The 111,018-nt window shown below is 71.0% G+C and carries 101 protein-coding genes and 4 pseudogenes; 53 read left to right on the top strand and 52 right to left on the bottom strand.

Annotation, left to right across the window (positions count from 1 at the left end):
• The 20 genes and pseudogenes from ACFVXA_RS32000 to ACFVXA_RS31905 all read right to left on the bottom strand — a co-directional run.
• Positions 1–811, bottom strand: an 811-nt coding sequence (locus ACFVXA_RS32000; RefSeq protein ID WP_390027994.1) for a polysaccharide pyruvyl transferase family protein, incomplete at its 3' end; no start/stop codon positions are given.
• On the bottom strand, positions 808–1,755 hold the full coding sequence (locus ACFVXA_RS31995) for a glycosyltransferase family 2 protein (RefSeq protein WP_384020810.1): 948 nt from the start codon (positions 1,753–1,755) through the stop codon (positions 808–810). The genes ACFVXA_RS31995 and ACFVXA_RS32000, both read right to left, overlap by 4 nt.
• Entirely contained in the window at positions 1,752–3,041 is a 1,290-nt protein-coding gene (locus tag ACFVXA_RS31990) for a hypothetical protein (protein WP_384020813.1), read from the bottom strand. Before ACFVXA_RS31990 ends, ACFVXA_RS31995 begins: the two co-directional genes overlap by 4 nt.
• 5 nt (positions 3,042–3,046) lie before the next feature.
• Positions 3,047–4,369 carry a DUF4910 domain-containing protein gene (locus tag ACFVXA_RS31985; protein ID WP_383907662.1) on the bottom strand — a complete coding sequence of 441 codons (1,323 nt, stop codon included), beginning with the start codon at positions 4,367–4,369 and terminating at the stop codon, positions 3,047–3,049.
• A complete protein-coding gene (locus ACFVXA_RS31980) occupies positions 4,357–5,382 on the bottom strand; it encodes an NAD-dependent epimerase/dehydratase family protein (protein ID WP_389747247.1) in 1,026 nt (341 codons plus the stop codon). Before ACFVXA_RS31980 ends, ACFVXA_RS31985 begins: the two co-directional genes overlap by 13 nt.
• 3 nt (positions 5,383–5,385) lie before the next feature.
• Positions 5,386–6,033, bottom strand: a complete 648-nt coding sequence (locus ACFVXA_RS31975) for a PIG-L deacetylase family protein (protein WP_384020822.1) — start codon at positions 6,031–6,033, stop codon at positions 5,386–5,388.
• Complete coding sequence (locus tag ACFVXA_RS31970) at positions 6,030–6,851, bottom strand: glucose-1-phosphate cytidylyltransferase (RefSeq protein ID WP_362015119.1); 822 nt, start codon at positions 6,849–6,851, stop codon at positions 6,030–6,032. The genes ACFVXA_RS31975 and ACFVXA_RS31970 overlap by 4 nt, the downstream gene beginning before the upstream one ends.
• Positions 6,852–6,864: 13 nt before the next feature.
• A complete protein-coding gene (locus ACFVXA_RS31965) occupies positions 6,865–8,100 on the bottom strand; it encodes a class I SAM-dependent methyltransferase (RefSeq protein WP_390027991.1) in 1,236 nt (411 codons plus the stop codon).
• On the bottom strand, positions 8,097–9,335 hold the full coding sequence (locus ACFVXA_RS31960; protein WP_390027988.1) for a glycosyltransferase: 1,239 nt from the start codon (positions 9,333–9,335) through the stop codon (positions 8,097–8,099). Before ACFVXA_RS31960 ends, ACFVXA_RS31965 begins: the two co-directional genes overlap by 4 nt.
• A 2-nt stretch (positions 9,336–9,337) precedes the next feature.
• Complete coding sequence (locus ACFVXA_RS31955) at positions 9,338–10,654, bottom strand: O-antigen ligase domain-containing protein (protein WP_390028000.1); 1,317 nt, start codon at positions 10,652–10,654, stop codon at positions 9,338–9,340.
• 1 nt (position 10,655) lies between these two features.
• Positions 10,656–12,182: a right-handed parallel beta-helix repeat-containing protein gene (locus tag ACFVXA_RS31950; protein WP_383907653.1), complete on the bottom strand. Its 1,527-nt coding sequence runs from the start codon at positions 12,180–12,182 to the stop codon at positions 10,656–10,658.
• Positions 12,183–12,190: 8 nt separating this feature from the next.
• Positions 12,191–14,149: an alginate lyase family protein gene (locus ACFVXA_RS31945; RefSeq protein WP_390027986.1), complete on the bottom strand. Its 1,959-nt coding sequence runs from the start codon at positions 14,147–14,149 to the stop codon at positions 12,191–12,193.
• Positions 14,146–16,353 carry a bi-domain-containing oxidoreductase gene (locus ACFVXA_RS31940; RefSeq protein WP_390027984.1) on the bottom strand — a complete coding sequence of 736 codons (2,208 nt, stop codon included), beginning with the start codon at positions 16,351–16,353 and terminating at the stop codon, positions 14,146–14,148. The genes ACFVXA_RS31945 and ACFVXA_RS31940 overlap by 4 nt, the downstream gene beginning before the upstream one ends.
• Positions 16,354–16,378: 25 nt before the next feature.
• Complete coding sequence (gene asnB / locus ACFVXA_RS31935; protein WP_362015102.1) at positions 16,379–18,307, bottom strand: asparagine synthase (glutamine-hydrolyzing); 1,929 nt, start codon at positions 18,305–18,307, stop codon at positions 16,379–16,381.
• A gap of 3 nt (positions 18,308–18,310) precedes the next feature.
• The gene (locus tag ACFVXA_RS31930; RefSeq protein WP_390027981.1) at positions 18,311–19,825 is read right to left on the bottom strand and encodes a Wzz/FepE/Etk N-terminal domain-containing protein; all 1,515 of its coding nucleotides are present in this window, start codon (positions 19,823–19,825) and stop codon (positions 18,311–18,313) included.
• Positions 19,822–21,189 (bottom strand): Wzz/FepE/Etk N-terminal domain-containing protein, encoded by a 1,368-nt coding sequence (locus tag ACFVXA_RS31925; RefSeq protein WP_362015096.1) that lies wholly within the window; start codon positions 21,187–21,189, stop codon positions 19,822–19,824. The genes ACFVXA_RS31930 and ACFVXA_RS31925 overlap by 4 nt, the downstream gene beginning before the upstream one ends.
• Complete coding sequence (locus ACFVXA_RS31920; RefSeq protein ID WP_362015093.1) at positions 21,186–22,466, bottom strand: glycosyltransferase family 4 protein; 1,281 nt, start codon at positions 22,464–22,466, stop codon at positions 21,186–21,188. Before ACFVXA_RS31920 ends, ACFVXA_RS31925 begins: the two co-directional genes overlap by 4 nt.
• A complete protein-coding gene (locus ACFVXA_RS31915) occupies positions 22,456–23,772 on the bottom strand; it encodes a nucleotide sugar dehydrogenase (protein ID WP_362015091.1) in 1,317 nt (438 codons plus the stop codon). Before ACFVXA_RS31915 ends, ACFVXA_RS31920 begins: the two co-directional genes overlap by 11 nt.
• A 73-nt stretch (positions 23,773–23,845) precedes the next feature.
• On the bottom strand, positions 23,846–25,324 hold the full coding sequence (locus ACFVXA_RS31910; RefSeq protein ID WP_383907633.1) for a sugar transferase: 1,479 nt from the start codon (positions 25,322–25,324) through the stop codon (positions 23,846–23,848).
• 1,071 nt (positions 25,325–26,395) lie between these two features.
• Positions 26,396–26,614: pseudogene (locus ACFVXA_RS31905) on the bottom strand (hypothetical protein); the annotation flags it as partial.
• 545 nt (positions 26,615–27,159) lie between these two features.
• Between ACFVXA_RS31905 and ACFVXA_RS31900 the strand changes: the two are divergent.
• Positions 27,160–28,569, top strand: a complete 1,410-nt coding sequence (locus ACFVXA_RS31900; RefSeq protein WP_383907630.1) for a cytochrome P450 — start codon at positions 27,160–27,162, stop codon at positions 28,567–28,569.
• Positions 28,570–28,993: 424 nt separating this feature from the next.
• Here ACFVXA_RS31900 and ACFVXA_RS31895 read toward each other — a convergent pair whose 3' ends face one another.
• On the bottom strand, positions 28,994–29,656 hold the full coding sequence (locus tag ACFVXA_RS31895; protein ID WP_389747232.1) for a type III effector protein: 663 nt from the start codon (positions 29,654–29,656) through the stop codon (positions 28,994–28,996).
• A 126-nt stretch (positions 29,657–29,782) separates the two neighbouring features.
• Here ACFVXA_RS31895 and ACFVXA_RS31890 point away from each other — a divergent pair, with 126 nt between their 5' ends.
• From ACFVXA_RS31890 to ACFVXA_RS31880, 3 genes are all read left to right on the top strand, one after another.
• Positions 29,783–30,217 (top strand): Hsp20/alpha crystallin family protein, encoded by a 435-nt coding sequence (locus ACFVXA_RS31890; protein WP_384400244.1) that lies wholly within the window; start codon positions 29,783–29,785, stop codon positions 30,215–30,217.
• Positions 30,218–30,329: 112 nt separating this feature from the next.
• A complete protein-coding gene (locus ACFVXA_RS31885) occupies positions 30,330–30,719 on the top strand; it encodes a DUF2267 domain-containing protein (protein WP_362015079.1) in 390 nt (129 codons plus the stop codon).
• Between the two features lie 112 nt (positions 30,720–30,831).
• Entirely contained in the window at positions 30,832–31,266 is a 435-nt protein-coding gene (locus ACFVXA_RS31880) for a DUF2267 domain-containing protein (protein ID WP_383907625.1), read from the top strand.
• Between the two features lie 195 nt (positions 31,267–31,461).
• Here ACFVXA_RS31880 and ACFVXA_RS31875 read toward each other — a convergent pair.
• Positions 31,462–31,677: pseudogene (locus tag ACFVXA_RS31875) on the bottom strand (MerR family transcriptional regulator); the annotation flags it as partial.
• Between the two features lie 207 nt (positions 31,678–31,884).
• Between ACFVXA_RS31875 and ACFVXA_RS31870 the strand changes: the two are divergent.
• Positions 31,885–32,676: a class I SAM-dependent methyltransferase gene (locus ACFVXA_RS31870; protein WP_384400247.1), complete on the top strand. Its 792-nt coding sequence runs from the start codon at positions 31,885–31,887 to the stop codon at positions 32,674–32,676.
• A gap of 210 nt (positions 32,677–32,886) precedes the next feature.
• On the opposite strand, the gene ACFVXA_RS31865 is transcribed toward ACFVXA_RS31870, so the two are convergent.
• Positions 32,887–33,237 carry a hypothetical protein gene (locus ACFVXA_RS31865; protein WP_389936831.1) on the bottom strand — a complete coding sequence of 117 codons (351 nt, stop codon included), beginning with the start codon at positions 33,235–33,237 and terminating at the stop codon, positions 32,887–32,889.
• A 257-nt stretch (positions 33,238–33,494) separates the two neighbouring features.
• Positions 33,495–34,364 carry a UbiA family prenyltransferase gene (locus ACFVXA_RS31860; protein WP_389468842.1) on the bottom strand — a complete coding sequence of 290 codons (870 nt, stop codon included), beginning with the start codon at positions 34,362–34,364 and terminating at the stop codon, positions 33,495–33,497.
• A 149-nt stretch (positions 34,365–34,513) separates the two neighbouring features.
• Here ACFVXA_RS31860 and ACFVXA_RS31855 point away from each other — a divergent pair, with 149 nt between their 5' ends.
• From ACFVXA_RS31855 to ACFVXA_RS31845, 3 genes are all read left to right on the top strand, one after another.
• Positions 34,514–35,599, top strand: coding sequence for a 3-oxoacyl-[acyl-carrier-protein] synthase III C-terminal domain-containing protein (locus ACFVXA_RS31855; RefSeq protein ID WP_362015067.1), 1,086 nt, complete (start codon positions 34,514–34,516; stop codon positions 35,597–35,599).
• A 61-nt stretch (positions 35,600–35,660) separates the two neighbouring features.
• Complete coding sequence (locus ACFVXA_RS31850; RefSeq protein WP_362015064.1) at positions 35,661–36,200, top strand: isoprenylcysteine carboxylmethyltransferase family protein; 540 nt, start codon at positions 35,661–35,663, stop codon at positions 36,198–36,200.
• Positions 36,197–37,210 (top strand): NAD(P)/FAD-dependent oxidoreductase, encoded by a 1,014-nt coding sequence (locus ACFVXA_RS31845; protein ID WP_389936838.1) that lies wholly within the window; start codon positions 36,197–36,199, stop codon positions 37,208–37,210. Before ACFVXA_RS31850 ends, ACFVXA_RS31845 begins: the two co-directional genes overlap by 4 nt.
• A gap of 144 nt (positions 37,211–37,354) precedes the next feature.
• On the opposite strand, the gene ACFVXA_RS31840 is transcribed toward ACFVXA_RS31845, so the two are convergent.
• Positions 37,355–38,374 (bottom strand): aldo/keto reductase, encoded by a 1,020-nt coding sequence (locus ACFVXA_RS31840; RefSeq protein WP_383744288.1) that lies wholly within the window; start codon positions 38,372–38,374, stop codon positions 37,355–37,357.
• Positions 38,375–38,528: 154 nt separating this feature from the next.
• On the opposite strand from ACFVXA_RS31840, the gene ACFVXA_RS31835 reads away from it, so the two are divergent.
• The 5 genes from ACFVXA_RS31835 (at position 38,529) to ACFVXA_RS31815 (ending at position 42,852) form a co-directional block, all read left to right on the top strand.
• A complete protein-coding gene (locus ACFVXA_RS31835) occupies positions 38,529–39,119 on the top strand; it encodes a TetR/AcrR family transcriptional regulator (RefSeq protein WP_390027978.1) in 591 nt (196 codons plus the stop codon).
• Positions 39,120–39,331: 212 nt separating this feature from the next.
• Positions 39,332–39,973 carry an ATP-binding cassette domain-containing protein gene (locus tag ACFVXA_RS31830; protein ID WP_384400355.1) on the top strand — a complete coding sequence of 214 codons (642 nt, stop codon included), beginning with the start codon at positions 39,332–39,334 and terminating at the stop codon, positions 39,971–39,973.
• The gene (locus ACFVXA_RS31825) at positions 39,970–40,788 is read left to right on the top strand and encodes an ABC transporter permease (RefSeq protein ID WP_384400281.1); all 819 of its coding nucleotides are present in this window, start codon (positions 39,970–39,972) and stop codon (positions 40,786–40,788) included. The genes ACFVXA_RS31830 and ACFVXA_RS31825 overlap by 4 nt, the downstream gene beginning before the upstream one ends.
• A 226-nt stretch (positions 40,789–41,014) precedes the next feature.
• Positions 41,015–41,575, top strand: coding sequence for a hypothetical protein (locus ACFVXA_RS31820; RefSeq protein WP_383907571.1), 561 nt, complete (start codon positions 41,015–41,017; stop codon positions 41,573–41,575).
• Between the two features lie 5 nt (positions 41,576–41,580).
• Positions 41,581–42,852: a wax ester/triacylglycerol synthase domain-containing protein gene (locus tag ACFVXA_RS31815; protein WP_390027974.1), complete on the top strand. Its 1,272-nt coding sequence runs from the start codon at positions 41,581–41,583 to the stop codon at positions 42,850–42,852.
• A 55-nt stretch (positions 42,853–42,907) separates the two neighbouring features.
• On the opposite strand, the gene ACFVXA_RS31810 is transcribed toward ACFVXA_RS31815, so the two are convergent.
• On the bottom strand, positions 42,908–43,996 hold the full coding sequence (locus ACFVXA_RS31810) for a polyprenyl synthetase family protein (protein WP_362015043.1): 1,089 nt from the start codon (positions 43,994–43,996) through the stop codon (positions 42,908–42,910).
• Positions 43,997–44,099: 103 nt separating this feature from the next.
• Positions 44,100–45,176 (bottom strand): polyprenyl synthetase family protein, encoded by a 1,077-nt coding sequence (locus ACFVXA_RS31805; protein ID WP_389753084.1) that lies wholly within the window; start codon positions 45,174–45,176, stop codon positions 44,100–44,102.
• A gap of 407 nt (positions 45,177–45,583) precedes the next feature.
• Between ACFVXA_RS31805 and ACFVXA_RS31800 the strand changes: the two genes are divergently transcribed.
• From ACFVXA_RS31800 to ACFVXA_RS31765, 8 genes and pseudogenes are all read left to right on the top strand, one after another.
• The gene (locus tag ACFVXA_RS31800) at positions 45,584–46,666 is read left to right on the top strand and encodes a hydrogenase expression protein HypE (RefSeq protein ID WP_362015037.1); all 1,083 of its coding nucleotides are present in this window, start codon (positions 45,584–45,586) and stop codon (positions 46,664–46,666) included.
• Between the two features lie 48 nt (positions 46,667–46,714).
• Positions 46,715–48,496 carry a nickel-dependent hydrogenase large subunit gene (locus tag ACFVXA_RS31795; RefSeq protein ID WP_362015034.1) on the top strand — a complete coding sequence of 594 codons (1,782 nt, stop codon included), beginning with the start codon at positions 46,715–46,717 and terminating at the stop codon, positions 48,494–48,496.
• Positions 48,497–48,519: 23 nt separating this feature from the next.
• Positions 48,520–49,458 carry a NifU family protein gene (locus ACFVXA_RS31790; protein WP_384020871.1) on the top strand — a complete coding sequence of 313 codons (939 nt, stop codon included), beginning with the start codon at positions 48,520–48,522 and terminating at the stop codon, positions 49,456–49,458.
• Positions 49,455–50,060: pseudogene (locus ACFVXA_RS31785) on the top strand (DUF5947 family protein); the annotation flags it as partial. The gene ACFVXA_RS31790 and the pseudogene ACFVXA_RS31785, both read left to right, overlap by 4 nt.
• Before the next feature lie 197 nt (positions 50,061–50,257).
• A complete protein-coding gene (locus tag ACFVXA_RS31780) occupies positions 50,258–50,899 on the top strand; it encodes a DUF6084 family protein (protein WP_362015028.1) in 642 nt (213 codons plus the stop codon).
• 1 nt (position 50,900) lies between these two features.
• Positions 50,901–52,358, top strand: coding sequence for a hypothetical protein (locus ACFVXA_RS31775; RefSeq protein WP_389747203.1), 1,458 nt, complete (start codon positions 50,901–50,903; stop codon positions 52,356–52,358).
• Positions 52,355–52,897, top strand: coding sequence for a hydrogenase maturation protease (locus ACFVXA_RS31770; protein WP_390027972.1), 543 nt, complete (start codon positions 52,355–52,357; stop codon positions 52,895–52,897). The genes ACFVXA_RS31775 and ACFVXA_RS31770 overlap by 4 nt, the downstream gene beginning before the upstream one ends.
• Positions 52,898–52,951: 54 nt before the next feature.
• Positions 52,952–53,056, top strand: a complete 105-nt coding sequence (locus ACFVXA_RS31765) for a DUF6893 family small protein (protein WP_383744312.1) — start codon at positions 52,952–52,954, stop codon at positions 53,054–53,056.
• A gap of 192 nt (positions 53,057–53,248) precedes the next feature.
• On the opposite strand, the gene ACFVXA_RS31760 is transcribed toward ACFVXA_RS31765, so the two are convergent.
• Positions 53,249–53,671 (bottom strand): helix-turn-helix transcriptional regulator, encoded by a 423-nt coding sequence (locus tag ACFVXA_RS31760; RefSeq protein WP_362015021.1) that lies wholly within the window; start codon positions 53,669–53,671, stop codon positions 53,249–53,251.
• Positions 53,672–53,753: 82 nt separating this feature from the next.
• Here ACFVXA_RS31760 and ACFVXA_RS31755 point away from each other — a divergent pair, with 82 nt between their 5' ends.
• From ACFVXA_RS31755 to ACFVXA_RS31720, 8 genes and pseudogenes are all read left to right on the top strand, one after another.
• The gene (locus tag ACFVXA_RS31755; RefSeq protein WP_383907550.1) at positions 53,754–54,185 is read left to right on the top strand and encodes a hydrogenase maturation nickel metallochaperone HypA; all 432 of its coding nucleotides are present in this window, start codon (positions 53,754–53,756) and stop codon (positions 54,183–54,185) included.
• Complete coding sequence (gene hypB, locus ACFVXA_RS31750) at positions 54,169–54,936, top strand: hydrogenase nickel incorporation protein HypB (protein ID WP_362015018.1); 768 nt, start codon at positions 54,169–54,171, stop codon at positions 54,934–54,936. The genes ACFVXA_RS31755 and hypB overlap by 17 nt, the downstream gene beginning before the upstream one ends.
• Positions 54,933–57,341: a carbamoyltransferase HypF gene (hypF, locus tag ACFVXA_RS31745; protein ID WP_390027970.1), complete on the top strand. Its 2,409-nt coding sequence runs from the start codon at positions 54,933–54,935 to the stop codon at positions 57,339–57,341. Before hypB ends, hypF begins: the two co-directional genes overlap by 4 nt.
• 14 nt (positions 57,342–57,355) lie before the next feature.
• Positions 57,356–57,634 (top strand): annotated as a pseudogene (locus ACFVXA_RS31740) (HypC/HybG/HupF family hydrogenase formation chaperone); the annotation flags it as partial.
• 212 nt (positions 57,635–57,846) lie between these two features.
• On the top strand, positions 57,847–58,965 hold the full coding sequence (gene hypD / locus ACFVXA_RS31735; RefSeq protein ID WP_362015013.1) for a hydrogenase formation protein HypD: 1,119 nt from the start codon (positions 57,847–57,849) through the stop codon (positions 58,963–58,965).
• Positions 58,966–59,038: 73 nt separating this feature from the next.
• The gene (gene hypE / locus ACFVXA_RS31730) at positions 59,039–60,028 is read left to right on the top strand and encodes a hydrogenase expression/formation protein HypE (protein ID WP_383744405.1); all 990 of its coding nucleotides are present in this window, start codon (positions 59,039–59,041) and stop codon (positions 60,026–60,028) included.
• A 231-nt stretch (positions 60,029–60,259) separates the two neighbouring features.
• Complete coding sequence (locus ACFVXA_RS31725) at positions 60,260–60,616, top strand: DUF779 domain-containing protein (RefSeq protein WP_390027968.1); 357 nt, start codon at positions 60,260–60,262, stop codon at positions 60,614–60,616.
• 75 nt (positions 60,617–60,691) lie between these two features.
• A complete protein-coding gene (locus ACFVXA_RS31720; RefSeq protein WP_390027965.1) occupies positions 60,692–61,927 on the top strand; it encodes a phosphodiester glycosidase family protein in 1,236 nt (411 codons plus the stop codon).
• Between the two features lie 73 nt (positions 61,928–62,000).
• Here the strand turns inward: ACFVXA_RS31720 and ACFVXA_RS31715 are convergent, their stop codons facing one another.
• From ACFVXA_RS31715 to ACFVXA_RS31690, 6 genes are all read right to left on the bottom strand, one after another.
• A complete protein-coding gene (locus ACFVXA_RS31715; RefSeq protein ID WP_362015002.1) occupies positions 62,001–62,195 on the bottom strand; it encodes a hypothetical protein in 195 nt (64 codons plus the stop codon).
• A 112-nt stretch (positions 62,196–62,307) separates the two neighbouring features.
• A complete protein-coding gene (locus ACFVXA_RS31710) occupies positions 62,308–63,174 on the bottom strand; it encodes a phosphatidylinositol-specific phospholipase C/glycerophosphodiester phosphodiesterase family protein (protein ID WP_390027963.1) in 867 nt (288 codons plus the stop codon).
• 174 nt (positions 63,175–63,348) lie between these two features.
• Positions 63,349–64,437 carry an acyl-CoA dehydrogenase family protein gene (locus ACFVXA_RS31705; RefSeq protein WP_389747195.1) on the bottom strand — a complete coding sequence of 363 codons (1,089 nt, stop codon included), beginning with the start codon at positions 64,435–64,437 and terminating at the stop codon, positions 63,349–63,351.
• Positions 64,434–65,651: an acyl-CoA dehydrogenase family protein gene (locus ACFVXA_RS31700; RefSeq protein WP_362014993.1), complete on the bottom strand. Its 1,218-nt coding sequence runs from the start codon at positions 65,649–65,651 to the stop codon at positions 64,434–64,436. Before ACFVXA_RS31700 ends, ACFVXA_RS31705 begins: the two co-directional genes overlap by 4 nt.
• Positions 65,648–66,625, bottom strand: coding sequence for an NADPH:quinone oxidoreductase family protein (locus tag ACFVXA_RS31695; protein ID WP_390027961.1), 978 nt, complete (start codon positions 66,623–66,625; stop codon positions 65,648–65,650). Before ACFVXA_RS31695 ends, ACFVXA_RS31700 begins: the two co-directional genes overlap by 4 nt.
• A 258-nt stretch (positions 66,626–66,883) precedes the next feature.
• Entirely contained in the window at positions 66,884–67,474 is a 591-nt protein-coding gene (locus ACFVXA_RS31690; RefSeq protein ID WP_362014987.1) for an XRE family transcriptional regulator, read from the bottom strand.
• 35 nt (positions 67,475–67,509) lie between these two features.
• On the opposite strand from ACFVXA_RS31690, the gene ACFVXA_RS31685 reads away from it, so the two are divergent.
• The 5 genes from ACFVXA_RS31685 (at position 67,510) to ACFVXA_RS31665 (ending at position 72,351) form a co-directional block, all read left to right on the top strand.
• Positions 67,510–68,502, top strand: coding sequence for an NAD(P)/FAD-dependent oxidoreductase (locus ACFVXA_RS31685; RefSeq protein ID WP_383744335.1), 993 nt, complete (start codon positions 67,510–67,512; stop codon positions 68,500–68,502).
• A 78-nt stretch (positions 68,503–68,580) separates the two neighbouring features.
• On the top strand, positions 68,581–70,119 hold the full coding sequence (locus ACFVXA_RS31680; RefSeq protein ID WP_362014983.1) for an ATP-dependent DNA ligase: 1,539 nt from the start codon (positions 68,581–68,583) through the stop codon (positions 70,117–70,119).
• Positions 70,116–70,580 carry an NUDIX domain-containing protein gene (locus tag ACFVXA_RS31675; protein ID WP_383744338.1) on the top strand — a complete coding sequence of 155 codons (465 nt, stop codon included), beginning with the start codon at positions 70,116–70,118 and terminating at the stop codon, positions 70,578–70,580. Before ACFVXA_RS31680 ends, ACFVXA_RS31675 begins: the two co-directional genes overlap by 4 nt.
• Positions 70,581–70,691: 111 nt before the next feature.
• Entirely contained in the window at positions 70,692–72,086 is a 1,395-nt protein-coding gene (locus ACFVXA_RS31670; RefSeq protein ID WP_362014977.1) for an NADP-dependent succinic semialdehyde dehydrogenase, read from the top strand.
• Positions 72,087–72,111: 25 nt separating this feature from the next.
• Complete coding sequence (locus ACFVXA_RS31665; protein ID WP_362014975.1) at positions 72,112–72,351, top strand: DUF6213 family protein; 240 nt, start codon at positions 72,112–72,114, stop codon at positions 72,349–72,351.
• A 142-nt stretch (positions 72,352–72,493) separates the two neighbouring features.
• Here ACFVXA_RS31665 and ACFVXA_RS31660 read toward each other — a convergent pair whose 3' ends face one another.
• Complete coding sequence (locus ACFVXA_RS31660) at positions 72,494–73,189, bottom strand: transcriptional regulator (RefSeq protein ID WP_383742550.1); 696 nt, start codon at positions 73,187–73,189, stop codon at positions 72,494–72,496.
• A 143-nt stretch (positions 73,190–73,332) separates the two neighbouring features.
• Here ACFVXA_RS31660 and ACFVXA_RS31655 point away from each other — a divergent pair, with 143 nt between their 5' ends.
• The 3 genes from ACFVXA_RS31655 to ACFVXA_RS31645 are packed head-to-tail and all read left to right on the top strand — an operon-like array spanning position 73,333 to position 76,221.
• Positions 73,333–74,466 carry a type III polyketide synthase gene (locus tag ACFVXA_RS31655; protein ID WP_362014969.1) on the top strand — a complete coding sequence of 378 codons (1,134 nt, stop codon included), beginning with the start codon at positions 73,333–73,335 and terminating at the stop codon, positions 74,464–74,466.
• 11 nt (positions 74,467–74,477) lie between these two features.
• Positions 74,478–75,692, top strand: coding sequence for a cytochrome P450 (locus tag ACFVXA_RS31650; RefSeq protein WP_390027999.1), 1,215 nt, complete (start codon positions 74,478–74,480; stop codon positions 75,690–75,692).
• 7 nt (positions 75,693–75,699) lie between these two features.
• Complete coding sequence (locus tag ACFVXA_RS31645) at positions 75,700–76,221, top strand: cupin domain-containing protein (RefSeq protein WP_362014966.1); 522 nt, start codon at positions 75,700–75,702, stop codon at positions 76,219–76,221.
• A 90-nt stretch (positions 76,222–76,311) separates the two neighbouring features.
• On the opposite strand, the gene ACFVXA_RS31640 is transcribed toward ACFVXA_RS31645, so the two are convergent.
• On the bottom strand, positions 76,312–77,541 hold the full coding sequence (locus ACFVXA_RS31640; protein ID WP_383907529.1) for an acyl-CoA dehydrogenase family protein: 1,230 nt from the start codon (positions 77,539–77,541) through the stop codon (positions 76,312–76,314).
• 168 nt (positions 77,542–77,709) lie between these two features.
• Between ACFVXA_RS31640 and ACFVXA_RS31635 the strand changes: the two genes are divergently transcribed.
• Entirely contained in the window at positions 77,710–78,354 is a 645-nt protein-coding gene (locus ACFVXA_RS31635) for a TetR family transcriptional regulator (protein ID WP_362014960.1), read from the top strand.
• A gap of 212 nt (positions 78,355–78,566) precedes the next feature.
• Here ACFVXA_RS31635 and def read toward each other — a convergent pair whose 3' ends face one another.
• On the bottom strand, positions 78,567–79,112 hold the full coding sequence (gene def, locus ACFVXA_RS31630; RefSeq protein ID WP_389468902.1) for a peptide deformylase: 546 nt from the start codon (positions 79,110–79,112) through the stop codon (positions 78,567–78,569).
• A gap of 165 nt (positions 79,113–79,277) precedes the next feature.
• On the opposite strand from def, the gene ACFVXA_RS31625 reads away from it, so the two are divergent.
• From ACFVXA_RS31625 to ACFVXA_RS31595, 7 genes are all read left to right on the top strand, one after another.
• Positions 79,278–80,516 (top strand): MurT ligase domain-containing protein, encoded by a 1,239-nt coding sequence (locus ACFVXA_RS31625; protein ID WP_362014955.1) that lies wholly within the window; start codon positions 79,278–79,280, stop codon positions 80,514–80,516.
• A gap of 22 nt (positions 80,517–80,538) precedes the next feature.
• Positions 80,539–81,267: a glutamine amidotransferase gene (locus tag ACFVXA_RS31620; RefSeq protein ID WP_362014952.1), complete on the top strand. Its 729-nt coding sequence runs from the start codon at positions 80,539–80,541 to the stop codon at positions 81,265–81,267.
• A gap of 241 nt (positions 81,268–81,508) precedes the next feature.
• Positions 81,509–82,534, top strand: a complete 1,026-nt coding sequence (locus tag ACFVXA_RS31615; RefSeq protein ID WP_362014949.1) for a 6-phosphofructokinase — start codon at positions 81,509–81,511, stop codon at positions 82,532–82,534.
• 182 nt (positions 82,535–82,716) lie between these two features.
• Positions 82,717–83,670: a cytochrome c oxidase assembly protein gene (locus ACFVXA_RS31610; protein WP_362014947.1), complete on the top strand. Its 954-nt coding sequence runs from the start codon at positions 82,717–82,719 to the stop codon at positions 83,668–83,670.
• Positions 83,671–83,792: 122 nt separating this feature from the next.
• The gene (locus ACFVXA_RS31605; protein WP_390027958.1) at positions 83,793–85,406 is read left to right on the top strand and encodes a DUF6777 domain-containing protein; all 1,614 of its coding nucleotides are present in this window, start codon (positions 83,793–83,795) and stop codon (positions 85,404–85,406) included.
• Between the two features lie 52 nt (positions 85,407–85,458).
• Entirely contained in the window at positions 85,459–87,471 is a 2,013-nt protein-coding gene (locus tag ACFVXA_RS31600; protein WP_390027956.1) for a serine/threonine-protein kinase, read from the top strand.
• Positions 87,472–87,564: 93 nt separating this feature from the next.
• Positions 87,565–87,723, top strand: a complete 159-nt coding sequence (locus tag ACFVXA_RS31595) for a hypothetical protein (RefSeq protein ID WP_383742566.1) — start codon at positions 87,565–87,567, stop codon at positions 87,721–87,723.
• 61 nt (positions 87,724–87,784) lie between these two features.
• On the opposite strand, the gene ACFVXA_RS31590 is transcribed toward ACFVXA_RS31595, so the two are convergent.
• Genes ACFVXA_RS31590 through ACFVXA_RS31575 form a run of 4 tightly spaced genes read right to left on the bottom strand, consistent with a single transcriptional unit; the run spans position 87,785 to position 91,926 of the window.
• Positions 87,785–88,993, bottom strand: a complete 1,209-nt coding sequence (locus ACFVXA_RS31590; RefSeq protein ID WP_362014935.1) for a histidine kinase — start codon at positions 88,991–88,993, stop codon at positions 87,785–87,787.
• Positions 88,994–89,033: 40 nt separating this feature from the next.
• Positions 89,034–90,773 carry a cation acetate symporter gene (locus ACFVXA_RS31585; protein WP_362014932.1) on the bottom strand — a complete coding sequence of 580 codons (1,740 nt, stop codon included), beginning with the start codon at positions 90,771–90,773 and terminating at the stop codon, positions 89,034–89,036.
• A gap of 27 nt (positions 90,774–90,800) precedes the next feature.
• Positions 90,801–91,160 (bottom strand): hypothetical protein, encoded by a 360-nt coding sequence (locus tag ACFVXA_RS31580; protein WP_383742572.1) that lies wholly within the window; start codon positions 91,158–91,160, stop codon positions 90,801–90,803.
• A 10-nt stretch (positions 91,161–91,170) separates the two neighbouring features.
• A complete protein-coding gene (locus ACFVXA_RS31575) occupies positions 91,171–91,926 on the bottom strand; it encodes a LytTR family transcriptional regulator DNA-binding domain-containing protein (protein WP_362014926.1) in 756 nt (251 codons plus the stop codon).
• 268 nt (positions 91,927–92,194) lie between these two features.
• Here ACFVXA_RS31575 and ACFVXA_RS31570 point away from each other — a divergent pair, with 268 nt between their 5' ends.
• The 4 genes from ACFVXA_RS31570 to ACFVXA_RS31555 all read left to right on the top strand — a co-directional run bounded on the left by ACFVXA_RS31570 (position 92,195) and on the right by ACFVXA_RS31555 (position 95,648).
• On the top strand, positions 92,195–92,698 hold the full coding sequence (locus tag ACFVXA_RS31570; protein WP_362014923.1) for an Lrp/AsnC family transcriptional regulator: 504 nt from the start codon (positions 92,195–92,197) through the stop codon (positions 92,696–92,698).
• A gap of 124 nt (positions 92,699–92,822) precedes the next feature.
• On the top strand, positions 92,823–93,635 hold the full coding sequence (gene ddaH, locus ACFVXA_RS31565; protein ID WP_390027953.1) for a dimethylargininase: 813 nt from the start codon (positions 92,823–92,825) through the stop codon (positions 93,633–93,635).
• Positions 93,632–94,858: an ornithine--oxo-acid transaminase gene (gene rocD, locus ACFVXA_RS31560; protein ID WP_383742575.1), complete on the top strand. Its 1,227-nt coding sequence runs from the start codon at positions 93,632–93,634 to the stop codon at positions 94,856–94,858. The genes ddaH and rocD overlap by 4 nt, the downstream gene beginning before the upstream one ends.
• Before the next feature lie 346 nt (positions 94,859–95,204).
• A complete protein-coding gene (locus ACFVXA_RS31555) occupies positions 95,205–95,648 on the top strand; it encodes a PPOX class F420-dependent oxidoreductase (protein WP_383907508.1) in 444 nt (147 codons plus the stop codon).
• A 10-nt stretch (positions 95,649–95,658) separates the two neighbouring features.
• Here the strand turns inward: ACFVXA_RS31555 and ACFVXA_RS31550 are convergent, their stop codons facing one another.
• Positions 95,659–96,396 carry an SDR family NAD(P)-dependent oxidoreductase gene (locus tag ACFVXA_RS31550; protein ID WP_390027950.1) on the bottom strand — a complete coding sequence of 246 codons (738 nt, stop codon included), beginning with the start codon at positions 96,394–96,396 and terminating at the stop codon, positions 95,659–95,661.
• A gap of 289 nt (positions 96,397–96,685) precedes the next feature.
• The gene (locus tag ACFVXA_RS31545) at positions 96,686–97,333 is read right to left on the bottom strand and encodes a TetR/AcrR family transcriptional regulator (RefSeq protein WP_390027948.1); all 648 of its coding nucleotides are present in this window, start codon (positions 97,331–97,333) and stop codon (positions 96,686–96,688) included.
• A 335-nt stretch (positions 97,334–97,668) separates the two neighbouring features.
• Between ACFVXA_RS31545 and ACFVXA_RS31540 the strand changes: the two genes are divergently transcribed.
• Positions 97,669–98,061, top strand: coding sequence for a DUF427 domain-containing protein (locus ACFVXA_RS31540; protein ID WP_362014904.1), 393 nt, complete (start codon positions 97,669–97,671; stop codon positions 98,059–98,061).
• A gap of 217 nt (positions 98,062–98,278) precedes the next feature.
• On the opposite strand, the gene ACFVXA_RS31535 is transcribed toward ACFVXA_RS31540, so the two are convergent.
• The 4 genes from ACFVXA_RS31535 to ACFVXA_RS31520 all read right to left on the bottom strand — a co-directional run bounded on the left by ACFVXA_RS31535 (position 98,279) and on the right by ACFVXA_RS31520 (position 101,322).
• A complete protein-coding gene (locus ACFVXA_RS31535; RefSeq protein WP_362014901.1) occupies positions 98,279–98,734 on the bottom strand; it encodes an RpiB/LacA/LacB family sugar-phosphate isomerase in 456 nt (151 codons plus the stop codon).
• Positions 98,735–99,148: 414 nt separating this feature from the next.
• Positions 99,149–100,381 carry an FAD-dependent oxidoreductase gene (locus tag ACFVXA_RS31530; protein ID WP_383907502.1) on the bottom strand — a complete coding sequence of 411 codons (1,233 nt, stop codon included), beginning with the start codon at positions 100,379–100,381 and terminating at the stop codon, positions 99,149–99,151.
• Between the two features lie 193 nt (positions 100,382–100,574).
• Positions 100,575–100,748 (bottom strand): hypothetical protein, encoded by a 174-nt coding sequence (locus tag ACFVXA_RS31525; protein ID WP_362014895.1) that lies wholly within the window; start codon positions 100,746–100,748, stop codon positions 100,575–100,577.
• A 214-nt stretch (positions 100,749–100,962) separates the two neighbouring features.
• On the bottom strand, positions 100,963–101,322 hold the full coding sequence (locus ACFVXA_RS31520) for a hypothetical protein (RefSeq protein WP_362014892.1): 360 nt from the start codon (positions 101,320–101,322) through the stop codon (positions 100,963–100,965).
• A gap of 291 nt (positions 101,323–101,613) precedes the next feature.
• On the opposite strand from ACFVXA_RS31520, the gene ACFVXA_RS31515 reads away from it, so the two are divergent.
• Entirely contained in the window at positions 101,614–103,065 is a 1,452-nt protein-coding gene (locus ACFVXA_RS31515) for a tannase/feruloyl esterase family alpha/beta hydrolase (protein WP_390027944.1), read from the top strand.
• Positions 103,066–103,151: 86 nt separating this feature from the next.
• Here the strand turns inward: ACFVXA_RS31515 and ACFVXA_RS31510 are convergent, their stop codons facing one another.
• Complete coding sequence (locus ACFVXA_RS31510; RefSeq protein WP_390027996.1) at positions 103,152–104,567, bottom strand: PHB depolymerase family esterase; 1,416 nt, start codon at positions 104,565–104,567, stop codon at positions 103,152–103,154.
• Between the two features lie 506 nt (positions 104,568–105,073).
• Here ACFVXA_RS31510 and ACFVXA_RS31505 point away from each other — a divergent pair.
• The gene (locus ACFVXA_RS31505; protein WP_362014884.1) at positions 105,074–105,799 is read left to right on the top strand and encodes a lysophospholipid acyltransferase family protein; all 726 of its coding nucleotides are present in this window, start codon (positions 105,074–105,076) and stop codon (positions 105,797–105,799) included.
• 61 nt (positions 105,800–105,860) lie between these two features.
• Positions 105,861–106,886 carry an NAD-dependent epimerase/dehydratase family protein gene (locus tag ACFVXA_RS31500; RefSeq protein ID WP_384020939.1) on the top strand — a complete coding sequence of 342 codons (1,026 nt, stop codon included), beginning with the start codon at positions 105,861–105,863 and terminating at the stop codon, positions 106,884–106,886.
• Positions 106,887–106,934: 48 nt separating this feature from the next.
• On the opposite strand, the gene ACFVXA_RS31495 is transcribed toward ACFVXA_RS31500, so the two are convergent.
• The 4 genes from ACFVXA_RS31495 to ACFVXA_RS31480 all read right to left on the bottom strand — a co-directional run bounded on the left by ACFVXA_RS31495 (position 106,935) and on the right by ACFVXA_RS31480 (position 111,003).
• On the bottom strand, positions 106,935–108,524 hold the full coding sequence (locus tag ACFVXA_RS31495) for an alpha/beta hydrolase (protein WP_383742600.1): 1,590 nt from the start codon (positions 108,522–108,524) through the stop codon (positions 106,935–106,937).
• Between the two features lie 169 nt (positions 108,525–108,693).
• On the bottom strand, positions 108,694–109,455 hold the full coding sequence (locus ACFVXA_RS31490; RefSeq protein ID WP_390027941.1) for an urease accessory protein UreD: 762 nt from the start codon (positions 109,453–109,455) through the stop codon (positions 108,694–108,696).
• The gene (gene ureG / locus ACFVXA_RS31485; protein WP_362014872.1) at positions 109,452–110,129 is read right to left on the bottom strand and encodes an urease accessory protein UreG; all 678 of its coding nucleotides are present in this window, start codon (positions 110,127–110,129) and stop codon (positions 109,452–109,454) included. The genes ACFVXA_RS31490 and ureG overlap by 4 nt, the downstream gene beginning before the upstream one ends.
• A 199-nt stretch (positions 110,130–110,328) precedes the next feature.
• On the bottom strand, positions 110,329–111,003 hold the full coding sequence (locus ACFVXA_RS31480; RefSeq protein ID WP_390027938.1) for an urease accessory protein UreF: 675 nt from the start codon (positions 111,001–111,003) through the stop codon (positions 110,329–110,331).
• Positions 111,004–111,018: the final 15 nt, after the last annotated feature.

Here is a 111,018-nt window from a genome sequence, read left to right as displayed (position 1 = left end):
CCGAGGCATCGCACTCGTCACCGGTGAGCAGCCGGACAGCCCTGCCTTCCTCGACCAGCGCGCGGACGAACCGGATCGTCCCGTCGAGGTAGCGCCGGTGTATCTCGTCGGCCCGGGCGCGGTCGTCGTTTCCGCCGTGGAAGTCCATGACGCCGACGCAGACCGGGCCCGGCGGGCCCGGTATCGCGCTGTGCGGAGGCGTCGGCAGGGCGAACGCGAGGTCCGGGTGGACCTCGTCGCGCGCGGTGTCCACGCCCATCGCCCGCATCGCGTCGCGGGACTGCGTGTCCCGGTACGACCGGTAGGCGGCCAGCCGCGCCGACCAGCGCACCAGGACCCGGGTCGGCCGGTTGCCGATCGCCGCGGCGCCGACGCCGACCAGCGCCACCCGGGTGCCCAGCAGCCGGCCACTCGCGCAGAGCAGGAACAGCGAGTACGGGAAGCCCCACGGCCGCAGCGGCAGCGTGGCCTCCAGGACGCCCATGCCCGGCACGATCACCACGTCGTGCCGGCGCACCCAGGCGGCGGTGCGGAAGACGTCGACGAGTTTGCCCAGGCCCTTCCCCGCGATCGCGCCCGCACGCGACGCGGTCCGGTACTCCCCGCGGTACCAGTGCAGCCGCGTCGCGGGGATGCCGTACCGGGCCGCGACGACCTCGGGGCCGCCGCACAGCGCGTCCACGACCGTCTCCGGGTGCTCGGCGCGCAGGTAACCGAGCACGGCCTCGAGCGATCCGTCGTTGCCGAGGTTGCCGGAGCCGAGCAGGCCGAACACCCCGACCCGCACCGCAGTTTCGTTCGCAGACGTCACGCCCGCCTCCCCTCACGGCCGGCGACGAGGGCGTCGACGGAGACAGTGAGCCCGCCCGGGTCGACCGGGGCGCGGTCCTCGACCCGCTCGCCGGCGCCCGGCCGGACCCGGCTGGTCATCCATGCGGCCAGGTGGCGGTAGCACGCGCGCCGGTCGGCCGGGGACAACGGCGCCCGCCGGATCGCCGAGGTGAAGCCCCACACGTACTCGGCGAGCAGCCGGGGCGTCGGGTGCAGCAAGCCGGCCCGGCGCGGGTCCAGGTTGACGCACCGGGAGCGCTTGGACGGGTTCGCCCGCTCGGCGCGGGTGGGGTGGTCGCGGCGGAAGTACAGCAGCTCCGGCACCTGGTGGAAGGGTCCGTGCAGGGTGATCTCGGCGACGTACGTGCGGTCCGCGTGGTGGTAGCTGTCCATCGCTTTCACCCGGCGCAGCACGTCGGTCCGCATCACTCCGTAGAAGTCGTCGCCACCCGGCTCGAACAACAGACTGCGGAAGCGCTCCGGTGCGTGCCGGGAGTCGGTGGCGAGCCCGTACTCGTAGGGGACCTTCACCTGGCCGGCGCCGTCGATGACCGCCTGGCCGGTGTGCGCGAGGATCACGTCCGGCCGCTCGTCGAGCGCCTCCACGCAAGCCCGCAGCAGGTCACGGCCGTACAGGTCGTCGTGCGAGGCCCACTTGAACAGCTCGCCGCGGGCCTCGGCGAGCACATGGTTGTGGTTCGGCGTGGCGCCGATGTTGCGGGGCAGCCGGAGGTAGCGGATGCGGGAGTCCTGGGCCGCGTACTTGCGGCAGATGTCCTGCGTCCCGTCGGTCGAGGCGTTGTCGGAGATGACCAGCTCGAACTCCTCGTAGGTCTGCCCGAGCAGGGCGTCGAGCGACTCGGCAAGGTACTCCTCGCCGTTGTACACGGGCAGGCCGATGCTCAACCTGGGTTGGGCGGTCATGAGGTCCTCACTTCGGGGATGGGATTGCGGTGCCGCTCGCGGAGGGCGGACCGCAGTTGCAACCACCACACGGCCGAGCCGCTGACGGTCGCGGCGGCGACGCCCCAGGCCGAGCCGACCGTGCCGGCGGCGGCCGCCCCGCCGAGCCCGCCGCTGACATAGCAGGCGGAGGCGAACAGTTGGGAGCGCAGGCTGCGCCGGGCCGCGCCGAGCGCGCGCAGCCCGGCCGCCGCGCCGGTGCCGAGGCCCGCGCCGGCGACGCCGAGAGTGATCGGCACGATGAGCTCAGAGGCGGAGTGCCAGACGTCACCGAGCACCAGCTCACCGAGTCGCCCGGGCATCAGCAGCAGCGCCGTGCCCCAGAGCAGCGCGCCGGCGGCCTGCCCCCCGCCAAGGAGGAGGCAGAACCTGCCGATCCGGTGCGGTGCCTGCCGCAGCACCCGTGCCGCCTCTGGAACGGTGACCAGCGAGAGCCCCATCAGCACGGCGAGGAACGGGCCGAGCAGGAGCTCGGCGCCCCGCACCGCACCCACCGCACTGACCCCGACGATCACGCCGAGCCCGTACGCCCGCAACTGGCTCGCGCCACTGAGGCTGACGTTCTCGACCAGGTACCGATAGCCGAGATCGCGCTGCTCGCGAAGCCACCCGCGCGCCTCGGTCATCCGGGGCCGGATGCCGGACTGGATGTAGCCGTACCCCGCCGCCACCGTGGCGGACGCGCCCCAGGCGAGCACGAAGGCGGCCACGCTGCCCACACGGGCCGCCACCACCATGGCCGGGACGAGCGCGACACCCCACACGACGTCGTTGACGAACGCCTTTTGCCCGCTGCCGGCTGCGAAGAACGAGAAGCGCCAGGCGTCCTGGAGCAGCAGCCCCGGCAACATGATGCCGAGGGCGGCGAACGCGGGCCCCAAGCGGCCGCCGAGGCCGAGCCCGGCGACCAGACACACCGCGCCGAGGGCGGCACCGACACCGAGTGCGGTACCCGTCGACCGGACCACCGCCCCGCGCCAGGACGCGTCCGGAACGCCGCTGAAGCGCACCACGAGCGGGTCGGTGGCCAGCCCGCGGGAGACGTTGAGCACCACGCCGTACGTCACCCAGGCGAGGCTGAACACGCCGAACGCGGTCACCCCCAGCGAGCGGGCCACGTAGATGCCCACCGCGAAGTTGCTCACGCTGGAAGCCGCCTGGTCGGCCAGTCCCCAGGACAGCCGACCGACAAGGGCCCGCTTGGCGGATCCGGTCGGTGTCGTCGTCTTCTCCCCCTCGGTGGTCATCGGTGTCATGCCTTGATCAGCCCGGCGTCGTGCAGGGCGTCGGCCGCGGCGGCGACGGTGTCGAACGGCAGCCCGGACCGTTCGGCGACGTCCAGCAGACTGTGCTCTCCGTCGGAGATGCTGAGCACCCAGAGCATGGCCATCTGAGCCTGCTTCGCGTCGCTACGGCCGCCGAGCGAGTCGTACAACCCACGTCGGCCCAGCTGTGGTTCGCCGTAAGGGCTGAGGTTGACGTACCGCCGGTTGCGGTCAAGGACGGTGAACGCCTCGCGGCAGACGGCGAGCGTGTCCGCCATCGCCTCCGGGGAGACGAAGTCCGGGTTGTCCGCCGAGGTGTGGTACTCGGGGTACCCGGCGTACGGGGTCCGGCTGAGCGAGCCCACGCCGAGATCGAACCCGGGCGAGCAGTACTGCCGTTCGTCGTAGCCGTACGGAGTGAACTCGACCACGCTGTGCGGGCGTTCGGAGGCGGCCAGCAGATGCCGCATCACCCGGTCGATCTCCGCGTCGCCGCGCCTGCTCTGCTTGTACGTCAGTTGGCCCGAGTCGCCCGCGCAGGCCAGCACCAGACCGTGCTTGACCCTTCCCCCAGCTCTCGGCTCCGCTCGAGCAGGGGATACCCCATTGATCCGCTCCGCGTTGCGGGCCAGCCAGGTGATCGCCCCGATGGTGCCGGGCGCGTAGATGAATCGGTAGGTGTAGTACGGCGTTTCCTGTGCCAGTGCCCGGGCCAGGAACGTCGCCACCGCGATGCCCGCCAGGTTGTCGTTGGCCAGCGACGGGTGGCAGACGTGGCAGGAGACGATCACCTCGTCGGAGACCTGCCCGGGGACCACGTGCTCGGCGTAGGTGAGGTGGCCGTCGCTGAGTGTGGAGTCGATGCGTACCTCGTACTCGCCGTCCGGCAGCGCGTCCAAGGTCTCCTGGGCCAGGCAGAACCCCCACTCCGGCGTGTAGTAGCTGGTGCGGTACGGCACCCAGGTCGGGTGGTCCGGCAGGGTGTGCAGGTGTCCGCGCAGCTCGGCCAGCGGCATGGTCTGCGACACCGGGACGCTGTAGCCGAGCACGTGCAGGCTGGACGCGGCGAAGTCGACGACGCGGTTGCCGGCGGTGTCGGCGATGTACGCGTCGCGAATGTTCCACTCCTGCGGCACCGTCCAGTCGAGCACCTGAGTCCCGGTCGGCACCTCGTGCACCTGCAGCGGGACGTACTCGCCGACGATCTCCAGGGTGGCCCGCACACCGTCGCCGGTGATGCTCCGGCACAGCGGGTACAGCCGCTCCACCAGCGCGTGCATCTCCTCGCCGACTGTGGTCATCGGCGCCACCGCAGGGTGTCGTCGACGGCGCCGGCGTCGGACGCCGCGCGCAGCACGGCAAGCCGGGTGAAGCGCTGCTCGAAGGCCTCCCGAGTCAGGTCGAACTTCCGGTAGGCGTCGGCGAGTTCGAGCGCGCCCTGCTTCACCGTCCACTCGCAGTCGAAGCCGGGGATCGCGGTGCGGAACCGGGAGAAGTTAACCCGGTACGACCGCGGATCGGCACCGGTCTCCCCCGTGATCACCACCTTCGCGCCGGACACCGCCTCGGCGACCTGTTCGGCGATCTCGGCGACCGTGACGTTGTTGACCTCGCTGCCGATGTTGAACGCCCGGTCGTGCACCGCTTCCCGCGGCGCGGTCAGTGCGGCCGCGAAGGCGCGTGCGATGTCGGCGGCGTGCACCAGCGGGCGCCAGGGGGTGCCGTCGGACAGCACCAACACCTCGCCGGACAGGAGTGCGTGGCCCACCAGGTTGTTCAGCACGATGTCGGCGCGCAGCCGGGGCGAGTAGCCGAAGGCGGTGGCGTTGCGCATGAACACCGGGGTGAAGTCGCCGTCGGCCAGCGCGTGCAGGTCGTCCTCCACTCGCACCTTGGACTCCGCGTACGGCGTGACCGGGCGCAGCGGGGCGTCCTCGGTCACCAGGTCGGCGCCGCCGGCGGCGCCGTAGACGGAGCAGGTCGACGCGTACAGGAAGCGCCGCACTCCGGCGTCGCGGGCCAGCCGGGCAAGCCGTACGGACGCGTGGTGGTTGATGTCGTAGGTGAGCTCCGGCGCCAGCGATCCCAGCGGGTCGTTGGACAGCGCGGCCAGGTGGATCACGGCGTCCACCCCGGCCACGTGCTCGGGCGTGACGTCGCGCAGGTCGACGCGATGCCCCGACGGGTCCGCGGGCGGCGGGCCGAGGACGCAGTCGGCGAACAGGCCGGCGTCGAGACCGACGACCTCGTGCCCGGCGGCCGCGAGGACCGGGGCCATCACGGTGCCCAGATAGCCCTGGTGTCCGGTCAGCAGTACGCGCAAGGTTCATTCCCCCAGGTTGAGAGTGAGTTTGGTGACGGCGAACGCCTCGGCGTAGCGCGCGTGGCATTCGATGCCGCGGATGCGCGCAAGGCCGAGGAAGGCTTCCCGGTCGTACCAGGGCCGGTGCCGCTGCGAGGGGTAGTGCTCCTGCAGCAGCCGGACCTTCTGTTCGGCGATCTCCGGCGACAGCGGCTGGTACACCGCCGGACGGCCGAGATCGCCGTCCCACTTGACGATCTCGTAGCCGAGCACGAGGTGGTCGCGGAATGCGGTGGGCAGCAGCTGCGCCAGGCCGCGGTGATCCTGGTGCGCGTCATCGGTACGCGGGGCGAGGACCAGATCCGGCTCGGTCTGCAGCCGCAGCTCCTCGACCGCGGCCTTGGCCTCGTCCCAGTGCGCGGGCATCCTGCCGTCCGGCAGCTTGAGCACGGTCAGCCGCAGATCGGCGCCCGGGCAGAAGGCGGCGAGCGCGGCCTGCTCCTCCTGCTCGCGCGCGCTGCCCCCGCCGGAGAGCACCAGCGCGTCGACGCGGATACCCGGCCGCGCGAGGCACAGCGTCAGCAGCGTGCCGCCGGCGCCGATGGCGATGTCGTCGCAGTGCGCGCCCACCGCGACGATCCGGTCCAGGCGCCCGGCGCCGAGCCGGATCACGCCCTCGCTCCGGCGTCGTCCCTGCTGCCGGTCGCGCTCGCCCCGTCCCGTTCCCACACGGCCCACGGGCGGTCGCCCCGGGCGTAGGCGTCGTCGAGCGCTGCCCGCTCCTTCACGGTGTCGGTCGGCTTCCAGAAGCCGCGGTGCTGGTGCGCCACCAGCCGACCGCGCTTGGCCAGTTGGGCACATCCGTCGGCGACCAGGTCCCCGTTCTCCGGTATGTGGTCGAAGACCTCCTGGCGGAGCACGAAGTAGCCGCCGTTCTCCCACAGCGGCATGTCGCTCACCGCGGTGATGCCCCCCACGAGGCCGTCCTCGCCCAGGTCCACGCAGTGGAACGAGGACTGCGGCGGCACCACCATCATCGACGCTCCGGCGTCGCGCCGGGCGAAGCGGTCGATCATCTCCGGCAGCGGGGCGTCGGTGAGCACGTCGGCGTAGTTGGCGAGGAACATCTCGTCGCCGTCCAGATGGTGCCGCACCCGGCGCAGCCGCTCCCCGATCGGTGACTCGATGCCGGTCTGCGCGAACGTGATCGTCCAGTCGGCGATGTCGGTGGACAGCAGCTCGGTCCGCCCGCCCCGCAGCACGAAGTCGTTGGACGTCGTCTCCTCGTAGTTGAGGAAGAAGTCCTTGATGTGGTGGGCCCCGTACCCGAGGCACAGGATGAACTCCGTGTGCCCGAAGTGCGCGTAGTAGCGCATGACGTGCCAGATCAGCGGTCGCGGCCCGACCATCGCCATCGGCTTGGGCACGTCGTCGGAGGTTCCGTTGCGCATGCGCATCCCGTAACCGCCGCAGAACAGGACGACCTTCATGCTGTGACCTCTTTCAAGACGCGACCTCGACAATGCTCAGTTCCGGGACGGGAAAGACCAGCCGGCCGCCCCACTCGTGCACGAAGGACAGCTGCTCGACCAGCTCGTCCCGCAGGTTCCACGGGAGGACGAGGACGTAGTCCGGTCTGTCGGCGGCTATCCGCTCGGGCGGCAGGATCGGGATGCGGGTGCCCGGGGTGAACCTGCCGTGCTTGTAGGGGTTGCGGTCGACCGTGTACGGGAGCAGGTCGGGCCGGATGCCACAGTGGTTGAGCAGGGTGTTGCCCTTGCCCGGGGCGCCGTAGCCGACGACCGTCTCGCCGCGCTCGGCCGCCTCGATGAGGAACCGCAGGAGGTCCCGGCGCACCTTGGCCACCCGGGCGGAGAACTCGGTGTACCCGGACAGCTCCTGCAGCCCGGCGGCCTTCTCCCGGGCCAGCACGTCGGCCACCCGCTGCGAGGGCTCCCCTGCCACCTCGGCCGGCCGGGCCCACAGCCGGATGGAGCCGCCGTGCGTGGGCAGCAGCTCGACGTCCACGAGCGTGAGTCCGCCGCTCGCAAGGGCTCGGGCCGCGGACGCGACCGTGTAGTACTGGAAGTGCTCGTGGTAGATCGTGTCGTACTGGTTCTCCTCGATCAGCGTCAGCAGGTGCTGCACCTCGATGGAGACCCAGCCGTCGTCGGCGACCAGGGCGCGCAGCCCCTGGGTGAACCCGCCCACGTCGGGGATGTGCGCGTACACGTTGTTGGCCACGACCAGGTCCGCCGGGCCGTGCTCTTCGCGGACGGCGGCGCCGGTGGCCGGGTCCAGGAACTCCGTGAGCGTGGGCACACCCGCGTCCCGCGCCGCGGCGCCGACGTTCACCGACGGCTCGATGCCGAGACAGCGGATCCCCCGGTCCACCACATGCCGCAGCAGGTACCCGTCATTGCTCGCGACCTCGACCACGAAGGCGTCGGGCCCGAGACCCACCCGCTGTACGGCATCCGCGACGAACGTGCGCGCGTGCTCCACCCAGGAGGTCGAGTACGAGGAGAAGTACGCGTACTCCTTGAACGTCTCCTCCGGCGTGATCAGCGGAGGGATCTGCGCGAGCCAGCAGTCGGTGCAGACCCGCAGGTGCAGCGGGTACGCCGGCTCCGGCATGTCCAGTTGGTCCGCGGCGAGAAAGCTCTCGCACGGTGGGGTCGCCCCCAGGTCGACGACGCTCGCCAGCGTCGCCGAGCCGCAGAGTCGGCATCGTGTCATCTACTTCCCCCATCCCTGCCCGCGCGGGTGTCCCCACCGCGAGCCAGTGCTGACCGACCCGCGATCGCGGTGCGGTACCCCTCCACCAGGCGCTCGAGGCCGACGGCCGGGCTGAACCCCTGCTCGTAACGGCGTCGGGCCGCCTGGCCCATCTGCTGGTTGCGGGCCGGGTCGGCCGCGATCCGGCGTATGCAGGACGCGAGCGAGGCCGGCTCGCCCGGCCGGTGCAGCAGCCCGGTCACCCCGTCCTCGACGAGTTCGACGAAGGCGCCATGACCGGCGGCGACCGCCGGGACCGCCGCCGCCATCGCCTCCACGACCACCAGGCCGAACGCCTCCAGCCACGTCGAGGGAGCCACCACGGCGACCGACCGCGCGAGGGCCTCCCGGCACTGGGCCGAGTCGTACAGGCCGACGTACCGCACGTCGTCCCGGCCCGCCGCCCAGGCGGTCACCTCCGGCTCCAGCGGCCCCGTACCGGCGATCACGAGCGGGACGCCCACCCCGCCGTCGGCGGCGAGTTCGTCCCACGCGGCCATGAGCAGCCGCAGGCCCTTGGCCTCCGCGAGCCGGCCGAGATAGAGCAGATGCTCGCCCGCGCCTTCTCGGCGGGCGCCCGGGTCGGGCACGAAGTTGTGCTTCACCGCCAGCCGTTCGGCTGGCATGCCGGCCCGCACCAGGACGTCGCGCTGCGCCGCGGAGATACAGAAGAACCGCTCCACGCCGGACCACCAGCGCCGCCGGTTGACCGACAGGCTGACCGCGAGCGGCACCGTCGCCAGGCGGGAGTTGCGGTAGCAGCCGTGGCGGACGGCGGGCAGCGGCGCCGTCCCGACGCACTCGGTGCACGGTCGGCCGTTCCGCTGCAGGGTGCCGGGAGGGCAGACCTGGGTGTAGTTGTGCAGTGTGGCGACGGCGGGCACGCCGGCGTCGGCGCAGGCGGCGAGGACCGCGGGCGACAGGAGCGGGAAGACGTTGTGGACGTGGACCACGTCCGGCCGCTCGGTGCGCAGCCGGGCGGCGAGTTCCACGCGGACCGCCGGGTTCCACGGCACAAGGAGCGGCACCGCGGCTTTGGCGAGGAGGGACCGGGCGGCGATGGTGTCGCTGCGCCGCTCGAACACCTCGACCCGGTGGCCGGCCGCGCGCAGCAGCTCCACCTCCTGGTCGACGACCTTGTTCTCCCCGCTCGGCTGCGCCGAGGCGTAGTGGTTGTGCACCACGAGGACGTGCATGGTCAGGTCACCTCCGATCTCCGGGCCCAGCGTGGGATGTGTCGTCGAGGGACTGCGGGCGTCGGGAGCGGAGTGGCCGCGGCTGGTGCCGGTGCCGGTGCCGCCAACAGTGAGGCGGCCACGGCCAGATGCAGCAGATACGGCGAGGCGTCGCCCAGGCCGGCCTCGGTGTACGACGCGATCGCGCAGTAGCTGATCAGGAAGATCGCGCAGGCCCTCTGCAGTGACGGTGGCCGCAGCAACGCGACGCCGGCAAGGACGATGATGATCGCCGCCACCAGGGCGACGCCGGTGAGCCCCTGCTCCTGGTAGACGGCCAGCCAGCTGTTGTCGATCGGCAGCCCGCCGAACGACTTGTCGCCCAAGCCCATGCCGAACAGCTGCTCCGAGGTCGACCGGGGCGCTGCCAGCAGGGCGTCCCAGACCTTGGCCCGACCGGTGAGGTTGGAGAAGTTCTCCTGGCTCTGTCCGCGCAGGAACCACGCCTGCAGCGCGGAGCTGAACCCCACCGCGGCCACCGTGGCGCACAGCACCGTCCAGGTGAAGAACCGGCGGGCGGCGGCGCTGGTCAGGATGAGTGAGCCGATCGCCAGCACCAGCCCGATGAGCAGGCCGAGCGTGGCCGTCCGGGTATGGGTCAGCGCGAGCAGGACGAGTGACGGGACGATGACCACCGCCGCGCTGACCCTGTCGGTCCGGCGCCCCAGGACGAGCAGCACGGTGAGCCCTATGATCACCGCGGCGTACTGTCCGATCTGCGGCGGGGTGAGCGGCCACAACGCGCCGACGAGCCGCCCGCCGTAGAGATCGGGCAGGGCCGCGCCCGGTGAGACGACCAGGCCGACGGCCACCGAGCCGAGCACCGCGAAGTACATCCGGATGTGATGCCGGACGAACGTCGGGCTGCCGTCCCACCAGCGGCTGAGCAGCCACAACGTGCCGATGAAGAGGGTGAGCCGGGCGCAGCGGAACAGCGCGCCGAACCCGGCCTCCAGGTTCACGCTGGAGATCATGCTCGGCACCAGCAGCAGGGTGAGCAGGAACACGAAGGCGCTGGCTCGGATGCGCAGCCGGAGATTGATTGCGAGCGCCAGGGCGAACGCGGCGACCAGCGCGCCCATGGTGACCATCTGGATGAGGGAGCGGGGCAGCGGGATGATGGTCTTCGCCCCGGCTGAGCCGAGCGTGTTGAGGACCAGCAACCCCCAGACGATCCCGACGATCTTCGGTGTGCCGACAGGGCGCGGTTCGGCGCCGGGCTGCGTGCCCGCCGTGTCCGGTCCGCCCGGCAGCCCACCGCGCCGCAGGCCCTCGCCCATCTCAACCACCGGCCTGTGGGTCGAGGGTGCTGCCCGCGTCCTGCTGGTAGGGCGTGACCTGCCACTGTTCGAAGTCGAGCACCCGGCTCGGGTCGTGGGCGACGAATTTCCACGGTCCGAGGTAGACGTTGTCGTGCCAGCGGTTGTGCTGCTTGCGGGTGATCGCGTCAGCCACCCGTTCGCCCTGGTACGGCGACCAGTCCGGATAGGTGCCGTAGTTGGCAAGGACCGCCATGCGGTCGCACTTCACTGTGCACTTGACGACGGACTTGTCCAGCACGAAGCGGTTGTCGTGGATGTCCACCCGCTGGGTCTTCCACCGGCAGTCGGCGTAGAGCGGTGCGGCGGCGATCGCCGGCTTCGCGCAACGGTCGGTGTCCCGCACCAGCAAGGTGCAGTCACCGGACGAGGTGTTGGCCGGGCTGTTGCAGAACCGGTCGGCGTTTTCCCACAGGGTGATCCCGGACCAGTTGTTCTCCAGCACGTTCCGGTAGATCTCGATCTTGTTGGTGCGGGCTCGGACCCGTGGTTCGCCGCCGGACTCGGACAGGTAGACGGTCGCGTACGGGAAGTCGTCGCCGCGGTCGGCTTCCCTGCGGCCCTCGACCCAGTTGTTCCGCCGGATCGTGTTGTTCCGGATGACCGCGTTGTAGCTGGTCTCGTAGATCAGTGCGGCACCGTCGTTGGCCTCGAGCACATTGTTCTCGATGCGGAAGTCGTTGTTGTTGGTGTCCGCCCACAACCCGGTTCCGCGGTTGTCGTGCACCCAGTTGCCGCGCACGTCGGCGCCGTTGACGGCCCAGAACTTGATGCCTCCGGTGCAGCCGCAGCCCTTCCGCCGCCGCTCCCAGTCGCCGGTGTTGTTGCCCACGATCTCGTTGTCCTCGACCACCAGGCCGGCGATGCGGCCGTTCGCCTTGTAGGCGTTCATGCCGTACTGGCCGTTGTCGCGCAGACAGCTGGCGCGGACCTGCTGGCGGGCACCGGCCATCAGCCCGGCGCCGGAGTTGTCCTGAATCGTCGCGTGCTCGATCACCCACCCGTCGGCCGAGTCATGGTTGACCACGCCCTCGTCCGGCGGCGCCACGAAACGCTGCACGGTCAGGTAGCGGATGGTGACGTCGCGGGCGGTGCCGCCGAACGCGTACTGGTTCTTCTTCCGGCCGTCGAGAACCGCGCCCGGCGCACCGAGGTAGCGGTCCCCCTCCTTGGGGATGACCTGGGCGTAGCGGTCCGGTTCGAGCCTGTGCGTGCCCGGTCGAAGCCAGAAGGTGGTGTTCGGGGGGCTGCTCTTGGTCTTCGCCGCCAGGTCACCGACCACTGCGGGGTCGACGGTCACCGCGCCCGACGGCGCCTTCGCCGGACCGGCCGCGGGCTTGGCGCACACCCGGGCCACGGATCGGGTCGCCGACGTGGTCGGCGCGGCCTTCGCCTCCGCCCCGGCGTCCGGCGTGCTCTCACAGCCGGTCGCCGCCAGCAGGGCCAGCGCCAGCGGTGCCGCCGCCAACTTCCGCCTCTTGATCCCCACGCGCCCCCCTAGCCGCGGAACCTGAGCACGGTGGTGAACCCCTGCGCGCCGTCGGCGAAGCCGGTGCCGACCAGCGTGGTGGCAGGTTCCTTGCGCCCGAATCCGGCGGAGTACCAGCCCAACGGCGGGTCGCTCTCGCCGCGATGCGCCTGCCAGCGCAGCTGCCCGGGCAGGTCGAGCACCGCGGAGCGGTCCTCGCCGTCACGGGTCCAGGTGAGCAGGGCGCGGTTGCCCGCCAGGTCCGCGGCGATCGCCGGGCCGAGGTGGAACGCCAGGTGCACGGCCCGACGGGGGCCGCGCACCTCGTCGACCACCCTCAGCTCCTGGCTCGCGGCCGTCAGCTCCACCCTGCGGCGGTGCACGGAGCGCTGGTAGCCGTCGTGCTCGGCACACCAGCGGGCCACACCCTCGTCGGATGTGTCCGCGGCCAGGACGCGGCTGCGGGCCTGCCGGGTCCACAGGAACGGGCCGCCGGAGACGGACTGGTCGCTGCCGTCCAGTTGCAGGGTGTTGTGGCCGAGGGTCGACCGGAAGTACTGCCGCCACTCGGGTTGCCCGTGGTAGCAGTACGTCCCCGGGTCGGCGAGCACGTCGACCCCCTCGTGCCGGACCTCCACGGACAGCGCGTCCGCGTGGGCATGCGCGGCGATGGACAGGAAGCCGTGCGGACCACCGTCGCAGCGACACCAGATCCCCGCCGGACCGCGCAGGATGGTCATGCCCGCGTCGGCGAAATGGGCCGGCCGACTTGCCGGGCGGGTCACGGCCGGTGCGGTTCCGTTCTTCGAGTACGGCCGGATGAGCGCGGCCAGCAGCGGGGTGCGCACATCGGTTCCGGTCACCGCCGGCCACCAGGCGAGCCTGCCGAACACGGCGTCCCCGGTGGCCAGCAGCGAGGCCCAGCGGTCGGTGCCCGCGCCGTCCACGATCAGACCGTGCCCGTCGTCCGCGTCCCCCTGGCGCGGCGGCCGCAACCGGCTGTCCACGATGGCCGCGAGCGCGTCGGTCATCCGCAGCAGTACCAGCCGGATCGACGCGGGGACCGGCACGCCTGCGGCGTCCGCCTCGGCCACCGCGGCCAGGCCGAGCTCCAGCACAAGTCCGTGATATTCGGTGGCCAGCTCGCGGTTGAGGCCGGAGTCGAAGGTGTTGCCGCGCAGCTGCCGCTCCAGCGACCGCAGCGCGCCGGCTCGCCAGCGCGCCGAAGAAGGAAACCACCCGAACGCACAGGCCGCGGCGAACTGCCCGGCGGCCTCGGCGATGACGTGGTTGTTCGCCGAGGAACCCCGGCTGGGGAAGGCGGCCAGCCAGCGCTGGTGGTGCCAGATCTGGTTCAGCGCCACCGGGTTGTCCTCGAACAGGCCGGCCGCGCCCGGCCAGCCGTCGAGCAGCCGGCGGATCCACACCCAGGACAGCAGCCGGATGCCCAGTTCGATGCCGCTGATCCAGTGCACGCCGCGCAGCGGTGGGTTGGCCGCCCACCACGACCGCAGGTGCTCGGCCACTCGCTCGGCGTACCGCTCCTCCCCGGTGATCGCGTAGGCGGCGGCGAGCACGGTGAGGTACTGATGCCGGGACAGCTCCCAGATCTGCTTGATGTCCCCGACCGCGTCCTCGTTCCGGTACGGCACGTCGAAGGCGTAGCCCCACGGGGCCCGGCGCCCGGTCTTCGGGTCGCACCACCAGTCCGGGTCGTCCAGATCGTCGCGGACCACCCCGAAGAACTCGGCGTGCCCGTACATCAGCCGGTCCGCCTCGGCGATGAGACGTTTCGCGGCGTCCGGAGGTATTGCGGCGATCGTCCCGACGGGCAGTACCGCGGTGAACCGGGCGCCGGTCACGCTCGGGCAGTGCGGCCGCGCCGACCGCCACCGCCGTCTGCGCACGGCGTCGCCCACCCGCCCGCCTACCTCCCGCGGTCCCATCCGGGACAGCCGTCGCAGGTACCAGCCCGCGCTCATGGTCATCGTGCCCTCGCCAGTGTCACCGGCGCGCCGCCGGCCAGGCCGGCCTGCACGGCGAGGGTGGCCGACGTCGTGGCGACCAGCGACTCCAGCGGCACCGGCATCGGCGTTCCGGTCCGCACGGCCTTGATGAACGCGGCCAGCTCTGCGGACTGGCCCTTGTCCCGGGCCTTGGGCAGCCGCGAACTGACCCACTTCTTGCGGCCGACCCCCCCTTCTGCAAACACCGAGGCACGAACGAAGTCGTCGAGCCGCAGCACCTTGCCGTCCGCGATGAGGTCCAGCGTCTCCTTGGGGAAGCCTGCCGCGCCGGTGGTGACGTAGCTGATGGTGGCGGTGGACCCGTCCGGGTAGCGCAGCACGACCTGCAGGTCCTCGTTGCCGGACGCGGCGACGGCGTACACCGATACCGGGTCGGCCTCGAGCAGCCAGCTCGCCGTGTCGATGAAGTGTCCGCCCTCGCCGGCGAACCGCGAGCCCTCGGTGCCCTGTTGGAGGTACCAGCTGCCGTGCTGCAGCCGGCCCGCGTTGACCAGGTAGCGCAGGCTCGCCGGACCGGTCCGGGCGCCGAACCGCATCCTGGCTTCCTGGAGCAGCGGCGCGAACCGGCGGTTGAAGCCCACCTGCAGCCGGTCGTTGCCGGACTCCTGCACCGCCGCGAGTACGCCGGCAAGCTCGTCCTCGGTGAGGGCCAGGGGCTTCTCCACGAACACCGTCTTGCCGGCCAGGAGCGCCTTCCGGGTCAGTTCGGCGTGCGAGCTGTGCCGGGTGACGACGAACACCGCGTCGATGGACGTGTCGCCGAGCACGGCGTCGAGATCGGTGGTCGCCTCGGCGAAGCCGAACTTCCGCTGCGCGTTGGCCGCGGACAGCGCGGTCGTGGTGACGACCGTGGACAACTCGACGCCGTCGCGCTGTGCCAGGTGCGGCAGCAGCATCGACGTCGCGTAGTTGCCCGCGCCGACGAACGCGAGGCGCACCGGCGTCTTGGCGGACCGGGCCGGGGTGGACGCTCCGCCGCTGCGTCTGTTCACCGCGGGCACGGTCACCGCCGGGGCCTCCGCTTCCCCCGCTTCCTCTTTCTGCTCGGGGTACCGGAACAGCACGGCCACGGCCTTCAGGTCGCCGTCTTTCAGGCGCTGATACGTCGCGACGGCGTCAGCGAAGTCGGCGACGTGGGAGACCAGGGGCTCCACGTCGACGCTGCCGCGGGCGAGGAGATCGAGGAAGCATGCCAGGTTGCGGCGCTCGGTCCAGCGCACATAGCCGATCGGGTAGTCCCGCCCCTCCAGCTCGTACTCCGGGTCGTAGCGCCCGGGGCCGTACGAGCGCGAGAACCGGACGTCGAGCTCCTTCTCGTAGTACGCGTTCCACGGCAGGTCCAGGCGGCACTTGCCGATGTCGACGACCCGGCCGCGGTCCCGGCAGAGCCGGGCGGCCAGCTCGACGGGCTGGTTGCTGCCGCCGCCGGCGGCCAGGTACACCTGGTCCACGCCGTGACCGTCGGTGAGTTCGGCGACGGCGACTTCCACGGCCGCGGACGCGGGATCGCCGCAGGCCGCGGCGCCCAGGCGCTCGGCGAGCTCGCAGCGCACCGGGTCGGGGTCGACCCCGACCACGCGGACCCCCGAGGCGGTGAGGAGCTGCGCCACCAGCTGCCCGATCAGCCCGAGGCCGATGACAAGGGCCACCTCGCCGAGTTGCGGCTCGCCTTGGCGCACGCCCTGCATCGCGATCGACCCGACGGTGCCGAAGGCCGCGTGGCGCGGCGCGAGGCCGTCCGGCACCGGGGTGTAAAGGTTCTTCGGCACCCAGTTCAGCTCGGCGTGCAGCGCGTGCTCGTTGCCGGCGCAGGCCACGAGGTCGCCGACCTTCACGTCGTCGATCCCGGTGCCGACCTGCTCGACCACCCCGCTCAGCGAGTAGCCCAGCGGCGTGTAGGAGTCCAGCTTGCCCATCACCTTGCGGTAGGTGGCGGGCACCCCGTTGGTGGCCACGCTCTGCATGACCTTGGCCACCTGGTCCGGCCGGGAACGGGCCTTGCCCAGCATCGACATGCCGGCCTCGGACACCTTCATGAGCTCGGTCCCGGTGGATATCAGCGAGTAGGCGGTGCGGACCAGCACGCCGCCCGGTTTGCACCCCGGCACCGGCACGTCGAGCACCGCCAGCTCGCCGCTCTTGTAGTTCTGAACAACCTGTTTCACCCGAGCTCCTCTTGTTTCTACGCCGTCACGCCGCTTTGCTCTGGCCGGAGCCAGAGGTCGCGTCGCGATACCAGTACTCGAGCGTCAGCACATGCCACAGATGCTTGGAGAAGTCCCGCTGCCCGGCGGCGTCCTCGGCGACCATGCGCGCCAGGGCGTCGCGGCGCAGGAGCCCGGAGTTGACGAGCACGCCGTCGTTGACCACCTCGCGCACCAGCGGTGCCAGATCCCGGCTCATCCAGGCGCGCAGCGGGGCGCTGAACAGGCCCTTGGGCCGGTAGACGATCTCCCGGGGCAGGATCGAGGTGGCCGCCTCCTTGAGGACGACCTTGCCCTGCCGTCCGACGATCTTGCGATCGCCGGGCACGGCGAACGCCGCCTTGACCACCTCGACGTCCACGTACGGCACCCGCACCTCGGTCGAGGCGGCCATGCTCGACCGGTCCGTGTAGGCGAGGTTCAGGCCCGGCAGGAACATCCGGGTGTCGCCCAGGCACATGCGGTTGACGAAGTCGTCGAGGTCGTTGTCCTGGTAGATGTCCGCGTGCTCGGTCAGCACGTCCTCGACCGTCCCGGCCAAGTCCGGATCGACCAGGGCGAGCAGCTCGTCCTGGTCGTACATGGTGTAGCTGCGCCGGAACGCGGTCTCCTCCGGCAGGTCGGCGAAGGAGAGGAACCGCTTCGCGAAGCGCACCGACCGGTACCCCCGGCGGGCCGTGGCGACCGGCAGCCTGTCCACGGCCCTGGACAGGCCGTGCCGCAGGGGCCGCGGGACGCGCTGGTAGCGCAGCGCGAGCAGGTTGGCCAGGTGCTTGCGGTAACCGGCGAACAGCTCGTCGGCACCCATCCCCGAGAGCATCACCTTGACCCCGGCCTCCCGGGCGGCCGAGCAGATCAGAAACGTGTTGATCGCGGCGGGGTCGCCGATCGGCTCGTCCAGGTGGTACGTCATCTGCGGCAGCAGGTCGAGCACATTCGGAGCGATCTCGATCTCGTGCAGGTCGACGCCGAACCGCTCGGCCACCCGCCGGGCATAGTGCAGGTCGTCCGGCATCGCCTCGAACTTGGCGTCCTCGGCGCGGAACCCGATCGTGTAAGCGGAGATCCCGGGTTGCCGGCGCGCCGCGAGCGCGGTCAGGTAACTGGAGTCGAGACCGCCGGAGAGGAAGGTCGCCACGGGTACGTCGGAGAGCATGTGCCGCCGGGTCGACTCCTCGACGATGGCGGCCAGGTCCGGCTGTTCGCCGGCCCGGGCGCGCTCCCGGCCCTCGGCGGCGACGTCCCTCAGGTTCCAGTACTGGCCACGCTCCACCCGGCCGTCGGGACGGCACCGGAGCCAGCTCCCCGGCGGCAGCTTCTCCGCTTCGCGGAACGCGCAGCGCGAGTCCGGCACCCAGTAGTACAGCAGTGAGGCAACCAGCGCCGCATGGTCCACCTCGAGCGACCCACCGGTGGCGGCGGCGAGCGCCTTGAGCTCGGAGGCGAACACCAGACCCTCACCGCGCCGGAGCAGGAACAGCGGCTTGATGCCGAGCTGGTCGCGGGCGAGCACCAGCTCACCGGTTCGCTCGTCGAAGATCCCGAACGCGAACATGCCGCGCAGCCGGGGCAGGCAGTCCGTGCCCCAGCGCCGCCAGGCCTCGAGCAGCACCTCGGTGTCGGAGGTACCGCGGAAGCGCACCCCGGCGGCTGCCAACTCGGCCCGCAGCTCGGGCGCGTTGTACAGCTCGCCGTTGTACGTAAGGGCGAGGCCGCCCGAGACCATCGGCTGAGCGCCGGTCTCGGACAGGTCGATGATGGCCAGCCGGCGGTGCCCGAGGTGCACTTCGCCGTCACCGACGAGGTGGCTGTACCGGCCCGCCCCGTCCGGACCGCGGTGGGCGAGCGTCTCGGTGAGCCGGTCGGTCACGACCTTCCCATCCGGCCATCGGTACGTACCTGCGATGCCACACATGTCTTACCGCGCCTCCTGGTCGATGTCCGGGACTCGTGTCCATGACGGCCGCTCCGTCCGCGGCCGGCCCGTCACGTTCTGCCGGGCCAGCCGCTCGTTGTGGCCGCGCAGCGCGGTGTGCAGCCCGTCCCACAGGGTGCCGTCGGTCCGGTCCCGCGGATCGGGGTCGATCAGCACCACACCGATCACCGGAATGAGCAGGTCCGCGAGTTGCCGCGACACGGTGTGCAGCCATGCGGCGCTGCCGTGCCCGACACGCACGACGAGCACGGTCTGGGTACCGAGGTCCTGGAGGCCGGTCCACGCCGTGCCGGGCGCCACCGAGCCGACACCGAGTCGGCGCTCCTCATGCGACACGGCCGTGGCACGCTCGCCGCTGACCACGGTCGGGTCTCCTGGCTTGGGGCGGCGGCCCGCGAGCTGGGGGCCGGGCAGACCGTCGATGATGACCACCGGCCCCTCCGCCGCCAGTGCCTTGGCGAGGTCCAGGGCGATCACGCTCGCGCTGCGCGCACAGCCCAGTTCCAGCAGCGACACCGGTTCCGCGGAGCCGCGCACGGTGCGGGCCAGGGTCGCGGTGAGCCGTTCGCGTGCCACCCGGGTCCGGCGGCGCTGCCACAGCCTGCCCGACCGGCGGGGCAGCTCCGCGATGACCGAGGCGCCCAGGTTCGCCGCGATGTCCCGGCGCAGCACGGGACGGTCCGCCACCACCGTGCCGACCGCGGCCACCGCCAGCCCGAGGAAGAGCCCGAGGACGAGCCCGATCGCGGCGTTGGTGGCAGCGGCCTTGGGCAGGGAGTGCCGCACCGCGCGCGGGGCGTCCACGATCTGCGTGCCGGCGATGACCTTGGGCGTGCCGGTGCGCGCCTCCTCGGCGCGTTGGTCGAAATCGGCGATCCGTGAGTCGAGTTCGGCCCGGCGGGCGAAGAGCGACTCGATGGTCGCCGACGCCTTCGGGTCGCTCTCCGGCGATCTGCCCCCGATCGCCTTGTTGACCTGGGCGAGTTCGTCCCGCATGCGGTCGCGCTGGTCGGCCAGGGCCTTGGACTCGGCCTTCGCGGCTTCCTGCATCCGACTCACGTGGTCCGCTACGAACGCATCGGCCAGCGCCTTGGCCCGGGCCACCGCTTCCGCGTCGCTGCCACCCGTCACATCGATCTGGAGCAGGTTGTTGGTCAAGCCGGTCCCCCGGTAGTCCCGCATGAAGTCCTCGGGTTTTTCCGGGGACTTGAGGGACTGCAGGGCCTTGGCGGCGATCCGCGTGGTCCGCAGCAGCTCCACGTCGGTGCGGATCAGCGTTCCGGTGTCGTTCGGCTGGTCCTCCTCATGCGCGACCAGCACCTTGGTCACCGCGGCCGGCGGCTGCGGCCGCAGGACCGCCAGCGCCGCGCCGACCAGCAGCCCCACGAGCGCCAGGGAGCACCAGAGGCGGCGGCGCCTGCGCACCGCCACCACCAGCGCCTGCAGGTCAAAGAGCGGAGTGGCCGCCGACGACTCCGAAGTCGTGCGCGTCGTCACACTGAACCTCCCGTCGCGTGACCGCGAACCGCGAACGCCACAGTGTCGTCGTCCGGAGGATGGACGGCGGATCGCGTCGGACGGGCCCGGACCATGCCGGCGACGACGATGCCGACAACCTCATGCCTGCCGTCCGCACACGCCTCGGCGATGCCGGAGAGCTCCTCAGCGGTCCAGCTGCCCGCGCTGAGCACGACCAGGGCACCGGACTCCGTGTCGCGGTCCGGCACTGTCGGCCGGTCCACCGAAACCTCCACCACCCGCAGCAGCGGATCGCTCTTGGCCTCGGCGACGAGCTGCCCGGCGGCCCGGCGGGCGGTCTCGTCGCCGTCCGGTACGACGACCAGCAGCCGCCGGGGGGCCGGCAGCTGGTCCCGGAGGCGAGCGCACACCCGCCGGTAGCGGATCCGCGTGCCGGCCTCGTCGCCGGACGTCTGCGGGGTCGGTATGTCCCACCGGGTGTCGAGGCCGAGGAGTCGGCGGATCCGGGCCCGCGGGCCACGGCCTTCTGGCCGGTGCGCGCGCCGTTCACCCGGCACGTCGACGGTGCCGAGCAGCGACGAGCCCAGCGCCGCGGCGATCTCCGCTTCGGTGCGCAGTCGGCGATTCACCCGTGCGGCGACGAGATGGCCGATGACCGCGAGCAGGAAGAACAGCACCGCCCCGGCGATGATGAGCTGCGTCCTCGTCGGCGGCGCCTCGCCGGTCGGCCGGGCCGCCGGCCCCATGACGACCATGCCGGCCTTGTTGGTCGCCGGGTCGGCCTCGTCCAGCTTCGTCATGGCCTCCTCCAGCGAGGTGCGCAGCTTCTCGAGGTCGGTGCGGGCCTGCACGCTCTCCACGGTCTGCCCCGGATCGGCCGCATTGGCCAGGTCGGTGATGCGGCGGTTGGTCTCCGCCACCTTCTGCCGCAGCGCCTCAGTGCCGGTAGCCGCGTCGGAGTCGGCGCTGCCGCCCGCGATCCGCTCGGCGAATGTGACGAATTGCTGGGCCATCCGGTCGGAGAGCTGCTGCGCGCGCTCCGGGGTGTCGGCCGTACCCGAGATCTTGATGATGTTCCCGTCGGCGGCCTTGGCGGTCACTCGATCCCGCAGCTCGGTGCCGCTGACTCCACTCCAGTGGAGAGCGGCGGCCGCGCGGTCGACCACCGTCGAACTGGTCGCGATATCCACCTGAGTGAGCAGCTCGCGCTCTTCCCACTGCCCCGGCAGCAGTACCGATGCCGACGTCGTGTACCGCGGCGGGAACACCACCGAGGCGCCGTAGCCGACCATCGCGCCCACCACGGCGAGGACGGCGAGTAGCCGCCACCGCCGACGGAGAATCCGCCCGATCGTGACCAGGCGGATCGTGTCATCGCTCAACGACGCTGCCTCTTCCCTGTGCGGACCGGGTCGGTCGCCGACACCGGGGTGTGGTCACGGCACGCAGCGGCGTAGGCGGCGAGCAGCGACGCTTGCGAGTTCCGCCAGGAGAGCTGTCCGCTGATCCGCTCCTGGCCGACCTTGCCCATCTGGGCCCGCTTCTGCGGATCGTCAAGGAGCAACGCGATGAGTTTGGCGAATTCGGCCTCGTCGTTGGCGGGCGCGTAGAGGGCGGCGTCACCGGCGGAGACGCGCGCCTCCCGGAGGTCGAACGAGACGATGGGCCGGCCCATCGCCATGTACTCCAGGACCTTGTTCATGGTCGACACGTCGTTGAGCGGATTGCGCGGGTCGGGGGAAAGGCACACGTCCGCGGTGGACAGGTAGCGCACCAGGTCGGCGTCCGGAATGCGCCCGGTGAACTGCACCTGCTCGGAGAGTCCGAGCCGCCGGGACAGCTCCACCATCGCGTCGAAGGCGTCGCCGGAGCCGACGAACACCGCATGCCAGTCGGTCCGCCCGAACTCGTCGCGCAGCTTCGCGAGGGCGCGCAAGGCGTAGTCGACGCCGTCCTGCGGGCCCATGACGCCGAGGTAACACAGCAGATGAGGCTTGCCGCGCTTCAACTCCGGCTCCGGAGGCACCGGTTGGAACCGGTCGGTCTGGGGCGCGCTGCGCACCACGAAAACGTCCGATGCCCGCCGACCGCCACGGCGCAGCGCGACGTCCCGGTAGCTCTCGTTCGTGGCGAGCACGACGTCCGCGGCCCGGTAGGTCAGCCGTTCCAGCGCGCACACGGCGCGATAGAGCAGATCCTCGCCGCGGTCGAACCGGGAGAGATACAGCTCGGGTACCAGGTCGTGCTGGTCGAAGACGAACCGTGCCCCGCGCCGCTTCAGCCACAGCGCCGGCAGGAACAGCAGGTCCGGCGGATTGCAGGCGTGCACCACGTCGACCGGGCCGACCTTGCGGGCCAGCCGGACCGTATGCCACAACGCCGATCCGTACTCCCGCAGGTAGCCGGCCGGCCCTCCGGTGGCCGCGCGCAGCGGGTAGCGGTGGATCCGCACCCCGTCGATCTCCGCCTCCGGCTCCGTGTCCCGCTTGCTCCCCCGGGGACAGATGACGTGCACCGTCCAGCCCGCGTCGCGCAGCGTCGTGCACTCCTGCCACACCCGCCGGTCGAACGGCACCGACAGGTTCTCCACCAGGATCAGCGCGCGCCGGTCCGGCCGGTCGCCGCCGGCTGTGTCTTGAAACGACCTGTCACCAAGCAAGGCCCACGTACCCCGGTTCGGCCCGGCGCGCTTCGGCGTCGGGAAGGCGGATGAGGTCGATCAGCACCGGTCCTTCGCCATGGGGCAGCGCTGACACGACGGCCGGGTCCCTGGTCCCGACCAGGCACACCTCGGCGTGCTCGAGCACCTCGCCGACGGAGTCCGCAAGCAGCTGCCCGAGGTGCGGCAGCCGGGTCTCGATGTACTCGCGGTTCGCGCCGATCAGCCGGGAGAGGCTCACGTTGGCGTCGTAGATCCGCAGGTCGTAACCCTTGCCGAAGAGCCGCTCCGCCAGCTCGACGAGCGGGCTCTCGCGGAGGTCGTCGGTGCCGGGTTTGAAGGACAGCCCGAACAGGCCCACCCGGCGCTTGCCGGTGCGCTCGACCAGGTCCACCGCGCGCTGCAGATGGTCGGAGTTGGAGGGCAGCACATGGGCGAGGATGGGCACCGAGACGTCGGCCCGCTGCGCGGCGTGGATCAGGCTGCGCAGGTCCTTGGGAAGGCAGGAGCCACCGAAGGCGAAGCCGGGCCGCAGATAGGCGGGACTGATGTTCAGCTTGCGGTCGGCCAGGAACACGTCCATCACCTGGTGCGAGTCCACCCCGAGCGCCTGGCACACCGCGCCCAGCTCGTTCGCGAAGCCGATCTTGAGGCCGTGGAACGCGTTGTCCGCGTATTTGATCGCCTCGGCCGTCGGGACCGGCACCCGGAACACCTCGCCGGGCAAGCCGTCGTACAACGCCGCCACCACGTCGCCGCTCGCCGGGTCGAGCTCACCGATGACGGTCTTGGGCGGGTCGAAGAAGTCCCGCACGCTCGTGCCCTCGCGCAGGAACTCCGGGTTGACCGCGACCCCGAAGTCCGCCCCGGCCGTGCCGCCGACGTACTTCTCCAGGATCGGTATCAGCAGGTTCATGCAGGTGCCCGGGAGCATGGTGCTGCGGAACACGACGGTGTGCCGGCCGCCCCGTTCGGCCAGCGCGGCGCCGATCTGTTCGGTGACCCGCTCCAAGTACGTGGTGCACAGGCTGCCGTTGGGCTCCGACGGTGTGCCCACGCAGACCAGCGACACCTCACTGTCCATGATCGCCTCGCGGACGTCGCCGGTGGCGCGCAACGCTCCGGTCCGCACGACCTCGGCGATGAGCTCGCCGATCCGCTCCTCGACCACGGGGGCCTTGCCCTCGTTGACCAGGTCGACCTTCGCCTGGTTCACGTCGACCCCGATGACTTCGTGACCAAGGCTCGCCAGGCACGCGGCCGACACGCAGCCCACGTAGCCGAGCCCCAGGACGCTGACTCTCATGACCCGTTCCTCCCCCCAGGCAGGCCCTTTTGGCCTGCGGTCCGTGCGCCGACCGGACAACGCCCCCCGCGCATCAGTAGGCCCCCTGCCCCTGGAGCACCGCACGCAGCGTCTTCCACAAGATCACCGTGTCGAGGGCGAGCGACCAGTCCTCCACGTATCGCAGGTCAAGGCGGACGGCCTCCTCCCACGGCAGGTCGCTGCGCCCGCTGATCTGCCACAGGCCGGTGAGTCCGGGCTTGACGAGCAGCCGCCGCCGGATGTCCGGGCCGTACGCGGCGGACTCCTCCGGCAACGGAGGCCGCGGACCGACGAGCGACATCGATCCGGTGAGCACGTTGAAAAGCTGCGGGAGCTCGTCTATCGAGTACCGGCGCAGCGCTGCTCCCACCCGGGTCACCCGCGGATCCCGGCGGAGCTTGAACAGCACGCCGGCGCCCTCGTTGCGGTCGGCCAGCTCGGTACGGGCCCCGTGAGCCCCGGCGACCATGGTGCGGAACTTGAGAATGGTGAACTCGCGGCCGTCCTTGCCGACCCTGCGCTGGCGGTAGAACGCCCCGCCCCTGCTGTCCACCAGCACGAGCAGCCCGACGAACACCATCAGCGGCGCGAACAGCATCAGCAGGATCGCCGCACCCATCCGGTCGACGACCCCTTTGATCGCCCGGCGACCCCCGGTGAAGGTCGGCATGCTGACCCGCAGCAGCGGTATCCCGAGCACCGCGTCGACGTGCAGCCGCGGGCCGGCCACCTCCATCAGCACGGGGGCCACGACCATCTCGGCGTCACTGCCTTCGAGGTTCCAGGCCAGCCGCTGCAGCCGGTCCGGTGACCAGTGCGGGTCCGGTGTGACCGCGACGACGCGGTAGCCGTCGTGGCGGACGTGCTTGGCGACGTCCTCCAGCAGGCCGATGACCGGCACTCCGTCCAGTTGGTCGCCGTCGAGCCCGCGACCGTCCGTCGTGCACACCGCCTCCACCCGCCAGCCGAGGTGCGGGAACTTGCGGGTTCGGTTGATCAGGTCGCGCACGGTGGCCGGGCTCCCGGCAGCGAGCACCGGTCTCAGGCACTGTCCTTCCTTGCGCTGTTTGTGCAGCCAGAGGCGGAGCAGATACCGCGCGGTCATCGTGACGAGCGCGATCGCGGGGATCGCGACGAAGATCCAGAGCTTGATGTTGCGCGAGGTGAGGGCGATCCCGCCGAGCGCCAGTACGACGGTCGCCGTGAACAGTGAGCGTCCGAGCCGGCGGAATTCCTCGGCACCCTGGCCGAGCACGGCCGGAGACCACGACCGGCTTACCGCAAGCGCTCCCAGCACCAGCAGCTCGGTGCCGAATGCGAGAATTCCCCACTTCTCGTGCCAGTTGGCCGCGTCCCGGGCCCCGAAGAAGTTGCCGATCGCCCCAACCACCATGGCGGTGGCCACGGTATCGCTGATGATCACGGTACGGCGGTACCGCTGCTCCCAGTCATTCGGCGGCCGGCTCAATGCCCCGTTCGCCAGACGCCCGCGCGCCGACGGAAAAGGGCCGACTAATCCCCCCTGCCGCACAGAACCCCCCCGGTCCCCAGTGGTACGACGTGGTCGCCCGACACTCTTCCTCCCCCCGGGAGGCCCCCGCCCCCCGCACAGTTCCTCCCCTCGGGAGGCCCCCGCCCCCCGCGCCGCGCTGTTCCTCCCCCCGGGAGGCCCTCGCCCCTCGCGCATGACATCCCGGCTAATTCAGCGCTGCTTGAACAATCCACCCGGAACCCGTCGGAACCTCGGGCGCTCCTGACACCCAAAGCCCCCTTTCGGGCTCCAAGAATTGATCAACCCCACGTCTGGCGGCGGAGACGCGGCTGCTGGCTGTACGCAACTTTTGACCCAAGATCATCATTTGTCGCCTCGTGTCCCAGCATGTGAAGCACGGTCAATCTAGACCATCGAGGCCCGTCTGAAGAGAGGGATGTGTGTAATTTGTGCTCAAGATTTGAAGCTCAATCCTGGGATCGGTGACCGTGCGGGTGCCTCGATGACGAAGACGTGCCCTGTGACCTGTGACGACGGGAGTTCTCCGGGCTGCCGCACCGGCAACTCCGGGGCGTCCTGGCACTGCCAACTGGGCCGCGCCCAGGGCCTGTCCGGCGGAACTCGTCGGTGAGCACGGGGCGGTGGATGCGGGTGTAGGCGATCGACGGCACGAGCTCCCGCGGCGGACGGACCGCGAAGATCCACCTGCCGGTCGACGTCCGTTACCGCCCGCTCGCCTTCCAGACATGCCGGGGGCGCCCGCCCGCCTACACAGGTCATGGCCCGTTTGCGGGCGCCGGGCGGATCGGCCGCCCCCGCAGGACGCCAGATGCGGTCCTGGCCGAAAAGGCGCCCCCCTTCTGCCAGACCTGGTGTGTCGAACCGAGACGTCATCCGCTTGTCGGTCACGGGGCCGGCCGGCCCGGCCGAACGGGGAAGCCAGACCGGACCAGTTGGGAACACCGCTGATCCGGGGTCTGCATCCTTCGGGTCGCCACAGGTCACAACTCCGTGCGCGGACGGGATCATTGGGACGGGACACCGGGCTGCCGGGGAGCGCGCCGCGCAACTGACCGGTCAGCGGCCCGAGTCAGTCGTTCACATGCTCTGTCAGCCGCGAGCCATGGCGGTGGAGCCCGAGAGCCGTTCCCCCGCTTCGTAGATCATGTACGGCACTCCCCCGTCGGTGCCGAACGACGGGGCGGCGGAACGGCCGTTCTCGGGCGCGCCGCTACGGGAGTTGTAGAAGACCCCGAGGTGGTTGCGCTCGCTGAAGTCGTTGCCCACCTCCGTGATCATCAGGTCGCCGCCGCTCTCCTTGTCCTTGTTGTCCGGCAGCGGTCCAGGAAGCGCTGGATCGCGGTGCGAGCCACGGTCTTGGCCATCCGCTGGGCGGCCGTGGGGCACTCGTGCGGTCCAGCACCGTACGCGGCACCGGCCGAGGCCGTGCGAGCTCTCGTCACAGCCCCTCTCGACGCGGAGGAGCTCGACCTCGATTCCCTCCAAGCGGCCGCCACCATCCGGCACGCACGGCAACGCCGCGACGCCGCCCAAGAGTTGGGTCTCGGGGCACCGGACACGGAAGACTCCACCGTGCCACGCGAGAACACTCCTCCCTCCCGCGAACGCGGCCGCCAGGTCAGCATCGCTGCGCACCTGTCCCACCCGCTCGTGGCTGAGGCGCTGCGCCGGCTTCCCTAGCCGCCCAGCCCCGCTCTGCGCCACCGTCACCTGGGACTTCCTGACCCGATCTTGGGGAGCTGACCGTTGCGCCCGGACAAGGCGTCGAGGACGCCGACGAACTCACGTGGCGCACGACACGCGCCGTGGCGGATTGCGCAAGGGAAGGAGAAGGGAATTGATATGGGCGCGCCATGACCCCTCGAAGGGAGCACATTCTCGTGACGGCCGCAGCGCCTCCCATACCCAAGGCAGCCGGATGGCTCCCGCTAGTGGGCCACGCGATACCGCTCTTGCGCGACAACCTCGGCTTCATTGCTTCGCTCCGCGAGGCCCACGGCCCCGTGGTCGAGATCCAACTGCAGCCCGGACAGCGGACCATCATCGTTCAGGACCCCGAGCTGATCCGCACCATGCTGGTCACCCTCGGTCCGGACCTCGACAAAGGCCGATTCTTCGACAAAATGGGCCAGCTCCTCGGCGACAGCGTGGTCACCGCCGCAGGCCGGGTCCATACACGCAAGCGCCGCCAGCTCCAGCCGGCCTTCACGCACACCGAGATCGCCTCGTACGTCGACACCATGCGCGAGCAGGTGAACCTCGCCATCGGGGGCTGGACTCCCGGGCAGACCCTTGATGTGCGCGAAGCGATGGTTGGGCTGTCCCTGGACATGCTCGCCAAGACCGTCTTCTCCGGCAGCCTCGACGAAGAAACCTTCCGGCGCCTGCGCGCCGACCTGTCGGTGGTGATGTCCGGCGTCGGCACCCGCATCATGATGCCGGACTGGGTGGAACGCCTCCCACTGCCCTTCAACCGGCGCTTCAACGACGCCCGAGACGCCGTACGCGCCACCATCAGCAACGCGGTGGACGAACTCAAGGCCTCCGAGCACGCCACCGGCGACATGCTCTCGATGCTGCTGCACGCCAAGGACGAGGAAACCGGCGAACAACTCTCGGAGCACCAGATCTGCTCCGAGATCCTCACCCTGGCGGTCGCCGGCACGGAGACCACAGCCTCCGTGCTGTCCTGGGTGCTGTACGAACTCGCGCGCAGCCGCGACATTGAAGACCGCGTCCACACCGAACTCGACGAAGTCCTCGGCGATCACCCAGTGACCTTCGACGACCTTACCCAGCTCCCGTATCTGAACCGTGTCATCACCGAGGCTCTGCGCCTGCACCACACCGGATGGCTCGTCACCCGCCGCACCATCACCGAGACCCGCCTCGGGCCGTGGACGCTGCCGGCCGGAACCGAGCTGGCCTACTGCCAGCACGCCCTGCACCGCGACCCACAGCACTTCCCCGACCCCCTCAGATTCGACCCTGACCGATGGCTGGACGACACCCAGACGCGGCTGTCTCCAGGGGCGTTTCTCCCCTTCGGCGCGGGCAAGCACAAGTGCATCGGCGATCGTCTCGCCCTCACCGAGCTGATCACCGCGATCGCCACGATCACCCGGGCAGTCCGCTTCGAACTCGCCCCAGGCCAGACTGTGCGGCCGGTGGCCCTGGCCACCGTCCGGCCCCGCCCCATGCAGATGACCGTCAGACTCCGGGAAAGCTCCAGCCGGAAGTCCAGCGCGACGACCGGGAGTTGAACGTCGCCACGGCCAGACGGATTCCGGCCGGACCCAGCGAAGTGGTGTCCCGGCGGTCCGCCGCGGGAAGACACCGCTTCCCCAGACCCCATTGATCAGGAAGGGCCCTGGGCATGTTCCCGATAGGAACGCCCCGCTCAGTCGCCCGGCTCACGCCGCTCGGCCGGGCCTACGACGCTCTCCAAGCGAAGCTCGCACTGGCGAAAAGGGCCCCGTAGAAGTCCTGGTAGACGGCTGCAGCCATCTGCGTGCGCATGCGGGGGCTGCAGCCCTCTACCAGGACTCGGAGGAGGAGCCTAGCGGCGCTGTCGACGAGCGGCGATGACTGCGGTGAGGATCTCGTCCATCGCATCCGGGTCCTGGCTCAGATCTTCCGTACTGCGCGCCGCGACCCCTGTGGGGCGTGTGTGTCGGCTCCGGGAGGTCAGGTGGCGGTTCCGTGGTGGTCGTTGCCGGCCTGGCGGAGTTGGTCGGCGTGGTGGGTGATGGTGGCGATGCGGGCTGCGAGGTCGGGGTGGTCGGCCTTGAGGTGTGTGTGGGTGTCGGCGAGTGGGGCGATGAGGCGGGCGGCGTCGTTGTCGGCGAGGGCTTCGGCGAGCCGGGCCAGGGGTGTGCGGGCACGAGTGGGGAGGTCGGTGAGGGCGGTGATCTGGCCGGCGAGTTGGCGTAGTTCGGCGGCGTTGGTCCGGGCCCAGGCGGTGATGGTGCGGTCGGCGGCACGGCGGTTGCGGGTGGCTTGTACACGCTGTTCGCCGGTGGTGCCGGGTGTTCCCGGGCGTACGCGCAGATAGCGGCGTTCGGCGGCCTGGCGGCTGGCGACGCCCAGGGGGTGGGCGAGGTCCGCCCAGCTGGAGCCTGCTGCCCGGGCTGCCTCGATCAGGCCTGGTTCCCATTCTGCGAGTCGGTCGCGCAGTTCACGCAGCAGGAGGAGTGCGGCCAGGGCCTGGTCCGCACTGGCCGGCCCGTCCTGGGGGTGCGTTCCGGTCTGCGGGGTCTGGGCGGTACGGACGGCCTCGTTGATCGTGTTCAGCGCTGCCGCAGCAGCGAAGAACGAGGTGGGGTCACGGGGCTCGGGGGAGGTGTTCATGAAGATCCTCTCGGACTGTCACCCTTTGGACGACACTTCGCTTGTCATCGTTTGGATGACATGTTACAACGGTGTCAGACGAAGCGCATTGGCAGTTCCTGCCGGACCTGTGGAGGTGGTTTCACGATGTTGATGCGCACTGACCCGTTCCGCGAACTCGACCGGCTCGCCCAGCAGCTGACAGGTGCGACCGGCACCTGGTCCAGGCCCTCGGCGATGCCGATGGACGCCTACCGGGAGGGCGAGGAGTACGTGATCGCCCTCGACCTGCCCGGTGTCGCGAAGGACGCGATCGACATCGATGTCGAGCGGAACATGCTCACCGTCAAGGCCGAGCGCCGCCCCGTCGTGAAGACCGACGACGTACAGATGGAGCTCTCCGAGCGTCCCCTGGGTGTCTTCTCCCGCCAGCTGGTGCTGGCCGACACCCTGGACACCGAGCGCATCACGGCCGACTACGAAGCCGGGGTGCTGACCCTGCGGATCCCGATCGCCGAGCGCGCCAAGCCCCGCAAGATCGCGATCGGCGGGGAGTCCGAGCACAAGCAGATCAGCGGCTGAGGAGCCAGTCCTCGACCGCGCCGACGGCGGAGGACGGGCATCGATCTCCCCCTCTGGTCCCGTCCTCCGCCCTACGTCCATCGCACAACGACGTAAAGGGGCAGTGGTGGCCATGCGATGGGAAGCATTCCTCGACCACGTGCGGGAACGCGGTGAGTACGCCACACCCCAGGAAGCCGAACGGGCCGCACGCACCGTTCTGGCATTGCTGGGCGCGCATCTGGTGGGTGAGGTCAGAGCCGAGCTGGCCGCCCGGCTCCCGGAGACCTTCGCGATGATTCTTCTCAACCCGCTGCAGGCCACCGAACCGCTCCCACCGGAGCGTTTCCTGCGGGCCACCGCGGCATGGATCGAGGGAGCCAGCGAACAGACCGCGGCTTGGGACGTCAGCGCCGTACTGAGCGTGACCGCCGATGCGGCGGGCGACGAACTCACCCGCCGCATCCTGCTCCAGCTCCCCCCGGGCTACGACCTCCTCTTCGGCCGCCCCGAGCGCACCTGAGCCCAGGAAAGCGCGACCCGCTCACCACATCAGCAGGGCCGGCCCACACCCACCCGGCCGGCCCTTCCCACTGGCGGCAACGCCCTTGCACGAGAAAGGCAACCACTCCCCGATGCTTCCGCTGCGTGAACCGGCCGCTGCCCGACCCGGCATGACGTTTCACCAGATGCTGGAAAGAATCCGGTACGAAGGCGCGTATCCCACCCGAGAGCGTGCCGAGGCCGTCACGCGGGCCGTGCTGGCGGCCCTGGGCCGCCGGCTCACCGGCGACGAACGCGTCGACCTCGCCGCCTGTCTCCCCACCGAGGCGGCCCTCGTCTTCACCGGCCAGATCCCCGACCGTCAACAGCTCACCGGCTGGGGCTTCGTCAAGGACCTGGCCACCCGCACGAGCGGCACGCCTGCGACCGCTCGCTGGGACACCGGAGCCGTCCTCACCGTCGTCGGCCACCTGGCCGGCCCCGCTCTCCTGGACCGCATCCTCGCCCAGCTCCCGTCCGGATACGCGCTGCTGTTCGGCCGCGCCGAACTCACCCAAGCCGCCTGACCGGTTCCGGGCTGGGAAGGTGCCGGGACAGCTGTAGTGGCTGAGTGCGGGGTCTGAACAGTGAAGGGCTCCGGCGATGACATCGTCGGAGCCCTGCCTGCGGGCTGCTGTCGGCGGACCGGTCAGGCCGCCATTCAGCCGCCTTGCCATGCACAGTCGGGAGGGGGACCTGCCGTCGGCTTCGTGGCCGGCGGGTCAGGCGTCCGCCGTGCCGCGCGACACAACAGCAGCCCGGTGGTCCTCGTTGATGCGCTGGGCTTCTTCGAGCTGGCCTTCGAGGACAACGATGCGGCAGGCGGCCTCGACCGGAGTTGCCTGGTCGACGAGTTCGCGGGCGCGAGCGGCGATCTTCAGCTGGAAGCGGGAGTAGCGGCGGTGGCCGCCCAACGCCGGCTCCGAAGGCACCAACCGGGTCATCAAGACCATCGCCCGCGACTCCTACGGCTTCCCAACCCCGGCAACCAGCGCTTACGCACCCGCTGCGCGACCACCCGTCGAGCCCGTGGACACCTCGATGGCCGCTAATTTCGTTGAGCCCGCGCCCTGCCATCGTGTTGGCTAGCGGCACCGAACTGTCAGTACCGCAGGCGTCCGCCTGGCTGTAGCAGGGAGTTAAACGTGCAGGACATTGTTGTCGATCCCGTTGCCCACAATCGGGCAGCCTGGGACAAGTGTGTCCAAGAGGGCAACGAGTGGTCGAGGCCGGTGAGTGCTGAGGACGTCGAGCGCGCCCGCAGGGGCGACTGGTCGATTGTTCTCATCGGGCGTGAGCCAGTCAACCGCTCCTGGCTGCCGACGGACCTGACCGGCAAGGACGTGTTGTGCCTGGCCTCCGGCGGTGGCCAGCAGGGTCCGATCCTCGCCGCCGCAGGGGCGCGGGTCACCGTATTCGACAACTCACCCCGCCAGCTCGGCCAGGACCAGATGGTGGCGGCGCGCGACGGACTCGAGCTGCGCACCGTCCTGGGCGACATGCGCGACCTCAGCGCCTTCGGCGACGCGACATTCGACGTCGTATTCCATCCGGTCTCCAACCTTTTCGTACCAGACTTGGCACCGGTGTGGCGTGAGTGCTTCCGCGTCCTGCGACCGGGCGGAACTCTGCTCGCGGGCTTCCTCAACCCTGATGCGTACTTGTTCGACCACGAGGCGCTCGATGAGCGCGGCGAGCTGGTCGTCGTGCACAAGCTGCCCTACAGCGATGTCACGCAGTACTCCGCCGAGGAACGCGCCACGAAGTTCGGCGCGGAAGCCCCTCTTGAATACAGCCACACCCTCACCGACCAGATCGGCGGGCAACTCGCCGCGGGGTTCGTCGTCACCGGCTTCGCGGAAGCGCCGCACCAATCCAACGCATCCGCTCAATACATGTCGAACTATTTTGCGACGCTGGCGGTCAAGCCGGGCTGACCCAGCCGTGGAGCCGGCCGAGACGACCGTGTCTCCGAATGGCCAAGTGGAGCGCTGTGCCGGCCCGGCCCCCACTCACTTCGCTGAGCCTTCAAACCCTGCTGCGTGTGAGCGACCAGGATCCCAGTCCATTTCGACGATCCCCACCCGCAGAGCCGTCTGCGCCCGGAGCGGGATGGGTATGGTCGGCGTATGTGAGACGGTGCGGGGTCAGCTGCCCGTGTCCTCGCCGGGGGGTGCGTCGCCATCGCTGTTCAGCCCGGCACCAGCACCGACAGCGCCGATCGCAATCCCGGCCCGGAACTGGTCCCGCCGGGTGACCGGGACAAGCTCACCCTGCGCCTCCAACAGGCTCTCAACACCTTCGTCGACAGCCCACGCCACGCGGTGGAAGAGGCCGACACCGTCTTCGACGAAATCGCCGCCCCATTCACTCACACCCTCGCTGAACGACGGCGCGTCCTGCGAGCAAGCCGGCAGGACCCGGACACTGATGCGCAGACCGAGGAACTCCGGCTCGTACTCAGGCAGTACCGGGAGATCACCGAACGGCTCCTGCACATGTCGGCGCCTGCCCGTCAGTGACACCGTCCTCCCCGCAAGAAGCACAGCCGCCACAGGAAACCGGTGCGTACACCACACCGGCCGGACTGCGGCGGCTGAGTTCTGGCACCAGGGGGATCCGGAGTAGGGCGCGAGCCGGCGGAACCGCAGCTCACGCTCGACGAGGGGCCGTGCGTGGACACCTTCATCCGCAGGGGGCGAGGCGGACCGTTCATCCGCAGGGGGCGAGGCTGACAGCCGGCCAGGCCGAACGGTCAGGCGATCCCGGTGCCGCGCAGCAGCAGCAAGGCCACGTCCACCACCGCCACGGCGACCGCCGCCGCGAACGCCACCCGCTCCCAGCGGCGTCCCAGCACCGTCCCCGCCACCGCGAGCAGGCCCGCCACCGCGAGCACCGCCACTCCCCATCTGCCGGGTGGTCCGGCGGGCCCCAGCGCCAGAACCGCGGACGCGGCCACCAGCGGCACCGGCAGCAGCAGCCGCGCGCCGTCCGGACCCAGCCGGTGCGGCCATCCCCGTACGCCCAACGCCAGATCCCCGCGGATGTCCGGCAGCGCATCGCCCAGATGGGCGCCGACCCCCAGCAACGCCCCGGCGATGACGACCCACCAGAGGGGCCACGGCTGCCCCGGCAGACCCAGCGCCACGAACGCCGGGAGCGCGGCGAAACCCACCGCGTACGGTGCCCAGGACCATGCTGTCGCCTTGAGCCGCAGGTCGTACGCCCACGCCGCCGCCACCCCGGTCAGGTGAACGGCGCCCGCCCACAGGCCACAGGCGAACGAGAGCGGCACGCACAGCGCCAGCGCGGCATACGCGGCCGCCCACACCTCCGTCACACCGACCGAGCCGTCGACGACGGGTTTGCCACGGCGGCCGGCGGCGATGTCCCGGCGCGCGTCGAACGCGTCATTGCACCAGCCGACGGACAACTGCCCGGCCAGAACGGCGGCAGCGGTCAGGACACAACGCGCGGCGCCCTGCCCGGCGGTCACGGCCAGCGCGGACATCAAGGCGGTAACCGCCACGACGGGCCCGGGGTGGCACGACCCGGCCAGGCCACCCACCCGGCCGACCCAACGCGCGGCCGGGCCGCCGGTCGTCGACTGCTCGGGAGTACCCACCCGGCCGATCGTAGGCGCCCGGCCCTCACCCGGCCGGTGCACCGCGCCCCGGGACGAACGGCCGTACGGGCGATCCATGGTGTCGAAGTCCCGGTCCGGGGAACACGTGCAGAGCAACTCACCCCAGTCGGTAACCGGACGGGAACTACATGACGCGGATCGTCGCCGTTCACGGTGCCCTCGCACCACACCGTCGCACCCAGTCCGAGATCACCGACATGGTGGCCCGCACCTGCCTGCCCGAGGGCACCGATCGTCGGGTCCTGGACCGGCTGCACCGCAGCGCGCAGGTCAGCTCGCGCCATATGACGCTGCCGCTCGAACGGTACGGGGAACTGGACGGATTCGGCGCCTCCAACGACGTCTTCATCGCCGCCGCCACCGACCTGGGCGCCAAGGCCGTCCGGGGCGCTCTGCACACGGCCGGTCTGTCCGCAGCCGACGTGGACCTGCTGATCTTCACCTCCGTCACCGGCATCGCCACCCCCTCGATCGACGCACGGCTGGCCGGCCGCCTCGGACTGCGGCCGGACGTCAAACGACTGCCCCTGTTCGGCCTGGGCTGCGCCGGCGGCGCCGCCGGCCTGGCCCGCATGCACGACTACCTGCTGGGCCGGCCCGGCCACGTGGCGGTGCTGCTGTCCGTCGAACTGTGCTCGCTCACCTTCCAGCGCAACGACGCCTCCATGGCCAACCTGGTCGCCACGGGACTCTTCGGCGACGGCGCCGCCGCGGTCGTCGCCTGCGGCGCAAACCGTCCGGGCCGTCCGGGCCGCCCGGGCCGCCCGGACGAGACCTCCGGTCCGACGATCGTGGACACCCGCAGCCACCTGTATCCGGACACCGGGCGCGTCATGGGATGGGACATCAAGGACTCCGGCTTCCAGGTCGTCCTCGACCCGCGGGTCCCCGATGTGGTGCGCCGTTACCTCGCCGATGACGTCGAGGGGTTTCTCGGCGACCACGGCCTGAAGCCGAAGGACGTGACTGCCTGGGTGTGCCACCCCGGCGGCCCCAAGGTCCTTCAGGCCGTCACCGAGGCCCTCGACCTGCCCGACGACGCACTCGATGTGACCTGGCGTCACCTGGCCGACGTGGGCAACCTGTCCTCGTCGTCGGTGCTCCACGTACTGCGCGACACCCTGGCCGAGCGCCGCCCGCCGCCGGGCACCCCCGGTGTGCTGCTGGCGATGGGGCCCGGCTTCGCCTGCGAACTCGTCTTGCTGCGCTGGTAGTTCGGACCGCCGAAGCTACGGCCGAAGGATACGGACGAAGGATACGAAGGACACAGGACATATGATCTGGTACGGACTGCTGGTGGCCGCCGTCGCCGCCGAGCGCGTAGCCGAACTCGGCGTCGCCCGCCGCAACGAACGGTGGAGCACCGCCCGCGGCGCCACCGTGTCCGGGCAGGGCCACTACCCGGCGATGGTCGCCCTTCACACCGGCCTGCTGGTCGCCTGCCCGGCCGAGGTCTGGCTGGCCGACCGCCCCTTCGTACCCGCCCTGGCCTGGCCGATGCTGGCCGTGCTCGCGGGCGCCCAGGCACTGCGGTGGTGGTGCATCCACACCCTGGGACCCCGTTGGAACACCCGGGTGATCGTCGTACCCGGCCTGCCGCTGGTGACGAGCGGCCCGTACCGGTGGCGTTGGCTGCGGCATCCGAACTACGTGGCCGTCGTCGCCGAGGGCGTGGCCCTGCCCCTGGTGCACACCGCCTGGGTCACCGCGGCCGCATTCACGGTACTCAACGCCGCCCTGCTCACCGTGCGCATCCGCTGCGAGAACCGGGCGCTGGCCGCCGCGACCACGCCGACCACGCCCGCTCCGGCATGATCGACGTCCTGGTGGCCGGCGGCGGACCGGCCGGTCTGGCCGCCGCTGTCCACGCCGCGCTCGCCGGCCTGGAGGCCGTCGTCGTCGAACCCCGGAACTCGCCCGTGGACAAGGCCTGCGGCGAAGGAGTCATGCCCGGCGGTGTCGCCGCGCTGCGAGCACTGGGCGTCGAGGTCACCGGCCGCGAACTGCGCGGCATCCGCTACGTGGACGGCACCACCCGCGCCGAGGCGTCCTTCCGCGGCGGCAACGGGCTGGGAATCCGCCGTACGACACTGCACTCCGCACTGCGCCGGCGCGCTCTCGGCCTCGGCGTGCGGATGCTGACGGGCAAGGTCGGCGAAGTGCGCCAGAGCGCGGACACGGTCACCGCCGCCGGAACCACGGCCCGTTGGCTGATCGCCGCCGACGGCCTGCACTCCCCGGTGCGCCGCGGCCTGGGACTGGCACTGCCGGGCCGCCCCCATGGCCGCTACGGACTGCGCCGGCACTACCGCGTCGAGCCGTGGACGGACTTCGTGGAGGTCCACTGGTCCCGGCACGGCGAGGCGTATGTGACACCGGTCGGCGACGATCTGGTGGGCGTCGCGGTCCTCAGCCGCAGCCGTCGCGGGTACGACGATCACCTGGCCGGCTTCCCGGCCCTCACCCCGTCGCTGCGCGGGCCGGCAGCGACGGAGGTACGCGGTGCCGGACCGCTGCTGCAGCGGGTGCGGCGCAGGGTCGCCGGCCGTGTCCTGCTCGTCGGCGACGCCGCGGGCTACCTGGATGCCCTCACCGGTGAGGGCATCGCCCTCGCGCTGGCGACGGCCGGGGCCGCCGTCCGCTGCCTGGCCGCCGGGCGACCGGAGGAGTACGAGCGCGCCTGGGTCCTGCTGACCCGGCGCCACCGGCTGCTGACCGGGGCCCTGCTGGCCGCGAGCCGGCGTCCCAGCACCGCCCGCCTCATCGTCCCCGCAGCGTCCCGGATGCCCCCGGTGTTCTCAGCCGCGGTCCACGCACTGCAGTAGTGGCCTGGCCTTGCTCACCGCGAAGGTGAACGAGGGCACCCGTACGCCTGGGTGCGTGACCCTGGAGAAACAGTTTCTCGCCGGGCACCCGCGCGATTCCCGCGGAGTCGGGAGCTGCGGGTGAGGATGTGGAGGCTCGGACGATCAGCGGCGCCGCAGTGAAGGGTCGAGCAGCGCGGGCGGAGTGTCGTGCTTCTCGTGCGCGGCCAGGTCGGTGCCGGGGGCGACGATCGCGTCGATCGCGTCGAGCACGTCGGCGGAGAGCACGGTGTCGGCGGCGGCGAGTTGCGCGTGCAGGTGGTCCAGCGTGCGAGGGCCGATGAGCGCGCTGGTCACGGCGGGATGCGCGGTCACGAATCCGAGCGCGAGCTGGATCATGGTCAGGCCGGCCTCGTCGGCGACCTTGGCCAACCGCTCGACGGCGTCGAGCCTGGCCCGGTTGGAGGGGATGGCGGTGTCGAAGCGTTCCGGCATGAACGTCGAGCGGCTGGTGGTGATGTCCCGGCCCTCGCGGATCGCGCCCGACAGCCAGCCCGAGGCCAGCGGGCTCCACACCAGCACACCGAGCCCGTACTCCTCAGCCACGGGCAGCACTTGGCTCTCGATCCCACGCTGCAGGATCGAGTAGCTGGGCTGTTCGGTGACGTAGCGGCTCAGGTGATACTCGCGGGCAGCCCACTGGGCTTGCACGATGCGGTAGGCGGGAAAGGTCGAGGACCCGAAGTAGCGGATCTTTCCCGCGCGTTGCAGGTCGGTCAACGCCGACAGGGTCTCCTCGTCGCCGGTGCTCGGGTCCCACCGGTGGATCTGGTAGAGATCGACGTGGTCGACACCGAGACGGCGCAGGCTGTTGTCCAGCTCGGTGACCAGCCAGCGGCGCGAGCTACCCCGGTGGTTGCGCTCGTCGCCCATGGGCATGCTCGCCTTCGTGGCCAGCACGATGTCGTCGCGGCGGCCGGCGATGGCTTTGCCGACCATCTCCTCCGACTCACCACCGCTGTACACGTCGGCGGTGTCGATGAGGTTGATCCCGCCCTCGAGAGCGGCGTCGACGACGGCGGTGACCTCGTCCTGGGTGGTGCGTCCGATCTTGCCGAAGTTCATCGCGCCGAGCGCGAGGGAGCTGACCTGCACACCGGTGCGGCCCAAGGTGCGGTGCTGCATGACCGTGTTCCTCCGTTGCGGATGAAGCGTGGTGGCAATGCGTGGCGTGGCTGCCGGGTCCCTGCTCTGACATCATGAGCAAACGGAACCTCGTTCCGGAACGATACGGAACACTGTTCCGGTTAGCAAGCCAGGCAACGGAGGGAGCGGCGCGGTGAACGACAGCGACGCGGGCGCGGGGCACGCGGCCCAGTCCAAGCGCAAGGACGCCCGGCGCAACAAGGAAACCCTGCTCGACGCGGCCGCCGCGGTCTTCGTCACCTCGGGCGTGGAAGCGCCGGTACGCGACATCGCGGCCAGGGCCGGCGTCGGGCTCGGCACGATCTACCGCCACTTCCCGACTCGGGCGGATCTCATCATCGCCGTCTACCGGCACCAGGTCGACGCCTGCGCCGAGGCCGGTCCGGCCCTGCTGGCGACCAGCGCGACTCCCCACGCCGCACTGGGGCAATGGATCAACCTCTTCGTCGACTTCCTGGTCACCAAGCACGGACTCGCCGCCGTGCTGCAGTCCGACAACACCGGCTTCGACACGCTCCACGCCTACTTCCTCGACCGCCTCGTACCCGTCTGCGCCCAACTGCTCGAAGCCGCCGCCGATGCCGGCGAGATTCGATCCGACATGGACGCCTACGAACTCATGCGGGGCGTCGGGAACCTCTGCATCGGCGCGGACACCGACCCCCGCTACGACGCACGTCGACTGGTCGAACTCCTCATCGCAGGACTCCACAGACCGCACTGACCCATGGGCCGGGCGGCAGATGCAGGCCGGCCGCAGCGCAGCCAGACTGCCCCCGAAACCCCCGTCACCTGTACCCACATGTGTCGTTGGTGATCACGTCGGCTTCATCCGGGGCGGGACGGGATTGTGACGGCGATCGAGCGGACCGAGCATGCGTGGTGTACGTGACTGATCAGCGTGGCCGAGCTGCCCCGGACCGGAGTGGCGCGGGCGTGGCGGTGGGCGGCCCGGTTCTGCGTATCCGGGATGTGCGCAAGGGCTATCGCCGCCGCTCGGTGCTGCGGGGCGTGTCGCTGGACCTGTTCCCGGGGCAATTGGTGGGCGTCGTGGGTGAGAACGGCGCCGGCAAGAGCACCCTGGTGCGGATCCTGATGGGTGACCTCGCGGCCGACAGCGGCGCGGTGGAGCGCCGCGGGGTGGTGGGAAGTTGCCCGCAGGAGACGGTGCTGCACGGCGCGTTCACGGTCGAGCAGCATCTGCGGTTCTTCCAGGCGGCCTACGGCCTGGAGAACCTGGACAGGGCGTTCGCGCTGCTGGATCAGCTGAACTGCCGCGGCTACCGCGGTGAGCGGCTGGAGGCGCTCAGCGGCGGCACCCGGCAGAAACTCAACCTGGTCCTGGCCCTGATGCACGATCCGCAGGTACTGCTCCTGGACGAGCCGTATCAGGGCTTCGACTGGGAGACCTACCTGCGGTTCTGGGACCTGGCAGCGGGTCTGCGCGACCGGGGCTGCGCGGTGCTGGTGGTCTCCCACCTCGCCTACGACGCGGCCCGTCTGGACACCCTGTACCGCCTGGAAGCAGGGACGCTGCGGGAGGCCGAGCGGGACAGCGCGATCGGAGTGGTGTCGTGAAACGCTGGTGGTCCTGCTTCGGTACGGCGCTGCGGTTCACGCTCGTGGAGCAGGCCCGCAACCGGCTGGCCCTGCTCATCGTGGTCCTGTTCGTGCCACTGTGGACGGCTCTGGCCTTCGAGGTGGTGGCCCGAACCGAGTTGCGGTTCCACCTCCGTCCGGTCGGCCGCTTCGTGGTCATGGACGGCAACGTGCTGACCCAGGTCTCCGGGGCATTGCAGGCGCTCACCCTGGTCGTGGGGTTCATGATGTTCGTCGCGACGGCCCGCTCCGCGCTGTTCGACCGGCGCCTGGTGCAGGCCGGGTTCCCGCGCTCGTGTCTGGGCCTGGCGAAGTGCGCCACGCTCGTCCTGGTGGCGGCAGCGGTCGCCGTCTACGCCACCGCGTGGGTGCACCTGTTCTGGCGGCCGGCGCAACCGGTGGTGTTCGCCGCGGGGATGTTCACCGGCGCCCTGATCTACGGCGGCATCGGCATCGTGCTTGCGGCTGTGCTGCACAGTGAGCTGGCCGGCATGTTCCTGGCCATCATGATCAGTTCCATCGATCTGCTGCTGCAGAACCCGCTGATCAACCCGAACGCGGACAGTGCCGTCGTGCGCTACCTGCCGGCGTACGGGGCGATGCAGACCTCCGTCGCGGCCGCCGGACTTCATGTGGTGCCCTTCAGCTGCCTGCTGCTGAGTGCGGGGTGGGCCCTGGGGACGGCCACGTTGGGCATGACCGCCTTCGCCGTACGCACCCGCACGCACCGCTCCGCCTCCCGGACGGCAGAGGTGTCGGCACCGGGCGTCGCGGAGACCACCCTGACGCGGTGAGGAGACCCGGCGCATCCCGGTGGCCGCGTGACCAGCTCTGTTCGGTGTCGTTGTGGGGGTGGACGTTCCGTCCGCAAGTGTTCGGAATCGTGATGGCAGGGGCTCCGCAGTGTCCGAGCAGAAGGTTGCGGTTGCGGCGAGGGCCGCGACGGCAGCGCGAGAATCCTCCACCACTGGTCCCGGTCGGCTTCGGGCCACCGGCGTTCCGGCCCGGAGTGAGACCCGCTTGGCCCGGTTCATCAGCGTCGGCTTCGAGCCGAGGAACTGGATGCTGCTCCTGGCCCCGCTGCTGGGCCGGCACGCGGGCGGCCTCACCGGCGCCTGCTGGGGCTTGCTCGCGGCTGTGTTCACCAGCGTGCTGCCCAGCGTGATCCTGGGACTGGGCGAGCGCCGCAATTACTGGGGCGACCGGCACGTACGGCGAAGGCAGGACCGTCTCGTGGCCGGACCCCTCGTCCTGGCCTGCGTGACCGCCGGCACCGCGCTGCTCTACGCACTCGGAGCTCCCGGCACCGTGCGGGCCCTGGTGGCAGCGATGCTCGCCGTGCTGCTGGTTCTGCTGCTGATCACCTTCTGGTGGAAGGTGTCGGTCCACTCCGCCGTCGCCGCGGGCGCAGTCACCGTCCTCTCGGCCGTGTACGGGACAGGGGCGCTGGCGCTGGCCCCACTCGTCGTCCTGATCGGCTGGTCACGGGTCAGACTGCGCTGCCACACCGCTGCCCAGGTGACGGTCGGCGTACTCGTGGGCGCGGGAGTCGCCGGCCCCCTCTTCGGTCTTCTGAGGTGACGTACATGCGCACGTTCCTTGCTCCCAGTCCCGCCGACCTCTTCATGCGTGACGTCGAACGGCGCGCGGAACACCCGGACGCCGCGTCCACCATCGGAGCGGTGCTGCATCTGACCGGCGCCGTGCCCGACCTGGCGGACCTGCGACAGCACGTGGCGGCCCGCCTGGCCGGCCTTCCGTGCATGTCGCACATCCTGTCCGGCGACGGACCGGCGGCGCGGTGGGCGCACGCCGCCCCGGACATGGAGCACCACCTCCGAGCACAGCACCTGGCGGCCGGCCCGGAAGCTCTCGACGCCGCGGTGCGCGAACTGGCGCGGGAACCCTGGCCCGAAGGAGTACCGGCCTGGCGCCTGGTTCTGCTGCACGGACATGCCCCCGACGGATTCGCCCTCCTCTACCTGACCCACCACTCGGTGCAGGACGGCGGGAACATCATCGCGGTGCTGGAGGCCCTGTTCGGGACGCCTGTACCGGCCGAGCGTTCGGCCACCGTGGCACGCGGAGTCCCCCACGCGCCCCGGCCCCGGCTCCGGCAAGTCGTCCGCAGCACCAGGATGCTGCTGCGGTACTTCGGCAAGCACCACCTGTGGAGCTCGCCGGACCGGCCGCTGTCCAGCCGCCGCCATACCCTGTGGACCCAAGCCCCCGCGGCATGGCTGCGGACGGCGGCCCGCAATGCCGACGCCAGCACCAACGACGTCTACCTCACCGCCCTGGCCCATGCCATCGAGGGATGGGGGAATACCGCGTGGCCGCGCGCCGCCGGTGCCCACATCCCCGTCATGGTCCCCATCAACCTGCGCACCGCCGACGAGGTGGCAGTGCCCGGGAACCGGCTGTTTCTGATCCGCCTCGACCTCCTGGGCGGAGCCAGGTCCCTGGGCCAGCGGCTGGCGCACACCCGCGCCGTCACCACCGTCCTGAAGTCCGCCGAGCACAAGGCGGTACTCCGCGCGGCTCTCACCCGCCTCCCGACGCGGGCCTTCCAGCGTCTCGTGGCGCTGAGCACCGCCCCGGGCCGGCTCACCCTCGCCGCTTCCTACCTCGTGATGCGTCACCGTCTTCACTACGGCGACGCGGAGGTGGACCGCATGTATCCCCTCATGTGCTGCCCACCGGGAGCGCCGATGGCGGTGGCCCTGCTCGTCTATGGAGAGACGGCGAGCGTGTGCTTCCGCATCGACGAAGCCCTCCTCGGCGGCGAAAGCCTTCCCGCACGCTGGCGACAGGCCCTTGACGAGATGTCCACCACGGCCGAGGCGGCCGCGGACTGAGGAGCGGGCCGCGGCCGCGCCTGCCAAGGGCCGCCGCGGCCTCCTCACGCGGTGTTCACAAGGCCCGCTCCACACCCCACAGCGGCAAGTACTCGAAGAAGGCGACCGCTTCCTCCCGCCACCGCGACCGCCAGCCGGCAGCTTCGGCAGCGGCCAGGTCCGCGTAGCGCCGCATGTCCGCCCGCAGCTTCCGCTCCGCCCCGCAGCTGTGTCCGATCTCTCGTACCGCGGCGATGGTCTGCGGGGTGCACACACCGTTGTCGAGCGCGGATTCCACCAGGGCGCGTTCAGAGTCGGTGGCCGCCGCAAGGATGGCGTGCACCGTGTAGTTGCGCCGCCCGTCACGGATGTCGGTGCCCGTGGGCTTGCCCATGGTCTCCGCGTCGCCGAAAAGGTCCAGGTAGTCGTCGCGCATCTGCGCGGAGATCCCGACCAGCCGGGCGTAGCGGCGCAGTTCCGGCTCGAAAGGCGCGGGCTGCTCGCCCGCGGCGAGCAGCCCCAGTTGCATCGGTGCCAGCACCGAGTAGCGGGCGCTCTTGTATTCGGCGACGTGGTGCAGCACTTCTTCGCCCGGGCTGGTGGCGAAGTCCCGCTCCATGTCGATGATCTGACCCACGAAGGTGGCCGAGGCCGCCCGCGTCTGCACCTCGACCATGGCCTGGCGCACCGCGAGGGACGCCTCGGAGTTGAGAAGCACCTGCAGGGACAGGGCGAGCGCCAGGTCACCCGCCAGCAAGGTGAGGCCGAGCGCGGCCTGCGGGTTCCGGGGGAACTTCTCGCGGTAGGCGTAGTACGTGGAAGGGCCGCCCCGGCGGGTGGGACTGTCGTCGATGATGTCGTCGTGGACCAGGGCGTGCGTCTGCAGCAGTTCGATGCTCAGCGCGGCAGCGTCCAGTCCTTCGACCGGCTCGTCGGTCACCAGGCGGGCCGCCTCGAACAACAGCGCCACCCGCATGCGCTTGCCGCCGCGCAGGGACAGATCCCGCAGCAGGCCCAGGCACTCCGGGGTGAAGCGGCTGAACGACGGCGCGTCGACGGCCCCGCTCAAACCCTGGAAGTACTCCTCGAAGAGGGCGGCGAACCGGTGCTCGTATCCGACGAGGCGCGCCCGGATCTGCTGGGTGAGGACGGCAGTATCGGTCACAACGGTCTCCTGTTCGAGAGGGTTTGGGACACACTCGCAGACATCGGGTGCGTGGCGCTTCGGGGTGGCGGCCGGTGCCCGCTCACGGAAGGAGCGGCCGGGCTCAGGCGGTGTACCGGGTGGCCGTGACGGCAAGGCCGCGCAGAGCCCCGGAGGCGGCCGGCGGCAATCCGGCCGTGTCCAGGACCCGCAGAACCTGCTCGTAGCGGGAGGCGATCATGTGCTCCGTTCGCTCCCGCGCCGCGGTCGCCTCCAGGAGCGCCCGTACCTCGGCGCCTCCGTCTTCGTCCAGATCGGCGCGCCCCACCAGGTCATGCAGGCGCCGGCGCTGGGGCGGGGTGGCTGCCTGCAGGCCCAGGGCCAGCAGAACCGTCCGCTTGCCCTCGCGCAGGTCCCCGAGACCCGGCGCGCACGCACCGTCCGCGCTGCCGAAGACGTCCAGCAGGTCGTCCCTGATCTGGAACGCCTCCCCCAGCGGCAGGCCCAGCGTCGTACAGAGATCCAGAGTGGCCGTGTCCGCCCCGGCGACCGCGGCCCCCAACTGCAAGGGACGTTCGACCGTCGCCGTGGCGGTCTTGTAGCGCACGATCCGCAGAGCCGCCTCGACATCGTCGCCCGGGCCGGTGCCCATCACGTCCAGGTACTGCCCGTACATCACCTCCTCCAGCATCGCGTCGTACAGCCCGTGTACGACCCGACGCCGCTCCGGATCCAGCTGCGCGGTGTGCAGCAGCTCCTGCGCCCAGATCAAGGCGAGATTGCCGATCAGGAGGGCACCGCCCGCACCGAGCCGCTCCGCACGCGGTGACGGCCCGAGGCGTTCCCGCAGGGCTCGATGGACAGCCGGGTGCCCCCGGCGGCTGACCGAGTCGTCCATGATGTCGTCGTGGATGAGGGCGAACGCCACGAACAGCTCCAGTGACGCCGCCACCCGCACGACGGACGCCGTGTCCTCGCCGCCGCCCGCGGCGTGCCAGCCCACCACACACAGCAGAGCCCGGATGCGTTTGCCGCCTGCGGCCAGAAAGTCCAGCAAGGTCTCCACCACCTCCGGTGGATGCCTCCGGCCTGCCGCCGCCCGGCCCTTGCCGACGAGGAAGTCCTCCAGCACAGCATCGACCTGTTCCCGCACCGCCCGCAGGTCGATCTCCTGGACGACCTCGATGCCCATGGACGCCATAGGCGCGCCTCTTGGGTGATGGTCGGGCCCGAGTTCCATGGCCCGAGGAGAACCGGACCCGGCAGGTTCCCGCGGCAGCGGCGGCCTGCCCGCTGAGGCACTGTCATGACGCCGGGCAACCCGTTCGGTCTCCATGCCCCCTCAACGACCAAGATCCCCCCTGATCACGGCTCCAGTGCGCAGGAAGCCACGGACCCCGCAGCGGTAGTGCACCGAAGCGATAGGGCCGCTTCGCACTTACCGGTGACCGGTGGGGGCGGTAACCATGAGAGAGGCATTTTGGCCAGTGGTGCGTGTAATCGCCCAATGATGCCTGTCATCACGTTGAGATGCCTATCCGCGCATCTATACGAGTAATCGCCGTTATCTCGTCATTGCCTGTAATGAGCTGATCCCTAGGAGGGCTCATGGACGCCCCGACCGCCACGGCGGAGGACATCGCCCCGCAGCACGACGCACAGGACGATCCGACCGTACACATTCTCTGGATCAACGCGGGGCTGAGCTGCGACGGGGACTCAGTGGCGCTGACCGCCGCGACCCAGCCGAGTATCGAGGAACTGGCGCTGGGCGCCTTGCCGGGACTGCCCAAGGTCGCGGTCCACTGGCCCTTGATCGACTTCGAGTGCGGCCCCGTGCAGGGCGCCGACAATTTCGTCGAGTGGTTCTTCAAGGCCGATCGCGGCGAGCTGGAGCCCTTCGTGCTGGTCATCGAGGGCTCCATTCCGAACGAACGGGTCAAGGCCGAGGGCTACTGGTGCGGTTTCGGGGACGATCCGGAGACGGGTCAGCCGATCACCACCAGTGAGTGGCTGGACCGGCTCACCCCCAAGGCCTTGGCCGTGGTCGCCATCGGGACGTGTGCGACGTACGGCGGTATCCACGCGATGGCGGGCAACCCGACCGGCGCGATGGGCGTCCCGGACTATCTGGGCTGGGAGTGGAAGTCCAAGGCGGGCATCCCGATCGTGTGCATCCCGGGCTGCCCGGTCCACCCCGACAACGCCTCCGAGACCCTGCTGTACCTGCTCTACCAGGCGGCGGGCGCCGCTCCCATGATCCCGCTCGACGAGGAGCTGCGGCCGACCTGGCTGTTCGGCGCCACGGTGCACGAGGGCTGCGACCGGGCCGGCTACTACGAGCAGGGGCAGTTCGCCGAGGAGTACGGATCCCCGCAGTGCCTGGTGAAGCTCGGGTGCTGGGGTCCGGTGGTCAAGTGCAACGTGCCCAAGCGCGGCTGGATCAACGGGGTGGGCGGCTGCCCGAACGTGGGCGGCATCTGCATCGCCTGCACCATGCCGGGCTTCCCCGACAAGTTCATGCCGTTCATGGACGAGCCGCCCGGCGGGCACATCTCCGCGACGGCGAGCGGTATGTACGGCACGGTCATCCGACGGCTGCGGCACTACACCGCGAAGACCGTCGACAAGGAACCGAAGTGGCGCGGCAAGGGCGAGAAGCTCACGACCGGCTACAAGGCCCCGTGGTGAGCACGGGCCCCGCTGAGCAGACACTCGACAGGAAGGCGGCGCGGCACCATGGCGACGGCGACGAACAAGCCGGCCGGTGACGGCCTCACGGAGATGTCGTGGGACCCGATCACCCGCATCGTGGGCAGCCTCGGCATCCACACGAAGATCGACTTCGCCGCGAAGCGCGTCGCGGAGTGCTACAGCACCTCGTCCGTCTTCCGCGGCTACAGCGTGTTCATGCGGGGCAAGGATCCGCGCGACGCGCACTTCATCACCAGCCGGATCTGCGGGATCTGCGGTGACAACCACGCCACCTGCTCGGTGTACGCGCAGAACATGGCGTACGGCGTGGCACCCCCGCACCTCGGCGAGTGGATCATCAACCTCGGCGAGGCCGCGGAGTACATGTTCGACCACAACATCTTCCAGGAGAACCTGGTCGGAGTGGACTACTGCGAGCGGATGGTCCGCGAGACCAACCCGGGAGTGCTGGAACTCGCCGAGCGTACGGAGGCACCGCACGCCGGCGACCACGGCTACCGCACCATCGCCGACATCATGCGCTCGCTCAACCCGCTGGAGGGCGAGTTCTACCGCGAGGCGCTCCAGGTGAGCCGCTACACGCGCGAGATGTTCTGCCTGATGGAGGGCCGCCATGTGCATCCCTCCACGCTCTACCCCGGAGGCGTCGGCACGGTCGCGACCATCCAGCTGTTCACCGACTACCTGACCCGGCTCACCCGCTACGTGGAGTTCATGAAGCGCGTCGTCCCGCTCCACGACGACCTCTTCGACTTCTTCTACGAGGCACTGCCCGGGTACGAGGAAGTCGGCAAGCGCCGCGTGCTGCTGGGGTGTTGGGGCGCGCTGAACGACCCCGAGTACTGCAACTTCCAGTACGCCGACATGGAGGACTGGGGCCGGCGGATGTTCGTCACCCCGGGCGTCATCGTGGACGGCAAGCTGGTCACCAACAGCCTCATCGACATCAACCTCGGCATCCGCATCCTGCTCGGCAGCTCCTACTACCAGGACTGGGCGGGCATGGAGAAGTTCGTCGAACGGGACCCGCTCGGCAACCCGGTCGACGACCGGCACCCGTGGAACCAGCACACGATCCCCGCTCCGCAGAAGCGCGACTTCGACGACAAGTACAGCTGGGTCATGTCGCCGCGCTGGTTCGACGGCACCGACTACCTCGCCCTCGACACCGGCGGCGGCCCGATCGCCCGGCTGTGGTCGACGGCCCTGTCCGGACTGGTCGACATCGGCTACATCAAGGCCACCGGGCACAGCGTGCAGATCAACCTGCCGCGCACGATGACCAAGCCGGAAATGTCGTTGGAGTGGCAGATCCCGCAGTGGAGCAACGCCATCGAGCGCAACCGGGCCCGGACGTACTTCCAGGCGTACGCGGCCGCCGCGGCCCTCCACTTCGCCGAGCAGGCGATGGAGGAGGTACGCGCCGGACACACCCAGACCTGGGAGAAGTTCGACGTGCCGGACGAGTCGATCGGCTGCGGCTTCACCGAGGCGGTCCGTGGCGTGCTCTCCCACCACATGGTGATCAGGGACGGCAAGATCGCGAACTACCACCCGTATCCGCCGACACCGTGGAACGCCAGCGTCCGGGACTCCTACGGCACACCGGGCCCGTACGAGGACGCGGTGCAGAACACCCCCATCTTCGAGGAGAACCCGCCCGAGAACTTCAAGGGCATCGACATCATGCGGACCGTCCGCAGCTTCGACCCGTGTCTGCCGTGCGGCGTGCACATGTACGTCGGCGGCGGCCGGACCATCCAGCAGACCCATATGCCGACGGGGCTGAGCGGACTGGCGGGCTGAATCCTTCAGAGAGGGGCTTGTCGATGGCCGGACAGGACACGGGCGAGCGCATCGCCGCCCTGCTCGACGCACTGGCGCGGCAGGCGGGACCCGAGGCGCGCGACACGGCGGACGAACTCGTGCGGTGCCTGGTGGAGTTCTACGGCGAGGGCCTGGCCCGGACCGTACGGCTGCTGCGCTCCGCCCCGGACGGCGCGGATCCGCTCGCCGTGCTCACCGCCGACGAACTCGTCAGCGATCTGCTGATCCTGCACGATCTGCACCCCGAGGACACCGTCACCCGGGTGGGCCGGGCGCTCGACAAGGTCCGCCCCTACCTCGGCTCGCACGCCGGCGACGTCGAGGTCACCGAGCTCGACATGGAGGCGGCGCAGGGCCCGACGCTGCGGCTCAAGCTGCGCGGCAGCTGCGACGGCTGCCCCTCCTCCACCCAGACCGTGCGCTGGACCATCGAGGAGGCGGTCGCCCGGATCGCCCCCGAGGTGGCCCACATCGAGGTCGAGGGAATGGCCGAGGACACCCAGCAACAGCCCCAGGAACAACCGCTGTTGCAGATCCTGCCGCATCGCCCGGACGACGCTCCGGGCGGCCCGGCCGCATCCGGACCCCAGGCATCCGCGGGGCCCGGCGACCCGGCGCGCTGGTACATCGTGGGCCCGCACGCGTTGCCCGCGCGCGACCGGGCCACCGGTGTCACCGACGTCGCCGGGCAACCCCTGCTGCTCGTACGCCTGCCGGGTCACCTGTACGCCTATCGGGACCGCTGCCCGGCCTGCGGCGCGAGCCTCGCCGCCGCGGCCCTCGACGGCGAACTGCTGCGCTGCGCCGGGTGCGCCGCCGAGTTCGACGTCCACCGGGCGGGTCGGGGCGACCGGGGCCATCTGGAGCCCGTGCCGCTTCTGGAGGAGGACGGATCGGTGCGGGTGGCGCTGCCCGGCGAGCTGCTGGGGGCGGGGCCATGACCGCCGATGTGCTCAAGCAGTTCACCCGGCGGCCGCCGCCCGCGGGAGAGCGGTGCGACCTGTGCGGGGAGCCGCTGCCCGCCGAGCACCGGCATCTCGTCGACACCTCCCGGCGGTCCCTCAAATGCGCCTGCCCGCCGTGCCACCTGCTCTTCACCCGGCCCGGCGCCGGGGCGGGCCGCTTCCGTGCCGTCCCTGACCGGTATCTCACCGACCCCGGGTTCGACCTCGACGAGTCCGACTGGAGCCGGCTGCAGATTCCCGTCGGGCTCGCCTTCTTCTTCCGCAACTCCGCGCTCGACCGGCTCGCGGCGTTCTACCCCAGCCCGGCCGGCGCGACCGAGAGCGAGCTCGATCCGGCGACCTGGGACGCGGTCCTTGGGCGCACCCGCCTCACCGAGCTGCTCGAACCCGACGTGGAGGCGCTGCTGCTGCACTACGAGCGCGGCGACCCCGTGACCTGCACCCTCGTCCCGGTCGACGTCTGCTACGAACTGGTCGGCCGTATGCGGATGCACTGGAAGGGCTTCGACGGCGGCGCCGAGGCACGCGCGGACATCGCCGAGTTCTTCCGGAAGGTCACGGCGGCGGCCCGCCCCCTGGACACCCGGCCCCAGGCCTCCCCCGCGGACTCGGGCACCGCCGAGTCCTCAGTGGCCCCCACGGACTCCGGGACCACCTCCCTGGCCTCCATGGCTCCCTCGGACTCCGGGCCGACCACCTCCCTGGCCTCCACGGCCCCCTCGGAATCCGGGACCTCCGAGTCCTCCGTGGCCCCGGCGGAATCCGGGGGCGCGTCGTGACCGACCTCCACTTCACCTGCACCGGTGTGCGTCCCGAGCCGTTCGGCGCCGGGCCCACCCTGCTGTTCGGGCTGCGCATCGAGGAGGCCGATCACCAGCCGGTGCACGCGCTCGCCCTGCGCTGCCAGATCCGGATCGAGCCCGCCCAGCGCCAGTACGAGCCGGAGGAAGTGGGCATGCTGGGCGATCTGTTCGGCGAACCGAGCCGCTGGAGCAGCACCCTCAAACCCCTGCAGTTCGCCCACTCCTCCATCACCGTCCCGGGGTTCACCGGCACCACCCAGGTCGACCTTCCGGTCCCCTGCACCTACGACACGGAGGTCGCGTCCGCTTCGTACTTCCGGGCCCTCTCCCGTGGCGAAGTGCCCCTGCTCATGCTCTTCTCCGGCACGGTGTTCACCGGCCGGAGCGGCTTCCGGGCCGAGCCCGTCCCCTGGCACAAGGAGACGTCGTACCTGATGCCGGTGGCCGTGTGGCGGAGCATGATCGAGGAATACTTCCCCAACACGGGCTGGCTGCGGATCCGCCAGGACGTGCTGGAGGCGCTGCGGCGCTATCGCTCCTCCCGCGCCCTGCCGTCCTGGGAGCAGGTCTTCGAGGAACTCCTCGCCACCGCCGACGCGAAGGGGGGCGACTGAGATGAGGAATCCGCTGGAGGACGGCTTCGAGCAGGCCCGCGCGGTGGCCGACGCCGTGCTCTTCGAGGGATACGTCCTGTACCCCTACCGTGCCTCGTCCGCCAAGAACCAGATGCGCTGGCAGTTCGGTGTCCTGGTGCCCCCCGCCTGGACCGCCACCGGCGGCGAGCACGCCGTCCAGCGCACCGAGTGTCTGCTGGAGCCGCGCGGCGGCGACCGGCTCCACGCCGAGCTGCGCTTCCTGCACGTCCGGCGGCGTACGGTCGAACGGCTCGGGGCGGACGGCGCCTATACGGAGGTGCCCGAGCTGGAGCTGCCCGACCGGGTGCTCGTGCCCTGGGACGAGGGGCACGAGGAACGCGTCCTCATCCACGCCCCGCTCGCCGAGCTGACGGAGGATCAGGCAGCGGACCGCGCCGTGCGGTTCGACCTGCCGGCCGCCACCGAGTACGAGCCGGTGACGGACACCGAGGGCCGGACCCTGGGGCGGCTGGTACGGCGCAGGCACCGGCTGTCCGGGGAACTGCGACCGCACGTCGAGGAACTGCCCGGGCCCTACCGGGTGTTGCGGCTCACGGTGAGCGTGCACAACACCACCGCCGACACCGCCGACGCCGGTACGAGCCGTGACGCGGCCCTCGCCCACAGCATGATCGGCACCCATCTGCTGCTCGGCGTGCCCGGCGGACGGTTCCTGTCGATGACCGACCCGCCGGAGTGGGCCCGGCCGGCCGTCGCGTCCTGCCGGAACGACCACACCTGGCCGGTGCTGGCGGGGCCGCCCGGCGCGGTGGACATCATGCTGTCCTCGCCGATCATCCTGGAGGACCACCCCGCTCTCGCGGACGAGAGCCCCGGACCGCTCTACGACGCCACCGAGATCGACGAGATCCTCTCCTTGCGCACGGCCGCGCTCACCGAGCGGGAGAAGCGCGAGGCGCGCGGCACGGACGCGCGCGCCGCCGAGGTCGTCGACCTGGTCGACAGCATGCCGGAGGCCGTGAGGGAGCGGCTGCACGGGGCGATCCGCGGGCTGCGCGAGGTCACCGGGGACGACGACGTCATGAGCAGGGATCGCGCGGCCGCCCAGGTCGCGGGCACGGGGCCGACGGCGCCGGAGCCCGGGCTGAGCCTGCCGGAAGGACCGGGACACCCCTGGTGGGATCCGGCGCAGGATCCCGAGGCCGAGGAGGTGCCGGCCACCGTCGTCATCGACGGCGAGGCCGTGCGGGCCGGAAGCAGGGTCCTGCTCAGGCCCGGGGCGCGCCGCTCCGACGCACAGGACGCCTTCCTCTTCGGCCGGCATGCCACGGTCGAGGCCGTGGTCGGCGACCTCGACGGCGAGACGCACCTCGCGGTGGTCGTGGACGACGATCCGGGCACCGACGTACGCCGGGCACAGGGCCGTTTCCTGTACTTCAAGCCCGACGAGGTGGCCCCGCTGAAGGAGGCGCCATGACCGAAGGTGCCCCGGCCGAGCGGGATGTACCTCGCCGCGTGCTCGTCGCCGGGATCGGCAACGTGTTCCTCCAGGACGACGGGTTCGGCGTGGAGACGGTCCTGCGTCTGGCCGACCGCGCCGCGGAACTGCCGCCGGGCGTCGAGCTCATGGACGCCGGTATCCGCGGGGTGCACCTCGCCTATCGGCTGCTGGAGGGCTACCACACCCTCGTGCTCGTGGACATCGTCAGCCGCGGAGGCCCGCCCGGCACGCTCTACACCATCGACGTCGGCCCGCAGCCACCCGTGGAACGGCCCGAGCCCGGGCCGCTGGACACCCACGCCATGGACCCCGCCACCGTTCTGGCGCTGCTGCACGACCTGCACGCCGGGGCGGGCGGCACCCTCCCCGAGGAGGTGTACGTGATCGGCTGCGAACCGCGCGCCACGGACGAGGGCATGGGCCTGACCCCCGCCGTGACCGAGGCCGTGGCGGGCGCCGTCGACCTGGTACTCGCCCTGGTGCGCCGCGGCACCGCCGTACCCCAGAGGAGTTGAGAACGCCCGCGGCACCGCCGTACCCCAGAGGAGCTGACATCGATGGAGGCAAGGATGGAATGGACATGGGTGGGCGTCGCCGCCGGCCTCGTGGTGGTCTACGGAGTCGCCAGGAACCTGTCGGACATCCGCCGCTACCTGCGGATGCGGCGCATGTGATCCGGACCGGCCGCGCTTTCGGCGCGGAGTGTGGTGATCCGGACCGCCCCGCGCTTTCGACGCGAAGTGTGGTGACCCGGACCGCCCGCGCTTTCGGCGCGGAGCGTGGTCCGCACCACCGCGGATGCGGCGGCCGGGGTCGCGGATTGCGGCGAAGGGCTCGTAGCGGACCCGCGGCCTGAGTCCGGACGCCTACCCGCGCATACGGCGCGGCAGGTGATCCGGCCTACGGGCCTCGGCCGCCGGGCCGTCGCCGTCGTGCCCCTCACCGCCACCGACGTCCTCGAGCTGCACATACCGCTCGAGGAAGAGATGGAGGGTGCTGTGCAGCTCTCCCAGCCGCACGAACCACAGCGCGAGGTCCATCGCGCCCTGCGGGGTGATCGCGTAGACACGGCGCGCGGGGCCGCTCGCCGAGGCGTGCCAGTGCGAGGAGACCTCGCCGCTGCTCTCCATGCCCCGCAGCAGCCGGTACACATGCGCCGGGTCGGCGTCCGCGCAGCCGAACGCGCCCAGGCGTTGCACCAGCTCATAGCCATGACCTTGACGCTCGGCCAGGAGCAGGAGCAGCACCGGGGTGAGCAGAGCGCGCCGCTCGGCCTCGTGCCCGTTCATCGTTCTCTCAGAGTAGCCAGCGCTGCGCCGCCCACACATTCGAGCGGATCGTGGTCGCGCGACCGCTCGGCCGGAGCAGGGGGTGACGGACGTGCATGAACTGTCCATCGCCGTGGCGGTCGTCGAACAGGTCGAGGAGGCCGTGGGCGGGCAGGGCCACGCGGTCGAGTCGCTGACCCTGCGGATCGGCCGGCTCGCGGGTGTGGTGCCCGAGGCCCTGGACTTCTCGTTCGGGCTGGCGGCCGAGGGCACCGCGCTGGCGGGGGCCCGACTGCTGATCGAGACTGTTGAGGCACGGGCGCGCTGCGACGGCTGTGGCCGCGAGGCGCCGACCGGGATGCCTCCCGTTCTGTGGTGCGCCGACTGCGGGAGCACGTTGACCCTGCTCGGCGGCCGGGAGCTGGAGATCGTCCGTGTGGTTCTGGACGACGGGAACCCGCACGGCGGCACACCGGCCGCCCCCGCCGGGCGCCCCACGCACGACGAGGAGACGAGTCATGTGCCGCACCGTTGACCTGCATCAGGCCGTCCTCGCCAAGAACGACGAAAACGCTCTGGCCCTGCGGGGCTATCTGGGTGAACGCGGCACGGTGGCCGTGAATCTGCTCTCCAGCCCCGGCAGTGGCAAGACGGCCCTGCTCGAACTGCTGCTGACCCGGGCCGTCGCGGCCGGCACCCCGGCCGCCGCCGTCACCGCGGATCTGGCCACCGAGAACGACGCCACCCGGCTCGCCCGGTCCGGCGCCCCGGTGCAGCAGATCCTCACCGACGGGCTCTGCCACCTGGAGGCGGGCATGCTCCAGCGGCGGCTCGAGGGCTGGCTGCCCGAGGGCACCCGGCTGCTGTTCGTCGAGAACGTCGGCAATCTCGTCTGCCCCGCCTCCTACGATCTCGGCGAGACCCTGCGCATCGCGCTCGCATCGGTGACCGAGGGCGAGGACAAGCCGGTCAAGTACCCGGCGGCCTTCGGACTCGCGCATCTGGTCGTGGTCACCAAGACCGACATCGCGGACGCCGTCGGCTTCGACCGGGAGACGTTCCTGCGCGGTGTCCAGCAGGTCAACCCCGAAGTGCCCGTCCTGGAGACCTCCGCCCGGACCGGCGAGGGCGTCGACGCGCTGCTGGCCCACATCCTGCGCTGCGCCGCCGGGGACGAGACGCATACGCCCGTGCTGGCACGTCAGCACGAGCAGTACCTGCACAGCCACGAGAACGGCCATGGTGACCACGAGGGACACCAGCACCGGCAGGAGCCCGTACGGTGAAACGGAATCCGCGGCGCGAGCGCAGGCACATCACCGTCAGGGGTGTCGTCCAGGGAGTCGGCTTCCGGCCCTTCGTCTACACCCTCGCCGAGGAACTCGGCCTGACCGGGTGGGTCACCAACAACGCGCAGGGCGTCGACGCCGAGGTCGAGGGCCCGGCCGACGACGTCGCGGAGTTCTGTGCGCGCCTCGCGACCCGGCCACCGCCGCTCGCGGTCGTCGAGTCGGTCGAGCACCGTGCCCTGCCCCTGGAGAACGACGGCTCGGTTTTCACCATTCGCCCCTCCTCCGGCGGCCCGGGCCGCACGCTGGTCTCCCCGGACACGGCCACCTGCGACGCGTGTCTCGGCGAACTCGCGGACCCCGCCGACCGGCGGTACCGGCACCCGTTCATCACCTGCACGCACTGCGGGCCCCGGTTCACCATCGTCACCGCGCTGCCGTACGACCGGGACAAGACCACCATGGCCGGCTTCCCGATGTGCGCCGACTGCGCCCGCGAGTACACCGACCCCGCCGACCGGCGCTTCCACGCCCAGCCCATCGCCTGCCCCGCCTGCGGTCCCCGGCTCACGCTGCGCACCGGGCCCGCCGATGCCGCGGAACTGCACGGCGCGGAAGCCTTGGCCGAGGCCCGCCGGATGCTGGCCGAGGGCGCCCTGGTCGCGGTGAAGGGGCTCGGCGGCTACCACCTGGCGTGCGACGCGAGCGACCCCGCGGCCGTCCGGACGCTGCGCAAGCGCAAGAACCGGGGCGACAAGCCCTTCGCGGTGCTGGCCGACTCGCTGGAGACCGTGCGGCGCCTGGCCCACGTCGGCGCGGCGGAACGGGAGTTGCTGCTGGGGCCGCGCAAGCCGGTCGTCCTGCTGCGGCGGCGCAGGCCCGCGACCGCGGAGGTGGCGGCGGGTGTCGCGCCCGGCAGCCCCGACCTCGGGATCATGCTCCCGTACACACCGCTGCACCGGCTGCTGCTCGGCCTGCCCGGTGATCCCCCGGGCCCGGCCGTCCTCGTCATGACCAGCGGAAACCGGTCGGGCGAGCCCATCGTCACCGACGACGCCGAGGCACTGAGCCGACTGGACGGCCTGGCCGACGCCTGGCTCGCCCACGACCGCCCGATCCATGTGCCCTGCGACGACTCGGTCGTACGGATCTGCGCCGGAGCCGAGCTTCCGGTCCGCCGCTCCCGTGGTTACGCCCCGTTCCCCATCGCGCTGCCGGTGCCGGTGGTCCCGGCGCTGGCCGTGGGCGGCGACCTCAAGAACACCTTCTGCGCCGGTGACGGCCGCTACGCCTGGCTCTCCGCGCATGTCGGGGACATGGACGATCTGGCCACCCTGACCGCCTTCGAGCGGGCCACCACACATCTGACGGACCTCACCTCCGTCACCCCCCGCCTGCTGGTCGCCGACCGGCACCCCGGCTACCGCTCCACCCAGTGGGCGCGGCGCGCCGCGGGGGCCCGTGGGCTGCAGCTGCGGCAGGTCCAGCACCATCACGCCCATGTCGCCTCCGCCATGGCCGAGCACGGCCTGGACGGATCCGAGCCGGTGATCGGGGTCGCCTTCGACGGAACGGGATACGGCGACGACGGTGCCGTGTGGGGCGGCGAGGTGCTGCTCGCCGACTACGACGGGTACCGCCGGTTCGCCCACTTGGGCTATGTGCCGCTGCCGGGCGGCGACGCGGCCGTACGCAACCCGTACCGAATGGCCCTGTCCCACCTGTGGGCCGCCGGACTGCCCTGGTCGGACGAGCTGCCGTGCGCCGCGGTCGCCACCCCGGAGGAGCGCCGGCTGCTGCAACGGCAGCTGGAGCGGCGGCTGAACTGCGTGCCCACGTCCAGCATGGGGCGCCTGTTCGACGCGGTGTCCTCGCTGGCGGGCGTCTGTCACCGGGTGGAGTACGAGGCGCAGGCGGCGATGGAGCTGGAGAACGCGGCGCTGGACGACTTGTCCGATACACCTGCCGGCTCGACCGGCGGGGGTGCGTCGGCCGGCACGTCCGGTGCGCTCATCGACGACGAGCGGAACGACGCGTACCGGTTCATGCTGAAAGCGGTCCCTCAGGACCCGGCGGCGCCGCTGATCGCTGATCCCGCGCCAGTCCTGGCCGCCGCCGTCGCGGATGTCCGTGACGGGGTCGCGGCCGGGCCGGTGGCCCGTCGGTTCCACCGGGCCGTGGTCGCCCTGGTCCAGGAGGTGTGCGCGGTGGCACGAGAACGCACCGGCATCCGCACGGTCGCCCTGAGCGGCGGGGTGTTCTGCAACGTCCTGCTGACCGAGGGCTGCTGTGCGGTCCTGGAGCGGGACGGCTTCACCGTACTGAGGCACCACAAGGTCCCTCCCAATGACGGCGGTCTTGCCCTCGGACAGCTGATCGTCGCCGCCCGAGCGCAGGAGTGAGGCAGGAGCGAGTCATGTGTCTGGCCGTACCCGGCCGAGTGCTGGAGATCGAGGAACGCGACGCGACGCGGATGGCCAAGGTGGACTTCGGCGGTGTCGTCAAGGACGTGTGTCTGGAATACGTGCCGGACATGCAGGTCGGTGACTACGCCATCGTCCATGTCGGATTCGCGTTGCAGCGGCTGGACGAGGAGTCGGCCAAGCAGACCCTGGAGCTCTTCGAGAACCTCGGGGTGCTGGAGGAGGAGTTCGGCGACGCCTGGGGCAAGGCCGCCAGGGACGCGGGCGCGGAACGCCCCGTCGGAACCGGACTCCCGGACGCCGGAACGCCGGCCCCCGGCGCCGGTACCCAAGCCCCGAGCGCCGGAACCCGACACCCCGGCGCCGGAACCCGACACCCCGGCGCCGGAGCCGACATCCCGGGCGCCGGACCCGCTCCCGCGAGCGGCGCCCGCTCCCCGCACGACGGGCCCTCTCCCGACGGTGCCGACAAGGAGGCGCGGTCATGAAGTACCTGGACGAGTTCAGTGACCCGGTCCTCGCCAAGCGGCTCTTCGACGACATCCGGGCGAACACCACCCAGCCCTGGTCGATCATGGAGGTCTGCGGCGGTCAGACGCACTCGATCATCCGCCACGGCATCGACCAGCTCCTCCCCGAGGAGATCCAGCTGATCCACGGGCCGGGCTGCCCGGTCTGTGTGACGCCCCTGGAGATCATCGACAAGGCCCTGGAGATTGCCTCCCGCCCGGACGTGATCTTCTGCTCCTTCGGCGACATGCTGCGCGTGCCCGGCAGCGGGCGCGACCTGTTCAAGGTCAAGAGCGAGGGGGCGGACGTCCGCGTCGTGTACTCCCCGCTGGACGCGCTGAAGATCGCCCAGGAGAACCCGGACCGGCAGGTCGTGTTCTTCGGCATCGGCTTCGAGACCACGGCGCCGCCGAACGCGATGACCGTCTACCAGGCCAAGAAGCTGGGCATCCCCAACTTCAGCCTGCTGGTCTCGCACGTCAAGGTGCCCCCGGCCATCGACGCGATCATGAACTCGCCGGACTGCCGGGTCCAGGCGTTCCTCGCCGCCGGCCATGTCTGCACGGTCATGGGCACCGCGGAGTATCCCGAACTCGCCGAGCGGCACCGGGTGCCGATCGTGGTGACCGGCTTCGAGCCGCTCGACATCCTGGAAGGCATCCGCCGCGCCGTACGGCAGCTGGAGTCGGGGCAGCACACCGTGGAGAACGCCTATCCCCGCGCCGTGCAGCCCGAAGGGAGCCCCGCGGCCCGGGCCATGCTGGCCGACGTCTTCGAGGTGACCGACCGGGCCTGGCGCGGGATCGGCATGATTCCGCAGAGCGGCTGGCGCCTGTCGCCGAAGTACCGCGAGTACGACGCCGAACACCGCTTCTCGGTGACCGGCATCAACACGCAGGAGTCGTCCGTGTGCCGCAGCGGCGAGGTGCTCCAAGGCCTCATCAAGCCGCACGAGTGCGCCGCGTTCGGCAAGGAGTGCACACCGCGCAATCCGCTGGGCGCCACCATGGTCTCCAGCGAGGGCGCGTGCGCCGCCTACTACCTGTACCGGCGGCTGGAGGCCCCGAACAAGGAGGCGAGCAGCGTTGTCTGACTCCGCTTCGGCACCCGTCGACTTCTCCTCCTGGACCTGTCCGGCGCCACTGCGCGACCACGACAGGATCGTGATGGGGCACGGCGGTGGCGGCACGCTCTCCGCCGAGTTGGTGGAGCACCTGTTCGCGCCGGCATTCGGCAGCGAGGTGCTCGCCGAGCTCGGCGACTCGGCGCACCTGAACCTGGGCGGCGCCAGGCTGGCCTTCTCCACCGACTCCTTCGTCGTACGGCCGCTGTTCTTCCCCGGCGGCAGCATCGGCGACCTCGCCGTCAACGGGACGGTCAACGACCTCGCGATGGTCGGGGCCGTGCCCGCCTACCTCTCCTGCGGCTTCATCCTGGAGGAGGGCATCGAGCTCTCCGTGGTGGGCCGGGTCGCCGACGCCCTCGGTGAGGCGGCGCGGACGGCCGGGGTGACGATCGCGACCGGCGACACCAAGGTCGTCGACGCGGGACATGGCGACGGCATCTTCATCAACACCGCCGGGATCGGCCTGATCCCGGACGGGATCGACATCCGCCCCCAGCGCGCGGCGCCCGGAGACGTGGTGCTGGTCAGCGGGCCGATCGGGGTGCACGGCGTGGCGATCATGAGTGTGCGGGAGGGGCTGGAGTTCGGCGTCGAGATCCAGAGCGACACCGCCTCACTGGCCGGTCTGGTCGCCGACATGCTGGCGGTCTGTCCCGACGTCCATGTGCTGCGCGACCCGACCCGGGGCGGTCTGGCCACCTCCCTCAACGAGATCGCGGGGGCCGCGGGGGTGGGCGTCACGCTCGACGAGCGCTCCCTTCCCGTTCCCGACACCGTCGCCAACGCCTGCGCCTTCCTCGGGCTCGACCCGCTGTACGTGGCCAACGAGGGCAAGCTGGTGGCCTTCGTGCCGCCCGAGCACGCCGACGCCGTGCTCGCGGCCATGCGCGCCCACCCGCTGGGCAAGGAGTCCGTGGCGATCGGCCGGTGCGTCCCCGACCATCCCGGCATGGTGGTCGCCGCCACCGGTCTCGGTGGCACCCGCGTGGTGGACATGCCGCTCGGCGAGCAACTGCCGCGCATCTGCTGACGACAACCGCACCCCCTCCCGAGGCCGGCCTCGGTGACGTCCCGCAGCGAGCGGGCGCCACGAGGCCGGCCTCTTTCACGTCGGCCCGGGCGGGTCTTCTCCCCGTCGGGCACGTGAGCGCCGCCGTGCGGATCCTGCGCAACGCTCTCGCAACGTCCGGGATGGTCGGCTGAGCGGAGCCCCGCGCCCACCGCGGGGCTCCTCATCCGTGAGACCCGACGGGGAGAGCCGATGGACGTCGTCCCGCGTGTGGAGCTGACCCCCGCCGCCGCCGAGCTGGTGCTGCGGCTGCGTGCCCTGCACGGACCGCTGATGTTCCACCAGTCCGGCGGCTGCTGCGACGGCAGCGCGCCCATGTGCTATCCGGAGGGCGAGTTCCGTACCGGCGGATCCGATGTGCTGCTCGCCGAGCTGGCGATCGAGGGCGTCGAGGAACCCGTGAGGTTCTGGATGTCGAGAAGTCAGTACGAGCTGTGGAGCCACACCCGGCTGATCGTCGACGTCGTGCCGGGCCGCGGGAGCGGCTTCTCGCTCGAAGCACCCGAAGGAGTGCGTTTTCTCATCCGTTCGCGGGTGGTCGGCGCCTAGCCACCCGCACGGCCCCCGCCGTCTGGTGCACTTCCCTTGAGTCCTGGGAGAGTTGACGAGACATCAGGGGGTACGGTGACGCGTCGCAACGGACGTTTCAGAACGGCACTGACGGTTGTCACGGTGTGGAGCGCGCTGGCCGGCGCCGCCCTGCTGGGGGCGGCACCGGCCAGCGGTGCGCAGGGCACGGCGGGCACGGAGATCGCCCCCGGCGTCAACTACACGGAGTTAGACATCCCGGCTGCCAAGGGTGTGGCGCACGCACATGTGCTGAGCGTCGATCTGCGGGACCCCCGGGTGCGGGTCGACCTGCTGTATCCCGGAGCCGTGGCGTCCCGGGCGCCCGTCTCCCGGCTGGCCGACTCCCGGCACGCCGTCGCGGCGGTCAACGGCGACTTCTTCAACATCACGGAGACCCAGCATCCGGGCGTCGAGGCGACGGGCGCCACCGTGGGCCCGGCGATCGCGAGCGGGCACACGCTCAAGGCGTCGGTGCCGAACGGTCAGCGCTTCGGGCCCGCCCTGCCGCCGGGTACGACCACCGAGGACGTGCTCGGTGTGGGCGTCGACCGCAGGGCCCGCCTCGGCAGCCTGGCTCTCGACGGTTCCGTACGCAGCGACGAGGGCAAGTGGCCGCTCGGCGGCCTCAATCAGTACGCGCTGCCGGAGGGTTCCATCGGCGCGTTCACCTCGGACTGGGGCAGCGTGTCCCGGCTGCGGGCCACCTGTGGCACGGACACCGACCGGGCGGCGCCGTGCAGTACCGACACCTACGAGGTGACGGTCGAGCACGGACGGGTGGTGTCGGCGGCCGGCACACCCGGCAGCGGCGCCATCGCTCCCGGGACGACGGTGCTGGTGGGCCGCGAGGCGGGCGCCCAGCAGTTGCGGAAGCTGTCGGCGGGCGAGCGTGTGGCGGTCCGGCACCGGCTGGTCAACGAGGACAGCGGGATCCCGTACCGCTTCGCGGTCGGCGGCTATCCGATGCTCGTCGACGGCGAGCCGCTCCCCGGCCTGGACAACACCACCTCGGCCGTACGGACCGCCGTGGGCTTCTCGGACGGCGGGCGCCGCCTGCTGCTCCTCGCCCTCGACGGCGCTCCCGAGTTCCGCAGCGGGCTCACCATCGCCGAAGTGACGGCAACCATGCGGCAGCTGGGCTCGCGGGACGCCTTCAGCCTCGACGGCGGAGGCTCCACCACGATGGTCGCCCGGCAGCCGGGGGCGGACACCGTCAGTGTCCTGAACCACCCGAGCGGGGGCGCCGAACGCCCGGTTCCGAACGGCATCGGCGTGTTCTCCCGAGGGTGAGGCGCCGACCCGCCACAGCCGGTCCCCGTCACGGCCGGTCCCGCCACAGCCGGCCCCGCCACGGCCGGCCCCGTCACGGCCGCAGGCTGCTCACGATGTCCGCCGTCGCGGTGAGCCCGCTGTGGATGGTCGGCGCCATGCTCGTGCTGGCCAGATAGAAGCCGAGCAGGGCGCAGACCAGGGCGTGGGAGAACTTCAGCCCGCCGTTGCGCAGGAAGATCACCGCCAGGATCAGGAGCAACAGCACCACAGAGATGGAAATGGCCATCGTCAACCTCCTCCGCCACGTCCGCTTCGCAGCGTTCGGCCGCAAGTGTGGCGTAGCGGAGGGTTCGTCCGGGCGGCTGACGTGTCCTCCGAACGTGTGGTTTCTCCGTCCGTCAGTTCGCCCGGTCGTGGGCGTCCAGGAACGCCTCCAGGCCCGCCAGGTCGTCGGTGTTGAGGTAGTCGACGTCGGCGGCGAGGAGTTCGCCCCACAGCGCGTCACGGGCCGGGCCCGCGAGATCGGGCGTCGCCCAGAACCGGACCTTCTGCCGGCGGGCGTGGGCCGCCGCGATGATGCCGCGCAGCTTCTCGCGTTCGGTACCGGGGAAGGGGCCGTCCCCCAGCCAGGTGAAGTTGAGCGTCCAGTTGTCGGAGATCAACGGGACGAAGGAGGCGGAGGCGGAGCTGCCGAGGTCGGTGAGCCGGCCGTCGTAGAAGGCGCGTCGCACGCTCTGCGCCTCCATGGGCGTACGGGCGGCCCGGTCGCCGGAGATCACGGCCGTGACCGGACCGGGGTACACCCGGCCGTGCGCGTACGTCGTGAACAGGTGCCGGTAGCGGCGCAGATGGCGGTCGAGTTCGAGATACGTCGACGAACCCTCCGTCTTGATGTCGATGAGCAGCTGCAGCGGCGTGCGGTGACCCCGGTACGCCGAGCCGTGCTGGGCCTTCACGCGGGCGGCGAGGGGGTCGAGGTAGAGGGATTCGAGGGTCCGGGTCGGGTCGAGCTCGACCGGGTCGTGGGCGACGAGGAGCTGGTCGCCGACGAGGTAGATGTCGACCTCGACGCTGCCGAAGCGGTGGTCGAGGGCGTCGAAGAGGGGGCGCGGGTGCTCGTAGTCGTTGTGCGCGTGGGCGCGCCACAGCGGTCGCGGACCGTGCTGGTGCTCGCTCGCCCGCGCGTACGTGCCGGGCAGCGCGACGGCGCCCGCGAGGGCGGCGCCGAGGGTGGTGAGGGCTCTGCGGCGGGTGGTGAGGGCCATGCTCTGCCTCCCGGGAAACGCGGACAGGACCTCAGCGAGTATGAGGTCACGACCGGCCCAGGAAGCAGTGCCGTGCGGGGAGTTGGCCGGACTGCCACTGCTCGTTCACTTCGCCGGAGCGGGGCACACGGGGAAGCCCGCCCCCGGTGGGGGCGGGCTTCTCCCAGCTGTATGTCAGGGGGCCTGGAGGTCCACGAGTGCGGCCAGCGCTTCGCGGTGCGCGCCCGCCGTGCCGTAGGCGATCGAGTCCGCCTTGGCCCGCTTCAGATACAGGTGCACCGGGTGCTCCCACGTCATACCGATGCCGCCGTGCAGTTGCAGGGCTTCCTCGGCGGCGTGCACGGCGACGGGCGACGCGTACGCCTGCGCGACAGCGACCGCCACGTCGGTGTCGCCGCTGCCGGTCGCGAGCGCGTCGGCGGCGTCACGGGCGGCGGCCCGCGTGTGGACGACCTCCAGCCACAGCTGCGCCAGCCGGTGCTTGAGCGCCTGGAAACCGCCGACGGGGCGGTTGAACTGCTTGCGCTCCTTCAGGTAGCGGACCGTTTCCGTCAACGACCAGTCGGCGAGGCCGAGTTGCTCGGAGACGAGCAGTCCGGCACCGGCTCGCAGGGCGCGCCGCACGGCCGCCGGGGCGTCGGGGGTCAGGAGTCGGGCGGGCGCCCCTTCGAAGGTGACCTTCGCGACCGGCCGGGTGAGGTCGAGGGACACCTGCGGAGTGACCGTCACGGCATCCGCGTCCACGGCGTACAGCCCGCCGTCCTCCGCGGGAACCAGCAGCACGTCGGCGGCCACCGCGTCGGCGATTCCGGTCAACTCCCCATGCAGGGAGCCGTCTTCATGGCGTACGGCCCGGTAGGTGCCCCCCGGACCGACGTTCAGCGCGACGGCGAGCGCCCCCACGGTCCGCCCTGAGGCCAGCGCCGCGAGCAGCCGGGCGGCCTCCTCGCCCTCGCAGGCCAGCAGCGCCTCGGTCGCCACGACGGCGCTCGTCAGATACGGCACGGGTGCGACCGCACGCCCCAACTCCTCAAGGACCACGGCGACTTCGCGGTGTGTGGCGCCCTGGCCGCCCTCCGACTCGGGCACGAGCAGGCCCGTCAGGCCCATCCCTTCCGAGAGCGCCTTCCACAGCTCGGGACTGTGCGGGGTGGCCGACTCGGTGCGGGCGATGACGCCGGGCGCGGCGCAGTGGTCGGCGAGGAGGTCGCGGACAGCGGCGCGCAGCGCCTCTTCCTCCTCCGAGTACAGCAGGTCACTCATCGCGCGAGGTCCTTCCATGCGACGTCCTTGTCGGTGCGCGGCTCGGACGGCAGGCCCAGGACGCGTTCGGCGACGATGTTCAGCAGGACCTCGCTGGTCCCGCCCTCGATGCTGTTGCCCTTGGAGCGGAGGTAGCGATAGCCGGCGTCACGGCCGGTGAAGTCGACCAGTTCCGGTCGGCGCATCGTCCAGTCCTCGTACAACAGGCCTTCCTCGCCGAGGAGTTCGACCTCCAGGCCGCTGATCTCCTGGTTGAGGCGGGCAAACGCGAGCTTCATGCCGGAGCCCTCGGGGCCCGGCTGGCCCGCGACGAGCTGCTGGCGCAGCCGCTCGCCGGTGAGCCGGGCGACCTCGGCCTCGACCCACAGCTTCAGCAGCCGCTGGTGCAGATCGTGGGTGCGCAGCTCGGGCCGCTCGCGCCAGGTGTGGGAGACCGGGCCGATCATGCCGCCCTCGCGCGGGATACGCATCCCGCCGATGGAGACGCGCTCGTTCATCAGCGTGGTCTGCGCGACCCGCCAGCCGTCGCCGATCTCGCCGAGCCGACGGCTGTCCGGGATGCGCACGTCGGTGAGGAAGACCTCGTTGAACTCGGCCTCACCGGTGATCTGGCGCAGTGGCCTGACCTCGACGCCCGGGTCGGTCATGTCGCAGATGAAGTACGTGATGCCGCGGTGCTTGGGCACGTCCGGGTCGGTGCGGGCGATGAGGATGGCCCAGCGGGCGAGGTGGGCGCTGGACGTCCACACCTTCTGCCCGTTGACCACCCAGTCTCCCCCACTCCCGGCTTCGCTCGAGCCGGAGGAGGCCCCGCCTTCCCGGACCGCGCGGGTGCCGAGGGCGGCCAGGTCGGAACCGGCGCCGGGCTCGCTGAAGAGCTGGCACCAGACTTCCTCGCCGACCCAAAGAGGCCTGAGGAAGCGCCGTTTCTGCTCCTCCGTGCCGAAGCCGAGGATCGTCGGCGCGGCCATGCCGAGACCGATCCCGATGCGCCGGGGGTCGTTGTCGGGCGCGCCCGCGTCCTCCAACTCGGCGTCCACGACGGCCTGGAGGGTGCGCGGGGCGCCGAGTCCGCCGAGCCCTTCGGGGTAGTGCACCCAGGCGAGACCCGCGTCGAAGCGGGCCCTGAGGAAGTCCAGGCGGCCGGTTTCCGACGGCGGATGGGCCGCCAGCAACTCCTGTGTGCGGCGGCGCAGTTCGGCTGCGTCGGTCATGCGGCGGCTCCGTTCTCCAGAGTGGGCAGCACGGCGACCCGGCCGGTGGTGACACCGTCGGCGACCCGCTGTACGGCCGCGGCGGCTTCGCTCAGCGGCACGCGCTCGCTCACGAGCGGCTTGACGGAGCCCCGGGCGGCCAGTTCGGTGAGCTGCTCGTGGCAGTGCTGGACGAGTTTCGGGTTCTTGGTGTTGTACAGGCCCCAGTGCAGGCCGAGGATCGAGTAGTTCTTCACGAGGGCGTGGTTCAGCGCGGGGCTGGGGATCGAGCCGCTGGCGAAGCCCACGACCACGATCCGGCCCTCGAAGGCGACGACCTTGGCGGACTGGGCGTAAGCCTCGCCGCCGACCGGGTCGTAGATCACGTCCGCGCCCCGGCCGCCGGTCGCCCCCTTCACGGCGGCGATGACGTCCTCCGTACGCCGGTCGATGACGACGTCGCAGCCCAGCTCCCGCGCCACGGCGGCCTTGCCGGCCCCGCCGACCACGCCGATGACGGTCGCGCCGGCCGCCTTCCCGAGCTGCACGGCCGCGCTGCCGACCCCTCCGGCGGCGGCGTGGACGAGCAGTGTCTCGCCGGCCTCCAGATGAGCCCGGCGGTGCAGGCCGAACCAGCCGGTCTGGTAGCCGATGTGCAGGGCGGCCGCCTCGGCGTCGTCGAGGGCGTCGGGCGCGGGCAACAGCGCGGCCGCGTCCGCCACGGCGTACTCGGCGAAACCGCCGTACGGCAGCGCGGGGTTGGCGAGCACCCGGCGCCCGTCCTCGGTCTCGCCGCAGATCTCCACGCCGGGCGTGAACGGCAGCGGCGGCCTGACCTGGTACTGGCCGCGGCACATCAGCGCGTCCGGGAAGTTGATGTTCGCGGCGCGCACCTTCAGCAGGACCTGGCCGTCACCGGGCGTCGGCCGCTCCACCTCCTGGAGGCGCATCGCCTCGCTCGGCTCGCCGTTCTGGTGCACTTGCCATGCCTGCATGCGGGGCCTCCAGGGGGCTGCGTCGGACTGCCGCGTCCGACCGGGGTCGTTTGCATACTAAGCGGTCGCTTGCACACCTGGGAACAGTCGGCGTCGGTCGTCTTCACCACGGCCGGCCGTTTCGGCCGCGCCGCTCGGCCACCGACATCAGCCGACCCCCGCCACACCGCTCTCCACCGGCGTCAGGCTGCCCCGCCACGCCACTCTCCACCGGGCGTCAGGCTGCCCCGCCACGCCGCTTCACCAAGGGACGCGACGTCAGGCTGCCCCGCCGCGCCGCGTGGGTCGCGCCCGTACGTGCATCCGTTCCCCCTGTGGACCGAACAGGCTCAGGAATTCCACGGGCCCCTCCCCCGTCGACCCGAACCAGTGCGGTACCCGGGTGTCGAACTCAGCCGCCTCCCCCGCGCCGAGCACCACGTCGTGCTCGCCGAGCACCAGACGCAGCCGCCCGGAGAGCACGTACAGCCACTCGTAGCCCTCGTGGGTGCGCGGCTCCGGCGCCCCCTTCCGCTGCGGTTCGAGCACCTTGTAGGCCTGGAGTCCGCCGGGCTGGCGGGTGAGCGGCCAGTGCGTGCGCCCATGCCGCACGATCGGCTCGGCACGCACCCGAGGGTCACCGACGGGCGGGGCACCCACCAGCTCGTCCAGCGGCACCTGGTGGGCCCGCGCGATCGGCAGCAGCAGCTCCAGGCTGGGTTTGCGCAGCCCGGACTCCAGACGCGACAGCGTGCTCACCGAGATGCCGGTCGCCTCGGAGAGCCCGGCGAGCGTGGCGCCCCGCTCCTTGCGGATCCGCCGCAGGCGCGGGCCGACCTCCGCGAGAACCTCGTCCGTGTCGTCACTCATGAACCCCATTGCAGTTTCGGCAAACAGATTTGTCAATGCGGCAGGAATGGACGACCTTCACGGTGGAGGTGGTCACCATGACCGGGAAGAACACGGACACGTACGAAGTGGTCGTCATCGGCGGCGGCGCGGCCGGCCTGTCCGCCGCGCTGGTCCTCGGCCGGGCCCGGCGCCGCACGCTGGTCGTCGACGCGGGCGAACCGCGCAACGCGCCCGCCGCGCACCTGCAGGGCTATCTGACGCGGGACGGCATGCCGCCCGCCGAGTTCCTCGCCGAGGGGCGGCGGGAGATCGAGGGGTACGGCGTCGAGCTCGTCCGGGACCGTGCGGTGGACGTCGCCAAGGCCGAGGACTTCGCCGTGGCCCTGGCGAGCGGAAGGACCGTACGGGCCCGGCGGCTGGTCGTCGCCACCGGCCTCAGGGACGAGCTGCCGCCGGTGCCGGGCGTCGCGGAACGCTTCGGGCGCGATGTTCTGCACTGCCCGTACTGCCACGGCTGGGAGGTGCGCGACCGGGCCTTCGGTGTGCTCGCCACCACCCCGATGAGCGTGCACCAGGCGCTGATCGTGTCCCAGTGGTCGAAGGACGTGACCTACTTCCCGCACACGGTCGCCGAGGACGAACTGTCCGACGACGACCGGCGCCGGCTCGCCGCCGCCGGGGTGGCCGTGGTGCCCGGCGAGGTCGCGGAGCTGGTGATCGACGACGACCGGCTCACCGGGCTCCGGCTGGCGGACGGCACCACGCACGACCGCTCCGTGGTCTTCGTCGCACCCCGGGCCGTCCCGCGGACCGAGCTGCTCCAGCGGCTGGGCGCGGAGCTGCGGGAGACACCGTTCGGCGCGTACCCCGTGGTCGACGAGACGGGCCTGACGACCGTGCCCGGCGTATGGGCCGCGGGCAACGCGATGGGCTTCGCGGAACAGGTCGTGAACGCGGCGGCCGGCGGATACCGGGCGGCGGCCACGCTCAACGGGGAGCTCCTCTTCACGGACCTCGACGCGGCCGTCGCGCGGGCGCGGACCTAGAACCCGGCGCCTCCTGCCCTTCCGTACTGCCCTTCCGTAGGGGGTGTGGACCCGGCGCCCCCGTTGCACCATGGCTGCATGCTGCTGACCCGGCTGGCCCGTGTTTCCCAGGAGGTCGCCGCCACCTCGGCGCGGTCCCGGAAGATCGCTCTGCTCGCGGAGCTGTTCCGGGACGCTGAGGCGGACGACGTGCCGATCGTCATCCCCTATCTGGCCGGACGCCTGCCGCAGGGGCGGCTGGGCATCGGCTGGAAGATCCTCAGCAAGCCGGTCCCGCCCGCGGCGGAAGCCTCGCTCACGGTGCGGGAGGTGGACGCCCGGCTGACGGAGCTCGGCGCGGTCTCCGGTGCCGGGTCGCAGACGGCGCGGGCGCGCCTGGTCGAGGAGCTGCTGGGCGCGGCCACCCAGGACGAGCAGCGCTTCCTGTTCGGGCTGATCAGCGGGGAGGTGCGGCAGGGCGCGCTGGACGCGGTCGCCGTGGAGGGGCTGGCCGAGGCGACCGGCGCGCCCTCCGCGGACGTACGACGGGCGGTGATGCTCGCCGGCTCGCTGCAGACCGTGGCGCAGGCCCTGCTGTCCCGCGGCCCGGAGGCACTGGACGGCTTCCGGCTCACGGTCGGCCGCCCGGTGCTCCCGATGCTGGCGCACACCGCGGCGTCGGTGTCCGAAGCGGTCGAGAAGCTGGGCGCGTGCGTGGTCGAGGAGAAGCTCGACGGCATTCGCGTCCAGCTGCACCGCGACGGCGACGACGTACGCGTCTACACCCGCACCCTCGACGACATCACCGACCGGCTGCCCGAACTCACCTCCGCGGCGCTGGAGCTGAAGGGCGAGCGGTTCATCCTGGACGGTGAGGTGATCGCGCTGGACGCGGACGGGCGGCCGCGCTCCTTCCAGGAGACGGCCGGGCGGGTGGGCTCGAGGGTGGACGTGGCGACGGCGGCGCAGACGGTGCCCGTCTCCCCCGTCTTCTTCGACGCGCTCTCCGTCGACGGCCAGGACCTGCTGGATCTGCCGTTCACCGAGCGGCACGCGGAGCTGGCGCGGCTGGTGCCCGAGCGGATGCGGGTGCGGCGCACGCTCGTGTCCGGTCCGGACGAGATCGCCGCGGCCGAGAAGTTCCTGGCGGACACCCTGGCCCGTGGCCACGAGGGCGTCGTGGTCAAGGCCCTCGACGCCCCCTACAGCGCGGGCCGGCGCGGTGCCTCCTGGCTGAAGGTCAAGCCCGTGCACACCCTCGACCTGGTGGTTCTCGCGGCGGAGTGGGGCCACGGACGGCGTACCGGCAAGCTGTCCAACCTGCACCTCGGCGCGCGCGCCGAGGACGGGTCCTTCGCGATGCTCGGCAAGACGTTCAAGGGCATGACCGACGCGATGCTGACCTGGCAGACCGAGCGGCTCCAGGAGCTGGCCGTCGAGGACAGCGGCCACGTGGTGACCGTACGCCCCGAGCTCGTCGTGGAGATCGCGTACGACGGTCTGCAGAGGTCCAGCCGCTACCCGGCGGGCGTCACGCTCCGCTTCGCCCGTGTCGTGCGCTACCGCGAGGACAAGACCCCGGCCGAGGCCGACACGGTCGAGACCCTGCTCGCCGCGCACCCGGAGGTCGCCCGGTGAGCGGGAAGCGCAGCGCCGGACTGCTGTTGTTCCGGCACACCGGCGATGGGCTGGAGGTGTTGCTGGGCCATATGGGCGGGCCGTTCTTCGCGCGGCGTGACGCCGGAGCCTGGACCGTGCCCAAGGGCGAGTACGAGCCCGACGAGGCCGCCTGGGACGCGGCGCTTCGCGAGTTCCAGGAGGAGCTGGGGCTGCCGCCGCCCGACGGCGAGGCCGTCCCGCTCGGCGAGGTCACACAGACCAATGGCAAGGTCGTCACCGCCTGGGCGATCGAGGCGGACCTCGACCCGGCGACCATGGTCCCGGGCACCTTCGAGATGGAGTGGCCGCCGAAATCCGGCCGCCGGCAGGAGTTCCCCGAGCTGGACCGGGTGGAGTGGTGCGACCTGGACCGGGCCCGGTCGCTGATCGTGAAGGCGCAGAAGGAGTTTCTCGATCGCCTCGCGGAGCACTCGGACTGAGAGCCGGTGTCCGGCCAGTGGCACCGGCTCGCCAGGACGACGCCCTCCGCGTTGCGCCGCGTGGCACCGCGCGGGAGGGTCTAGGCACAGCCCGTCTTCAGGAGGTCGGCCATGCCCATCGCGACGGTGAACCCGGCGAACGGTGAGACGCTCAAGACGTACGACGCCCTGGGCGCCGAGGAGATCGAGCGTCGGCTCGCGGCCGCCGAGGCCGCCTTCCGCACTCATCGCACCACGTCCTTCGCGGAGCGGGCACGGCTGCTCCACAAGGCCGCCGACCTGCTCGACGCGGACCAGGACGACATCGGCCGGGTGATGACCACGGAGATGGGCAAGCCGGTCAAGCAGGCCCGCGCGGAGGCCGCGAAGTGCGCGAAGTCGATGCGCTGGTACGCCGACCACGCCCAGGGGCTGCTCGCCGACGAGGAGCCCGCCGACTCCGACGTCAAGGACTCCGGCGCCTCCCGTGTCCTGGTGCGCTACCGGCCGCTGGGCCCGGTCCTCGCCGTCATGCCGTGGAACTTCCCGCTCTGGCAGGTGATCCGGTTCGCCGCGCCCGCGCTGATGGCCGGCAACGTGGGCCTGCTCAAGCACGCCTCGAACGTGCCGCAGACCGCCCTCTACCTGGAGGACCTGTTCCGCCGGGCGGGCTTCCCCGAGGGCTGCTTCCAGACACTGCTGATCGGCTCCGGGGCCGTCGAGGACATCCTGCGCGACCCGCGCGTCAAGGCGGCCACGCTCACGGGGAGTGAACCCGCGGGCCGGGCCGTCGCCTCCGTCGCCGGGGACGAGGTCAAGAAGACGGTGCTGGAGCTGGGCGGCAGCGATCCGTACGTGGTCATGCCGTCGGCGGACCTCGACCGGGCCGCGAAGATCGCCGTGACGGCCCGCGTGCAGAACAACGGGCAGTCGTGCATCGCGGCCAAGCGGTTCATCGTCCACACCGACGTGTTCGACGCCTTCGCGGAACGCTTCACGGCCGGCATGAAGGCTCTGAGGGTGGGCGACCCGCTGGACGAGGAGACGGACGTCGGCCCGCTCTCCACCGAGCAGGGCCGCAGCGATCTGGAGGAACTGGTCGACGACGCGGCCGAGGCCGGCGCGACCGTCCTGTGCGGCGGCGAGCGCCCCGAGGGTTTCGCGGACCGCGGCTGGTACTACGCGCCGACCGTCCTCGCCGACATCACCCCCGAGATGCGCATCCACCACGAGGAGGCCTTCGGGCCCGTCGCCACGCTCTACCGCGCGGCCGGTCTGGACGAGGCGGTGGCCCTCGCCAACGACACCCCGTTCGGGCTGAGTTCGAACGTCTGGACGCGCGACGGGAGCGAGGTGGACCGGTTCGTCCGTGATCTGGAGGCGGGCAGTGTGTACGTCAACGGGATGACGGCGTCCCATCCGGCGTTCCCGTTCGGCGGGGTCAAGCGGTCCGGCTACGGGCGTGAGCTGTCGGAGCACGGAATCCGCGAGTTCTGCAACATCACCACCGTATGGCACGGAGCGTGAGCGTTCCGCAGCTACGATCCCCTCTGTGAACCGCGAAGTGACCCTGCCTCTGATCGTCGACGACCGCGGCACGTTGCAGGTGGCGGCCGCCGACGTCAGCAAGCTGCTGCGCACGGTGGGCGGCCGGTGGCTGCATCTGGTGGAGGCCGGTCAGGACGGGCTCGACGAGGACACGGTGGCGGCGCTCACGATCGAACTCGCCAAGCTCGCCGACCGTATCGACGTGGCGTGCATCGCGCACAGCAGTGGGACGACGGCCGACTGACACGGCGTACGACCGCCACGGCAACCGCCACGGCATACGGCTGTAGGACCGGCACGACATACGGCGGTACGACCGCCACGACGTACCGCTGCCGCGTACGGCCGACGGGGCGTCGCCCGGCCGTACGCCGACCGGCGCCGTGTCAGCTCTGCCGCTGGTCGAGCTCCCACAGGGCGTGCCAGAACCTCGCCTCGTAGCCCTGGAGCAGACGGCCGTACCGAAGCACCTCGCCCTCGTCCACTTCCCCGGTGTCGAGCCCTGCCTGCACGGCGTCCAGGGCCCGTCGCTCCAGCTCGGGCGCGGGCGCGGCGAAGAAGTCGAAGAAGCCGCAGGCCTCCTCGTCGAGGCGGTAGTGGTGGCGCAGCGCCTCGGCGATGGCCGAGCAATAGCCGCCCCACGTCGCGAAGTTGGCGACGAGCGCGAGCACGACGTCGGCCGGTGAACCGTTCAGGGCGAGCCAGGCGACGTACGCGGGATAGGTCTGGCAGTCCGCCAGTGGCTCGTACCCGGCGGCCTGCACTTGGTCGGCCCCGACCGCGGCGGCGAACGCGCCCAGCCGAACCTGGGCCAGGGCCTCACCCTCCGCGAGCATTTCGAAGAAGGCGGCACTCTGAGGCGCGGCGGCCGGCACCTCGGCTCCAACGGCCGACCGTTCGGCCAGATGCAGGAACGCCCGGCGGTCCGCGGCGATCACATGGCGCTGTTCGAGGGCGAGCACGGCGAGGGTGGAGCGCTGCGCCGCGCCCCGTGCGATCAGCGGCAGAAGCCGGTTGGCGTGGGGCTCCGGAGCGAGCTTTCCGACCGTGCTGTCCAGCAGTTCCCTGGCCGTCCGCGTCATCGCGTACTCCTTCGGTTCGGCTGTCCGGGGGACCCTTCCCCCAGGGTCCCACGCTGTCCCGAAAATCCCTGGAATGGAGTAATCCGACGAGATATCCCCGCGCTTCCGGGTGATCGTGGGTGGACCACCCGTTCGCATCGTGGGTGAACCACCCTTCCGCCGGGGGACGAGAGTTCCCCGGAAGGCGAAAGAAGGCGCGCTCCATGGCGACATTGTGCAGGCCCTCGGTCTCGGTTCCCGAACATGTGATCACGATGGAGGAGACGTTGGAGCTGGCTCGCTCCCGTCACGCCGACCACCCACAACTGCCACTCGCTCTCCGGCTGATCGAGAACACCGGCGTGCGCACCCGGCGCATCGTGCAGCCCATCGAAGAGACCCTGAAGCACCCGGGCTTCGAGGAGCGCAACAAGGTCTACGAGATCGAGGCGAAGGCCCGCGTCCCCGCCGTGGTGCAACGGGCGCTGGACGACGCCGAGGTACTCGCCGCCGACATCGACGTGATCATCTACGTGTCGTGCACCGGGTTCATGATGCCCTCGCTCACGGCCTGGCTGATCAACGCGATGGACTTCAGCAGCGACACCCGGCAGATACCCATAGCCCAGCTGGGCTGTGCCGCCGGCGGTGCCGCGATCAACCGTGCGCACGACTTCTGCACGGCCTACCCCGACGCCAACGCGCTGATCGTGGCCTGCGAGTTCTGCTCGCTCTGCTACCAGCCGACCGACCTCGGCGTGGGCTCGCTGCTCTGCAACGGACTGTTCGGCGACGGCATCGCCGCGGCGGTCGTCCGCGGCCGCGGCGGCACCGGCATCAAACTCGAACGCAACGGCTCGTACCTGATCCCCAAGACCGAAGAGTGGATCATGTACGACGTCCGGGCGACCGGCTTCCACTTCCTGCTGGACAAGCGGGTTCCGACCACGATGGAACCGCTCGCGCCCGCGCTCAAGGCCCTCGCGAAGCAGCACGGCTGGGACGCCTCCGACCTGGACTTCTACATCATCCACGCGGGCGGCCCCCGGATCCTCGACGACCTCAGCAAGTTCCTCGAAGTCCCGCACGAGGCCTTCCGGTTCAGCCGGGCCACCCTCACCGAGTACGGGAACATCGCCAGTGCCGTCGTGCTGGACGCGCTGCGCCGGCTGTTCGACGAGGGCGGCGCCGAGCCCACCGCGCGCGGACTGCTCGCGGGCTTCGGCCCCGGCATCACCGCGGAGATGGCCCTCGGCCGCTGGAACGACGGCAGCGACCGGACGGCGGGCCGGTCATGACCGAGGACACGATCACCGAGGACACGATCACCGAGGCGCTGCCGCCCGTCCGGCACTGGCCCGTCCTCGATCTGACCGGCGTGGATTTCGACCCGGTCCTCACGCGGCTGATGCGTGAGGGCCCGGTCACCCGGATCGAACTGCCCAATGGAGAAGGCTGGGCCTGGCTGGTCACGCGGTACGACGACGTCCGCATGGTGGCCAACGACTCCCGGTTCAGCCGTGAGGCGGTCATGGACCGGCAGGTCACCCGGCTCGCCCCGCACTTCATCCCGGCCCGCGGCGCGGTGGGCTTCCTGGACCCGCCCGACCACACCCGGCTGCGACGCTCCGTCGCCGCCGCCTTCACGGCGCGCGGCGTGGAGCGGATCCGCGAGAAGTCCCGGCGGATGCTGGACGAACTGGTCGACGAAATGGTCCAGGACGGCCCGCCCGCCGACCTCACCGAGTCGGTCCTCGGCCCGTTCCCCATCGCGGTCATCTGCGAACTCATGGGCGTACCGGCCGACGACCGGCAGAGCATGCACACCTGGACCCAGCAGATTCTGTCCTCCTCGCACGGCGCCGTGGTCAGCGAGAAGGCCAAGAACGAGATGGGCGCGTACTTCACCAAGCTCATCGGCGACCGGCGCGGCAGCACCGGGGAGGACGTCACCTCACTGCTGGGCGCCGCCGTGGGCGAGGGCGAGATCACGCTGGAGGAGGCCGTCGGGCTCGCCGTGCTCCTCCAGATCGGCGGCGAGGCGGTCACCAACAACAGCGGCCAGCTGTTCTACATCCTGATGACCCGCCCCGACCTGGCCGAACGGCTGCGGTCCGAGCCGGAGATCCGCCCCCAGGCCATCGACGAACTGCTCCGCTACATCCCGCACCGCAGTGCGGTCGGGCTGTCGCGGATCGCCGTGGAGGACGTGGAGATCAAGGGTGTACGGATCCGGGCGGGCGACGCGATCTACGTGTCGTACCTGGCCGCGAACCGTGACCCGGACGTCTTCCCCGACCCGGAGACGATCGACTTCTCGCGCAGCCCCAATCCGCATGTGGCGTTCGGCTTCGGCCCGCACTACTGCCCGGGCGGCATGCTGGCCGGGCTGGAGTCCGAGCTGATGGTCGACGCGCTGCTCGACCGGCTTCCCGGGCTGCGGCTCGCCGTACCGCCGGATCAGGTCCCCTTCAGGAAGGGCGCCTTGATCCGCGGGCCCGAGGCCCTGCCCGTGACGTGGTGAGCGACCGATGACAGCGCCCGAAGGACTGCTCGTGCCGCCGGGTCACGGCCGCGTGGTGCGGACACCCGCACAGCACGTGACGTTCAAGGTGACCGGCTCGCACTCGCGGATGGCCTCCACCTTCGAGGTGTTGGTGCCGCCGGGCTTCGACGTCGGCGCCCATGTGCACACCCGCAGCGAGGAGCTGTTCTACGTGCTCGAAGGCGAGCTGGACGTGCTCGCCTTCGAGCCGCGAATCCGGACCCCCGACAACTGGCAGAAATGGGAGTCCAGTTCGGGCAACCGAGTGGTGCGGGCGACTCCCGGCACGGTCATCGTCGTCCCCCCGGGCTGCCCGCACGCCTTCTCCAACCCCACCGAGACCCAGGCGAAGATGTTCTTCCAGGCGTCACCGCCCCCGGACCACGAGCGCTACTTCGAGGAACTCCTGGAGATCCTCGGCAACGGCGGCCCCCCGGACCATGCGGCGATCGAGGAGCTGAGGGCGCGGTACGACATCGAACAACTCACACCCCTGAAACACCGCTAGCCGGAGCGCCCCTCTTGGGCGCGCGGGGAACCGCGTCCCAGCCACAGCCGGTCCGCGGCCCGCACGCAACCGCTACCGCTACCGCTACCGCTACCGGATGGGCATCCCGGACAACGTCCGCGCGATCACCAGCCGCTGCACCTCACTCGTCCCCTCGAAGATCGTGTAGATGGCCGCATCCCGGTGCATCCGCTCAACCGGGTACTCCCGGGTGTACCCGTTCCCGCCCAGGATCTGAATCGCCTGCGCGGTGACCTTCTTCGCCGTCTCACTGGCGAACAACTTCGACATGGACCCCTCGGCCGCGGTGAACGGCTTGCCGTTGACCGCCATCCAGGACGCGCGCCACACCAGCAGCCGCGCCGCGTCGATCGACGTACGCATGTCGGCGAGCTGGAAGGCGACCCCCTGGTTGTCGATGATCGGCCGCCCGAACTGCTCACGCGTCTTCGCGTAGTCGAGAGCCACCTCGTACGCGGCCCGCGCGGTGCCCACCGCCATCGCACCGACGGCCGGGCGGGACGCCTCGAACGTGGCCATCGCGGCGTTCTTCACGCGCTCGCCGCCGCCCGCCCTCGCGCGCTCACGGGCGCGGGCGAGGCGCTCGTCGAGCTTCTCCTTGCCGCCGAGGAGGCAGGAGCCGGGGATGCGCACGTTCTCCAGGACGACCTCGGCGGTGTGCGAGGCGCGGATGCCGTGCTTCTTGAACTTCTGGCCCTGGGAGAGGCCCGGCGTGCTCGGCGGAACGATGAAGGAGGCGTGGCCCTTGGAGCCCAGCTCGGCGTCGACGACCGCGACCACCACGTGGACGTTGGCGATGCCGCCGTTGGTCGCCCAGGTCTTGGTGCCGTTGAGGACCCACTCGTCCTTGGCCTCGTCGTAGACGGCACGTGTGCGCATGGAGGCGACGTCGGAGCCGGCGTCGGGCTCGGAGGAACAGAAGGCCGCGACCTTGACATCGTTGGCATCGCCGTACATCTGGGGGATCCAGGTGCCGATCTGCTCCTCGGTGCCGTTGGCGAGGACGCCCACGGCGGCGAGGCCGGTGCCGACGATGGAGAGGGCGATGCCCGCGTCGCCCCAGAACAGCTCTTCCATGGCCATCGGAATGCCGAGGCCGGTGGGGTCGAAGTACTGCTGGGCGTAGAAGTCCAGGGAGTAGATGCCGACCTTCGCGGCCTCCTGGATGACCGGCCAGGGAGTCTCTTCGCGCTCGTCCCATTCGGCGGCCGCGGGGCGGATGACGTCGGCGGCGAAGCCGTGCAGCCAGTCCCGGACCTCCTTCTGTTCGTCGTTGAGCTCCATGGTGAACTCGGCCATGACCCCTCCAGCGCTGCACTAAAGTGTTACTTGCGGTAACCAGAGTGTGTTACTCGCCGGTAGATAAAGTCAACTCCCGAGCCTCGCTCGGCAGCCCGTTCGATACGCATACGCCGTTGAGTGTTAGTTTGCGCAGGCGTCACCGAATCACCACGGGTGGGAGAGCACATGGACACCACACAGCGGACCGATCAGCAGAGGTCCGCCGACCGCCGACGGCGCGAGCTGCTGGAGGCCGCCGACAGAGTGGTGCTTCGCGACGGCCCCGGGGCCTCGATGAACGCCATCGCCGCCGAGGCGGGCATCACCAAGCCGATCCTGTACCGCCACTTCGGCGACAAGGGCGGACTCTACGCCGCGCTCGCCAAGCGGCACACGGACGCCCTCCTCGAAGCACTGCGGGCCGCGCTGGACGCTCCGGCGGAGCGCAGGGAGCGTGTCGAGTCGACACTCGACACATATTTGGCGGCCATTGAGGCTCGCCCCCAGGTCTACCGCTTCCTGATGCATCCGGCGGAGGGCGGCCAGCCCGGCGACCAGGGCTTCGACGTCGGCAAGCACTCCGCTCCCCTGCTGCGCCGCATGGGCGAGGAACTGGCCGAGGTCATCGAGGAGCGTGTCGATCTCGGCCCCGACAGCCAGCAGCTGGCGCGGGTGTGGGGCCACGGAATCGTCGGCATGATGCACGCCGCCGGCGACTGGTGGCTCGGCGAACGCCCCTGCTCCCGAGCCGAGTTGGTCCGCAGCCTGGCGGATCTGCTCTGGGGCCGGCTGGCAGCAGCGGGCGACAAGATCGGCGGCCCCGGCTTCTGACCCAGGCGACGTGGTCAGCGCCGCGAGAACCCACGCGACCAGCCACGGACGACCGGAAGCCGCCCGACAGGGCTCAACGCCCCGTCAGGGCGCGGGGAACTGCGCGACCAGCCACGACGAGCCCGCAGCCGGCAGGCAGAGTTCAGCGCCCTGTCAGGGGCGCGAGGAACTGCGCGACCAGCCACGACGAACCCGCAGCCGACACGCAGAGCTCAACGCTCCCAAGACGCCCGCGCCCGCGTCGCCTGGCGCATGACCCGTCGGCGGCGCCGGCCAGTGAGCCGATCCACGTACACCCCACCGTCAAGGTGGTCGCACTCATGCTGAAGGCACCGCGCAAACCACCCGGTGCCCCGCACGGTGACCGGCGAGCCGGTCACCGTGAAGCCCTCGACCACGGCATGGTCGTACCGCTCGGTGCCCGCCTCGAGCCCCGGCAGCGACAGACAGCCCTCCGGCCCCCGCAGCACCACACCGTCCGCCTGGACGAGGCGTGGGTTCACCACATGTCCCAGATGCCGGACGTCTTCGTCGTCCGGGCAGTCGTACACGAACACCCTGAGCGACTCGCCGACCTGGTTGGCCGCGAGGCCCACCCCCTCGGCGGCGTACATCGTCGCGAACATGTCCTCGACGAGCCGCGCGAGTTGGGGGCCGAAGTCCGTGACCTCTTCACACGGAGTGTGCAGGACGGGGTCGCCGAGCAGGGTGAGGGGCCGGACGCGCCCGTGGGTGCCCGGGATGGAGCCGTGTCGCATGGCGGCAAGGGTACGGTCCTCAGGAGCGCGCGCACAGCGCGCGCCGGTCGCGCGGGCACCGCGGAGGTGCCGCGATTCGGGCACGTGAGTGGATCTCGATAGGCTGAGGCCCACACGGTGCCGGGGGCAGAGGCGCGGCGCGTACGCAAGGAGGATCGAGAAACGATGTCAGGCAACTCGGACCCGCTGACGCCGCGGGCCAAGCTGGCCGTGACGGCGGGCAAGGCGGCGGCGGCCGTCTCGCGGGCCGCCGGACGCGGCAGCGGATCGGTGATCGGCGGCCGGGTGGCACTCAAGCTCGACCCCGACCTGCTGGCCCGGCTGGCCACGCACCTGGACGTGATCCTGGTGTCGGCCACCAACGGCAAGACCACGACCACCCGGCTGATCGCCGAGGCGCTGCGCGCCGCGGGCCCGGTCGTCTCCAACGCGCTCGGGGCCAATATGCCCGCGGGCATCACCTCGGCGCTGGCCGGCGGTTCGGACGCCAAGTTCGCGGTCATCGAGGTCGACGAGAAGTACCTCTCCGGCGTCGCGCGGGACACCGACCCGAAGTGCATCGCGCTGCTCAACCTCTCCCGCGACCAGCTCGACCGCGCCGCCGAGACGCGGATGATGGCCGAGCACTGGCGGGAGGGCCTGGCCGGTTCCAAGGCCGTCGTGGTGGCCAACGCCGACGACCCGCTGGTCGTGTGGGCCGCGTCCTCCTCGCCGAACGTCATGTGGGTGGCGGCCGGTCAGATGTGGAAGGACGACGCCTGGTCCTGCCCGTCCTGCGGCGGTGTGATGCAGCGCCCCGGCGACGACTGGTTCTGCGGCGAGTGCGGCTTCCGCCGTCCGACGCCGACCTGGGCGCTCTCCGGCGACCACGTCCTCGACCCGCACGGCTCCGCCTGGCCGATCCACCTCCAGCTGCCGGGCCGGGCCAACAAGGCGAACGCCGCCTCGTCGGCCGCCGTCGCCGCCGTCTTCGGGGTGCCCCCGCAGGTCGCCCTGGAGCGTATGTACCAGGTGCAGGCGGTCGCAGGGCGCTACGACGTGGTGCAGTTCATGCAGCGCGACCTGCGTCTGCTGCTCGCCAAGAATCCGGCCGGCTGGCTGGAGACGTTCTCCCTGATCGACCCGCCGCCGACCCCGGTCATCCTCTCGGTGAACGCGCGCGGCGCCGACGGCACCGACACCTCGTGGCTGTGGGACGTCGACTACACACGTCTGACCGGACACCCGATCTTCGTGCTCGGCGACCGGAAGCTCGACCTCGCCGTACGGCTGGAAGTCGCGAACCAGCACTTCCAGGTCTGCGAGAACCTCGACCAGGCCGTGCAGATGGCGCCGCCCGGACGCATCGAGGTCATCGCCAACTACACCGCGTTCCAGGACTTGAGGCGTCGTGTCGGCAACTGAGCAGCCACGGAGGACGAAGAGAATGAGCGACAACAGCCTGCGTCTGGTGTGGATCTACCCGGACCTGCTGAGCACCTACGGCGACCAGGGCAACGCCCTCGTCGTGGAGCGCCGGGCCCGCCAGCGGGGCCTCGACGTGGCCCGCCTCGACGTGCGCAGCGACCAGCCGATCCCGACCTCCGGCGACATCTACCTGATCGGCGGCGGCGAGGACCGGCCGCAGCGGCTCGCCGCGGAGCGGCTGCGCCGGGACGGTGGTCTGCACCACGCGGTCAGCAACGGCGCGATCGTCTTCTCGGTGTGCGCCGGCTACCAGATCCTCGGGCACGAGTTCATCAACGACCTCGGTCAGCGCGAGCCGGGCCTCGGCCTGCTCGACGTGGTCTCCACGCGGGGGGAGGGCGAACGCTGCGTCGGCGACGTCCTCGCGGACATCGACCCGCGCCTCGGCCTGCCCCAGCTGACCGGCTTCGAGAACCACCAGGGCGTGACCCACCTCGGTCCCACCGCGCGCCCGTTCGCGAACGTGCGGCTCGGCAAGGGCAACGGCACGGGGGACGGCACCGAGGGCGCGTACAACGACACCGTCTTCGGTACGTACATGCACGGGCCCGTCCTCGCCCGCAACCCGCAGATCGCGGACCTGCTGCTGAAGCTGGCGCTGGACGTGAACGCGCTGCCGCCCATCGACGACCGCTGGTACGACGCGCTGCGCAACGAGCGCATCGCCGCCGCGCAGCAGCCTGCGTGAACACAGCTGCGCAGCAGCCTGCGTGAACACAGCGGCCGGGCAGCCCGCCTGAGGGGCATGCGAAACGGTTCCTCAGGCCGGCTGCGAGAGCCCGTATGGCACGGCCTCCGCTCACGTGTGCGGGGCCGTCCAGCAGGCGGACGCACGATGCGTACCCGCCCCCTGCCGCCGGTAGGGTGGCGGGGTCCAGCCGGACAGCGTGGTCCGGTCTCCGGCCCACGTTGAGAAGGTATTTCGGGCTATGCGCATTGGTGTCCTCACGTCCGGCGGCGACTGCCCCGGCCTGAACGCCGTCATCCGGTCCGTCGTGCACCGTGCCGTCGTCGACCACGGCGACGAGGTCATCGGCTTCCGGGACGGCTGGAAGGGCCTTCTGGAGTGCGACTACCTCAAGCTCGACCTCGACGCGGTGAGCGGCATCCTGGCTCGCGGCGGCACCATGCTCGGCTCCTCCCGGGTCCAGCCCGCCCATCTGCGGGACGGCGTGGAGCGGGCCAAGGGGCATGTCGCGGAGCTGGGCCTCGACGCGATCATCCCGATCGGCGGCGAGGGCACCCTCAAGGCGGCCCGCCTGCTCTCGGACAGCGGCCTGCCGATCGTCGGCGTACCGAAGACCATCGACAACGACATCGCTGTCACGGACGTGACCTTCGGCTTCGACACCGCCGTCGGCGTCGCGACGGAGGCCCTGGACCGGCTGAAGACCACCGCCGAGTCCCACCAGCGTGTCCTGATCGTGGAGGTCATGGGCCGCCACACCGGCTGGATCGCGCTGCACTCCGGCATGGCCGCGGGCGCGCACGCCATCGTCGTGCCGGAACGCCCCTTCGACATCGAGGAGTTGGCCACCAAGGTCGGCGAGCGCTTCGCGGCGGGGAAGCGGTTCGCCATCGTCGTGGCGGCGGAGGGTGCGAAGCCTCGCGCGGGCACGATGGAGTTCGACGAGGGCGGCAAGGACATCTACGGCCACGAGCGGTTCGCCGGGATCGCCCGGCAGCTCTCCCTGGAGCTGGAGGAGCGGCTCGGCAAGGAGGCGCGTCCGGTCATCCTCGGGCACGTGCAGCGGGGCGGTACGCCGACCGCGTACGACCGGGTGCTCGCGACCCGGTTCGGCTGGCATGCCGTGGAGGCGGTGCACCGCGGCGAGTTCGGGATGATGACCGCGCTGCGCGGCACGGACATCGTGATGGTCTCGCTCGCCGAGGCCGTCGAGACGCTGAAGACGGTCCCGGACGAGCGGTACGCCGAAGCGGAGTGCGTGCTGTAGGAGTTCCGGCGACCGCGAATGCGCCGTGGGTTCCGGCGACCGCGAATGCGCCGTGGCCGTTCGCGTAGTTCCCCGCGCCGCTGAAGGGACGTTTTCCTGACCCCGGTCACAGGTGTGACCGGGGTCAGTCCTAGTCTGGTGCGGACAGACAGCACAACCCCGTACGAATCAGGAGCCGGCGGATGGATCACAGCGGGCACGGCATGACCATGGATCTGCCGCCGTTCACGCTGGGGCGGGGGCTCGAATGGTCCGCGGACCCGTTCTTCCTCGTCGCCTGCCTGGTGGGGCTCGGACTGTACGGCTGGGGGGTCGTGCGGCTCGTGCGGCGCGGCGACGCGTGGTCGTGGGGCCGGACCGCCTTCTTCGTCGTCGGTGTGCTGACCGTGATGCTCATGATGTGCACCAGGCTGAACGACTACGGCATGGTCATGTTCAGCGTGCACATGGTGCAGCACATGGTGATCAGCATGCTGTCGCCGATCCTGATCCTGCTCGGGGCGCCGATCACGCTGGCGCTGCGCGCGCTGCCGGTCGCGTCGAAGCGCGGCGACAAGGGGCCGCGCGAGCTGCTGCTGATGTTCCTGCACAGCCGGTACATGCGGATCATCACGCACCCGGCGTTCACCATCCCGCTGTTCATCGCGAGCCTGTACGCGCTGTACTTCACGCCGATCTTCGACTTCCTGATGGGCTCCAGGGCGGGCCACATCGGAATGATGGTGCACTTCCTCGCCGTCGGTCTGGTCTTCTTCTGGCCGATCATGGGCGTGGACCCGGGCCCGAACCGGCCGGGCTATCTGATGCGGATGCTGGAGCTGTTCGCCGGGATGCCGTTCCACGCGTTCTTCGGGATCGCGTTGATGATGGCGTCGGAGCCGATGGTCGAGACGTTCAAGAACCCGCCGGCCTCACTCGGCATCGACGCGCTCTCCGACCAGAACGCGGCCGGCGGCATCGCCTGGGCCTTCAGCGAGATCCCCTCCGTGCTCGTCCTGCTCGCGCTGCTCTTCCAGTGGTACGGCTCGGAGCAGCGCCAGGCCAAGCGCAAGGACCGGGCCGCGGACCGCGACGGCGACCAGGAACTCGAGGCGTACAACGCCTATCTGGCCTCACTCAACGCACGCGGTCACTGAATTAACTTTCTTATTCGCCTTGCCTGAAAGGCGTTGTCGTTCAGTAGCATGGAATGCGAAGCCCTGTGTCGGGTCTTGTACCCGGCGCGGGGTCCACGGGGGAAACCGCAGGGGGAGCGGTCATGACATTTCGCGTGTCCATGCAAAGGGCCGGGATATCGGCGGCCCGCAGGGTCGCTCTACTGCTGGTTTCCGTGCTGATGGTCAGCGCGGTCAGCGGGTGCGGCAAATCCGATCAGTTGTTCGTCGTACGTGCCGTGGCGGCGGGGATTTCGCAGGCCAATCCCTTCTTCAAGGAGGACGGCGGCCTCGGCAAGGACATCCACCTCCCCGAGACACGGCCGCGCGGCGGGGTGCAGGCCAGCAACAGTCCGGGGCTGTACGGGGGCACGCCGGGCGGCGCTGCCCAGGGCGGCGCGCCCCCGGGCGGCACGCCTGACGGCTCGTCCGGTGCCTCGCCCGGTGCCACGTCCGGTGCCTCGCCCGGGCAGGACGGCACCGGTGGGGCCACCGGTGAGTTCGGCGGGTCGACGAAGCCCGGCACCTGCGTCGTGGCGAAGCTGAAGAAATTCCTCACCGCTCCCGAGAACTCCGCCAAGGCGCGGGAATGGGCCCGGGTCCTGCATATCGGCACCGATGAGATCTCGTATTACATCGATCACCTCACACCCGTCGTGTTGCGTAACGACACTCTCGTGACGAATCACGAGTACAAACACGGCAAGGCCGTTCCCTTCGGTGCCTTGTTGCAGGCGGGAATCGCGATTCTGGTCGACCATCAGGGGCTGCCCGCCGTGAAGTGCTCCTGCGGTAATCCACTGCTCCCCTCCAAGACGAACATCAAGAAGAGTTCGGTGCAGTTCAAGGACGGAAACAAGAAGTGGTCCGGATATCGGCAGGACCACATCGTGATCGTCGAGCCGCCGCCGGGCAACCCGGAGATCCGCCGTCTCCAGCTCGTCGACGTCCATGACCCCGGCCACGGGATCGACCGTCGGGTCGGCACCGCGGGCGAGGACGACAAGTCCTTCGACACCCACGCCGGACACGCCGTTCCACCCGTCACCGGGATGACGTTCGCCGAAGCGAGCCGGAACCTCGCCGACGCGGGTCTCGGTCTGGCGTACGACGGTGACTCCCTGCCGCCGGACGACGCCCGCGTCACCGCCTCCCAGCCCGTCGAGGGCAGCACGCTGAAGTGGGGCGCGCCCGTGACGCTGTTCGTCCGGCCCGACGACGGCTCCGACCAGAACCGGAGCACGCCCCCGGACACCGGTGGGATCACGACAGGACCGGGCGACTCCGGCACCGGCCCGGACGGGTCGAGCACCGGGCCGGACGGGTCGAGCACCGGCCCGGACGGGTCGAGCACCGGCCCGGACGGGTCGAGCACCGGGCCCGGCCAGTCCAGTACTGGTTCCGGCGGGACCGACTCGCCGCCCGTGTCCGGCAGTACCCCGCCCGACACAGGGACGGGCGATTCGGCCACCCCCTCGGAGTCCGCCTCGACCTCCGCCTCGACCTCCGTCCCGGCCTCCGCCTCGACCTCCGTCCCGGCCTCCGCCTCGGAGTCCACCTCGGCCTCCGTCTCGACCGCCCCCGCCTCCACCGAGGTCACGCCCGGGTCGAGCGGCTCGTCCTCGGTCGACCCCGGGGTCGGCGACTCCGTACCCGTTGCCCCCTCCTCCGCGACCGACGCGACCGACTCCGGTGGGCTCACCGGAGACACGTCCTGATCCGCGTACGAAATTCACGCACGAACCAGCGCAGAACCCGGGGAGCAACCGGATGGCACCAGGATCGCCGGAGTCGGGAGTGGGCCGGGTCATCGCCGGCCGGTATCGGCTGCTGGACCGGGTCGGCTCGGGCGGGATGGGCCATGTGTGGCTCGCCCACGACCAGCGGCTCGCTTGCGATGTCGCGCTCAAGGAGATCAGGTTCCGCAACCTGCCGGAGGGCGGTGAGGAGCAGGAGTCGCGCATCGCGCGCGCCCGCGCCGAGGCACGGAACGCGGCGGTGCTGCGGGGGCACCCGCACGTGGTGACCGTGCACGACGTCCTCGAGTACGAGGGCCTGCCGTGGATCGTGATGGAGTACGTGGCGGGCGCGGAGGATCTGCGCGACTGGCTCGCCCGGCGCGGTCCGCTCGCCCCCGCGGAGTGCGCCCGCATCGGACTCGCCGTGCTGGACGCCCTGACCGCCGGGCACGAACGCGGCATCATGCACCGGGACGTCAAACCCGCCAACATCCTGCTCGCTCCGGACCGCGCGGGCACGCCGGGCGCGCGGATCCTGCTCACCGACTACGGCATCTCCGTCCAGCCGGATTCCCCGGAGCCCCGCTGGACCAGGACGTCCATCCTCGTGGGCACGGCCGGGTATCTGGCGCCCGAACGGGCCACCGGAGGGCCGCCGACCGCCGCGGCCGACCTGTTCTCGCTGGGCTGCACCCTGTATTTCGGCGTGGAGGGTTTCGGACCCTTCGACCGTGAGAGCGACCTCGCCGCGATCACCGCCCTGGTCCTGGAGGAGGCACCGCCGCCGCGGCGGGCCGGGGCCTTGCGGCCGGTGGTGGAGGCGCTGCTGGTCAAGGATCCCGCCCGGCGGATCTCCGCGGCGGACGCGGCGGCGGCGCTGGCCCGCATCATCACACCCGAGCCGCATCCGCCGACCCGGGTCGACACGGGTTCGCGGCCGCCCTGGGCGGGACTCGTCACCTCCCACGGGGCCCCGGCCCCCGGCAGCCCCGTGGGAGACCAAGGCTTCGCCACGCCTGCCGCGTACACCCCGGCCGCGACGTACACACCCACCGCCCGGGCCCGGACACCGGGTGCCTACTCCCCCAACGCCGCGGGCACGCCGTACGCCTGCTCCCCCACCGCCCCCGCACCGGGCGCGTACACCCCGCAGCCGGGTCAGGGCCAGGGCCCGCCCTGGTACGGAGCGCCGCCCGCCCCGGCCCCCGGTCCCTCGGGGCGGCGACGGCGCAGGCGCCCCCGCCTCCTTCAGGCCCTGGCGGCGGTGGTCCTCGCGCTGGGGATGACGGCCGGCGGGGTCTGGTACGCGATGGCGCACAAGGCCGTGCCGCCGTACGGGGACGCGGTCGGGCTCTCCGCACCGCTCCGGAAGGGCGACTGCGTCCTGGGCTCGCCGCCCCTGTGGACCACGGCCGAAGTCCCACGTCTGCGACTGGATCCCACCTGCAAGGACGCCCGCCCCGACGCGCAGGTGATGGACCTGTACAAGGCCCCTTCGTACGAGGCCGCGCGCAGCGACGGCGCCCAGCGGTGCCAGGACCGGACCAAGGACACCGCGGACAAGCTCGCCTGGAACGTGCGGAGCATGGCCGTCGTACCCACGCGCGAGGGCTTCGACGCCACCGGCGGCACCGTCGCGTGTCTGCTGGCGGGGAAGTACGGCCCGGTGTACGGCCCGCTCGGCGGTCTGCGCCCGTACGGGATGACGTTCGAGGACGCGACCCAGATGCAGCGGGACGACTGTCTCGGTCATGTGGGCGGTGACGCACGCGTCAGTACGCACTTCGAGCTGGTCGCCTGCGACAAGGACCATGAGGGGCGGGTCGTCCAGATCACCCACCTCAAGTCCTATGTGTCCGGCAAGGACCCCGACGAGCAGGCGAACGACCAGTGCGCGCTCGACGCCCCGCCGGAGCGGTACGGCCTCAGCCCCGACACCCACTGGAGCCACGGCCTGCGCAGCAAGGGACTGTGGGCGAAGGGGTACTACCTGGTGGTCTGCAGCACGGAGCAGGGGCAACGCCCGGCGCAGGGCGACCGTTAGGCCGCCCGGACCTGGCGAAGCGCCACCGTCCGGGTGAAAATGGGCCCAAGGCCACGGCCCGCGTCGCGGACCCGCCTGGAGGAGGGTGTTGCGATGCCCGGTTCGACCAAGACGATGGGCGTGATCACCGTGGGCGGGCTCGTCGTGGTGACGGCCTACACGGTGGCCCTCGGCAGCAACGGCTGGCTGTGGTTCGGCTGGGTCGTCCTCGGCCTGATCACGCTGGGGATGGTGGCCTCGCGCAGTGCCTGACGCCGGACGCCCGGCAGCGGACACCTGACGCCCGATACCTGACGCCCGGGGCGCGAGGCGCTCACGCCCTGGGCAGCCGTCCCGCCGAGTGCACGCCCGGCTGGTACTTGGGCAGCCGGGCGGTGATCTTCATGCCCGCTCCCACGGCGGTCTCGATGACCAGGCCGTAGTCGTCCCCGTAGACCTGGCGCAGTCGTTCGTCGACGTTGGACAGCCCGATACCGCCCGAGGGGCTGACCTCTCCGGCCAGAATGCGGCGCAGCCGGTCGGGGTCCATTCCGGCGCCGTTGTCCTCGATGACGACCAGCGCCTCGGCGCCCGTGTCCTGCGCGGTGATGCTGATGTGGCTCTTGTCGGTCTTCCCCTCCAGGCCGTGTTTGACGGCGTTCTCCACGAGGGGCTGGAGGCAGAGGAAGGGCAGCGCGACCGGCAGCACCTCGGGCGCGATCTGGAGCGTGACCGACAGACGCTCCCCGAAGCGGGCCCTGACCAGCGCCAAGTAGTGGTCGATGGCGTGCAGTTCGTCGGCGAGGGTGGTGAAGTCGCCGTGCCGGCGGAACGAGTAGCGGGTGAAGTCGGCGAATTCCAGCAGCAGTTCGCGGGCGCGCTCGGGGTCGGTGCGGACGAACGAGGCGATCACCGCGAGCGAGTTGAAGATGAAGTGCGGGGAAATCTGGGCGCGCAGGGCCTTGATCTCGGCCTCGATCAGCCGGGTACGGGACTGGTCCAGGTCGGCGAGTTCCAGTTGCACCGAGACCCAGCGGGCGACCTCGCCGGCGGCCCGTACGAGGACGGCGGACTCGCGGGGCGCGCAGGCCACGAGCGCTCCGTGCACCCGTTCGTCGACGGTGAGCGGCGCGACGACGGCCCAGCGCAACGGGCAGTCCGGCTCGTCGCACGTCAGCCGGAACGCCTCGCCGCGACCGGTCTCCAGCGGGCCGGCGAGCCGCTCCATGATCTCGGTACGGTGGTGCGCCCCCACACCGTCCCAGGCGAGGACCGTCTCCTGGTCGGTGAGGCACAGCGCGTCCGTGCCGAGCAGGGTGCGCAGCCGTCGCGCGGACCGGCCCGCCGTCTCCTGCGTAAGACCCGCCCGCAGCGGGGGCGCGGCGAGCGAGGCCGTGTGCAGGGTCTGGAAGGTGGCGTGTTCGACGGGGGTGCCGAGACCGCCGCCGCGGCTCTCGGGCCGCGCGGTGCGCCTGCCGAGCCAGAACCCGGCGGCGAGCAGCGGGAGTACGGCGACGCAGAGCCCGGCAAGAAATCCGCTCATGCCGTGGCCGCTCCCGTCTCGCGAGCAGCGCGGCCCACCCTCACGCGTCGACCTCCTTCGTGTTCGCGGCGCGCACCTGGCCGTCGGCCAGTTCCTCCGGTAGGTGGAACCGCGCCAGGATCGCCGCCGTTCCCACCGGCACCCGGCCCGAAGTGGCCAGGGACACCAGCACCATGGTGAGGAAGCCGAGCGGCACGGACCACAGCGCGGGCCAGGCGAGCAGGGCGTGCAGGGAACCCGAGCCGGGATAGCCGGCCATGGTCGCGCCGACGGCCACGAGTGCCGAGCCGCCGCCGATGAGCATCCCGGCGGCCGCGCCCGGCGGGGTCAGCCGCCGCCACCAGATGCCGAGTACCAGCAAGGGGCAGAAGGAGGACGCGGACACGGCGAACGCGAGCCCCACCGCGTCGGCGACCGGCAGCCCGCCCACCAGCACGCTCGCCGCGAGCGGCACCGCCATGGCGAGCACCGTGCCGAGCCTGAAGTGCCGTACCCCGCGCGAGGGCAGCACGTCCTGGGTGAGTACTCCGGCCACCGCCATGGTGAGACCGGACGCGGTCGACAGGAACGCGGCGAAGGCCCCGCCCGCCACCAGCGCGCCCAGGAGATCAGCCCCGAGCCCGCCGATCAGCCGGTCCGGAAGCAGGAGTACGGCGGCGTCCGCGTCCCCGGTGAGGCCGAGCTCGGGGGCGTACAGCCTGCCCAGCGCGCCGTAGACGGGCGGGAGGAGGTAGAAGGCGCCGATCAGGCCGAGCACGGCGACCGTGGTGCGGCGGGCGGCGACGCCGTGCGGGCTGGTGTAGAAGCGGACGACCACGTGCGGCAGTCCCATCGTGCCGAGGAAGGTGGCGAGGATCAGTCCGTACGTGGCGTAGAGCGGACGCTCCTCGCGGCCCGCCGCCGGCGAGGTCGACATGCCGCCGTTGCTGCCGCGGTCGGCGACCGGGACCGGGTCGCCCTGGGCGAACGTGAGACGGGTGCCGCGCTGGAGGTGGTGGACGCCCGCGCGGAGTTCGACGCGTTCGTCCTCGTAGCGCTGCCCGTCCACCCGGCCGGTGGCCGTGACGCCCAGCGGGCGCGAGAGCTTCAGGTCGAGGGTGGCGTCGACCCGTACGACGCGCTGCTCGCGGAACGTCGCCGGTTCGTCGAAGGCCCGGCGCGGTGCTCCGTCGGCCTGCCAGGCGAGGACCAGGAAGAGCGCGGGGACCAGCAGGGCGGTGAGCTTGAGCCAGTACTGGAAGGCCTGGACGAAGGTGATGCTGCGCATGCCGCCCGCGGCGACGGTGGCGACCACGACGACCGCGACGAGTACACCTCCGAACCAGTCGGGCGCGTCGGTGAGCACGGCCAACGTCAGCCCCGCGCCCTGGAGTTGGGGCAGCAGATACAGCCAGCCGACGCCGACGACGAAGGCACCGGCCAGTCGCCGTACCGCCTGCGAGCCGAGCCGCGCCTCCGCGAAGTCGGGCAGGGTGTAGGCACCGGAGCGGCGCAGCGGGGCCGCGACGAACAGGAGCAGCACCAGGTAGCCGGCCGTGTAGCCGACCGGGTACCAGAGCATGTCGGGGCCCTGGACCAGCACGAGTCCCGCGATGCCCAGGAAGGAGGCGGCGGAGAGGTATTCGCCGCTGATCGCGGCAGCGTTGAGCCGGGGGCCCACGGTGCGCGAGGCGACGTAGAAGTCGGAGGTGGTCCGGGAGACGCGCAGGCCGAAGGCGCCGACCAGGACGGTGGCGACGACGACGAGCGCTACGGCGGGGACGGCGTAGTTCTGGTTCATCGGGTCGGAGCCCTCACGCCGCGCCTCTCAACGGTCCTCGACGAGGCGCACGAAGTCCTTCTCGTTGCGCTCCACCCGGCGCACGTACCAGCGGGCGAGCAGCACCAGCGGCGGGTAGACGCAGAATCCGAGCACGGCCCATTCCAGGGTCGCGCCGTCCGGCATCGCGGCGAAGACGAGGGGCAGCGGGCCGATGAGCAGCACGAGCACGGCGAACACCACGAGGGCGACCCGGAGTTGGCTGCGGATCAGGGAGCGGACGTAGGTGTGGCCGAGCGTGGTCTGTTCGTCGATCTCGGTCCTGGGCCGGTAGTAGCCGGAGGTCCGGCGGGTCCGCCGGGGCACGCCGGTGACGACCACACGGCGCTCGGTCGGGTCCTGTGGCACTCCCCGCCCCCTAGCTCGTGGTCCGGCGCAGCAGCAGGTCGCGCAGTTCGCGGGCGTGCCGACGGCTGACCTGGAGTTCGACGGAGTCGACGAGGACGCTCACCGTGCCGGCGTCCAGGCGGAGTTCGCCGATGTGGCGCAGGGCGACGAGGTGGCGCCGGTGGATGCGGACGAAGCCGCGGGAGCGCCAGCGCTCTTCGAGGGTGGACAGCGGGATCCGGACGAGGTGACTGCCCTGGGCGGTGTGCAGCCGGGCGTAGTCGCCGTGGGCCTCGACGTGGGTGATGTCCTCCACGGCCACGAAGCGGGTCACTCCGCCGAGTTCGACGGATATGTGGTCGGGGTCGGGCTCGTGCACGGGGATCAGCGGTGCGGTGTCCCGGAGTTGCGCGGCCCGGCGGACGGCCTCGGCGAGCCGCTCCCTGCGGACGGGCTTGAGCACGTAGTCGACGGCCTTGAGGTCGAAGGCCTGCACGGCGAATCCCTCGTGGGCGGTGACGAACACGACGAGCGGCGGCTTGGCGAAGCCGGTGAGCAGCCGCGCGAGATCGAGACCGTCCAGGCCGGGCATGTGGATGTCGAGGAAGACGACGTCGATCGCCTCGGGGCCGCCGGGTCCGGACTGCAGGGCCCGGTTGATCCGGCGCAGCGCCTCGGTCGCGTCGCTCGCGCCCTCGGCGCTGCTGACCCGGGGATCGGCGTTCAGCAGATAGAGGAGTTCCTCGAGGGAGGGTTGTTCGTCGTCGACGGCGAGCGCGCGCAGCATGAGAGTGGAGTGTAAGAGCGATTCGTACGCCTGGACATGTGCGGGGCGTGGACATCGCCGCTGGATGTGGCACGGATGCGGCGCCGCCGGTGAACGGGCCGGACGGTCGCGGCGCGCCGGATGCGGTGCCGTAGGCGCACCGGGCCGATGGCCGCGGCACCCTGGATGCGGAGCCCCCGGCGCACCGGGCCGAAGGTCGCGGCACCCTGGATGCAGAGCCCCCGGCGCACCGGGCCGATGCTTGCCGCGCGCTGGATACAGTGCCGCCATGAACAGCAAGCCCACGGGGTTCGACGAACTCGACCGCAAGATCATCACGGCCCTGATGGCGAACGCGAGGACCAGCTTCGCGGAGATCGGCACGGAGGTCGGGCTGTCCGCCACCGCGGTCAAGCGCCGGGTCGACCGGCTGCGCGAGACGGGTGTGATCACCGGGTTCACGGCCACAGTGAAGCCCACGGCCCTCGGCTGGCGCACCGAGGCGTACGTCGAGGTGTACTGCGAGGGCGCGGCACCGCCCCGGCGGCTCGCCGAGGTGGTGCGCAACCATCCGGAGATCACCGCGGCGATGACGGTGACCGGGGGCGCGGACGCGCTGCTGCACGTGCGGGCGACCGATGTGGAGCACTTCGAGGAGGTGCTGGAGCGGATCCGGACGGAGCCGTTCATCCGGAAGACGATCAGCTACATGGTGCTGTCCCACCTGCTGCCGGAGGCGCCGGAGGCGGGGGCGACCCATGCCGCTCCGGATGACGCAGCAAACGTGCGCTGAGCCTCGCGACCACGCAGCAATACTGCGCACACGCGCAGCTCTCGTCGCTTGTCGCCCGTATCCGCTGTTTCCTACCTTGGAGGCACCCCCCAGCCGACACCGCAGGAAGCGGAGGAACCTCTCTGTGCCCGACAGCCGTGTGCCGCGCCCCCGGCGCTTTCTCGTCTGCGAACCCAGACACTTCGCCGTGCAGTACGCCATCAACCCCTGGATGCATCCCGACACCCCCGTGGACGTCGATCTGGCCCAGGACCAGTGGAGGGCGCTGATCAGCGCCTACCGAGCGCACGGCCACACCGTCGACTCCGTGGAGCCGGTCGCCGATCTGCCCGACATGGTGTTCGCGGCGAACTCCGCGCTCGTCCTGGCCGGCCGGGTCTTCGGCTCGCTCTTCCACGCACCGCAGCGCCGCCCCGAGTCCACCGCGTACGAGACCTGGTTCAAGGCGGCCGGGTTCGATGTCTATCGCCCCGAGTCGGTGTGCGAGGGCGAGGGCGACCTGGTCCCGACGGGCCGCTACGTCCTGGCCGGCACCGGATTCCGTACGACACCCGAAGCCCACCGCGAGGTGCAGGAGTTCTTCGGCGTCCCGGTGATCGGCCTCCAGCTGGTGGACCCGCGCTTCTACCACCTGGACACGGCCCTCTTCGTCCTCGACGAGGACAACATCGCCTACTACCCGGAGGCGTTCTCGCCCGGCAGCCGCGAGGTGCTCGCCCGGCTCTTCCCGGACGCGGTCCTGGCGACCCGTGCGGACGCCATGGCCTTCGGCCTGAACTCCGTCTCCGACGGCCGCCACGTCTTCATCTCACCGCGCGCCGAGGCGCTCGCCGACCAGCTCGTCCGCCACGGCTACGTCCCCGTCCCCGTCGACCTGTCGGAGTTCCACAAGGCCGGCGGCGGCATCAAGTGCTGCACTCAGGAGATCCGTTCATGACCGCTCCCGCCCGTACGCGCACCTCCGCAGAGCTGATCCGCGCCGAGGCGCCCGTCCTCGCGCACAACTACCACCCGTTGCCCGTGGTCGTGGCCGGCGCCGAGGGCACCTGGGTCGAGGACGTCGAGGGCCGCCGCTACCTCGACATGCTGGCGGGCTACTCGGCCCTCAACTTCGGGCACCGCAACCCGGTGCTGATCGAGGCCGCCCACCGCCAGCTCGACCGGCTGACCCTCACCTCCCGCGCCTTCCACAACGACCAGCTGGCCCACTTCGCCGAGTCCCTGGCCGAGTTGACGGGCCTGGACATGGTCCTGCCGATGAACACGGGCGCGGAGGCCGTGGAGAGCGCCATCAAGGTGGCCCGCAAATGGGCGTACGAGGTGAAGGGCGTCGCCCCGGACCAGGCGACGATCGTCGTGGCCGCCGACAACTTCCACGGCCGTACGACGACCATCGTCAGCTTCTCCACGGACGAGACGGCCCGCAACGGCTTCGGCCCCTTCACCCCCGGCTTCCGGATCGTCCCGTACAACGACCTCGCCGCGCTCGAAGCAGCCGTCGACGAGACGACCGCGGCCGTGCTGATCGAGCCCATCCAGGGCGAGGCGGGCGTCGTCATCCCCGACGACGGCTATCTCACCGGCGTACGCGACCTCACCCGCCGCACGGGCTGTCTGTTCATCGCGGACGAGATCCAGTCGGGCCTCGGCCGCACCGGCACCACCCTCGCCGTCGAGCACGAGTCCGTCGTCCCGGACCTGCTCCTGCTCGGCAAGGCGCTGGGCGGCGGCATCGTGCCGGTGTCGGCGGTGGTCGGCCGCCGGGACGTGCTCGGCGTGCTGCGCCCGGGCGAGCACGGCTCGACGTTCGGCGGCAACCCGCTCGCCGCGGCGGTCGGCTCGGCCGTCGTCCACCTGCTGGAGACCGGTGAGTTCCAGCGCCGGGCGGCCGAGCTGGGGGTGGTCCTGCGGGACGGCCTGGCGGCGCTGGTCGGCAAGGGCGTCGAGGGCTTCCGCGCGCGCGGGCTGTGGGCGGGCGTCGACATCGACCCGTCCATCGGCACCGGCCGCGAGATCAGCGAGGGCCTGATGCGCGAGGGCGTTCTGGTCAAGGACACCCACGGTTCGACGATCCGGCTGGCCCCGCCGCTGACCATCACCGCGCAGGAGCTCCGGTCGGCTCTCGGGGCGCTGGAGAAGGTTCTTACGCAAGGGGTCTGACACCGGCCGAGAGGTGGGGTCCGTCCGTCCTTGGATCGCTCGGACGGACGCTCCCCAGAACGCGGGGTCCCCGCGCTCGTCGCGCAACCCCCGGGAAGCCCCTCAGTGCCTTCACCCTGCCGACGTCGGCAGGGAAGCCATTCAGCGCCTCGGTGCCGACGTCGGCCGGGAAGGCTGCCGGCGCCTTCAATGTCGACCTCGGCCGGGAAGCCCGCCGGCGCTTTCCGTGCCGACCTCGGCCGGGGTGCGCAGCCGTGCGTGTCGGTCGGCGTCGATCCGGAGAAGTGCCGTTCCTATGGAGGGCGGAAGGCCCTTCAGCCCTCCACCCGCGCGCCCGGAGGATGCCATGTCGTTCACCGACGAAGAGATCGCCTACATGCGGTCACAGCCGCTCGCCCGCGTCGCCACGCTGTCCTCCGACGGCCGGCAGCCCGATGTGGTCCCGCTCGCCTTCGAGTACGACGGCACGTACTTCTGGGTCGGTGGGACCGGCTCGGCGGTCACCCGAACCCGCAAGTTCCGCAACGTCCGGGCGGGCCACCACGAAGTGGCCCTCGTCATCGACGATCTGGTCTCCCTCGATCCGTTCATCGCACGAGGCGTACGGGTCTACGGTCGCGCCGAAGAACCGGTCGAGCGCGTGGGGATGGTCGGACCGGGCTTCTACATGCGCATCACGCCCACGCTCTCCTGGAGCTGGAACATGGAGGGCCGACCGGCGGGCCAGGAGTGGTACGCGTCGCCGCGGACGGTCCACGAGGCCCCGCCCCGCGACTCAACGATCCATTGACAGGTCAAGGTCACACCGCGGTTCGCCCGCCGTCGGCCGGGATGAGGGCTCCGGTGATGTACCCCGCCTGAGGCGACGCGAGGAACGCGATGACATCGGCGATCTCGTCGGCCGCCGCGGCACGATCCAGCAGCGTGGTCTTCCCGAGCGCGGCGATCCGGTCGGCTGCTGCCCCCGCCGTGTACGCGGGCCCCGGGGCGATGGTGTTGATCCGGACGCCCGACGGACTGAATTCGGCGGCCCACGCACGGGTCAGGGCGGCCAGCGCAGCCTTGGTGGCGCCGTAGGCGGCACTGCCGGACAGACCGATCTGGCCGACCATGCTGCCCAGGTTGATGATGCTGCCCGTCCCCCGGGCTGCCATCTTCGGTGCGAGCGCGGCCGTCAGGTAGTAGGCGGACCGCACGTTCGCGGCGAACAGCGCGTCGAACGTGTCGGCAGCGAGGTCGGCGGTGGGGCCGAACCAGGAGAACCCGGCGTTGTTGACCAGGACGTCCACGTCCCCGGCGGCAGCGGCCAAGCCGTTGAGCGCCTCCAGATCCGTGAGATCAGCCGCGATGAACTTCGCGGTGCCGCCGGCCTCGGTGATCTGCTTGACGACTGCGGCGCCGCGGCTCTCGTCCCGGCCGTGCACCAGGACCGCATGCCCCTGCTCGGCCAGCTTCAGGGCAACGTCCCGGCCGATGCCGTTCGTCGCTCCCGTCACGAGGGCTACGGACCGCCCCGCGGGAGGGTTGAAGTCACTCATGATCACTCCATTTGAGTAGACCGGTCTGTTCACTATGGATACTAGGCAGACCTGTCTACCTGAGTCAAACATGGGAATGGCAGGCCGGCCTGGCGTCGGCTTCCTGGCTGGGTGCACACGTCGCCGGCACCCAAGGGAGGGGTGGGTGACAACCCCGGTGGCCATCGGGGAGCGGATGCCCCGCCGCCTACCGGAGGGGGTCGCCGCAGTGCCGACCCACGAAGGAGCAGCGCCCCCGCCGACGAGAACCCCGCGAGGGTCTACAGGCCCGACGCCGCCGGGGTGACGTTCAGGCCCGAGCCGGCGCCGGCAGGGAGGAACTCGCCGTGAGCGCCGTCCGCTCCTGGTCCGCCGCGTCGTCGCCCTTGGGTGCGGCGTCGAACAGGAGCGCCGCCGCGGCACGGGCGGTGGTGGCGGCGGAGGGGTCCCGGTCCATGCGGGCCGAGAGCCCGGCGCCGTCGTACAGCAGATGCAACTGCCGAGCGAGCGCCTCGTAGTCGACCACGCCGGCCTCCCTGGCGAGATCCATGAACAGGGTCCGTACCCAGGAGCGGTAGAGGTCCGCGGCAGCCTCCGCGGAACTCCCGCGCGGCGCCTCGGCACTGGCCGTCGTGAACGCGCAGCCGTTGAACCCGGGCTCGCAGAACAGCTCGCCCTGCGCGTCGAACACGCCCAGCAGCCGCTCGCGCGGCGTGCGGAAGCGCGTCAGGGTGCGGTCTATGCGCTCACTGGTGCTGGCATGACGGGATTCGAGGTAGGCGCGGACCAGTTCGTCCTTGCTGCCGAAGATGTTGTAGAGCGAGGCCTTGGCGACTCCGGCCCGCTCGATGATCCGGTCGATTCCGACGGTCTGCACCCCCTCGCGGTAGAACAGTTCGTCCGCCGCGGCGAGAAGGCGGTCGCGTGCGGACGGCTTCGGAGTGTTCACCTTCGGCACGGAGTCTCCCCTCGGATCGGTTGTCCACCTTACGGGCTTCCCGCGGCGCATCCGACGGCCTGCGGGCGGCCCGCCCTATGGCACTAAATCAACCTTCAACATTCAACTATAGACAGACCTGTCTTACCGGTCAAGGAGTGTGAACCCTGCCTCAACGCCGTGGAGCGTGCGGGTGCCCGCCGGACCACGTTCGCCGACGTCGACGGGAATGAGTTCGACCTGATCGCGGGCTGAGCCGTAGAGAAGTTGGTAGTTGGCTGAGCGGTACAGAAGTCGGCTGAGCCGTACAGGAGTTGTCGACGGATGGAACAGAAGAGAAGGAAGAGGAGAGACAGATGACGACTCGAGAACCCAGGATCCCCGGACCCGACCATCCGATCACGATCGAGGAGACCGGACTGCGCGTGGTGGCCCGCGTCGGCGCGCAGGTAGTGGCCGACACCAGCCGGGCCCTGACACTGCGAGAGGCGACCTACCCGCCGGTGCAGTACATCCCGCTGGATGACGTCGACCAGACACTGCTGGCGGCCAGCGACACCCAGACGTACTGCCCGTACAAGGGCGACGCCTCCTACTACAGCATCGTCCTCCCCGAGAGCCCGGACGCCGAAGACGGCCTTGCCGACGCGGTGTGGTCCTACCGGGAGCCGTACGACTCGGTCGCGCGCATCGCCGGCCATGTCGCCTTCTACCCCGACCGCGTGCAGGTTGTGGTCGAGGCGGCCTGATCACGGCATCGGTGACAGTGAGGGGGGCCTGCCGGCGACCGGCGGGCCTCTCCTCGCCAGGCGTCTCCTCAGCGGGCGTCTGCTCGCCGGGCCTCTCCTCGCCGGGCCTCTCCTCGCCGGGCCTAACCGACTCAACGCGGACGCGGGCACGGGCACGGCCCGCTGTATCGGCGGCGCCCCGCCCGCCCACTCGGGGGTGCACGATGCCTGGACTCCGCTACGGGGCAGCTCTGCCGAGGTCGAGGTGTCCGACGCGGGCCACGTTCTCCCGGTCCTCGGCGTCCTGACTGGCCTCTGCCGCGAACCAGGCGTCGAGGATCTCTTTGAGCAGCGGCTCGGACGTCAGGCGGAGGCTGAGCGCCAGCACATTGGCGTCGTTCCAGCGCCGCGCACCGTCCGCCGTGTACGCGTCCGTGCACAGAGCCGCTCGTACCCCTGGCACCTTGTTCGCGGCGATCGATGCGCCGGTGCCGGTCCAGCAGCACACGACCGCCTGGTCCGACTCCCCCGCGACGACCTCACGGGCAGCCGCCTCCGAGCATGCCGCCCACTGCGCGTCGTCCCCGGGGCGCAGCGCCCCGTGCGCCACCACCTCGTGGCCACGCCCGCGCAACTCCGCGAGAAGGGACCGGGCCACGGGTTCGTCCATGTCCGACGAAACGGAGATCCGCATGCCACCGAGCCTACTCAGCGGATGAGTTGCCGGATACCGGACGCTGCCGCCTCTCGTGGCTCCGAAGGCGTGGGAGAACGACTTCGTGCAGGGCACGGCTGCCGTTCCCGGCCGCCCCTCCCGTGTGGATCCGGACGCCCGAGTCGGCGGCGTCGAACGCCACGAGGGTGAGGACGCGCGCGGGACCGCCGGCGAGTTCGATCGACACCGGGATCTCCCCCGGCCGGAGGCGTCGAGCACGGCATCGACGCCGTCCGGGGCGGTCGCCCGCACCCGGTCGGCGAGCCCTTCGCCGTAGGTGACCGGGGCCGGCGGCGGCCACCGGAACGTCCACGACCCGCAGCACCTCACTGGTGCCGTTCCCAGCGGTTGAGGAGACAGTTGTCCCAACGGTTGAGAAGGAAGCGCCGCGGCTCACCGCACCGACGCGGCGGGCGGACGCTCGCGCACAGCGCCGTAGCCGATGAAGTACGCCGGTACGCGCTTGAGCCACGGTGAGGTGGTGAGCAGTTTGCTCATCCGCTCCGCCCTCTTGGTGCTGCCGAAGGGCGCGTGTCCCGCGAGCACGGGCGCGACGACCCGCGCGTGAGCGAACCGCTGCAGTGCCTGCGTCGCCGCCGTGGTCGGCCACCGGCGTCGCTGGACGCCGCGTACGTCCCGCAGGCCGAGCACACCGCCGCGCAGCGGTTCGACGAGATGCCGTGCGGCGGCCACCGCGTCCTGGACTGCGAGGTTGATGCCGATGCCAAAGATGGGTGACATCGCGTGCGCCGCGTCACCGATGCACAGCAGTCCCGGGCTGTACCAGCGCCGGAGGCGGTCGAGCCGTACGTCGAGCATCTTCACCTCGTCCCATGACCGCAGCGCATGCGCCCGGTCCGCGAGCCAGGGCACGGCGGCCGAGAAGTCGGCCATGAACCGCTCGAGACCGGCGGCGCGGCGCTCGGCGTCGGTCCCCTTGGGAATGAGCGCGCCGCACTGCCAGTACTCCCCACGGTCGATCATCACCGTGAGCATCCGGTCGCCGGCCCCTCCCACGAACCCGTGCGGGTCACCGTCCCGCCGTGGCAGCCGGAACCACCAGGCGTCCATCGGGCAGGTGAACTGCCGCAGCCGCAGTTCCGGCCGCGACCGGGCCAGCGAGCCCCGGCCGTCGCAGGCCACCGTCAGGGTGGCCCGCAGTTCGCCGGTACGGCCGTCGGACGTGCGGTACCGCACCCCGGTGACCCGTCCGTGCTCCACCAGGAAGGACGTCGCCTCGGTGCTCATCCGTACGGAGAAGGACGGCTCTTTCCGGGCCTCGTCGACGAGGAGGTCGAGCAGGTCCCATTGCGGCACCATCGCCACATAGTTGTAGGGGCCCGGTAGTACGCCGAGGTCCGAGACGGTGATCGGCGAACCGTCCGCGCCGAGCGGCAGCTGAACCGTGGTCAACCGACGTTGCCGCAGTCGGGCGAAGCGCTCGGCCAGACCGAGGTCGTCCAGCAGCGCCAGGGTCGAGGGATGCACGGTATCGCCGCGGAAGTCGCGCAGAAAGTCGCCGTGCTTCTCCAGGACCGTGACGGCGACTCCAGCCCGGGCCAGCAGCAGGCCGAGGACCATTCCCGCGGGGCCGCCGCCCACCACGCAACACGTCGTCCGCTCCATCGCAGCCTTCCCTTCGGCGACCCCGCGACCCCCGCGACCGAGCCAAGGCCGGTACGGCGCGGGCCGTCACGGCGCGGCCTGGTACGGCACGCCGTCATCGTCGGCGGCCTCGTACAGGCGGCCGTACCGGTGCCGTACGGGCCTGTACGGCACTGAGCCGGACCCAGTGACGCCAAAGTCCGGCTCGCTGCGCTCACGCGGTCCTGATGTCGTCCACCCGTTCGCCCTCCGCCTGGGACGGCTCGGTCCTGGGGACGTCCGGGTGCACCATGGCTGAACGCTCAGCCGGTTCGTCGCGCTCGCCCTCGGCCTGGGAGGGTGTGTGAGAGTACAGCCAGGTGTCGTAACCCGAGTCTTCGGATTTCATGGCGGGCCTCCCTTGGTGGCTCCTCTCCCATGCTCCTCCCCCGAGCGCAGCAGAGCGAGACCAGCCGGCCCCGCGCTTCGTGTCAGGAGCACCGGTGCCGCCGGATTCCCAGCCCAGCCGGTCCCCGGTGGTCCTCGAGCTCGCCGACACGTGTGTAAGCGGATCACGCCCGACGGCTCTCAGAGCTCACGGGAGGAGCGGGACCTCAAGGGGGTCAGGCCGGGCGGAACCGAAGCGCGGACCACACCTCGTCGATGGCGACCTGGCGGACCGGCTTCACACCCTGAGCGACGAGTGCTTCGCGCAGGATGTCACGGTTGAGATCGGTGCCCAGCTGGCCCGCCTTCGGGTATGCGATCCACACCAACTTGTCGCGTCGGGCTCCCTCGATCGCCGGGGCGGCGACGGTGTCGAGATCCGCCCGGCTGTGCACGAAGGCGACGACCACATCCGCTTCTTCCGGCGCGTCGACCGTCGTCACACCCTCCGCGGCCACCAGCGGTACGTCACCCGTACCGGCCAGGCAGGCGAGCCGTTGCCCCGGCTTGATCTGCAACTTCGCAGCGAGTTCCATCCGAGGAGCATACGGGCGTGCCGCCGCCCCGTCGCTCGTCGTCGACCGAGCCTCGGGGAGCACGGTCGGCACCGCCACGGACGTGCACCTTGTTGCCGTCCTCGGCCCGGGGCCTGGTTGGCGTCCTCGGCCCGGGGGCCTACCCGCATGCGCCGCACCCCGCCGTAGTCACATGGTGGCGGCCCCCACTTCCAGCCCGTCCGTTGTGGTGTTCGGAGGCCTGCCGAACGCAGTGCGCCCGTCAGTAGCGTCCGGGCGTCCCACCGCGTTCACAGCCTCGGAGGCAGACCTATGCGCAGAGTAGAACCCCCCAGCAGCGCACCTGCGTCGCGCGGCCCGGCCGGCAGCAGGAGGGTGCGGCCGGCGGCCCTCGGCGCGGCGGTGCTGCTGGTACTGACCGCGGCCCCGGCCGATGCCCTCGCATCGGAATCGGGGATCCGCGGACACTGCGCCCGGGTGGACCGACTGAGAGTTCCGGGGGCCGAACGGCAACAGGTGGACTGTCTGGACGAGTTGACCACCGCCGGTACGGTCGCCTCCGGCCACACCGACCCGGCCGACTGGGCAGGGCTGACACCGAAGGATCTGGCCACACCTCGCGGCGTCCCCGGCATCCAGCTCGACGGATACTTCCCCGATACGTCGACCACCGACACGAACCACGGCTGGAACCATGACGCCCAGTTCGTCATCCGGCTGCCCGATCACTGGAACGGGGGCCTGGTGATCGCCGGCGCGCCCGGAACCCGGGAGCAGTACGCGAACGACCGGGCCATCAGTGACTGGGTGCTTGCCCGGGGTTACGCCTTCGCCGCGACCGACAAGGGCAACACGGGTGCGGCGTTCTACCGCGACGGCGCCCGACCGGGTGGCGCTGTCGTCGAGTGGAACGAGCGAGTCACCCAACTCACCCGCGCCGCCCGCACCGTGGTCACCCGGCGATACCTGCGGCCCCCCACGCGGACCCTGGCGACAGGGATGTCGAACGGCGGTTACCTCGTGCGCTGGCAGCTCGAGAACCATCCAGAGCTGTACGACGGAGGAGTGGACTGGGAAGGCGCCCTGTGGCGAGAGGACGGTCCGAACCTCTTCACCTATCTGCCGGCCGCACTGCGCTCCTACCCTGGCTACGCAGCGGGTGGCGACGGTGCGGAGAGCGCCCGCCAGGACCTGCTCGACGCGGGTTTCCCGGCAGGCTCCGAGTTCCTGTGGCCGTACCACCACCACTACTACTGGGACCTGACGCAACGGATCTACCGCGAGGAGTTCGATCCGGCCTTCGACGGCGCGACAGAGGCGGGGACTCCTTACTGCTCGCCCGGGACGCCGGCCTGCGACGCCGACTACGACTACGCCTCCCGGCCGGGCAGCGTGCACGATGCCGTGCGGCGCGTCTCCCTGACGGGACGGATCGGCAAGCCGCTCATCACCTTGCAGGGCACCCTCGACGTGCTGCTCCCCATCTCCAAGGACTCGGACGTCTACGCCGGCATGGTGCGGGACGCGGGCCGCGGCGACCTCTTCCGGTACTACCGAATCGAGGGCGGCACCCACGTCGACTCGCTGTTCGAGGGTTTCCCCGACAAGCTCCGGCCGATGGTCCCCTGCCACCGCGCAGCCTTCACCGCGCTCGAGGACTGGATCGGTCGCGGCCACCGGCCGCCGCCGCCCAGTCGCACCGTCCCACGCCCCGATGGGGCTGAGCCGCACACGCTGCTCACTGACTGTCGGCTCGCCGGTTGATACCGCCTCCATGACAGCGCGGAACGACGGGGCCCTCCGCACGAGGGCCCCGTTCCGGGATCAGCCACCGGTGGCGTGCGAGGGGGTCAGGTGGTGCAGCCGGAGTCGGCGATGACGAAATAGCCGGGCGAGGCCTCCTTGAGGGTGTGAGTGATGGCGACGTTGTTCAGGCCCATGTTCTGGTTGGAGCCGTTCGCGTAGGCGTAGCCGCCGCTTTGGTGGGCGCGGCCTTGCCTGACCTGGTTGTAGTTGTTGTCGGTGTAGCAGCTGGGTGCGGTGCCGGTGGTCGTCCCTGTGACGGCGGCGGAGGCGGCGCCGACGGCGCCGGAGGAGTCGACCGCGGCGACGGTGTAGCGGTAGGAGGTGGCGGCGGCCAGGCCGGTGTCGGTGTACGTGGCGCCCGCGGGAGAGCCGATTTTGGTCCCGTTGCGGTAGACGGCGTAGGACGAGGCGCCGCTGACGGCGTTCCAGGACAGGGAGATGCTGCCGGTCGTGGCGGTGACGGTCACGCCGGTGGGCGCGGGCAGAGTGCCGGTGCCGCCGCCTGGGGCCGATCCGTCCAGGCCCCAGAAGAGCGCGGTGTGGTAGCTGGAGCAGATGGTGTCGATGTAGTAGGTCGCCGCGGTGCCGCACTGGTCGGCGCCCGACCCTGGGTCGACGGCGAGGCCGTGGGCCATGCCGGAGACGGAGAAGAGGGCGACGGCGGGCTGGCCGTCGGCGTCGTCGTAGATGCTCTCGGTGGTGTTGCCGACCAGGCTCTTCGTGCTCGACGCCGTCTGGCTGATGCCCCAGACGTCGGTCCACTGGTCGCGCAGTTCGGTGCCGTTCACCGGGACGACCGAGGTGTCGGAGGTGCCCTGCCAGATGGCGACCCTCGGCCACGGGCCGGTATGGCCCGGGTAGGAGTTGCGGACCTTGTCGCCCCACTGTGCCGGGGTGAGGTTCAGGCTGCCGTACTGGCAGCTCGAGGCACCGCTCAGGGTGGTGGCGCACTGCGCGGGCAGCCCGGAGTCGACGGCACCGCCTGCGAACACGTCCGGGTAGTCGGCGAGCAGATCGGCGGTCATACCGCCGCCGGCGGACAGGCCGGTGACGTAGACGCGGCGGGGGTCGGAGCCGTGCTGCGCCACGGCGTAGTCGACCATCTGCTTGATCGAGGCGGCCTCACCCTTGCCGCGCGTGTCCTTGCCGGCGTCGAACCAGCTGAAGCAGGACGAACTGTTGTTGGTGGAGTTCGTCTGCGGGTAGACCAGGTCGAAGGCCCACTGGTCGGCGAACTTCTGCCAGCCGGAGTGGGTGTGGTAGTCGCTCGCCGACTGGGTGCATCCGTGCAGGGCCACGACGAGCGGTGCGTTCGCCGGGAGATCGACCGGCGCGTACTCGTACATCGTCAGATTGCCGGGGTTGGAGCCGAAGCCGGTGACCTGTCGAAGGACGCCTCCGGTGGCGGCGCCGGCGGGCCTTGTGACGGCAGCGGCCCCTGTGGCGGCCGCTGTGCTCATGCCGGCGACGAGAGCGAGCGCGACGGCGAGACCGAGCGCCACGGCGAGCGCGGAGCGCCGCAGCGCTCTTCGCAGGATGGACTGGCACACGATGACCTCCTGGTGTGGGGAGACGGGGCGCGGCGCCGGCCATGGCCTCTGTCCGCGGTAGGCGTTGGTGCCGGCCATGGCCTCTGTCCGCGGTAGGCGTTGGTGCCGGCCGCGCAGCTTCCGCCGCCGGAAACGTACGGCGCCGCAGACACGGCGGACATGTGGCGGGCGGCCATGGCTGCTTCCCCACGCGTATTGCTCCCAGCCGTGGCGTCCGCCTGATCGGTGCCCTACACGGGACGGCAGCCACCCAGGCATTGACGCAACGTCAGAAGAGTCGGCGAAGGGGCAGTATCAGTCCGATCGGACACGGTTCCACCCGACCACGCGGGCACATACACTGACCCCCACCGCATGCCCGCTGACCTGCTAGAACGCGGCGGTTGAGCCGATCCGCCAGAGTGAGGAGCGACCCGTTGTTCTACTACCTGCTCAAATACGTCCTTCTGGGTCCGCTGCTGAGGCTCGTCTTCCGGCCTCGGATCGAGGGACTTGAGCACATTCCGTCATCGGGCGCGGCCATCGTGGCCGGCAACCACCTGTCGTTCTCGGACCACTTCCTGATGCCCGCGATCCTCAAACGGCGGATCACCTTCCTCGCGAAGGCCGAGTACTTCACGGGACCGGGGATCAAAGGGCGTCTGACGGCCGCGTTCTTCCGCAGCGCCGGGCAGATTCCGGTGGACCGCTCCGGCAAGGACGCGGGTCAGGCCGCGATCCGCGAGGGGCTCGGGGTGCTGCGCAAGAACGAGCTGCTCGGCATCTACCCGGAAGGCACCCGCTCGCACGACGGCCGCCTGTACAAGGGCAAGGTCGGTGTCGCGGTGATGGCCCTCAAGGCCCAGGCCCCGGTCATTCCGTGCGCGATGATCGGCACCTTCGAGGCCCAGCCGCCTGGCAAGAAGATCCCGAAGGCCCACCCTGTGGTGATCCGCTTCGGCGAGCCCCTCGACTTCTCCCGCTACGCCGGGATGGAGAACGAGAAGGCGATCCTGCGCGCCATCACCGACGAGATCATGTACGCCATCCTCACCCTCTCCGAGCAGGAGTACGTCGACCGGTACGCGGCGGAGGTCAAGGCCGAGGAGGCCGCCGAACGCGCCGCGAACGCCCGTAAGTTCCCCCGGATGCCGCTGAGTTGACGGAGGTCAACCGCAGGAACGTACACCCTGTACATATGTACACCCTGTACATTCTTTACGTATGAGACGTTCTGTAGTGATGGGAGCGACGGGTCAGATCGGGCGGGCGGCGGTGAACGCGCTCGTGCGGGACGGCTGGGAGGTGACAGCCGCGTCGCGCGGGGGCGGTCGGGACGCGAGCTGGCCCGAGGACGTGCGGACCGCGCGGCTCGACCGTGAGGACGACGCCCAGCTGGCCGCGGTGATCGGCGACGGGTGCGACGTCGTGGTGGACATCGTCGCGTACGGGGCGGAACACGGGCGCCAGTTGGTGGGACTCGCCGATCGGGTCGGCTCGGCCGTGGTGATCTCCAGCGTGTCGGTGTACGAGGACGACAAGGGGCGCGGCTTCGACACCCAGGCGGAGCCGGGCGGCTTTCCGGCCTACCCCGTGCCGATTCCCGAGACCCTGCACACGGTGCGGCCCGGCGACGAGACGTACAGCACCCGCAAGGCGGCGCTGGAGCGCGAACTCCTCGCCGTGGGCGACCGGTTGCCGACGACGTTGTTGCGCGCGGGCGCGATCCACGGACCGTACTGCCGCGCACCCCGAGAGCTGTACTTCGTCAAGCGCAACCTCGACGGCCGCGCGCGGCGGATCCTCGCCTTCGGCGGCTCGAGCCGCTTTCATCCGGCGAGCGTCCACAACATCGCCGAGTTGATCCGCCTGGCCGCCGCGCGGCCGGGATCCCGGGTCCTCAACGCCTGCGACCCCGACGCGCCGACGGCGGCCGAGATCGGGGCGGCCATCGACGCGGTGATGGGGACGGAGACCGAGACGGTCCTCGTGGACGGTCCCGCGCCGTCCCCGACCGTGGGCGTCTCCCCGTGGTCCGTGGACCTCCCCGTCGTCTGCGACATGTCGGCGGCCGCACAGGAGCTGGGCTACCGCCCGGCCCGGGGTTACGCCGAGAGCCTGCCGGAAACGGTCGAGTGGATCGAACGCCAACTGGCCGGAAAGGACTGGCGGGAGGCCTTCCCTTCGCTGGCGCGGGCCTATGGCGACCTCTTCGACTACGCGGCGGAGGACGCCTGGTTGGCATCATGAGCGAGGGGCGGCCGGTTTTCCCGGCCGCCCCTCGCCACGTACGGATGACTACGGCTTGGGCGTGGCGTGCGGTGCGCACGTCACGTCCGCCGCGTCCGTCTTGCCGGTGAGCAGGTAGGTGTCCACCCGCTGGTTGATGCACGGGTTGACCAGGCCGGTCACGCCGTGCGAGCCCGCGTCCTGCTCGGTGATCAGGCGGGAGCCCTTGAAGCGCTGGTGCAGTTCGACGGCGCCGGGGTACGGGGTGGCGGCGTCACGCGTGGACTGCACGATGAGGACGGCCGGCAGACCCTTGCCGGTCTTCACGTTCACCGGGGTCTGCTGCTTGGCCGGCCAGGTGGCGCACGGCAGGTTCATCCACGCGTTGGCCCACGTCATGAACGGGTAGTCCTTGTTGAGCCGCGTGTTGTCCTTGTCCCACTTCGACCAGCTGGTGGGCCACTTGGCGTCGGCGCACTCGACGGCCGTGTAGACGGCGTTGCCGTTCTCCGAGGAGATGTTGCCCGCGGTGTCCGACATGTCGGGGGCGGCGGCGTCGACGAGCGCCTGGGTGTCACCGGCGACGTACTTGCTGAACGCCGTCGCGACCGGCACCCACGAGGAGTCGTAGTACGGGGCGCTCTGGAAGAAGGAGATCAGTTCGGCGGGGCCGACGACGCCACCGAGCGGGCTCTTCTTCGCGGTGGCGCGCAGCTTCAGCCACTGGTCCTGCACCTTGGCGCGGGTGTCGCCGAGGTGGAAGGCCGCGTCGTTCTTGGCGACCCAGTCCTCCCAGTCCTTCCACCGGCCCTCGAAGGCGATGTCCTGCTCCAGGTTGGCCTGGTACCAGATGTTCTCCTTCGCCGGGTTGACGACGCTGTCGACGACCATGCGCCGGACGTGGCCCGGGAAGAGCGTGCCGTAGACGGCGCCGAGGTACGTGCCGTAGGAGACGCCCAGGTAGTTGAGCTTCTTCTCCCCGAGGGCGGCCCGGATGACGTCCAGGTCGCGCGCGGTGTTGGGCGTGGTCATCTGCGCCAGTACGGCCTTGCCGCTGCGCTCGGCGCAGCCGTCCGCGTACTCGGCGGCCAGCTTGCGCTGGGCGTTCTTGTCGGCCACGGAGTCCGGGACCGGGTCGGCCTTGGGCGCCTTCACGAACTCCTGCGGGTCGATGCAGGAGATGGGCGCCGAGTGGCCGACACCACGCGGGTCGAAGCCCACGAAGTCGTACGCCTTCGACGTGTTCACCCAGAGGGGGCTCTTGGTGGTGACACGGCGCGGGAAGCGCATGCCCGAACCACCGGGTCCGCCCGGGTTGTAGACGAGCGCGCCCTGGCGCTCCTCCTTGGTGCCGGTGTTCCCGATGCGGTCCACGGCCAGCTTGATCTGCTTGCCGTACGGGTGGGCGTAGTCGAGCGGCACGGAGACCCAGCCGCACTGGATCGGCTTCTCGAAGCCCCAGTCCGCGGGGCAGTCCTGCCAGTCGATCCCGGCCTTCGCGGCCCGTTCCGCGGCGACGGCGGCGCCGCGCTGTTCCCGGCTCTGGCCGTGGCGCGAGTCGGCGGTGGCCGACGGAGCCGCCACGGCACCGGCTATCAGGGTCGCCGTGACGAGCGCTCCGGCCGAACCCAGCGCTGTCACCCGTCTCGACGGTCTCATGGACCTCAAGTGGGACCTCCCCGTACATCGTTGCGATTGGTACGGGGATCCTTTCGGCTGTGAGGCCCCTGAGAACAGATGTGACCGGCCTTCTTTACTAATCCGATAACCGGTGTGCGCTGTTCCGTTGAGCGGAGACGGTACTTCCGGCCGCGCAGTGAGGCTCGTCTCAGCAGCCGAGCGTCCGCAGCGCCTCGTCCAACACCCGCCGCAGCCGCAGTCCGTCGGGCGCGAGCGCGGTGACGAGCACGGCGGGCCCGGCGAGCGGCACGAGGGCCGCATGCTCCCCCAGCAGTCGCGCCCGCACCGGCTCCTTCTCGAACTCCGGCCGTACGACGACGAGTTGCCCCAGGGCGCGATGTCCCGCGAGGACGGCGGGCCCGTCCCAGCCGCCCGGCGCGCCGGGGCCGCACGCCACCTCCTGGTCGAGCAGCGGCCGCCCGTCGAGCCGCACGGTAAGACGACTGGTGAGCCGTCCGGGTTCCTCACCGGCCCGCCCCAGTACCTGCTCCTCCCGGAAGACGAGCCGGGCACCTCCCCGGAGTTCGACGCGCGAGGACACGGACAGGTCGCTGCCACCCGCGGAGATCAACTGCTCGGGGAGCCACCGCAGTTCGCCCCCGTCGGCGACGTCGAGGCGCACGTCGTAGCGCGCCTCCCCCTTGTTCTGCCCGGGCAGCGCGATGGTGGCGGCGGCCGACCCGAGGTGCAGCCGCGCGCCCTCGTGCACCTGCGCCCGCACGGTGAAGTGATCGCCGCCGAGCGGACCGCTCATCGCGCCGACCAGCATGACGCGCGCCTCAGAGCCACTGGCCCGGGTGCGGCGCAGGGCGAGCGGCCCGTCCCCTTCCAGCACCGGCAGTGAGGTCCCGCCCCGCCCGTCGTCCCGTGCCGAGATCCGCGCGATGGCCCGCACTCCCGCTGTCGTCATGCCGTCCACGCGGCGAGCCGTTCCCGCACCCACGCGGCGACGTCCGTGACCCCGGCCTCACTGCGCAGCGACTGGAAGACGACGGGCAGTTCGGCCCGCTGCGCCTTGGCATCGGCCGCCATCCGCCCGAGGTCGGACCCGACGTACGGCGCCAGGTCGGTCTTGTTGACGACGAGCAGGTCAGCGGTCGTGACCCCGGGCCCGCCCTTGCGCGGAATGTCGTCCCCGCCCGCCACATCGATGACGAAGACCTGCGCGTCGACCAGCCCCTTGGAGAAGGTCGCCGTCAGGTTGTCGCCCCCGGACTCCACCAGAATCAGATCCAGCGGCCCGACCTCGTCCTCGAGATCTTCCACCGCCTCCAGATTGGCGGAGATGTCGTCCCGAATGGCGGTGTGCGGGCAGGCCCCCGTCTCGACGGCGGTGATCCGCTCCGGCGGCAGCACGGCCTCCCGCAGCAGGAATTCGGCGTCCTCACGCGTGTAGATGTCATTGGTGACAACGGCGAGCGACAACTCGTCCCGCAGCGCCTTGCAGAGCGCGGCGACGGTGGCGGTCTTCCCGGACCCGACGGGTCCACCGAGCCCGATCCGCAGCGCCCGCCGCGCCCCGTCGGGACGATGAGCGTCGGCACTGACGGCAGAGGGCCCGTCATGAGTGTGGTCAAGATGCATGATACGGCTCCAAATCTTCCAAAATCCGGGCCGGCCACCCCAGCCCGTCCGGCGTTGGAGGACGAGGCCGTTCAGGCCGCTGAGGGGGCGGGAGGCGAAGCCCCCCCGGGTATGGGGCGGGTAGAGGCGGTGAGGGAGTGGGGGCGGTGAGGGCAGTGGGGGCAGTGGGGGCGGTGAGGGCAGTGGGGGCGAAGAACTCCTACGACGCGAACAGACGTACCGGCCAAGCGGCATGCGCCTCCGCGGAGATCTCCAACAGCGGAGCCGAAGCGGCGGGCAGCGCGTCGACCCCGTCGTCGATCACCCGTCGAGCCGCGTCGGCCGCCTGATCGGCCACCCGGTCCAACTCCGGCGCAAGCCGGGCGAGAACCGCGCTCGCGTCAAAGGGGTCCAGACTCAGCAACCGCACCGTCGCGGTCGCCGGCCCACTGACCGCCTCGTACGCGGAGCAGTACGCGGCGTCATCAGGCCCGAGCCCGGCAGCCCGCGCGGCCAGCCCGAGTACCACGGGCTGATGTGCCCCCTTGGGGAACTCCCTTGCCAGCGCGTCGAGTTCAGCTGAAGGCCATGTCGCCCGGACCGCTCGCATCAACTGCCGCCCGAGCCGCCGCGCGGCGACCCGCAGGGCAGGCGACGGCGTACGCGCCTCGGCCGCCGCGTCCAACGCCACCGGGTGGGCACCGAGTGCGGCGGCCGCGGCCAGCGAGGCCGACACGAGCCCGGTCGTGTGCAACCGGCCCCGGCAGAATTCCTCCAGGCTGGCCGCCCCGGTGATCCGCCCGGCCTTGACGGCGGCCTCGGCCCCGCCGGAGTGGGCGTGTCCTCCGGCGGGAAAGCGGCCGTCGGCCAGGACGAGCAGTGCTGCCCTGGACATCAGAAGAGGAAGTAG

Origin of the sequence: Streptomyces sp. NPDC058246 (assembly GCF_042881985.1) — a bacterium.
In the GTDB taxonomy this organism is placed as follows: Bacteria; Actinomycetota; Actinomycetes; order Streptomycetales; family Streptomycetaceae; genus Streptomyces.
This window is presented reverse-complemented; position numbering and strand designations above follow the sequence as displayed.

Coding starts and splice junctions, on each gene's coding strand:
- ACFVXA_RS31995 (WP_384020810.1), bottom strand. CDS start 1,755: ATGACCGCCCAACCCAGGTTGAGCATCGGCCTGCCCGTGTACAACGGC.
- ACFVXA_RS31990 (WP_384020813.1), bottom strand. CDS start 3,041: ATGACCACCGAGGGGGAGAAGACGACGACACCGACCGGATCCGCCAAG.
- ACFVXA_RS31970 (WP_362015119.1), bottom strand. CDS start 6,851: ATGAAGGTCGTCCTGTTCTGCGGCGGTTACGGGATGCGCATGCGCAAC.
- ACFVXA_RS31965 (WP_390027991.1), bottom strand. CDS start 8,100: ATGACACGATGCCGACTCTGCGGCTCGGCGACGCTGGCGAGCGTCGTC.
- ACFVXA_RS31960 (WP_390027988.1), bottom strand. CDS start 9,335: ATGCACGTCCTCGTGGTGCACAACCACTACGCCTCGGCGCAGCCGAGC.
- ACFVXA_RS31955 (WP_390028000.1), bottom strand. CDS start 10,654: ATGGGCGAGGGCCTGCGGCGCGGTGGGCTGCCGGGCGGACCGGACACG.
- ACFVXA_RS31945 (WP_390027986.1), bottom strand. CDS start 14,149: ATGACCATGAGCGCGGGCTGGTACCTGCGACGGCTGTCCCGGATGGGA.
- asnB (WP_362015102.1), bottom strand. CDS start 18,307: ATGTGTGGCATCGCAGGTACGTACCGATGGCCGGATGGGAAGGTCGTG.
- ACFVXA_RS31915 (WP_362015091.1), bottom strand. CDS start 23,772: ATGAGAGTCAGCGTCCTGGGGCTCGGCTACGTGGGCTGCGTGTCGGCC.
- ACFVXA_RS31900 (WP_383907630.1), top strand. CDS start 27,160: ATGACCCCTCGAAGGGAGCACATTCTCGTGACGGCCGCAGCGCCTCCC.
- ACFVXA_RS31895 (WP_389747232.1), bottom strand. CDS start 29,656: ATGAACACCTCCCCCGAGCCCCGTGACCCCACCTCGTTCTTCGCTGCT.
- ACFVXA_RS31890 (WP_384400244.1), top strand. CDS start 29,783: ATGTTGATGCGCACTGACCCGTTCCGCGAACTCGACCGGCTCGCCCAG.
- ACFVXA_RS31885 (WP_362015079.1), top strand. CDS start 30,330: ATGCGATGGGAAGCATTCCTCGACCACGTGCGGGAACGCGGTGAGTAC.
- ACFVXA_RS31880 (WP_383907625.1), top strand. CDS start 30,832: ATGCTTCCGCTGCGTGAACCGGCCGCTGCCCGACCCGGCATGACGTTT.
- ACFVXA_RS31855 (WP_362015067.1), top strand. CDS start 34,514: ATGACGCGGATCGTCGCCGTTCACGGTGCCCTCGCACCACACCGTCGC.
- ACFVXA_RS31850 (WP_362015064.1), top strand. CDS start 35,661: ATGATCTGGTACGGACTGCTGGTGGCCGCCGTCGCCGCCGAGCGCGTA.
- ACFVXA_RS31845 (WP_389936838.1), top strand. CDS start 36,197: ATGATCGACGTCCTGGTGGCCGGCGGCGGACCGGCCGGTCTGGCCGCC.
- ACFVXA_RS31840 (WP_383744288.1), bottom strand. CDS start 38,374: ATGCAGCACCGCACCTTGGGCCGCACCGGTGTGCAGGTCAGCTCCCTC.
- ACFVXA_RS31815 (WP_390027974.1), top strand. CDS start 41,581: ATGCGCACGTTCCTTGCTCCCAGTCCCGCCGACCTCTTCATGCGTGAC.
- ACFVXA_RS31805 (WP_389753084.1), bottom strand. CDS start 45,176: ATGGCGTCCATGGGCATCGAGGTCGTCCAGGAGATCGACCTGCGGGCG.
- ACFVXA_RS31800 (WP_362015037.1), top strand. CDS start 45,584: ATGGACGCCCCGACCGCCACGGCGGAGGACATCGCCCCGCAGCACGAC.
- ACFVXA_RS31795 (WP_362015034.1), top strand. CDS start 46,715: ATGGCGACGGCGACGAACAAGCCGGCCGGTGACGGCCTCACGGAGATG.
- ACFVXA_RS31790 (WP_384020871.1), top strand. CDS start 48,520: ATGGCCGGACAGGACACGGGCGAGCGCATCGCCGCCCTGCTCGACGCA.
- ACFVXA_RS31775 (WP_389747203.1), top strand. CDS start 50,901: ATGAGGAATCCGCTGGAGGACGGCTTCGAGCAGGCCCGCGCGGTGGCC.
- ACFVXA_RS31770 (WP_390027972.1), top strand. CDS start 52,355: ATGACCGAAGGTGCCCCGGCCGAGCGGGATGTACCTCGCCGCGTGCTC.
- ACFVXA_RS31765 (WP_383744312.1), top strand. CDS start 52,952: ATGGAATGGACATGGGTGGGCGTCGCCGCCGGCCTCGTGGTGGTCTAC.
- ACFVXA_RS31760 (WP_362015021.1), bottom strand. CDS start 53,671: ATGAACGGGCACGAGGCCGAGCGGCGCGCTCTGCTCACCCCGGTGCTG.
- hypB (WP_362015018.1), top strand. CDS start 54,169: ATGTGCCGCACCGTTGACCTGCATCAGGCCGTCCTCGCCAAGAACGAC.
- hypD (WP_362015013.1), top strand. CDS start 57,847: ATGAAGTACCTGGACGAGTTCAGTGACCCGGTCCTCGCCAAGCGGCTC.
- hypE (WP_383744405.1), top strand. CDS start 59,039: ATGGGGCACGGCGGTGGCGGCACGCTCTCCGCCGAGTTGGTGGAGCAC.
- ACFVXA_RS31725 (WP_390027968.1), top strand. CDS start 60,260: ATGGACGTCGTCCCGCGTGTGGAGCTGACCCCCGCCGCCGCCGAGCTG.
- ACFVXA_RS31715 (WP_362015002.1), bottom strand. CDS start 62,195: ATGGCCATTTCCATCTCTGTGGTGCTGTTGCTCCTGATCCTGGCGGTG.
- ACFVXA_RS31710 (WP_390027963.1), bottom strand. CDS start 63,174: ATGGCCCTCACCACCCGCCGCAGAGCCCTCACCACCCTCGGCGCCGCC.
- ACFVXA_RS31705 (WP_389747195.1), bottom strand. CDS start 64,437: ATGAGTGACCTGCTGTACTCGGAGGAGGAAGAGGCGCTGCGCGCCGCT.
- ACFVXA_RS31700 (WP_362014993.1), bottom strand. CDS start 65,651: ATGACCGACGCAGCCGAACTGCGCCGCCGCACACAGGAGTTGCTGGCG.
- ACFVXA_RS31695 (WP_390027961.1), bottom strand. CDS start 66,625: ATGCAGGCATGGCAAGTGCACCAGAACGGCGAGCCGAGCGAGGCGATG.
- ACFVXA_RS31690 (WP_362014987.1), bottom strand. CDS start 67,474: ATGAGTGACGACACGGACGAGGTTCTCGCGGAGGTCGGCCCGCGCCTG.
- ACFVXA_RS31685 (WP_383744335.1), top strand. CDS start 67,510: ATGCGGCAGGAATGGACGACCTTCACGGTGGAGGTGGTCACCATGACC.
- ACFVXA_RS31680 (WP_362014983.1), top strand. CDS start 68,581: ATGCTGCTGACCCGGCTGGCCCGTGTTTCCCAGGAGGTCGCCGCCACC.
- ACFVXA_RS31670 (WP_362014977.1), top strand. CDS start 70,692: ATGCCCATCGCGACGGTGAACCCGGCGAACGGTGAGACGCTCAAGACG.
- ACFVXA_RS31660 (WP_383742550.1), bottom strand. CDS start 73,189: ATGACGCGGACGGCCAGGGAACTGCTGGACAGCACGGTCGGAAAGCTC.
- ACFVXA_RS31645 (WP_362014966.1), top strand. CDS start 75,700: ATGACAGCGCCCGAAGGACTGCTCGTGCCGCCGGGTCACGGCCGCGTG.
- ACFVXA_RS31640 (WP_383907529.1), bottom strand. CDS start 77,541: ATGGCCGAGTTCACCATGGAGCTCAACGACGAACAGAAGGAGGTCCGG.
- ACFVXA_RS31635 (WP_362014960.1), top strand. CDS start 77,710: ATGGACACCACACAGCGGACCGATCAGCAGAGGTCCGCCGACCGCCGA.
- def (WP_389468902.1), bottom strand. CDS start 79,112: ATGCGACACGGCTCCATCCCGGGCACCCACGGGCGCGTCCGGCCCCTC.
- ACFVXA_RS31625 (WP_362014955.1), top strand. CDS start 79,278: ATGTCAGGCAACTCGGACCCGCTGACGCCGCGGGCCAAGCTGGCCGTG.
- ACFVXA_RS31620 (WP_362014952.1), top strand. CDS start 80,539: ATGAGCGACAACAGCCTGCGTCTGGTGTGGATCTACCCGGACCTGCTG.
- ACFVXA_RS31615 (WP_362014949.1), top strand. CDS start 81,509: ATGCGCATTGGTGTCCTCACGTCCGGCGGCGACTGCCCCGGCCTGAAC.
- ACFVXA_RS31610 (WP_362014947.1), top strand. CDS start 82,717: ATGGATCACAGCGGGCACGGCATGACCATGGATCTGCCGCCGTTCACG.
- ACFVXA_RS31605 (WP_390027958.1), top strand. CDS start 83,793: ATGACATTTCGCGTGTCCATGCAAAGGGCCGGGATATCGGCGGCCCGC.
- ACFVXA_RS31600 (WP_390027956.1), top strand. CDS start 85,459: ATGGCACCAGGATCGCCGGAGTCGGGAGTGGGCCGGGTCATCGCCGGC.
- ACFVXA_RS31595 (WP_383742566.1), top strand. CDS start 87,565: ATGCCCGGTTCGACCAAGACGATGGGCGTGATCACCGTGGGCGGGCTC.
- ACFVXA_RS31590 (WP_362014935.1), bottom strand. CDS start 88,993: ATGAGCGGATTTCTTGCCGGGCTCTGCGTCGCCGTACTCCCGCTGCTC.
- ACFVXA_RS31585 (WP_362014932.1), bottom strand. CDS start 90,773: ATGAACCAGAACTACGCCGTCCCCGCCGTAGCGCTCGTCGTCGTCGCC.
- ACFVXA_RS31575 (WP_362014926.1), bottom strand. CDS start 91,926: ATGCTGCGCGCGCTCGCCGTCGACGACGAACAACCCTCCCTCGAGGAA.
- ACFVXA_RS31570 (WP_362014923.1), top strand. CDS start 92,195: ATGAACAGCAAGCCCACGGGGTTCGACGAACTCGACCGCAAGATCATC.
- rocD (WP_383742575.1), top strand. CDS start 93,632: ATGACCGCTCCCGCCCGTACGCGCACCTCCGCAGAGCTGATCCGCGCC.
- ACFVXA_RS31555 (WP_383907508.1), top strand. CDS start 95,205: ATGTCGTTCACCGACGAAGAGATCGCCTACATGCGGTCACAGCCGCTC.
- ACFVXA_RS31550 (WP_390027950.1), bottom strand. CDS start 96,396: ATGAGTGACTTCAACCCTCCCGCGGGGCGGTCCGTAGCCCTCGTGACG.
- ACFVXA_RS31540 (WP_362014904.1), top strand. CDS start 97,669: ATGACGACTCGAGAACCCAGGATCCCCGGACCCGACCATCCGATCACG.
- ACFVXA_RS31535 (WP_362014901.1), bottom strand. CDS start 98,734: ATGCGGATCTCCGTTTCGTCGGACATGGACGAACCCGTGGCCCGGTCC.
- ACFVXA_RS31530 (WP_383907502.1), bottom strand. CDS start 100,381: ATGGAGCGGACGACGTGTTGCGTGGTGGGCGGCGGCCCCGCGGGAATG.
- ACFVXA_RS31525 (WP_362014895.1), bottom strand. CDS start 100,748: ATGAAATCCGAAGACTCGGGTTACGACACCTGGCTGTACTCTCACACA.
- ACFVXA_RS31520 (WP_362014892.1), bottom strand. CDS start 101,322: ATGGAACTCGCTGCGAAGTTGCAGATCAAGCCGGGGCAACGGCTCGCC.
- ACFVXA_RS31515 (WP_390027944.1), top strand. CDS start 101,614: ATGCGCAGAGTAGAACCCCCCAGCAGCGCACCTGCGTCGCGCGGCCCG.
- ACFVXA_RS31510 (WP_390027996.1), bottom strand. CDS start 104,567: ATGAGCACAGCGGCCGCCACAGGGGCCGCTGCCGTCACAAGGCCCGCC.
- ACFVXA_RS31500 (WP_384020939.1), top strand. CDS start 105,861: ATGAGACGTTCTGTAGTGATGGGAGCGACGGGTCAGATCGGGCGGGCG.
- ACFVXA_RS31495 (WP_383742600.1), bottom strand. CDS start 108,524: ATGAGACCGTCGAGACGGGTGACAGCGCTGGGTTCGGCCGGAGCGCTC.
- ACFVXA_RS31490 (WP_390027941.1), bottom strand. CDS start 109,455: ATGACGACAGCGGGAGTGCGGGCCATCGCGCGGATCTCGGCACGGGAC.
- ureG (WP_362014872.1), bottom strand. CDS start 110,129: ATGCATCTTGACCACACTCATGACGGGCCCTCTGCCGTCAGTGCCGAC.
- ACFVXA_RS31480 (WP_390027938.1), bottom strand. CDS start 111,003: ATGTCCAGGGCAGCACTGCTCGTCCTGGCCGACGGCCGCTTTCCCGCC.